The sequence below is a fragment of the Blautia sp. MCC283 genome (assembly GCF_018785565.1).
Lineage (GTDB): Bacteria > Bacillota > Clostridia > Lachnospirales > Lachnospiraceae > Blautia_A.
In genome coordinates, this window is the sequence record NZ_WQQB01000025.1 from 1 (window position 1) to 115,343 (window position 115,343).

A 115,343-nucleotide genomic window follows, 5' to 3' on the forward strand; every position below is an offset into this window, starting at 1 on the left:
TGCCGGGAGGTCAGCCAGGTTATCCAGGAGGAACCGGAATGCCGGGAATGCCGGGAAGTCAGCCGGGCTATCCTCAGGGAGGAAATGGAATGCCAGGAAGCCAGCCGGTTTCTCAGCCGGGAGATGCCGGAATGCCATCATGGGGAAATCCTTCCGGAGAAGATCCAAATAATAATATCTGAGAAGAGAAAGGAGATCCGGCTTAGGCCGGATTTCCTTGAAATATAACATAAGTGGGAGGAGACTTGAATGGAAGAAAGTCTGTATCAGGCAGAAAAAAATACAGAAGTGATCGAAAAAAAACTGGAGAGTATTCTTAATGATGCAGAAGAACAGAAAACTTTTAACAGCCAGAACTTTGTATCTCTGAAAACACTAGTGTTTATCTGGGTGATAGGAAGCGAGACAAGCTGCAGAAAAGCAGAGCTGCTTTTTAAAGAGGAAATAAAAAAGATCGTATCGGATATCAGAACTGTCCAGATCATCAGTGACTGGGAAAGAACAACAGGAGAAGAGGCATTTCATGCTTTTGCAGGCAGGATCAATCAGGCATCGCAGGATTATCTGGATGTCCGATTTGACAAAATCCTGATATGTCCGGTATTTCTTATGGACTGTCTGTGTCAGAGAGAAGATGAACAGAGAGTGGCGGATTCCTGGATCATGATGCAGACAGAAATGAGAAAACGCCAGATTTCTGTGGAATGGCATCCGTTTCTGATGGTGGAAAGTTATAATGTAGATCTCACAAAATATAAAGTACAGATGCTGCGCCGCCAAATGGACCGGATCATGGAAAACGGCCGCAAAAATTATCTGGAATGCTGCTGTCCATGCTGCGTACTTTCTGATGTCAATGAGAACGGACATAAGATCAATCTGGAACAGAAGATCAAAACGATAATCATGCTTATGATATTTCAGGATACAGACTGTGAAGATAAAGAAAAAACCCAGGGTGTTCTTCTTCCGGTCAGGAGTAATGAAAAAGAATATTTTTTTACGGCAAGAGCCATTTCTGTATGTGAACCGGTAAAATCTCTTACACTGAATCGCTTACTGGCAGTACATGAATATTATAAAAGTGCCGGCAGAAGGCGGACTACAGCATTTGATAAAATGAAGTACGAGTATTTTGAAAGTGCATCCTGGAAAAAGCGAATGGAAAAAATACCTCATGGACCAGATGGAAAAATATGTACATCACCAATATACAGTGTGATTCCTGGCAATGATATGCAGAAACTGGAAAAACGGCTGAAAAAGTTTGCCAACGATTATTATCTTCATCCCATTAAGGCTACAGCAGAGGTGGTACAGGAATGGTGGGATTCGTTTGTTGATGAATATCTGCTGGAACTCAATGGGGCAGTAAATCATCTTGGCATTCTGGAAGAAAGATCACAGAAGATCCTGGAAAACAGTCCGGTGATTGATGTACGTCAGGGGATGTTTTATCCGGACATGAGACAGTCCTGTGAACAGTGGCTTGCAGGAGAGATCCGTCAGGCTCCAAGGAAGATCATTGCAGAAGGACTGGCGCCGGAGAAAGAAAACATGAAAAGGTTCCGCCAGAAAAAGAAAGTGCTGGATGATGTCTTTCAATCTATGGAGCAGGCTGTCAGCAACCAGGAAAAAAGACTGGGACAGACAGAACTTCTTTTTAACACCGGCGGAGGATTTGTGGCAGATGCACAGGAAGAAGCCAGACGATGGATGGAAGAATATAATAATAATCATCCCCATGAAGTGATCCATATATTTCATAAATATCAGAAGATCATAGCAGGCTTTTTTAAGGATCATGAAAAAGATCAGAAAAACAGAACCGGAAATGATCTGCTGGAGATCTGTAACCGGATCGTTGCGGGAAGTCTTGAAAACCGTGAAGAATATATGAAGGTACGCCTGACAAATCTTGTACAGGGAGATTCCACACAGTTTTTTAAAAAACTGGAAGAGAACTGGAAATTTCCTGTGAGACTTATCGGAGGATTTCAGGCAAGCAGTCATCAGACATTATTTGTGATGGGAAATGAAGAAAATCTCCTGTGCCGCTGTCTGCGGAATCAGCCCACTTATGATATCAGTTTTAAAGGCTGCCCTCAGGATGACCGTATCGAGATCGTCCGTATTTCCGGGCGTTTTGCAGAGAACCGCATATACTCTGAGTAACAAAGGAGAAAGTAATGGTAATAGCATTAAAAGACTTAAAAGGAAGACAGATGGATTATGGCCGGTTCCGCTTCTCATGGACAATATCTGAAAATGAAGAAAATGCATATTTCGTGTGGATTTATAAAGAGAATGTGAGTATTCCGGTAATGATCAGTTATTCGCAGTGCATCAATCATTGCATGGAAGTCTCTTTTCAGTCGGATAATCTGGATATGGAAAGTATCAACAGTACACGTTTTCTTATATTTGTGACAGACTCCAGAAGAGAACTTTCCGGAAGAGAGATCATGGCACTTGCGTCACAGGAACAGTATCTTATAAATGTATACTGTGGAATTGCCACAGTGAAATGGAACTGGGTTTGTACAAATGCAGGGTACACTTTACTGCTTCAGAGTGACAAAGAAATCCCGGAGGGACTATTGTATTATGAATATTTCTGGGGAGGAACGATCCTGAGGTTTGAAATTCCAAATGAGATCCGCGCGGGAATCAATGAATACAGAAATCTTTATTTCCCGGAACTGCCGGGATTGCCACAGGTGCAGACAAAAGAAAAAAATATAAAACTGAGTGGAGAAGCGATTCAGATACCACGTTCGAAACAGGACACAGGAGGAAAATTTTCACTGTTTTCGATTTTTCATAAAAAATAAAAGGAGCAGGAGGCAGATATGAGTTATTATCCGATAAAATGTATACAGTGCCTGCGTCCCATCAGAGAAGCAGAACGATGCGTGAAGCTTACGAAGGATGAGATCAGGTCAGATAATTTTGAGGGAATCCGGCAGTCTGATGATATTCAGCTTAATGACAGAAAATCTGGAGCAAATAAATTTGTGCTGAAAGAGAAGCATATTGAAATTCAGTACAAAAGTCTTGCACAGCTTCGAAGTGAGAGCGTGATCACAAATGAAGAGGTGTATCCGGTAACCATTTCTCCGGAGTATGCAGTCAGTGATGAGTGCAGAAATACAGAACTGGTGCAGGCTGTAGAGGTGAAAGATCTGGAGATCGGTGAGGAAAAGGTAAGTGGAATCGTGAGAAAGTTCTACTGTCCGCATTGTCATTCACAGTTGATCCCTCAGGCAGGAAAAATGCCGATGTACCTGGTGAGCCTTATGGGACCCAGCTCCGCAGGAAAAACAGTATATCTTACAGTTTTACATATGATGTTGAGCGGAGGAAATTTTGGACTTCCGCAGGGCTTTGTTCATTTTGAGACTCTGGGAGTTACAGGAAGGGAATATGAACAGTTTGCTTCACACATAAGAAGAGAGAACAGACTTCCGGCGACAACACAGGAGGACAGAAAAACTCCGTATCTTCTTCAGGCAGATTATACCGCAATGCCAGGATCTGCACAGTCTAATAAGAAATGTATTCTGGGTCTGATTGATATGCGAGGTGAGATGTTCAACGGAGAACGAAATGAGGATCTTTCCAATATCAATGTTCCCCAGTTTAAGGAGTCGGATGGATTTATCATGATGGTTGATCCGGAGACTCTGGAGGGTGTGTACAATCGGCTTCCGGAACAGTATATGAACCGTGATATCGATCAGCTGGAAGAAGCGATTTCCGGCATGAAAACATCAATCCTGGATTGTGTTACCGGAGATATGGGACAGATTCAGAGGCCAAGTGTTGTTGCACTGACCAAAACTGATCTTCTGTACAAAAATTACCAGCAGCTGGGAATTCCGCTGAATCAGCCAGTGATCGCACCGAGATTTCAGATGATTCCGGATTCTAATCTGGAGGATACTTATTTTAATCCTATGAATCAGTCTACCAGAGCGTGTATCCAGTATCTTTCCAGAGGATTATCAAATTTCCTGGATCAGACATTTTTCAGTCCATATTATATTTCTGTATCCGCTCTGGGAGCAGCTGTAAAGGTAAGCGGAGATAATCTTGATAATTTCCGTCTGATCCATCCGATCCGTGTGGAAGAACCGTTGCTTTATCTTCTGATGAGACTGAATTTTGTACCTCCTTTCTTCAGAGGAGAATTTTATGATGCACCACAGAGGGTGGTTAATGAATGGGGAAGAAATTTTGCGGAAAACTGGGATGAGCAGATTCCGGAACCGCCAAAAAAACATTCCTGGTTTCATAGACGTTAGGAGGAAACAGCATGATAGGACAACATATATATTCCCGATGTACAGAAGGATATTTTTCACGTTCCGGTTCAAAGGGAGACAGTACGACAGTCACCATCAGCAGAGATATGTTTGCCAGAGAAGATCAGGCGAAGCTTGTAGCCAGAGAATGTGAAGCAGTAGGAACACTGGAGGATATCCGGCCTGTTCCTTCGGAGATCACCGGAACATATCGAGGCGTTCTGAAGATCAAGAGGCTGAATCAGCAGCTTACAGTAGTAAGTCGTGCATACAGACTGAAAGCAGAAGGAAATATGTCCGGTGAAAGAAGTTCCGGCGAGTTCCGTGATTTTACATACAGCAGCAGTTACATTCTGGCAGAGGAAGATAAGGGACGCTTTTTACGAGAACCGGAATATGCACTCAATCTGCAGAATTTTGAACCTTATCCATCGGTACAGGCGCGAATTGAAGAGTCAAAAAGAAATGGTGCCCGTGGGCGTATCGAAGCAAATCCGGAGTATTCCCTGTTTAAAAATCCACAGAAAAAAACGGAAATTTCTGTTTTTGAACGTGCAGGTTTTACACAGGAACTTTTTATTGATTATATCAGCAGCATTGTCCAGAGAGTTGGATATATGGATTACAGGGGCCATGAGAATGACAAAGTTCTGGTTGTACTGCCAGATCAGTTCCGCCCTGCATGGAATGCAGCCGGTGGAAATGGTTATGCTGAGCAGATCATTGCGGCAACTTTGAAAGTTCTGCCGGATTTCATCAGTCAGAATATCAGTGCAGTATCCTGCGGAGGAGCAAATCCGGAGGCTTCTGTCCTGAAGGGGTATCAGCTGATATTTATGGAAAGTGGATTTGCAAAAGAATGGGTAAACAGTGAATATTCTATCATTGACCTTCAGAACAAAAAAAGTTATGTGAGTGGAGATCTGGATACATCCTATGGCAGATTCATATGGGATACCCTGCAGAAGGAAGAAGAAAAAGCGGAATTTAACAGGCAATACATTCAGTTTTTCGGACAGGAACGGGTTTATGAAAATGCGAATACACCGGAAATGTTTAACCTTATATTTGGACTGAATGATAATCGGAAGCAGAATTTTGCAGACAAAAGATCCAGAGAACAGCTTATACTTGGAGTATCCTACTATATAGCAGGATACTGGACAGAATATGCTGCATCGATATTCAGGGAAATGCTCAGCTGCGAAGCACAGGACCCGGGATATTCGGATAACATAAAGAAGGATCTCATAGAACTGGTCCAGCAGAATATCTATCCTGAAAACTGTCAGGATGAGATCATGGTATGCCTGATACAGGATCTGGCATCTGACCAGACAGATGAAGTTCTTGCACAGCTTCTGAGGGAGCTTCTTGAGAGCGAAAATGCTCTGGCAGAAGAGAAATTCCTGGATTTTCTGAAGAATGTCAGAGAGCAGACAGAGGCAGAATGGTACAAAAAAGATTTCCTCAGAACGTTTTTGATCGAAATATGTGAAGATGATCAGATTTCCCATTCCAGTCCGGTGAAAGCAAATATTTTTGCACTGTTGAAGGACTGGTACAGAAAGTGTGTGAGCACAGATGAATGGGAGTATACTTCACAGCTGATGGGAGCATTAAGCCGTCCGTTAAATTATTCTGAGATCACAGATGAAAACATGGAAGAAATTTATGGAAATCTGTTTTTTCAGCTGTTTTATGGAAACGGCAATCTGCGTAAACAGGCGCATGGTCTTTTAAGCCAGGAAGAGAAGAAACTGAAAAAAACTCCAGGACAGGAACACAGATCCGATGTGCTGTGGAATTGTTTTAAAGAGCAGTGCAGTTCAAAAGAAACGGTTCTGAATACAGAAGCAGTATGGCACCTGATCTATTTTGCCACATTCAGAGACCGACAGTTCCTGAACGTAGAATGGAGACCTCTGTTTGAATACATCGTTGCGGAGCTGGGAGAAAAATGCGAGGCAATGGTATTCCATGAAACAGGAAAGTATTTGCACGAATGGCTGATGCATGTGCCGGCAAAAAAGGCGATCATACAGGAAGCGATTTGTGTATCGGAATGTGCAAAAATCTATAATTGCCGGAAACCAGGCGGATATTCGGATATGGAAGAGATCCAGCAGGCACTTTCTGACCTGGCAGATTGTCCGGAACCTTATGTATCCATGATTCTGTACGAGTTATATGCGCATGCGGAAGATGACAGAAAGGGACTCCTTCTGGAACAGCTGACAGTAGAACAGCGATGGGCGATCATTACAGAGTGGTTTATCCATGGTGGACAGGAAATGGTTCTTTCCGAATATGTCCTTGCTAATCTGGATCAGACAGCAGTATTTTTAAGCGGTGTGAAAGAAAATCAGTGGCTGAATGAACAGACATACAGTGTGATCGTAAATGCATATTTCAATATGCTGAGACATCAGTGCCAAAAAAAGCAGGGAAATAATGAACTTGCTGCCTGGTGTGAAGTATTTCAGGATGAGGTTTTAAATTATAAGAAGATATTTGGTGAGAATTCAGGAATTGAGCGGAAGCTGAAGAATAAATTTTTATCTCTGATCGCAAAGATGAATGCAACACAGGTGTTCGGATTAAATGCAGCGCAGGTTGGCTTCCTTAAAAATATGATCCAGGAATGTGATCGCCGGAAGATTTTCCCGAAAGACTGGAAGCGTCTTAATGTTCTGTGGTGCATTTATTACAGTCAGGATATGGAAAATCTGGAAAAAATGCAGAATATAATCCTGAAAAGCCAGGATATCTCAGCGTATCTGACGCCAGTTGATGAAAGACTTAAGAGAGAAGAACGGCCAGAGTATCGTTACTTTTTTGCCCTGCTCCAGGAGCAGCTGATCATGATGATGGAAGGAAAAAAAGACTTTAATCTGGAGAATGTGCTGCGGAAGATTTATGGTACAGAGTATACGCCTGTCCAGGCTGTTCGTGCAGCTCTGGAATTACTGCTTTATACAGAAAGGCTTCAGCTTTTTGAAGCAGATGCCATAAGAAATGCAGCCGGCAATGGAATTTTACGTCTGGCAGCAAGAGAACCCGAAGCTTTTGCAAACAATGATGTTGCGGCATCTTACCAGCTTTTGAAGGAGGATACTGCCAGAGAACTTAATCTTGGAAGATTTTTGAACCGTCTTGACGATGAGTGGAAGAGTATTTACTGCAAGAGATACGGTGGAAGAGTGTCCAGGAGAGAGTACCGGGAATCTTATGACAGACCGGAGCAGAGAAGACCATATCCGGGTTCGGCAAGGACACGGTATGAGCTCGATGAAGATGAAGAAATGGATGAAGAGGATGAGAGTTCACCGATAATTCTGATCATAGCGGCTGTAGTCGCACTTCTGGTCGGCGTTGCCATATCTCTGGTACTTTGTTTTCTGGTTCCTGACAAGATTACCATGGCTATCAGTATTGGACTGATCCTGGTTGGAATCACAGGTGATATTGTTATCATTATCCATAACATTATTGCGTCAAAAAGAAGAGAGAGATAAAGAACTGTATATTCGATACAGATAAAAAAAGGAGGAAGAGTATGGCAAAGTTCTGCAGATTTTGTGGAAGAAAACTGCGGACCGGATCAGAGCGATTCTGTCCGGGCTGTGGCTCAGATCTGCTTGGCGGAAATAACCAGGCCTCCCAGGATAATGGAAATGGATGGGGGCAGCCATCCGATGACCAGGGAATCTGGGGACGCCAGGCTGCAAGCAGTCAGGGATACTGGAGACCACCGCAGGGAAGTAGCCAGGGAAATCAAAACCGGCAGCCAGAAAATGTTCAGAATAACTGGACCCCACAGCCGGAAAATGTTCAGAATAGCTGGACTTCACAACCGGAAAATAATCAGAATAACTGGGGTACACAGCTGGAAAGTACTCAGAATAACCGTAGCCAACAGTCACCGGAAGGCCAGGAAATACATAATCAGTCTTCCCAAAGCAGACCCCGGAACCATAAACTCCGGCAGATCAATGTACAGGGAAACTGGAATCAGCAGAGAAATCCGGGTCCGTCAGGAGTGGATCAGAACAGCCCGAACCAGCAGATGGCAGACACGGGAATCAATACTTCGCAGCCAACAAAAAGCCAGACAAATAAAAAACCTGTAAAAACAAAGAATACATCAAATGCAGGTGTCAGCGTAAGCAGCGGATCCAGTGGATTTTATCTTTTTGATTTCCTTACAAGGATGTTTCGAAAGTCCAATATTTCCGTAATCATTTATCTGATCCTGAATGTGGCACTTGTCTGCGGATTTACGGTGTTGTTTGTACCAGACAATATTCCGCTTGGAATTGTGATCGGAATTGTTTTATATCTTGTATCTGTTACGATCGCACTGTCACCGATCGGAGAATGGTACCTTCGTTTTCAGACAAGATGTAAAAAACTGAAACGTACAGAGGATATCAACCGTCTGGAACCGATATTCCGGGAAGTTTATGCGAAAGCAAAACAGAAAGATCCTTCTCTGAATTCCAGCATTCAGCTGTATATCACAGATGATGACAGTCCGAACGCTTTTGCAACGGGACGAAAGACAGTATGTGTTACAAGAGGCCTTCTGAATATGCCGGATGAGCAGATCCGGGCGACACTGGGACATGAATTCGGACATCTTGCACATAAAGATACAGATCTTATCCTGCTGATCTCGGTTGGTAATATGTTTGTAAATATGCTTGTTACATTCTTTAATATCGGCCTTTGGTTCTTTGATATCATTACTACGATCATGTGTCTGTTTATGGGTGGCGAAGATGGTTTTATTACGCATTTATTTATGATCTTTTCAAGATTTCTCGCTGTAATAACAGTGAATCTTCTTCTCAGGATATGGACAGGTCTTGGAACACTGCTTGTCATGAAATCCAGCCGTGGAAATGAGTTTGAGGCCGATGAGTTTGCATTTCAGCTTGGATATGGAGACCAGCTGTGTGCATTACTTGATTATTTCAGTACACATGAGCAGAAAGCTTCCGGGCTGTTTGCCGCACTGGCAAGCTCACATCCGGACAGCCACGACAGAATTGCCAGACTTCAGCAGTTAGGGGCAGGATATTACCGTTAATAAACGGATACAGCAAAAAGAAAAGGACGTAAAGGAGGCTGGTATGAAATGAGAGAGAATAAAGTAACAAACATTCTGTTTATTGTGTTTACTGTAATGGCACTTGCAGGTACTGCAAGTCTGGTAAAAACCGCGATCGCCCCAAAGGAGAACATGCAGGAAACAGAGCAGAAAGTTATTCCGGAAAAACCGACAGGAGAGCCGGTACCTGCGCAGGCAGGCAATGACAAAAAGAAAGATACGGCAGATAAAAAGAAACAGCAGCCATCAGATAAGCAGGGAAAAAATGATCCTGATGCTGCAGTGCAGAAGAAACCTGAGGGAAAGAATCCGGCAGATTCCAACGGCCAGGGAGAACCAGTGAATGAACCGGAGAACCCGGATCAGGGAACACCAGGTGATGAAACAGCAGCGCCAGATGGTCAGGAAACAAACAATGATGAAAGCGCGGATAATGTCACAGATGATGGTAATTCTGAGGATTCACAAGTGACCGAAGAAAGTGATGAAAGCGGAGTGGATGACGCCGGAGCCGCAGAATCGGATTCCGGGGAGGAAGAAAACTCAGAGGAAACTACTTCTGATGGAAACGCATAACAGGCAGAGGAATAAACTATGAAATGTCCAAGATGCAGAAAAAACATACCGGATGACAGCATCTTTTGTCCGGAATGTGGAGTAAAGATAAGACAGACAGGTTTTCCCCAAAGTGGTGGGAATTATGCGGCTCCACAAAAAAAGAAGTTTCCTGTTGCTGTAGCAGTTGCGGCAGTGGCAGGCGTTGCTGTGATCGCAGGCGGAGCAGTATATGCAGTAAAAACAGACAGGATCGCTTTGCCCGGCGCGCTTTCAGCGAAGCAGAAACAGCTGGATGATATGTCCGTAGCAGAAGCGGCGAAAAAGTCAGAAGTGACAAAAAATGCAAAGACGCCGGAACCTACATTGATTCCAACATCGGTGAGTACATCGACACCTTCACCTGAACCAACAAACACCCCAGTACCGACCAACACCCCTGTTCCGACACCGACAGAAGCTCCGGATACAGAAAAACAGATACATACTTATGAAGTTGTCATAGAAGACTGTACCTGGACGCAGGCATTTGACCGGTGCAGACAAAAAGGTGGATATCTTGTAAGAATCAATACCCAGGAGGAATATGCAGCAATCATAAATCTTCTCCAGTCAAATACGAACTATGCGAAAAAACAGTTCTATATAAGTGGAAGGCGTGAGATGGATCAGTATGAATACTACTGGGCAGACAATGATAATAAACTGTTCGGAGAAGCACTGAATTCCGGTGCAAGCTGGACGGCTCATACAACTTCCTGCTGGTTTGCCGGTGAACCGAGCTTTTATGGTGACGGAGTAGAAGAACATGTACTGGATCTCTTATCCAATGATGGAGGCTGGTATATGAATGATGTGCCGGATGATATTTTAAGTGTTGTTCCATCTTTTTCAGGTAAAATAGGATATATATGTGAATATGAATAGCAGAAAAAAAAGATTCGCAGCGATTTTGCTGGCAGGTATCACTTTCATCTGTACATCCGGGATTACCCATGTGCAGGTGAAAGCAGACCCGGTACAGGAAGAAAACGTTGAAGAGAAAATACAGCAGATGTCTCTGGCAGAAAAAATAGCACAGCTTTTTTTTATCACCCCGGAAACTCTGGCAGGGAATGCAGTCAGCGCAGGAGATACAACAAGAGGAGCCTATGAGGCTTATCCGGTGGGAGGAATAATTCTGATGTCTGCCAATATTGAAAGTTATGATCAGGTAAAAAATCTGATCGCAGGCTATCAGCAGATGTCACAGGAGACAGGTGGAGTACCGATCTTTGTGGGAGTAGACGAAGAAGGCGGTATTGTAAGCCGGATTGCAAAAAGTGGAATTATGGAAACACCGGTATATGATTCCATGCAGGCGATCGGACAGACTGGAGACAGCCTGAAAGCGTATGAGACCGGATGTCAGATTGGCAGTTATTTAAGTGAACTGGGATTTAATGTAGACTTCGCTCCGGTTGCGGATGTACTGACAAATCCGCAGAATACAGTAATAGGCAGCCGTTCTTTTGGAAGTGACCCTTCAATCGATGGGGCTATGGTAGCTTCAGAGGTAAAAGGGCTGCATACGAAAGGAATGCTGTCTACCCTGAAACATTTTCCGGGACATGGGGATACTTATGAAGACAGTCATGAAGGAAAATCCTATGTCTATAAAACAAGGGAAGAACTGGAAAACTGTGAGTGGATTCCATTTAAGAAAGGTATAGAAGCAGGCTCTGATTTTGTGATGATGGGACATATTTCCTGCCCGGGTATCACAGGAGATGACACGCCTGCAAGTCTGTCTTATACCATATGTACAGAAATTCTGAGAGATCAGCTGGGATTTCAGGGGCTGGTCATTACGGATGCAATGAATATGGGAGCAGTTGCCAATGAGTATGCATCAGGAGATGCCGCTGTAAGAGCGGTACAGGCGGGCGCAGATATGATCCTGATGCCTGCTGATTTTTCGGCGGCATATGCGGGTGTCAGAAATGCTGTGCAGAATGGAACAATAACAGAAGAAAGAATCAACGAATCTGTCAGACGTATTCTGGCAGTAAAAAACAAAATAAACACAGCGGAATAAATATCCGATTGACCCAGAACAGCAGAGCAGTTATGTGCTTATGAGCAGACAGTGAAGGTAAATTGCGAATATCCGCTTGATATGTTAGGAGGAAGAGTATGAGATGTCCTAATTGCAATTGCGACGTTCCGGAAGGAAGTCTTTTCTGTCCGGAATGTGGACAAAAGCTTGAAGGTGTAAATGGCAGTCAGGCAGAAAATTCCGGAGAAACATATAATGATCAGCAGCAGGATGCGGAAGATGTATATGGAGATCAGCAGCGGAATAAAGAGGATACATACAATGATCGGTCTGAGGATACGGAAGATTCTCTTTGGGATCAGCCTCAGAATTCTTCAGATATTTATGGAACCTCACCTCGAAATTATGGAAATCCTTATGGGAATCAGTCTCAGAATCAGGGAGGCTTCTATGGAAATCCTTCTCAGAATCAGAATTTTGGAGGTTCCTATGGAAATCAGTCCCAGAATTTCGGCGGGCCCTATCCGGGGCAGCAAAATGGCGGGAATACATACTGGAGACAGCCTCAGTCTCAGAATAATGGACCGGAGCGAATGGCAGCAGGGAATCATTTTGATAACAGCATGCAGGGTGGAAGAAAAAACAAGAATCCGCTCATTATCATAATTGCGGTTGTTGCCATTGTGGCTTCTGTAGGTGGCGCAGCATTTTTTGCACTGAGAAGCAGAGCGAAGGATGAGACCATACAGAAAGTTGCGGATAGTTCCGATTACAGCATTGGAAATACAGATGTTTCGGGGAGTGATACAGAAGCTGAATCAGTTGAGAAGGATGCTGAAGAGTCACCGGTGAAGGAAGAAGAAGTAGCAGTAACGCCGGAACCAACAGCAACGCCAAAACCGACATCTACACCGAAACCTACTCCTACGCCTGATGCTTATCCTGCGTCAGCAATAACAGCTTCTCTTGTGAGTGAATCTTCTGTAGATTTCAGCAGTATCCATGAAGCATATATAGAATCTGCAAGTGCAACATCAGAGATCAAACAGGCAAGCGGAGTTTCCAATGATCCGTTGCTTGCATTTGACAATAATACCGATACGAACTGGGAAGAAGGTGTTGACGGGTCAGGAATCGGGGAGAGCATTACAGCAAATTTCAAATATGAAAATGAAAAAGTGAGATGTATTGCTCTTAAACTTGGAAACTGGAAATCTGGTAAATATTATTATGGAAATAACAGACCTTCAAAGTTAACGATCACACTGGATGATCTTTCGTTTCAGATGGATTTTCCGGATTCCTGGGAAGAATTTTATGTAATGCTGAATCATCCGTTTAAGGCATCTTCCATACAGGTAAGGATTGATGATGTGCATAAAGGTACCAGCTGGGATGACACATGTATTACAGATATCCGTGTACTGGTAGAATGATGAAACAGGCTGAGGAAAAATATGAAGAAAAATAAAACAATCGTTATACAGATCATTGTGCTGAGCATTCTGATCCTTATACTGATCGTCTGTGGGGTGAGTATCTTTGGCAGACAGAGTAAAATCGGAGCAGAAGAGACAACAGAAAAAACGGAGCCAACGGAGGTACCAGTTCCGACCGTGACTCCGACAGAAACACCAGAAGAACCGTCCCCAACACCAACGGAGGCTCCGGAAGAAAAAAAAGAAGCTGCTACACAGACCGGGGAGGTGGCAGGACCGCCACTGGCACCGGAGACAACGCCAACACTTCAGACAGAAGAGAACGGTGCACTTACACCAGGAGAAACAAGTGCGGGAATTACAGATCTGGCAGTGAAGGAAATTGTAGATCCGTCACAGATTTCCGCAACGGATCTGGATAAATATTTTCAGGCATATGAGATCGTGGAGGGCGATGAGATCTACAACCGTATCATCGGGAAATCTTACTATGCCAATGATTATGTCGCATTATCGGATCTTCGTTATCTGAAAGTCCTCCACTATAATTTTGAGGGACAGGTACAGGTTGGAGAATTGATCGTAAATGCTCAGATTGTAGATGATTTTCTCAGTGCATTCAAGCAGTTGTATGAAAACCAATATCAGATCCAGGAGATGGTCCTGATCGACAATTACTGGGCAGGAGATGGTGACAGCAGTGATTACAACTCCATAGAACACAATAATACTTCCGCATTCTGTTTCCGAAACGCCACAGGTAGCGGAAATCTGTCAAAACATGCGTATGGACGGGCTATCGATATTAATTCCCAGCAAAATCCATATGTAACATATAACAACGGCTATGGTAGCTGTGCACACGGAAATGCCCAGCAGTATCTGGATCGATCCAGCGGTCTGCCTCATGTGATCACCCATGATGACATCTGTTATCAGATCTTTACACAGCTTGGCTTCACCTGGGGAGGAGACTGGGGTAATCCAAAAGACTTCCAGCATTTTGAGAAAAGTGCAAATTAGTCTGAAAAAACAGAGAAAAATTTTGGATTGAGATGCTGTAAAAAATATGTTACACTGATTCTATGACTTTTTTAGAGATAAGATGGATACTGGGAGGAATAGAGAATGGGCAAAATTGCCATTGTAACAGACAGCAACAGCGGTATCACACAGGCACAGGCCGAAGAGCTTGGCGTTTATGTGATACCGATGCCGTTTTATATTAATGAAAAAATGTATCTTGAAGGTGTAACTCTCACACAGGAAGAGTTTTATGAGAAGCTTAAGAAGGATGAACCGATCTCCACATCTCAGCCAAGTCCGGCTGATCTCTGTGATCTGTGGGACAAGCTTCTGAGAGATTATGAGGAAATCGTTCATATTCCGATGTCAAGCGGATTGAGTGCATCCTGTTCTACTGCAATGGGACTTGCTATTGATTATTATGGTCGTGTTCAGGTAGTGGACAATCAGCGGATTTCCGTAACACAGAGACAGTCTGTAATGGATGCTAAGATGCTTGCCGAGGCAGGAAAAAGTGCCGCAGAGATCAAAAAGATCCTTACAGATCAGAAACTCGATTCCAGTATTTATATCACACTTGACACCCTGAAATATCTGAAAAAAGGTGGCAGGATCACACCGGCAGCAGCAGCCATCGGAACGGTTCTGAACCTGAAGCCTGTACTTCAGATCCAGGGAGAGAAGCTGGATGCCTACGCCAAGGTCCGTGGCAAGAAGCAGGCCAAACGTGCCATGCTGAAGGCAATGAAGAATGATTGGGAAACACGTTTTAAGGAATACGCATCTGACGGTGAGATGTGTCTTCAGGCTGCTTATACAGGAAATCTGGAAGAAGCAGAAGAATTTAAAAAAGAGATCCAGGAGGTATTTCCGGGAATGGAGATGCATATGGATCCCCTTTCCTTAAGTGTTGCCTGCCATATCGGTTATGGTGCCCTTGCAGTCGCATGTTCAAGAAAAGTGACGTTATAAGCATAAAATACAGAAACAAAGATATGAGGAGTTTGAAACATGAAGAAGATTATGGAACAGATGGCGGAAGAACTTTCCGCAGCATTTGAAAAAGCAGGTTATGATCCGTCTTACGGAAAAGTTACTGTTTCCAACAGACCGGACTTATGTGAATATCAGTGTAACGGTGCCATGGCAGGAGCCAAAACATACCACAAGGCTCCGTTTATGATCGCGGATGATGTGGTAGCACAGCTCTCAGACAGCCAGATCTTTTCCAGAGCAGAAGTTGTAAAGCCTGGATTTATCAACCTGGATGTGAAGCCGGAATTCGTTGCGGAATATATGAATAAGATGGCAGAAGATGAGAAGCTTTCCGTTGAAACTGCCAAGAACCCGAAGACGATCATCATCGACTACGGCGGACCAAACGTAGCCAAACCCCTTCACGTAGGACATCTCCGTTCTGCGATCATCGGCGAGAGTATCAAGCGTATCGGACGTTTTGTAGGACATAAGGTCATCGGCGATGTGCATCTTGGAGACTGGGGCCTTCAGATGGGACTGATCATCACAGAGCTGAAACACCGGAAACCGGAGCTGGTATATTTTGATGACAGCTTTACAGGTGAATATCCCACAGAAGCACCATTTACTATCAGCGAACTGGAAGAGATCTATCCATGTGCCAGCGGCAAGTCCAAAGAGGACGAGGCTTATCGTAATGAGGCACTGGAGGCAACACATCTCCTTCAGCAGGGCAAACCTGGATACATGGCTCTCTGGAACCACATTATGAATGTATCTGTAACAGACCTTAAGAGAAACTACGCAAACCTGAACGTAGACTTTGACCTCTGGAAAAAAGAATCCGATGCACAGCCGTACATTCCGGATATGGTAGAGGATATGAAGAAACGTGGATTTGCCTATGAGGATCAGGGTGCTCTTGTTGTAGATGTAAAAGAAGAGAGCGACACCAAGGAGATCCCTCCGTGCATGCTTCTGAAATCTGACGGAGCTTCCCTTTATACGACCACAGACCTTGCTACCATCGTAGAGCGTATGAAACTTTTCCAGCCGGATGAGATCCTTTATGTTGTAGATAAACGTCAGGAACTCCACTTTATTCAGGTATTCCGCTGCGCAAGAAAGACCGGTCTTGTAAAACCGGAGACCGAGCTTTCCTTCCTTGGTTTTGGTACCATGAACGGAAAAGACGGCAAGCCTTTTAAGACAAGAGAAGGCGGCGTTATGCGTCTGGAAAATCTGATCGCAGATATTGATGAGGAAATGTACCGCAAGATCGTGGAGAACCGTAGTGTAAAAGATAAAGATGCCAAAGAGACTGCCAAGATCGTAGGACTTTCCGCAATCAAATACGGCGATCTTTCCAACCAGGCAACCAAGGATTATATCTTTGATGTTGACCGCTTTACATCCTTTGAGGGAAATACAGGTCCGTATATCCTTTATACTATCGTTCGTATTAAGTCGATCCTGAACCGTTATGTACAGGAGGGAGGAGATTTAAGTACAGGTAAGATCCTTCCGGCAGTCAATGCCAGTGAGAAGAACCTGATGCTTCAGCTTTCTGGCTTTGCGGCAATGGTTGAGAACGCTTTTGAAGAAAAAGCACCACATAAGATCTGTGCGTATATCTATGAGGTATCCAATGCATTTAACAGCTTTTACCATGAGACCAAGATCTTAAGCGAAGAGGATCAGGCACAGAAGGAATCCTTCCTTCAGCTGCTCCAGCTTACAAGAAGAGTGCTTGAGACAAGCATCGATCTTCTTGGATTCTCTGCACCGGATCGTATGTAAAGTACAGTTTTGAAGATCCAGGTATAAGCATTATAAATAATGACAGCCCGCCAGGATACAGGGACAGGAAGAAAATTTTTTGTCAGCTGTATCCGGCGGGCTGCTTTTTTATTCTGTTTTTATTGGGTAAAAGCTCTTTGCAAAAGAAACATGACATGCTATAATGAAATCCATCCTGAATGAATATGAATCGTACATGTTCGTTTGCGGTTATTTGTCTAATTTTATTTATCTCAAACCGGAATTCACCGGATAATCCCAAACTAATAAGAAATATGATCACAATTATTATCTGACAGAAATGAGAGGAAGGTGATCTGTCTGATCGGAACGATACTGAAAGAACGTTATTACGTTATAGAACGGATTGGACATGGCGGAGGCGGAAGTCTGTATCTGGCCAGGGACATGGAACTCGGTATTTTTCGCGCTGTGAAGGAAATACCCATCATAAAGAAAAAAGAAGTTATGCTAATGCAGCGTCTGGATCATCCTGCAATCCCAAAGATTGTAGATTGTGTGGAAACAGAAGAAGATTGCTATCTGATTATGGAGTATATTAAGGGGCAGTCTCTGGAAGAAATTCTTTGTTCAGAAAAAAATTTTTCCATACAGGAAACGCTTGCAAGAGGAAAGGAGATTACCAGAGTACTGGAATATCTCCATAACCGTAAACCGCCGGTCTGCTACGGAGATCTGAAACCGGATAATCTGATGCTTTCTGAAACCGGGCACCTGTATCTGGTCGATCTTGGAAGCGCCATGTTCGATCATGGAAAAAGAAAACGGATCTGTGAAGGAACGAAAGGATATGCGGCACCGGAGCAGTATCAGGGTTACTTAAGCCCCAGAAGTGATATTTATGCCCTGGGAAAAACCATGGAAAAGCTTTGTGGAAAAAAGAAATGGCAGTGTTTTTTATATCCGGAATTTTTCTGGTTTCTGTTTCGATGTACCAGAAAACAGGAAAAATACAGATATTTGGATATGTCAGCAGTTCAGAAAAGAATCCAGAAACTGGAAATCCGATATCGAACAGTTACCTGGCGAAAACGTTTTCTGGAAGCAGTTGCTGCAGGGGTTCTGATAGGAATATTGTTTCTGACAGCTGGATTACTGAAACGGGAAGAGTTTTCTGTGGCGATTTCAGAAGTAACAGATCTGTATTACGAGGCCAGACAGTATCCGGAAAACTCGGGGGAACGGAAAAAGTACTGTGCAACAGCGGAAAAGAAACTGCAGGATTTAAGCAGGAATTATAGGGAAAAAGAACAGCAGCGCCGTATTGAGCTGTTGCTGGCATGGAATGCGGAGTTTTTGGATGAAACGGAAAAAGCGGCTTTGTATTATGAAAATCTTCTTCTGTATGATGCGGAATATCGTGTGGTTTATGGAGAGTATGGAATGTTTCTCCTTCGAATCGGGCAGAAAGAAGCCAGCCAAAAGCTGTGGAAAGATTACAAAAAGAAAGAAAAAACAGAATTGCTGGAGGAAGGCGAAAGCAGGAATCTGAAACTCTGGGAGGAGATCAATGAGAAAAAATGATCAGCGAAAATCGAAAAAAACCGGAAAATCCTGTGGGAGAATCTGTCCTGCTGTTTTGTCGCTGCTGATTTTATGCAGCTGGATGATCAGTTCCATTCTCGTTTATGGATTTGATATGTCGGAGATGAATAGTCTTGATACCGGTGGATTTGATATGGATGTGGGAGAAGGAACCGGACAGCTGCCGGAAGACTGGGAAAAAAGTTATGGAGGAACAGAAAAAAATGACGGTAATGAGAACCGGGAAGATGAAAATCTGATGGAAGATTCCTCTGTTTGGGCAGGAACAGAAAATGGACAGGAGGATTCAGCGCGATGGAGTTCGGACTTCCAGGCAGAAGAAGTACATTCTCCGGAAGAGAACTCTGTGGGAAACGGAAATACTGCAGCAGAAAATTCCGGTGGCAGCGAAGAAAGATACGAATTTCAGGAACCGGATATTCGGGAAAATGAAAATCCGGGGATAACTATTGTGAATGAAGCAAATCTTACGGAAACGCCGGTACCAACAAAAACGCCAGTGCCGACAAAATCACCGGTTCTCACACAGACATTGGCGGCAAGTCCATCTGCAATACCGACTCCGGGATTAATTCGAAAACCGGCTTCAGGTGCATCAAAAAAAGCAAAGGACCAGAATCCGGCATTATCTTACTACCAGACAGAACCAACAGAAATGCCTGATAAAGAGAAAAAAGAGCAAAAACCAACGATTCATACAAAAACAGATGGCAACAGGATTCAGATAGAAATCCGCCCGGATATTCCGTTTCAGATCCTTTCATTTCGGATCAACGGAAAAGAGTGCGATTTTTACTGGCATGGGAAAAAACTTCTGGCAGAATTACCGGAAAAAACCAGGAAACCCTGGAAAGCAGAACTTCTGGGTTTTGTGAAATCCGGGAAGCTGTATTATGAAAGCATGGACTTAACAGAAAAACAGTGATACAATAGGCATACTTACTGATTTTTTACACAACAGGAGGAATTTATGTATAAGGCAATCTTTTTTGACCTGGACGGAACGCTGACAGAATCCGGAGAGGGAATTACAAAATCTGTACAGTATGCACTGGAGAAACTTGGTGTTTCAGCGCCGGATCTGGAGCCGCTGAAAGTTTTTGTGGGACCGCCACTTCTGGATCAGTTTATGAAATATGCGGGATTTGATAAAGAGACAGCGCAGAAAGGAATCGAATACTACAGGGAACGGTATTCCGAAAAAGGAATGTATGAGAATACAGTTTATCCAGGCGTGGGAAATGCCCTGGCGGAGCTGAAACGCCGTGGCTACCGGCTGGCAGTAGCTTCTGCGAAACCTACTTTTTATGTAACACAGATCATGGATCATTTTAATCTGAGCCGTTATTTTGAAGTGATCGCGGGAACAGATCTCAATGGGCCGAAAGTTTCCAAATCCCAGGTGATCGAGGAAGCTCTGGAGAGAATGAATCTTTCCGATCACCGTGACCAGGTGATCATGGTGGGAGACCGGGAACATGATATTCTTGGAGCCAGACGATGTGGGATCCAGTGTGTGGCGGTATCTTATGGATATGGCAGCAGAGAAGAACTGGAAGCGGCCCAGCCTCTTCAGATCGTAGCTTCTGCAGATGAGCTTCTGAATTTTTTCGACTGACCCCTCTGCATAGACAGAATATTTTTCGACTGGTGTGGAGGGAACTTTATCCGGTAGGAATCCATTATCTTATCGGACAGATCCTGGGAAGTGCCGTGCTTCTCTGGCTGGTGGATCATGTCAGCAACGCACAGGAATCCTATTACAGTTATACTCTGGTGATCACCGGACTTACCGGAGTGCTGGTTATGTTTCCGGCAGTATATTTTTACCGGAAAGACCGCATAGGAAGGCTGATCGGTGGGTTAACTTCTATTGAAGAGCAGAGGCTTTCTGTTCCTGAAATGCTGCTTCTTCTCGGGGCAGGAGCAGGATTTGCCCAGTATGCCAATGTGCTGGTGGCGATCTTGCAGAACTGGATCTCGTCCAGTTACGGGGAGACCATGACGAAGATCACTTCAGGGAAAAGCCTTTTTATGATGGTCTTCTGGATGGGAATCGTAGCGCCTGTCGCGGAAGAAATGATCTTTCGCTGGCTGGTTTATCTCAGGCTTCGGGATCATTTTTCCGTACTGGTTTCCGCTGTGATCTCTGCCGCGTTTTTCGGGATCTATCATGGAAATGTCCTGCAGGCTGTATATGCGTTTATCCTGGGAGCTCTTTTTGCGTGGTTTCTGGAGATGGGCGGCAATAAGTGGACCAGTGTGCTGATGCATATCGGGGCCAATACCTGGATCCTTATTTTCAGTGAATATGCCCAGACGCTGGTGGAAAAAACAGGAGCAGGAAGTCTTCTGATGATCTATGGGATCTTCGCAGTGGTGATGATCGGAGGATATCAGTATTTTGTACGCAGAGGAGAAAAGCGTGGTTACCGGGCTGTTTAACCAAATCAAGCAAGTAGCGAAGCGGATTGCGAATATCCGCTTGACCCGAATGGGGATTGCAAATATCCCCCTGACCCCGGATCAGACAGGGTGAAATATAAATAACTGCTTCGCAGAGAATCTGTAGTGGGATCATAGTAGAAGTGATGCCGCTGCAGATTCTTTTTTTTATGAAAAATACAGGAAGTCTTTTACGGGGAATAAGTTTATACAGATTTTATATTTATTTAAGAGACCATTTCTTGTACAGGCGGGTATCACGTGCTATCATAACTGTATTAAAAGAATTAATACACTTAATACACAGATTACAGAGAAAGGAGCGTTGTATGTTATTCTTGGACTATCAGGACAGCCGTCCCATCTACGAACAGATTGTAGAGAAATTCCGGATGCTGATCCTGTCAGGAGCTGTGGAGCCATCTTCCAAGATGCCGTCTGTGCGGCAGCTGGCCGTGGAATTATCCATCAATCCCAATACCATCCAGCGGGCATATATGGAACTGGAGCAGCAGGGACTGATCTATCCGGTGAAAGGAAAAGGCAGTTTTGTCACAGACAGCAGCAGGATCAGGCAGATCGGTATGGAAGAAACCTTAAGTGAGCTGAAAAAGATCACAGAAAAGGGAATGGCTCTGGGAGTAGGGGAGGAAGAAATGATCGGTGTGATCCGCTTATGCTATAAGGAGGGAAACAATGATTGAGATAAAAAACTGCAGCAAAGCTTTTGGTAAGATACAGGCAGTAAATAAGGTCACCATGGATATCGGGGAACGGGAGGTTTTTGGACTGATCGGTTCCAACGGTGCGGGAAAAAGTACTCTGCTCCGTATCATGGCCGGGATCATCCGTCAGGACAGAGGAGAGGTGCTGATGGATGAAGAACCGGTTTTTGAAAATGAAAGGATCAAAGAGCATTTTTTCTACATCCCGGACGATGCATATATTCCGGCAAATTACAATGCTCTGGACATGGCAGAATTTTACCGTTGTATTTATCCGAGATTTCAGCAGGCACGTTTTGAGACAATGATGAAGCAGTTTCATCTAGATGGAAAACGAAAAATCAGCACTTTTTCCAAGGGAATGAAGAAACAGCTTCTGGTGATCCTGGGAATCAGTACAGGAACGAAATATCTGTTTTGTGATGAAACCTTTGATGGCCTGGACCCGGTAATGCGCCAGGCAGTAAAAAGTATTTTTGCATCGGAGATCATGAGTCGTGAATTTACGCCGGTGATTGCTTCCCATAATCTCCGTGAGCTGGAAGATATCTGTGATCACATCGGGCTTCTTCATCAGGGAGGAATTCTCCTTTCCAGAGATCTGGAGGATATGAAATTCCACATCCATAAGATCCAGTGTGTACTTGCTGACAAAAAGAAAGAAGAAGAATTAAAGAAAGAGCTGGATGTTTTGAAAACAGAGCATCAGGGCTCCCTGTTGCTTATTACTGCAAGGGGAACAAGAAGAGAGATCATGGAGAAGATACAGGCAAAAAATCCTCTTTTCTGCGAAGTGCTCCCACTGACTCTGGAAGAAATATTTATCAGCGAAACGGAGGTGGCAGGCTATGAAGTCAAAAATTTATTCCAGTGAGTATATGAAATCCTCTTCTAAAGGACAAAGATGGATCCCGGCATTTGCCATGATCGCATTTCTCCTTGCATTTCCGGTAGCGGAACTTATTCTAATGGGAAAATGGAATGAGCGCAGTTATACTCAGAGTCAGCTTTCCTATCTGTATTCCAGCCTGTGGAGCAGTGACTTTCTCACAATGGGAGCAGCTGTGGCTGCGGTAACCGCATTTTTTGCAGCAGTAAGCGGCTTCTGGTATCTGTATTCCCCGAGAAAAGTGGATTTCTATCACAGCCTTCCGGTAAAGCGAAGTGCACTGTTTCTGCACAGAGTATTGTTGGCTGTTCTTTATTATCTGGTGCCATATGTGATCATGGAATTTGCTGCGGTATGCATCGGGGCAGCCAGAGGATATTACAGCCTTTCCATTATGAAAAAGGCACTGATCCTGCTGGTGCTCCATCTCCTGATGTATCTTCTGGTGTATTTTTCCACAGTGCTGGTGATCGCCTGCACCGGTACCATGTTGATGGGAGCACTTGCATGGGCAGGGCTGTTTACCTACAGTATCGTTCTGGCAGTGATGCTGCAGTTAAGCGGACATTTATTTTTTGATACCTGGTACGAGGGCAGTTACGGAATTCTGGCAGCAGTGCGGAATCTGGGATCTCCTCTTATGGTGATCGTAAGCTTTATAGATAGATACAGCAGCGGAAACTTTGGAAAGCAGTTGCTGATACTGATCCTTACGCTGTTTATCATGGCAGCACTTTCCTGGATGGCATTTTGCAGACGAAGGTCAGAGAATACCGGAAAAGCTCTGGTATATACCTGGATGGAGCCGGCCTTAAGTGCTCTGATCACAATACCATCCGGACTGGGAATCGGTCTGATCTTTTATATGATTCCGGAAGATTCATCCAAAACAGCATGGTGGATCTTCGGAATGATACTGGGAACGATCCTGGTCCATGGAATTTTGGAAGTGATCTATGAAATGGATTTTCGCAGATTTTTCCGCAGAAAAGTGCAGCTTATGATCTTTGGAGGTGTTGTGGCAATCTGTGCGCTGACCATGAAAATGGATCTTCTGGGATATGACAGTTATTTTCCGGCCTATGACAATCTTCAGGGAGTTGTGATAAATGTAAGCAATCTTTCATATACAGAGCAGCTTTGCAATGTGGAAAAAAAAGAAGACGGAATCTATAAGATCCGGTATACTGCCACCTCAGACAATAGTTCTGGTCTGCTGGATCAGCCGGTGATGAAAAGTAAAGCATTATATAACAGTCTGGAGGATATCAGGCTTCAGAATGAAAAAGGAAAAAAATCAGGAAGGCGCGTGTATGTGCGCTACATAAATAAACAGGGATTCAGTGTATGCAGAGGTTATATTGTATCCTCTGCACAGGCACAGAATCTTATGGAAGCCCTGTATGATGAGCAGACATGGAAAGAAGACAGATATTCATTTTTCCAGCTGGACAAACAGTATCTGAAAGAGGTCACCGGTACTTTCTGTGACGGAGATATTCAAACATTATTTGAGAAAAATGCAGAGAAGCGTCAGGCGCTGGCAGAGGCGCTGAGAAAGGACATTTTGGAAAACGGCGGTCAGACAGTAAAAGACCAGCCATGCGCAATGCTGATGTTCGATTATGCGGGAATTCCGTCAGAAGGATACATGGATGAATGGGGAATGAATGTACCGGCTGTTCAGGAAGGAGAGAGGGTGTCTACCTCCGTTCTGGTGTATCCGGCATATAAGAGAACACTTGCAATTTTGGAAGAAACAGGATATCCTCTTTCCATGGATGAGCTGTCTGTTGAGTATATTGATGTTTATTACTTCAGCTCCGAAGCTGCCGGCGAAGATGATGAGGTTTTTTCCGACATTGAGCCTGTTTCGGATCTTGAAGAAACAGAGAACGGTTATAAAGTCCGTTACGATAAAAAGGAACAGCTGGAAGCCCTGAAAAAGTGTATCCGCCCATCACAGCTGGTAAACGGATGGACTATCTGGAATGCAGATGTCACAATGGAAGTGGTTTTGGAAGGACAGGAGAGCACCGACGGAGATTCCGGACTTTATATGACATTTGCCGGTGAGATCCCGGATTTCATCAGAGCAGATGCAAAGGCAGCCCATGTAACAGAATGGGAGGTAAATGATTAATGGAAAAACCAGTCCGGCTGGATAAATTTCTGGCAGATGCCGGCGCAGGTACACGAAGCGAGGTAAAAAAATACATACAGAAGGGTCAGGTGCAGGTTAACGGGAAATCTGTGAAGAAACCGGAACTGAAAGTAACAAAAGAAGATCAGGTGGTTATGAACGGGCAGGAAATTCATGCTGCACCGGAATATGTATACTATCTTTTTAACAAGCCGGCAGGCTGTGTCAGCGCAACGGAGGACTCCAGAGATAAAACGGTTCTCGACTATATTGAAGAGAAAGACAGAAGAAAGGGACTTTTTCCGGTAGGGCGTCTGGATAAAGATACAGAAGGTTTCCTTCTGATCACAGACGACGGTCCTCTTGCACATGAGCTTCTTTCTCCGAAGAAACACGTGGATAAGACTTACTATGCAAAGGTATCCGGAAAAGTGACAGAAGAAGATGCCAGGGCGCTGGCAGAAGGAGTGGATATCGGGGAAAAGGATCTCACACGCCCGGCAAGGCTTGAGATCCTTTCCACCTGGGAATCCGACACAGGATCGGAGGAAAACGGTAAGAGATGGGAATCCGAGATCCGCCTTACCATCCATGAAGGAAAATTTCATCAGGTGAAACGGATGATGGAAGCACTGGGAAAAAAAGTTACCTATCTCAAAAGACTTTCCATGGGACCGCTGGCGCTCCCGGCGGATCTTCCGACAGGAAAATATCGTCCGCTCACCGAAAAAGAGCTGGAGCTTCTGAAATCTGCCGGGAACCGCTGAAAAACAGAAAAAAATTGGAAAAATCCCCTTTACATAAGGGGATTTCCTATGCTATAATTCAGAAGTTGCAAAAATAAGCACGCACGGCGATTCTATAAGGATGGTGCCCTACGGTGTGAGGATGGGTCCAGAGAGAAGGCGACCTGTGCGGAAGAATTTAACCAAAAAGGAGAAAAGACATGAGCGTTATTTCAATGAAGCAGCTTTTAGAGGCAGGTGTTCATTTCGGACATCAGACAAGAAGATGGAACCCTAAAATGGCTCCGTACATCTACACAGAGAGAAATGGTATCTATATCATCGATCTTCAGCAGTCTGTAGGAATGGTTGACGATGCTTACAATGCAGTAGCAGATATCGTTGCCAACGGTGGACACATCCTTTTCGTAGGAACTAAGAAACAGGCTCAGGATGCTATCCGTACAGAGGCAGAGCGTTGTGGAGAGTTCTTCGTAAATGAGAGATGGCTTGGTGGTATGCTTACAAACTTCAAGACAATCCAGAGCCGTATCGCAAGACTGAAAGAGATCGAGACAATGGAAGCTGACGGAACATTTGACGTACTTCCTAAGAAAGAAGTAATCGAGCTTCGCAAAGAGCTTGCTAAACTTCAGAAGAACCTTGGCGGAATCAAAGAGATGAAGAGAATCCCGGATGCTATCTTTATCGTAGATCCTAAGAAAGAGAGAATCTGCGTACAGGAGGCTCATACACTTGGAATCCCGCTTATCGGTATCTGCGATACAAACTGTGATCCGGAAGAGCTTGACTATGTGATCCCGGGAAATGACGATGCTATCCGTGCAGTAAAACTCATCGTTTCCAAGATGGCTGACGCTGTTATCGAGGCTAAGCAGGGAACTGCTGAGGCAGACGGCGAGATCGAGGCTGAGTCTGAGGAGTTTGCAGCTACAGAGGAATAATTCGTATAAACAGAATATTTCAGGAGGAAACGAACAATGGCTATTACAGCAGCACAGGTAAAAGAGTTAAGAGAGATGACCGGCGCCGGAATGATGGATTGTAAGAAAGCTCTTACATCTACAGATGGTGATATGGATAAAGCAGTTGAGTTTCTGCGTGAGAAGGGTCTTGCTACAGCACAGAAGAAAGCAAGCCGTATCGCAGCAGAGGGTCTTTGCAAAACTCTGGTAACAGAGGATGGAAAGAAAGCAGTCGTTGTTGAGGTTAATGCTGAGACAGACTTCGTTGCAAAGAACGAGAAGTTCCAGGGCTATGTTGCAGATGTTGCAGCACAGGCACTTAACACAACAGCAGCTGATATCGATGCTTTCCTTGCTGAGGCATGGGCACTTGATACAACTAAGACTGTAAAAGAGGCTCTTGCAGCTCAGATCGCAGTAATCGGCGAGAACATGAACATCCGTAGATTTGCTCAGGTTGAGGAGCAGAACGGATTCATCGCTTCCTACACACATATGGGTGGAAAGATCGGCGTTCTTGTAGACGTTGAGACAGATGTTGTTAACGATGCTGTTAAAGAGATGGCTAAGAACGTAGCTATGCAGATCGCAGCTCTGAAACCGCAGTACACAAGCGACAAGGAAGTAAGCGCTGACTACATCGAGCATGAGAAAGAGATCCTTATGGCTCAGATCCAGAACGATCCGAAGGAGTCCCAGAAACCGGCTAAGGTTATCGAGGGAATGATCACAGGACGTATCAAGAAAGAGCTTAAAGAGATCTGCCTTCTTGACCAGACATACGTAAAAGCAGAGGACGGAAAACAGTCCGTTGCCAAATACGTAGAGCAGGTAGCAAAAGAGAACGGCGCTAAGATCCAGATTAAAGGCTTCGTTCGCTACGAGACAGGCGATGGTCTTGAGAAGAAAGAAGAGAACTTCGCTGAGGAAGTTGCAAAACAGATGGGTAAATAATCCATTAACTTAAGTTTTCATTATATTATTTTAATAAGTCTGAATTTAAGTATTTAAAAACCTTGAAAGCCGATGGTGTAGATTGATAACAGTCAAAGCCATCGGTTTTCTTTATCCAAATATCTTGGACACTCTGTCAAATATATTCTCTGGTTCTTCCAGCCACATCAAAATAAGTATGCTCATGCATTGACAGAGATAATCGATACTTTCAAAACGCCTAAATGTCACGGCCTGCGCCTGTTTCCGCTTATAATTCCTCACTATTTGTGCCGCCAGCCAAAGGCGGCGGAATGGAGATTTTTATGAAATATACCCAGGATAATGGAAAAATTAAATTATGTGAAACTGATAATATGGATCATCTCGTGCGGTTAACACAAGCGTTGAATGAAAATAATATTCTTTACGAAACGAGATTGAAAAAAAGAACATTTATCAATAATCTTTTTTTCTTGATTTTTTATCATACTTTTGCATCGGGAATTGATCATAAGAATGAAACAACATGTATTTATGTACTAGAAAAAGATTTTGCTGCTGCCCAAAAAGCAATAGTAAACTGCAGATAAAAAAATTCATCTTCCAAGGCACAGGCTCTGTGTGCTGGCCATCGGTCATTGCCTGCGTGCCTGTTTGTCAACCAAAGCCTGAGAATAGTAATACGACGATTGCCTGCCAGTAATTAATATTCCGCATGGAATGAGTAAAATAAAAATTCCGCTTTACAAATAACAGATAAAGTATTAAAATAAACAAAAAGATATCTTCAGGGCAGGGTGTGATTCCCTACCGGCGGTAGAGCCCGCGAGCCGAAAGGCATGATCCGGTGAGATTCCGGAGCCGACAGTACAGTCTGGATGGAAGAAGATGATAGTACAGTTGATTTTTGTATGAATGAATGTAGTATCAGAGCTCTGAGATGGTGATCCATTTCAGAGCTTTTTATGTAGGAAATCAGACATTCATTTATCGATCAGATGTAACAGATCAATTCCACCCTGCAGATATTTCTGCAGGATTTTTTTGTATCTGGTACATCGTTTTCGAAATAAATATACCACTCACTTGTCTGTGAATCCGATTGCACAGGGCTAAAAGCCTCGGCCTACCAGGCAAAGAACAGGAATAAGAAAGAAGGAATAAAAATGACGGATCAGGAATATATGCTTCGAGCGATCCAGCTGGCTAAAAAAGGAGAAGGCTGGACGAATCCCAATCCGATGGTAGGGGCAGTGATCGTAAAAGACGGAAGGATCATCGGGGAAGGCTATCATAAAAAGTATGGAGAACTTCATGCAGAACGTAATGCTATTGCTTCTCTTACAGAATCAGCAGAAGGTGCGGTGATTTATGTTACGCTTGAGCCTTGCTGTCATCATGGAAAAACACCTCCATGTACGGAAGCGATCATTGAACAGAAGATAAGAAAAGTGGTGATCGGTTCCCGGGATCCGAATCCGAAAGTGGCGGGAAAAGGTGTACAGATGTTAAGGGAAGCCGGTGTAACAGTAGTTGAAGATTTTATGAGAGAAGAATGTGATCAGCTGAATCCGGTGTTTTTTCATTATATTACTATGAAGACTCCTTATGTAGTGATGAAGTATGCCATGACACTGGATGGGAAGATCGCAACGAAGACAGGAGCATCAAAATGGATCACCGGAGAAGCGGCACGAAAAGAAGTACAGCATATGCGGCATCAGTACATGGGAATTATGGCAGGCATTGGAACTGTGCTTGCAGATGATCCGATGTTAAACGTCCGGGTAGAAGGATGGAAAAGTCCTGTCAGGATTGTGTGCGACAGTAAGCTCAGGATCCCGCCGGACAGTCAGATCGTAAAAAGTGCGGAAAAGTACCGGACGATCGTGGCTTATGCAGATCAGAAAAATACAGAAGAAAAAATAAAAATATTACATACCATGGGAGTTGAGACCATTTACTGTCCGGATGAAAAGAATCAGATAGACCTTAAGAAGCTGATGACAGATCTTGGAAGCAAAGGCATTGACAGTATTCTCCTGGAAGGAGGCGGTACGTTAAATGACAGTGCCCTGCGAGCCGGAATTGTAAAGGAAGTACAGGCTTTTGTGGCACCAAAGCTGTTTGGCGGTGTGGCCGGGAAGACACCGGTAGAAGGTATCGGAGTTGAATTCCCGTCTGAAGCAGTGGAACTGAAATATACAGATATCTGCCAGATTGGTGAGGACATCCGGATAAGATGTCAGGTGTGTGAGAAAAAACAGGAGGAATCATGTTTACAGGAATCGTAGAAGAGAAAGGAAAAGTCCGTTATATACAGCTGACAGGAGAATCAGGGATCCTGGCAGTGAAAGCCCGGAAGGTCCTGGAAGGAACAAGGATCGGTGACAGTATTGCGGTGAATGGTGTGTGTCTGACAGTTACGTCGATCCAGCCGGACGGATTTACCGCCGATGTGATGGCAGAGACTATCAGAAGAAGCAGTCTTGGAAGCTGCAAGGCCGGAAGCCAGGTAAACCTGGAACGTGCAATGGCTGCAGACGGCAGGTTCGGAGGACACATAGTAAGCGGCCATATTGATGGGACTGGCGTGATACGTTCCATGCTCCGGGAAGAAAATGCCATCTGGGTATCGATTGAGACATCGCCACAGATTTTGCATCTGATCGTGGAAAAAGGATCCGTTTGTATTGATGGGATCAGCCTGACGGTTGCAAGGATTGATGAAGCTGGTTTTCAGGTGTCGGTCATTCCACATACAGGAGAAGAAACCACCCTTTTGGAAAAGGTGCCGGGGGATCTGGTTAATCTGGAAAATGATGTGATCGGAAAATATGTAGAAAAACTGCTTGGCATCAGAAAAAATGAAGAAGAGAAAAAAGAATCCGGAATTACGATGGAGTTTCTTGAAGAATTCGGGTTTTAAAACAGGAGGATATACAGTATGTCACAAAATTATCAGTACAACACAATTGAAGAGGCACTCAGGGATCTTAAGAAAGGAAAAATAGTTCTGGTCACAGATGATCCGGACAGAGAAAATGAGGGAGATCTGATATGTGCGGCAGAGTTTGCAACCCGGAAAAATATTAATTTCATGGCGACCTATGCAAAGGGTCTTATCTGTACACCGATGAGTGCGGAACTTGCGGCGAGATTGAACTTTCCTCCGATGGTTGCTGAGAACACGGACAATCACAGTACAGCATTTACCGTGGCAGTGGATCACGTAGATACAACCACCGGTATCTCTGCGGCAGAACGCTCCTATACCATTATGAAGTGTGTGGATGATCAGTCAAAACCGGAGGATTTCAGAAGACCGGGACATGTATTTCCGCTTATTTCCAGAAAAGGCGGGGTTCTGGTACGGAATGGCCATACGGAGGCAACAACAGATCTTATGAGACTTGCCGGATTGAAGGAATGCGGCGTGTGCTGTGAAGTTATGAAAGAAGATGGCACTATGATGCGTACATCACAGCTATGGGAAATGGCAAAAGAGCATAACCTTACATTTATTACGATCCGTGATCTGCAGGATTATATAAGAATACATGAAAAGCATGTAAAGGAGGAAGCAGCTGCAAACCTCCCAACGCAGTACGGTGATTTTAAAATGTATGGCTATATCAATGACATTACAGGAGAACATCATCTGGCACTGGTAAAAGGTGATATAGGAGATGGTGAGGATGTGCTTTGCCGTGTACATTCGGAGTGTCTGACAGGAGATGCATTCGGATCGCTTAGATGTGACTGCGGCCTGCAGCTGCAGACAGCGATGCGCCAGGTAGAGGCGGAAGGCAGAGGGATCATTCTGTATATGAGACAGGAAGGCAGAGGAATCGGACTGATCAACAAGATCAAAGCTTATGCGCTTCAGGAACAGGGATACGATACCGTGGAGGCTAATGTGAAGTTAGGGTTTGCACCGGATCTCAGAGAGTACTGGGTCGGGGCACAGATACTGTCAGACCTTGGTGTGAAATCATTAAGATTACTGACCAATAACCCGGATAAAGTCTATGGGCTTGGTGAATTCGGGCTGAAGATCAATGAGAGAGTACCTCTGGAGATTCCGGTACAAAAATATGACCGGAAATATATGAAAACGAAGCAGGAAAAGATGGGTCATATTTTTAAGGAAATAAATTTATAAAAAACAGCAAATAGCAGGAGGAAGAAAAAATGAGACAGATCAATTTAGTAGAAGGAAAAGTAGTAGCACCGGAGGGAATGAAAGTTGGTATCGTTGCAGCGAGATTCAATGAGATCATTGTGAATAAATTATTGGGAGGGGCAGTCGACGGACTGGTAAGACATGGAGTAGGAGAAGAGAATATTACTGCAGCATGGGTGCCGGGAGCATTTGAGATCCCGCTTACAGCACAAAAAATGGCACAGTCAGGAAAATATGATGCAGTTATCTGCGTGGGAGCTGTCATCCGTGGAGATACTTCACATTATGATCTGGTGTGCAATGAATCTGCCAAGGGGATCGCACAGGTTGAACTTGCAACAGGGATCCCGGTCTTATTCGGAGTGATCACGACTGAGAATATCGAGCAGGCTATTGCGCGTGCAGGAAGCAAAGCGGGAAATAAAGGCTATGACTGTGCGTTATCTGCGATCGAGATGGTCAATCTGATGAAGCAGCTCTAAAAGACAGGAAAATAAATGATGACAAAAACAATCATATTCGATTATGATGGAACGATCCATCATACCATTGGAATCTATGAACCGGCATTTCGTGAAACCTATCAGTGGCTGACAGAACAGAAGGCTGCAGAAGAACGGGAGATAGGCTCGGCGGAAATTGCCGGCTGGCTGGGATTTAACAGTAAGGAGATGTGGAATACATTTTTGCCGGAGCTGGATCAGAGCTATAAAGAGCAGGCGAGCAGGATGGTAGGAGAACTGATGGTCAGACAGATCAGGAAGCATAAGGCAGTGTGGTACCCGGGAGCAGAGGAGATGCTTACAGCCTTGAAGAACCGGGGATATCATCTTGTGATCTTAAGTAACTGTAAAGCTTCTTATCGTGAGGCGCACTGGAAGGAATTTGGGATGGAACGATGGTTCGATCATTTTTATGACTGCGAATCGTATGGATTCCGTCCAAAGACAGAAATTGTGCAGGAAATCATCCGGGAATATACAGGCCCTTATCTGGTGGTCGGAGACAGGAGGCAGGATCTGGAATGTGCCAGAGCCTGCAAAAGCCCATTTATAGGATGTCTGTATGGATATGGTGAGAGCGGGGAGCTGAACGGAGCAGATCGTCTTGCAGAACATATAGAGGATATACCACAGTTGGTGATATGAGGATGAGTTCAGCTTTATCCGAAAGTAGAAGCTGTACACTGACAGAAGGCATAGGACTGACGGGAACGGCATAAATATTATAAAAATCCGAAGGATCCTGAAATATGATTTCCCTCAGTCTATGTATGATCGTAAAAAATGAAGAAGCAGTTCTTGAGAGGATCTTGAAGCCGGTTTCTCAGATGATGGATGCGATCCTGATTGCAGATACCGGTTCTTCAGACAGAACAAAAGAGATCGCGGAGCAGTATACGTCGCAGGTGTTTGATTTTCCCTGGTGTGATGATTTTTCTGCTCCGCGTAATTTTCTTCTGGAAAAAGTCCGCACCGATTACTGGATGTGGCTGGATGCGGATGATGTCCTGGATGAAGAAAATCTGGAAAAACTGAAGAGTCTTAAAGAAACTCTGGATCCCGGAACAGATGTTGTAATGATGGAATATGCGGCAGGGTTTGACCAGAGCGGGAGAACAACATTTTCTTATTTTCGGGAGCGGATAATGAAAACATCCAGAAATTTCAGATGGAATGGGGCAGTTCATGAAACTGTGATTCCGGAGGGAAATATCATTTATTCAGATGTGGTGATCTGGCACCGGAAATGTGGAAAAGGTGATCCGGACCGTAATCTCCGCATTTATGAAAAAATGCTGGCAGGAGGAGAAAAGCTGGAACCCAGACATCAGCTTTATTATGGGAGAGAACTGTATTATCATCAGCGATATCCGGAGGCAGAGGCTGTGTTGGTGGAGTTCCTGAAAAATCCGTCCGGATGGCTGGAAAATAAGATCGATGCCTGTTTTGTACTTGGACAGTGCTACCGGAAAATGGGAGAGAAAAAGTCCGCACTGGAAGCTTTTTTGTACAGTCTGACTATGGATGTGCCGAGGGCGGAAATCTGCTGTGAGGTCGGTAAGATCTTTCTGGAAAGAGAGCTGCCCAGACAGGCTGCCTACTGGTACGGGCAGGCGCTTACTGTGCCTTCAGATAAGAAAAAGGGTGGATTTTTTATGGCTGAGTATCATGGGTTTGTGCCATATATGCAGCTTTGCGTTTGTTATGATAAAATGGGATGCCCGGAGCAGGCATTCTTTTTTCATAAGAAAGCAATGGAGCTGAAGCCGGAAGATTCGGGAGTATTGTATGACCAGAAATATTTCCGGGAAAAATATGGTCTGGCATAAAAAGAAAGACATATTTATTATATTTTCCTGGCAGGGTACAGGCTTGCGGGGATCCTATGCACAGGTAAAAGCTGTTGTCATATACTGTAGGGAAAGTTATTTTCCTATGAGGTGATCGAAGAATGCTGTTCAGGCATCGAAAACGTAAGGAAATGGAAATGCAGCAGGACAGTCATGAGGATTTGTCCTGTATGTCCTGTTATGGAAATCATAGTTCCTGTGGATGTGACAGATGTGGAACAAGAGGCTGCCCAGGCCCTGTGGGACCTACAGGACCAACCGGCCCCAGAGGCTGTCCGGGAGTCCCTGGCCCTATGGGCCCGCAGGGGCCGCAGGGGGAACCGGGAATACAGGGATATACGGGAGCCACGGGTCCGGCAGGAGCAACAGGTCCAGCCGGAGTCATCGGTCCGACGGGAGCAACAGGAGCCACGGGTCCGGCAGGAGTAACAGGTCCGACGGGAGCAACGGGAGCCACGGGTCCAGCGGGAGCAATGGGTCCGACGGGAGCCACCGGTCCGGCAGGAGTAATGGGTCCGGCAGGAGCAACAGGGGCAACAGGAGCAACAGGAGCCACGGGTCCGGCGGGAGTCATCGGTCCGGCTGGAACAACGGGAGCCACCGGTCCGGTGGGAGCAACAGGTCCGGCTGGTGCAATCGGAGCCACTGGCCCAGCGGGAGCAATCGGCCCAACAGGAGCCACGGGTCCAGCAGGAGCAGCCGGAGCCACCGGTCCTGCCGGAACAGTAACCCCGGCAGCTGCTGTTGGAAATGCAACAACGGTAGATGATATTGTGGAGGATTTTAATGCACTTCTTGCAAACCTTCGTGATGCAGGACTCCTGGAAAGATAGTGAAATGATAAACACACGTTACTGTGCGGCTGCGTATTTTATGCAGCCGCTGCATATTCTCCATGAAAATATTTCATTGTAGCTTTTCGACGAAAGGTGCTATAATATTTTTATGTAAGTATGATTATGGGGGATGAAATCGTGAAAAAAAACAAGTATGAGATCGATATGTGCAGTGGGTCGATCATGGACAAGCTGATCTCGTTTTCACTGCCGCTGATGCTGTCCGGTATTCTGCAGCTGATGTTCAATGCGGTGGATATCGTGGTTGTGGGAAGGTTCAGCGGAAGTGAGGCATTGGCTGCAGTAGGTTCCACCACTGCGCTGATCAATGTGTTTACCAACCTTTTTATCGGGATCTCTCTTGGTGCCAATGTGCTGGCAGCCAGATTTTATGCTGCCGGTAAGGATGAAGAAATGTCAGAAACAGTACATACATCGATCTTACTGGCTCTGGTCAGCGGGGTCATCATGGCATTTCTGGGAGTGCTCTTTGCCAGGATCTGCCTGGAACTGATGGATACACCGGACGATGTGATCGATCTTTCTACTCTTTATATGCGTATTTATTTCCTGGGAATGCCGTTTTTTATGCTGTATAACTATGGTGCGGCGATCCTGCGTGCTGTGGGAGATACCAAGCGGCCGCTGGTCTTTCTGATCATTTCCGGCTGTGCCAATGCGCTTTTGAATCTGTTTTTCGTGATCGTGTGTCATTTAAGCGTGGCCGGTGTGGGAATCGGAACGGTGATCTCTCAGCTGATCTCCTGCATTCTTGTCCTTCGGTGTCTGTATCAGACAGAGGGAAGCTATCAGCTGCGTTTTTCAAAACTGTCCATAAAGGGAGAGTACCTGAAGCAGATCTTCCAGGTGGGACTGCCTGCCGGGATTCAGAGTACAGTGATCAATTTTTCCAATGTACTTCTTCAGTCTTCTGTAAACTCCTTTGGTTCCATTGCTATGGCAGGATATACAGCAGCCAATAATATTTTTGGATTTCTGTATGTGTCCGTGAATTCGGTTACCCAGGCATGTATGAGTTTTACCAGCCAGAATTACGGTGTTCGGAAACCGAAACGTATGGACCGGGTGCTGGTGGATTGTCTGATCCTGTCCTTTGTGGTGTCCTTTGCCATGGGATGTGGAGCATATTTCTTTGGCCCGCAGCTTCTGAAAATCTATACGGAAGATCCGGAGGTTATCCAGTGCGGAATGGAGATCCTTGCCTATACCACAGTTACTTATTTCCTCTGCGGACAGATGGATCTGTTTCCGGGAGCACTGCGTGGAATGGGACGCTCCGGTGTGCCGATGATCCTGTCTATTATCGGAACGGTCGGCCTTCGAATTGTGTGGATCTTCGGAATCTTCCCGGTTCACAGATCATTGAAAGTACTGTTTATTTCCTATCCGGCATCCTGGATCATTACGATCATCATGCAGGTGACCTGTTTCTGGTTTGTAAGGCGGAAGGTGCACAGACAACTTTTGGGAGAGAATGCAGAATAAAAACGAATACACAGAATATCAGAGAAAGCGGATAGAATTCCGCTTTTCTGTGTTTATGGGGAAAAATAAAACATGTCAGCTCATGTCCATTTTGCAAACAGGAGACATTGGAGCTGAAAAATAAAGAATATGGAGGAAACATGGAATTATTAAAACCTGATTATTACGACGAATTTACCTGTATTGCAGACAAATGCACCATCAGCTGCTGCAGGGAATGGAAGATCAACATAGATGATGAAACCTACAGAAACTGGAAAACCATCCAGCCGCCGTCAGAGGTGCCCGGACACAGAAGCTGCCTGCAGGCCTATACCATGAAAAAGGACGGCAGCCGGATCATGAAGATGACGGAAGAGCACGACTGTCCTTTCCTGGCAAAGAACAGACTGTGCTATCTGGTAAGTGCTTATGGGGATTCGATGCTTTCAGAGACCTGCCAGATTTTTCCAAGGGAGATCCATGAATTTCAGGATCATAAGGAAGCGACCATGATGCCCTGTTGCCCGGCTGTCCTGGACATCTGGAAGGAGAAGAAAAGAATCGCTTTTCCGGAAACTCCAAAAGAAAAGGAACAGCCGCTTTTTCTTGTGCGCCGGAAGGTTATGGATCTTATAATGGATCCTGAAAAAACACCGGAGGAAACCCTTCTTGAAAGTTTTTATGTTCTGAAGGAACTTCACCGGAACACGCCGCTTACCACAGAGCTTGTGGAAGATTATTTTTCAGAGAAGACAATTCACCAGCTGGAAAGAGCTATCAGCGAGATAGACCTGCCTGTTCTGGATACTATGGACGAATGCAATGAACTTTTGCAGGATCTGGCTGTAAATTACTGGAAAGAAGGACTTTACCGGAAGTATCTGGAGCCGGTGACGGAGTTGGCGGAGGAATTATCGGAAGAGTATGAGGAAGAGGAAATGACGGAAGCCTGGGAGGATTTTTACCGGGAACTTCGTGCATATGAAAATCTTTTCCGAAGCTTTCTTACCAACGAAGTATATTCGGATCTTCTGACATCAGAAGGAGATCTGGAAGATGCCCTGGTTCATATGCAGTGGATCGGTATGGAATATGCCACCATTCGCCAGGCTGTTTTTCTCCGGTGGCAGAAAGAGGGACGGGGAGCACTTCCCTACGAAACACTCCGGGATTATATGGTGGTGATCTCCAGAATGACCGGATATGAGGAAGAAGATATCCGGGAATATCTTGAGAACAGTTTTGAAGAACTTCTGTGGGAGTGGGGATATTTTGCGCTGATCACAGGAAAATGACTTTATAACTTGAAGTTATATTAAGTATTAAAAATATACATTTTAATTATATGACGTTTTGTGTTAGAATATAGGACGAAAAGGGTAACAGAGGAATGTTAACCCGGAAATGGATAACAATCAGAAAGGAACTTGTTTTATGGATAAGGGAACAATTTTTAAATTTCATAATGACCTCGATACCGATCAGATCATTGCATCCCAGTACCTGCTTCTGCCGAATCTGGATGAGATGAAGAGTCACACATTTGAGTCACTGGATCCGGATTTTTCCAAGAAAGTGAAACCGGGAGATTTTGTAGTGGGAGGAGAGAACTTTGGATGCGGCTCTTCCAGAGAGCAGGCACCGGGCGTTCTTAAGGCACTTGGAGTAAAGGCAGTCATTGCGAAATCTTTTGCGCGTATTTTCTTCCGTAATGCCATCAATATCGGACTTCCGGCAATTGTCTGTAAGGACCTCCCGGATGATGTGAAGACCGGAGATACCATGGAGCTTCATATGTCCGAGGGAACAGCGGTTGCCAACGGAAAGACTTATTCCTGCACAAAACTGCCGGAATACATGCAGAATATACTGAATCAGGGAGGACTTATCGCTTCTCTGAACCGTGAGGAGGAATAAGAGATGGGAATGACGATCGCAGAAAAAATCATCGCGGCAGCAGCCGGTGTGGACAGCGTAAAACCTGGAGATATCTATACGGTCCAGCTGGATCATCTGATGAGCAATGACGGAACCACACATCTGACTGTTGACATGTACAACAACAAATTAAAAAATCCACATATCGCAGACACAAAGAAACTGGTATTTATCGTAGACCACAACGTACCGTCTGACAGCCCGAAAACAGCAGCGTCCCAGAAAAAAATGAGAGATTTTGCAAGAGAGAACAACATTGATTTCTGGGAAGGAAAAGGCGTGTGTCATCAGATCATGATCGAGAATTATGTCCGTCCGGGACAGCTGATCTTTGGTGCAGACAGCCATACCTGTTCTTATGGAGCACTTGGCGCTTTCGGTACCGGTGTAGGATGTACAGACTTTCTTTATGGAATGGTAACCGGAACTTCCTGGGTTATGGTACCGGAAACTGTGAAATTCAACCTGACAGGGAAACTTCCTGAGGGTGTTTATGCAAGAGATCTGATCCTTACCATTATCGGAGAGATCGGAGCAAACGGATGTAATTATCAGGCAATGGAGTTTACCGGCGAAGGCGCCAAAACATTAAGCATCAGCGACCGTATGGCTCTCTGCAACATGGCTGTTGAGGCCGGTGCGAAGACCGGAATCTTTGAGGCAGATGACAAGGCTCTGGAATATCTGAAAGAGCATGGCCGTGAACCAAAAGCTGTATATCACAGCGATCCGGATGCTGTTTACGCAAGAGAGTACACCTTCGATCTTTCCAAAGTACGCCCGGTTGTAGCGAAACCGGACTTCGTTGACAATGTAGTTCCGGCTGAGGAAACCTGCGGCATCAAGATCAACGAGGCATTTCTTGGCTCCTGTAACAACGGCCGTATTGAAGACCTCCGTGTAGGCGCAGAGGTGATCAAGGGTAAAAAAGTTGCAGAAGGCGTTCGTTTCCTGGTCGTTCCTGCAAGCCAGACCATCTACCGCCAGGCATTAAAAGAAGGCCTGATCGATATCTTCATGGAAGCAGGCGCTATTGTGATGAACCCGAACTGCAGTGTATGCTGGGGAAGCTGCCAGGGTGTGATCGGTGAGAACGAGGTTCTTATCAGCACCGGAACACGTAACTTCAAGGGACGTGCCGGACATCCGAGCTCCAAGGTTTATCTGGGATCTGCGGCAACGGTTACCGCATCTGCCATTGCAGGTGAGATCGCAACTGCAGACAGAGTATAAAAACCTCAGAAAAGATATTCAGGAATAAACAGGAGAATATACATATGGAAGCATTTACAGGAAAAGTGTGGGTACTGGGCGATGATATTGACACCGATATCATCATTCCGACCGAGTATCTGGCGCTGAAAACCATTGACGATATGAAACAGTACGGATTCAGTCCCCTTCGCCCGGAGCTGGCAGGACAGATCCAGAAAGGTGACATTATTGTAGCAGGAAAGAACTTCGGCTGCGGTTCCTCCAGAGAGCAGGCACCGGAGATCATTAAAGCACTGGGCGTACAGTGTGTTATTGCGAAATCTTTTGCCCGGATCTTTTTCCGCAACTCCATCAACAACGGCCTTCTTCTTATCGAACAGCCGGATCTTCACGACAATGTGAAAGAGGGAGATGAAGTTACAGTTGTGATGAACGAGCATGTAGACCATAACGGAAAACAGTACCCGATTGCTTCTCTTCCGGAGAATCTGATGGATATTATTCAGGCTGGCGGACTTGTAAAAGCCATGCGCAAACTGAACGGTCTGGACTAAGACGGAAAGGAGAGAAATAATGGGTGAGACGATCATTGAGAAAATTATCAGACATAACACAGGCAAAGCAGTAAAGCCTGGCGATATCGTGACGGTCAATGTTGACAGAGTGATGATCCATGATATCTTTATTCCGTTTGTAGCGGACAAATTCGAGGAGATGGGCTTTCAGAAACTCTGGGATCCGGACAAAGTTGTTCTGATCTATGACCATCTTGTACCTGCAAGCCAGCAGGACGACACCAGACATTTCCATGTGGGAGATGCTTTTGCAGCCAAATATGGTATGAAAAACGTGCACAGAAGTGACGGTATCTGCCACCAGTTGATGACAGAGGCCGGTTACGTAAAACCTGGCAATATCGTATTTGGTACAGATAGCCACACTACCACTTACGGATGTGTCGGTGCATTTTCTTCCGGTATCGGATATACAGAGATGGCCAGCATCCTGGGAACAGGAACCATGTGGATCAAAGTTCCGGAAACCATTAAAGTTGTGATCGACGGAGAACTTCCGGAGAATGTGATGTCCAAGGATATCATCCTCCGCCTGATTGGCGACCTTCGTGCAGATGGTGCAACTTATCGTGCACTGGAATTTTCCGGAAGCACCATTGAGAACATGTCTGTGGCAAGTCGTATGACCATGGCAAACATGGCGATCGAGGCAGGTGCAAAATGTGCACTTTTCACACCGGATGAGAAGACTGCCGCTTACTGTGAGACAGAGCTTGATGAGTTCCAGAAGAGTCTTGTAGGCGATGAGGATGCCGTTTATATGAAGACCATGACTTATAAGGCAGAGGATTTTGTACCGGTTATGGCTTGTCCGTCACAGGTGGACAAGATCCGTGATGTCAGCGAGCTTCAGGGTGAGACCATCGATCAGGTATTTATCGGTTCCTGTACAAACGGACGTCTGGAAGATCTGATGGCAGCAGCAGAAGTCCTGAAGGGCAAAAAAGTTGCAGACTTTGTAAAACTGATCGTAACTCCTGCAAGCCGCAAGATCTACCGTCAGGCCATTGAACTTGGTATTCTGGATACGCTTGCTGAGGCAGGTGCCATCATCACACATCCGGGATGCGGACTTTGCTGTGGAAGAACCGGCGGAATTCTGACAGACGGGGAGAAGGTTGTGGCAACCAACAACCGTAATTTCCTGGGACGTATGGGAACTTCCAAGGTTCAGATCTATCTGGCATCTCCGAAAACTGCAGCAGCCTGTGCGATCGCAGGTAAGATCGTAATGCCGGAATAAGCAGCAGAAGATCCGTTCGGAAATACTGCTGACAGAAACATAAAAAAGAAACGTATGAAAGGACAGATTTTCGCGAGGAGTGGCAGTCTGTCTTTTTTTACCGGTTCAGGCGGATCCTGGATAAATTATTTTTACAGAAGAGGGGGATTCGTTGTATTATAATAACAGCCAATGTGACAACATAACATATAATACATAAGACTCGAGGGATAAGGGTATGGAGAAAAAATCAACCATCAGTAAAAAGACACTGAAGATCATACTTGGGATCTGTATTGCCGCAGCAATCCTGGCTGTGGCCGGGTTATTTAGCTACACATACATGGCAGATCACAACACACTGGGCCGGAAAATTTCCGTGTGGGGAGTGGAGGTTTCCAGGCTGGACGCAAAGCAGGCAGAAGAAAAAATTGCTGCGGAATTTGAAAACCGGCCGGTATCTTTTCAGGAAAATGACAAGGAGGTTTACAGCATGACGCTCAAAGATCTGGGGTACAGCCTCAATGAGGAAGATCTTCTGAATAAGCTTACAGACCTTCAGAAACAGAGAGAAGAGAACCGGAAGATTTTTCCAAAGGAAGAAAACGTAAATCTGGAATGCCAGATGGAGGAAGATGAGGAGCAGGAAAAACAGGCTCTGGATCTTTCCAATTTCGGAACGGAAGAAAGAAAATCTTCCACCGATGCATCCATTCAGTACAATGAGGAGAAAAAAGAATTCATCCTTGTGAAACAGGTACAGGGCACGGAGATTGATCCGGATAAACTGGAGACCACCGTGGACACAAATCTGAATGCGGCATTTGATACAGCTCTTCTTGGAGATACAATCACAATCCCGTTGAACAAACATGTATATATCAGCCCGGCAGTGACAGCAACAGAAGATATGGAAAATAAAGTTACAAGTCTGAACAGTCAGCTGAAAAAATACCGGAGTACTACAGTTACATACACATTTGGAAGTGAAACGGTTGTGCTGGATGCAGACACCATCAGTTCCTGGCTGAAAGCGGAAGGTGAGACCCTGACTCTGGATGAAGATGCCATCAAAACCTATATCAGCGATCTTGCCAACAAATACAATACCATTTATGTTCCCCGTACTTTCCATACCTCAACGGGAACGGACGTGACCATTGAGGGGAATGAGTATGGATACCGGATCGACCAGGACGGAGAGTACGCACAGCTTGTGGAAGATCTGAAAAGTGGTACTGCAGTTACCCGTGATCCCGTTTACAGCAAAACCGGTTATCAGAGAAACGGAACTGACGATCTTGCAGGCAGCTACATAGAAGTCAGCCTGGATGCCCAGCATCTGTGGCTTTATAAAGATGGAAACCTTGTGACAGAAACGGATATTGTCAGCGGAAAACCGGTGAAGGGCCGGGAAACATACCGTGGTGCATGGCCCATTGCCTATAAGGCAAGTCCTTTTAATCTGACCAGCGCGGAATATGGATATGATGTAAAAGTCAATTACTGGATGCCTTTTGTCTACGGACAGGGACTCCATGATGCTTCCTGGCAGTCCTCTTTTGGAGGAAACCGGTATAAGACCAACGGAAGCCACGGATGTATCAACCTGCCAAAGGATCAGGCGGCACTGATCTATGAGACGATTGATGCGGGATACCCGATCATTATTTACTGATTGAAAAAAGCTTCGGAGAGATCCGGAGCTTTTTTATGCCACAGGAAATTACAACACCGTGTCAGTAATGAGAAGAATTTTCAAAAGTGTGTTAAAAAAAACACAAGAAATTACTGGAAATGACTTGTAGAAATAAGAATATCGTGTTATGATGGTTTAAGAAATCGAGCTAATACACTTCTTAATTGCGGAGGAAGAGTGTTTTACCTCTTTTATTTGAGCACTTTTAAGAAAAATTCTCAAGTAAGTGTTAGTCAGGTTTCCTTTTTTTATGTATATATTGTTAAAAAATAAACAATATTTAGATAAAAAAGATGCATTTAAACCGTCAGATTTTAGACTAAGAAAGGATAATGAAAAGTATGAAGTACAGTTATTATCCGGGTTGCACCCTGAGAACAAAGGCCAAAGATCTGGATGAGTATGCCAGAGCCAGTGCCACAGCCCTTGGGTTTGAGCTTGAGGAGATCGAGGATTGGCAGTGCTGCGGTGGTGTTTATCCGCTTGGCACAGACGAGATCGCCACAAAGCTTTCTTCCGTCCGTGCGTTAAACCAGGCAAAAGAAAAAGGCCAGGATCTGGTGACGATCTGTTCAGCCTGTCATCATGTGATCAAGCGTGTCAATGATGATATGAAAAATGTGGAAGATATCCGGACCAGAGCCAACAATTATATGCAGTTGGAAGCTCCCTATGAAGGAGAGACAACCGTTCTCCATTATCTGGAGGTTCTCCGGGACAGAGTCGGTTTTGATAAACTGAAAGAAAAAGTAGTAAATCCTCTTACCGGAAAGAAGATCGGAGCCTATTACGGCTGTCTGCTTCTGAGACCTGGAAAGATCATGGCATTTGATGATCCGGAAAATCCAAGGATCATGGAGGATTTTATCCGTGCCCTTGGCGCTGAGCCTGTGATCTATCCTTACAGAAATGAATGCTGTGGAGGATATATATCCCTGAAAGAAAAAGAAATGTCACAGAATATGTGTGAAAAGATTGAAGAAAGCGCAGCAGGCTTTGGCGCAGATATGCTGATCACTGCCTGTCCGCTCTGCAAATACAATCTGAATAAAAATTCCGGAAATAAAATGCCGGTTTACTATTTTACAGAGCTTCTGGCAGAAGCCCTTGGCGTCAAAGAGGAGGTGGCAAAATGAGAGATAACCATTCTGCTGCGGAAAAAATAAAGGAGATCAGCGGGACCAATCCTCTGAAATGTATGAAGTGTGGCAAATGCTCTGCTACCTGCCCATCCTTTGACGAGATGGATATCAAGCCTCATCAGTTTGTGTCCTACGTGATCAATGAAAATATCGAAGCACTTGTAAATTCAGCATCCCTGTGGAAATGTCTTTCCTGTTTTGCCTGTGTGGAGCGCTGTCCGCGAGACGTAAAACCCGGAAAGATCATTGACGGGGCAAGACAGTTGGTTGTTCGGGAAAAAGGCGGAGACTATCTTTCACCAAATGAAATTCCGGAGCTTCTTGATCCGGATCTTCCTCAGCAGCTGCTGGTAAGTGCATTCAGAAGATACAGGAGGTGAGAACGTGCAGAGAATCGGTGTATTTGTCTGTCACTGCGGAAGTAATATTGCCGCTACGGTAGACGTAAAAAAAGTTGTGGAAGTCATAGCGAAAGAGCCGGGTGTTGTACACGCCGAGGATTACCAGTATATGTGTTCCGAGGCAGGTCAGTCCAGAATTCAGGAAGCCATCCGTGAAAAAAATCTCACAGGTGTGGTTGTCTGTTCCTGCTCCCCGCGTATGCATGAGGCAACTTTCCGCAAAGCAGCGGAAAAAGCAGGCCTGAATCCATACATGGTGGAGATCGCAAACATCCGTGAGCACTGTTCCTGGATCCACAAGGATATGCAGGAGGCTACGGAGAAGGCCGTGATCCTTGCAAGAGCAGCAGTAGCAAAAGTCAATTTAAATGCTCCTCTTCAGCCGGGAGAAAGCCGCGTTACAAAGAGAGCACTGATCATCGGAGGCGGTATCGCCGGAATCCAGACAGCTCTTGATATTGCTGACGCAGGCTATGAAGTTGATATTGTGGAAAAAACACCAAGTATCGGCGGAAGAATGTCACAGCTTGACAAAACCTTCCCTACTCTGGACTGTTCCGCATGTATCCTTACCCCGAAAATGGTGGAGGCTGCAGCTCACGAAAAGATCAATATCTATACATACAGTGAAGTGGAAAAGGTTTCTGGTTTCGTAGGAGATTTCACTGTTGATATCCGCAAAAAAGCACGTAGTGTCAACATGGACAAATGTACAGGCTGCGGTGTCTGCCAGGAGAAATGTCCGTCCAAAAAGATCCCTAACGAATTCAACAGAGGACTGAACAACCGGACAGCTATTTATACTCCGTTTGCCCAGGCCATCCCAAATGTTCCGGTGATCGACCGGGAGAATTGCCTGAAATTCAAGACAGGTAAATGTGGTGTCTGCTCCAAAGTATGTCAGGCAGGAGCCATTGATTACGATCAGCAGGATGAGATCGTAACACAGAAATACGGAGCAATCGTGGTGGCAACCGGATTTGATACCATCAAGCTTGACAAATATGATGAATACGCATACAGCCAGAGCAAGGATGTGATCACATCTCTGGAGCTGGAGCGTATCATGAATGCTGCAGGACCTACAAAAGGACATCTTGAGCGCCTTTCCGATGGAAAAGCACCGAAGGAGATCGTATTTATCCAGTGTGTTGGAAGCCGTTGCTCCGATGACCGTGGAAAGCCATACTGTTCCAAGATCTGCTGTATGTACACAGCTAAGCATGCCATGCTGATCCGTGATAAATATCCGGATACCAATGTGACGGTATTTTATATTGATGTCCGTACACCTGGTAAAAACTTCGATGAGTTTTACAGAAGAGCAGTTGAGCAGTATAACGTAAACTACATCAAAGGTCAGGTAGGAAAAGTGATCCCGCAGCCGGATGGAACACTTCTTGTTCAGGGCTCGGATCTTCTTGACAATAAGCAGATTTTCAAGAAAGCAGATATGGTAGTTCTTGCAACAGCCATTGAGCCGAATCCGGATGTACGTAAGATCGCTACCATGCTTACTGCAAGTATTGACACCAACAATTTCCTTACAGAAGCCCATGCAAAGCTTCGTCCTGTAGAATCACCGACAGCAGGAATTTTCCTTTCCGGTGTATGCCAGGGACCAAAGGATATCCCGGAGACAGTTGCCCAGGCAGGAGCTGCGGCTGTAAAGGCTATAGGACTTCTTGCAAAGGACAAGCTGACAACCAATCCATGTACGGCAAAATCCGACGAGCTTCTCTGTAACGGATGCTCTACCTGTGCAAATGTATGTCCTTACGGAGCGATTTCCTATGAGGAGAAACAGGTCAACGATCACGGTATCCGTGAGACAAGAAGAGTTGCGGTTGTCAATACAGCACTTTGCCAGGGCTGCGGTGCCTGCACAGTAGCCTGCCCGTCAGGAGCCATGGACCTTCAGGGCTTCTCCAACAGACAGATTATCGCGGAGGTGGATGCAATATGTCGATAGAAACAAAGGAAGAATTCAGACCAAAGATCGTGGCATTCTGCTGTAACTGGTGCAGCTACGCCGGAGCAGACCTTGCAGGAAGCAGCCGTTTGAGCTATCCGGCGGATGTAAAGATCATCCGTGTTCCATGTTCCTGCCGTGTCAATCCCATGTTCATCCTCCGTGCCTTTGAAAAAGGAGCCGATGGTGTGATCATGTGCGGATGCCATCCGGGAGACTGTCATTACAGTACCGGAAACTATTATGCAAGAAGACGTATGACACTTCTGTTTTCAATGCTGGATTATATTGGTGTGGAAAACGGAAGAACACGTGTGGAATGGGTATCTGCCGCAGAGGGCGTGAAATTTTCACAGACTATGAATGAGTTTGTTGAAAAGATCCATTCACTTGGTAAAAACGTGAGATTGGAGGATATAAGATGCAGGAGCTGATAAAACGTGCAAAAGAACTGCTTGCAGATGGCACGGTAGCCCGGGTTCTTGGGTGGAAAGCCGGAGATCTTGCCTTTAATCCGGAACCGGCCTATTTTGAGACACCGGAATCTCTGAAGGATTTTGTCTATGATGGATTCTGCGGTGCCAATTTAAGCAAATATATGATCGAAGCTTCCAAGCTGGAAGGAAAAACCATGGTCTGTCTGAAGCCCTGCGATACATATAGCTTTAACCAGCTTTTGAAAGAGCATCGTGTAGATAGAGAAAAAGCCTATATCGTAGGTGTTGGCTGTAAAGGAAAGCTGGATATTGAAAAGATCCGAAAAATGGGGATCAAGGGTATCCGGGGAATTTCCGGAGCAGAGATTACCGGAGATGCTGAGACATTGACTGTGGATACTGTTTACGGAGAAAAAACCTGTGCATACAAAGATGCCATGCTGGAACGCTGCCATGTATGTAAAGGAAAAGAGCATAAAATTTACGATGAACTGATCGGTGAGTCAAAGGAGACAAAGGACGCTGACCGTTTCGCAGAAGTTGAGCGGATCGAGGCAATGAGTCCGGAAGAAAAATTTGCATTCTGGCAGAGCGAGCTGAGTAAATGTATCCGCTGTAATGCCTGCCGTAATGTATGTCCGGCCTGCAGCTGCCGCAAATGCGTTTTTGACAGCAACAAGTTCGACAGCGCCCAGAAGGCAAATGTGGATTCCTTTGAGGAAAAGATGTTCCATGTGATCCGTGCCTTCCATGTAGCCGGAAGATGTACGGACTGTGGCGAGTGTAGCAGAGTTTGCCCGCAGGGAATTCCCCTTCATCTGTTTAACCGTAAGTTTATCAAGGATATTGATGCGTTTTACGGTGAGTATCAGGCAGGCGAGGATGCGGAGTCAAAGGGTCCGCTTACCAGCTTTACCTTTGAGGATGTAGAGCCAGGGATCGTGGCAGAAAGGGGATAATGTATGTATAAGATCGCAGTAGAAAATCTGCCGGCATTATTCCGGAAAATTGCCGCAGACCAGGAATTATATTTACCGGTAAAGGTAAGTGAACAGGTGAACTTCAAGGCATGGAGTGAGGATGCAGAAGTTTCCCTTGAAACACTGAAAACCGTGAAATCACCGAAGGATGCTTTCTTTCCGCAGAGTGAAAATCTCTATACCTGTAAAAAAGACGGAAAAAATATCAGCATTGAGCCTCAGGCACTGAAAGACCAGAATTTTGTTGTATTCGGAATGAGAGCCTGTGATGTACAGGGTGTGAAGGTTCTCGACAAGGTATTCCTTGGGGATCCGGTGGATACTTTTTACCAGGCAAGAAGAGAACATGGAACTATCGTAGCTCTTGCCTGTCATGAACCGGAGGAAAGCTGCTTCTGTAAAGTATTTGGTATTGATGCCGCAGATCCGGAAGCAGATGTTGCAGCCTGGATCATCGAGGGAGAACTTTTCTGGAAGCCTCTCACAGAAAAAGGAAATGCTCTGACAGAAGCTGTGAAGGAGCTTTTGGCAGATGCTGATGAGACAAAGGTAGAAGAGGAGAAGAAGGCAATCCGTGGTATTATCGAGCTTCTTCCATATACACATCTTTCACTGGAAGGATGGGCGCAGGAAGAATACATGGACCGTTTCAATTCTCCTGTATGGGAGAAACTGTACAAGCCTTGTCTTGCCTGCGGAACCTGTACCTTCGTATGTCCGACCTGTCAGTGCTATGACATTAAGGATTACGACACAGGGCACGGTGTTCACCGTTACCGCTGCTGGGATTCCTGCATGTACTCTGATTTTACCATGATGGCTCACGGAAACAACCGTACCAGCCAGATGCAGAGATTCCGTCAGAGATTTATGCATAAGCTTGTTTATTATCCGTTAAATAATGACGGCATGTTCTCCTGTGTTGGCTGCGGCCGCTGCGTGGAGAAATGTCCGGAATCTTTAAATATCGTAAAAGTCATCAAGGCCTTTGAAAAACAGGGAGGTGAAAAGAATGAGTGAATGTACCTGTCATAAAAATTATACACTGGATACGCTGATCCCCAAGGTTGGCGTGATCACAGATATCCGTCAGGAGACACCGGATGTAAAAACCTTCCGTGTGGAAGCTCCGGAGGGTGGAAAGCTTTTCGAGCATATGCCAGGACAGTGTGCCATGGTCTGTGCACCAGGCGTCAGTGAAGGTATGTTTTCCATTACTTCTTCTCCTACTGTAAAGGATTATCAGGAATTCAGTATCAAAAAATGCGGATCCCTTACCGATCATCTCCACAGCCTTCAGGTTGGAGATGAGATCGCAGTACGCGGACCATACGGAAATCATTTTCCGGTGGAAGATAAGTTAAAGGGAAAAAATCTCCTGTTTATCGCAGGTGGAATCGGTCTGGCACCTCTCCGTTCCGTGATCAATTATGTGCTGGATAACCGTGAGGATTACGGAACAGTAGATATTCTCTATGGTTCCCGTTCCGCAGATGATCTGGTGCAGCTTAAGGAAATCCAGGAAGTATGGATGAAAACAGAAGGTGTAAATGTATATCTTACCATTGACCGCGAGCAGGAAGGCTGGGACGGTCATGTAGGATTTGTTCCGAATTATCTGAAGGAGATTGGTTTTGATACCAATAAGACCGCTCTGGTCTGCGGCCCGCCTATCATGATCAAATTTGTTCTGGCAGGACTGGAAGAACTGGGCTTCTCCAGAGATCAGGTATACACCACACTGGAGCTTCGTATGAAATGCGGTGTCGGAAAATGCGGCCGCTGCAACATCGGAGACAAATACGTCTGCAAAGACGGCCCGGTATTCCGGTGCGATGAAATAGATGAATTGCCTAGTGAGTACTGATAAGCAAAAGAAAGGACTGGTAATCTCAAATGGAAAATAATATGGTAAACGTATATTTTTTCGGTAAAAAATACAGCGTTCCCGGTGATCTGACCATTATGACAGCTATGGAATATGCCGGTTATACATTAAAAAGAGGATGCGGCTGCAGACACGGATTCTGCGGTGCCTGCGCGACCATCTACAGGATCAAGGGACAGAATGAGCTGAAAACCTGTCTCGCCTGTCAGACACAGGTGCAGGAGGGAATGTATGTGGCAAGTATCCCGTTCTTCCCTACAGACAAGAGACTTTATAATATAGAAGATCTTAAGCCGAACCAGCAGGTAATGATGGAGCTTTATCCGGAGATCTACAGCTGCATCGGATGCAATGCCTGCACAAAGGCCTGTACACAGGACTTAAATGTCATGCAGTATATTGCATATGCGCAGAGAGGCGAGCTTGAAAAATGTGCAGAGGAATCCTTTGACTGTGTAAGCTGCGGCTGCTGTTCCGTAAGATGTCCAGCAGGAATTTCCCATCCGATGGTAGGCCTTCTGGCAAGACGTCTCACAGGCAAATACATCGCACCAAAAAGTGAGCATCTGGAGAAACGTGTGGAAGAGATCCACGAAGGTAAATTTGATGACATGATTGAGCAGATCATGCAGAAACCCATCACAGAGATGCAGGAACTTTACAACAGCAGAGAAATCGAGAAGTAGGAGGGCGTAAAACATGTATGCACCATATCCAGAAAATATGATGGAATCCATCAAAAAGGTAGAGGCTACAAGAGCAGAGCGTATGGCAACAGAGCCAAGACGTCTGAGTGCAGATGAGAAAGATGCTCTTCTCAAAAAATTCCATCCGGATTATAACCCGGATGCATTTGCAGAGATCAAGGTAGGACCGAACAAGGGACAGAAAGCACCACTGGAACTGACAAAAATGCTCCATTCAGAAAGCCGTCTGCTCAACGAAAAAATCGATCTTACAAAAATCGATTATGATGTAGATGTACTGATCATCGGCGGTGGCGGAGCAGGCTCTTCCTGTGCCATCGAGGCTCACAACGCAGGTGCCAACGTTATGATCGTTACAAAACTCCGTATCGGTGATGCCAACACTATGATGGCAGAAGGCGGGATCCAGGCAGCAGATAAAGAAAATGATTCCCCGGTACAGCATTATCTGGACTGCTTTGGAGGCGGACATTTTGCCGCAAAACCGGAGCTGGTAAAAAGACTGGTAATGGAAGCCCCGGATGCGATCAAATGGCTCAACGACCTTGGTGTTGAGTTTGATAAAGCAGAAGACGGAACCATGGTCACTACACATGGCGGCGGTACCTCCAGAAAGAGAATGCATGCTGCAAAGGATTATTCCGGATCAGAGATCATGCGTACTATCCGTGATGAGGTCTTAAATCTTAAGATCCCGGTAGTGGAATTTACCTCCGCCGTGGAGCTTCTGAAGGATGAAAAGGGACAGGTATCCGGCGCAGTTCTTCTTAACATGGAAACCGGAGACTATTCCGTTGCAAGAGCAAAAACAGTCGTAATTGCAACCGGTGGTGCAGGAAGAATGCATTACCAGGGATTCCCGACCTCCAATCACTACGGAGCAACTGCTGACGGACTCGTACTTGGATACAGAGCAGGCGCTTCCCTTCTTTACCAGGATTCTATCCAGTATCATCCAACAGGTGCGATCTATCCGTCACAGATCCTTGGTGCCCTGGTAACAGAGAAGGTTCGTTCCGTTGGTGCACAGCTTGTAAATGCAAACGGAGAAGCTTATATCCATCCGCTGGAAACCCGTGACGTAAATGCTTCCGGTGTTATCCGCGAGTGTGAGGAAGGCCGTGGCGTGGAAGTTCCAGGTGGACGAAAAGGTGTATGGCTGGATACTCCGATGATCGAGATCCTGGGCGGTGAGGGAACTATCGAAAAGAGGATCCCTGCCATGTTCCGTATGTACATGAATTACGGCATTGATATGAGAAAAGTCCCGATCGTGATCTACCCGACCCTTCATTATCAGAACGGCGGACTTGAGATCAACGGAGACGGCTTTACAAAAGAAATCCCGAACCTTCTGGTTGCAGGAGAGGCAGCAGGCGGAATCCACGGAAGAAACCGACTGATGGGAAATTCTCTTCTTGACGTGATCGTATTCGGACGAAATGCAGGTAAAAAAGCGGCTGCCAAATGCAAAGAGGTAGAGCTTGGAACCATGAATCTGGATCATATCAAAAAATATGAAGAGGATCTGAAAAACGCAGGAATCGACACAGGAGAAGTATCTCCTATGCTTTTGCCTAAATATGCTCGTCACGAGCGCTGAAAATGTGCTATTATAGTAGAAAACATATGAGATAAGCGAAAGGGGTCTATTATGAGAGAAATCGAAGTAAGCAGACTTACAGATGTCATCGAAAAACTCTGTATCGAAGCCAATGAGCATCTTCCGGAAGATGTGAAAGATGCCATCAAAACCTGCCGTGCCTGCGAGGACGGCGAGATCGCAAAAGGTGTCCTTGACAACATTATCGAGAATTTTGATATTGCGGACAGCGAGAATGTTCCGATCTGTCAGGATACAGGAATGGCATGTGTATTCCTGGAAATTGGTCAGGATGTCCATTTTACAGGCGGAGATCTGAATGAGGCTGTCAATGAAGGCGTACGCCGCGGATATGACAAAGGTTACCTCAGAAAATCCGTTGTCAAAGATCCTGTCCGTCGTGGAAATACAGGCGATAATACACCGGCAATGATCTACACAGAGATCGTTCCCGGAGATCAGGTAAAAGTTACTGTAGGACCAAAAGGTTTCGGAAGCGAGAACATGAGCCAGATCCGTATGTTCAAACCATCCGCAGGTCTTCAGGGAATCAAGGATTTTATTCTTGAGGTTGTAGAGACTGCAGGCCCGAACCCATGTCCGCCTATGGTAGTTGGCGTTGGTATCGGAGGAACTTTTGACAAATGTGCACTTCTCGCAAAGAAAGCGCTGATGCGTCCTCTGAACACAGAAAATCCGGATCCTTACTATGCAGACCTTGAAAAAGAGATGCTGGAAAAGATCAACAAGCTTGGCATCGGCCCACAGGGCTTTGGTGGAAAGACTACAGCCATCGGACTGAATATTGAGACTATGCCTACCCATATCGCAGGTATGCCATGTGCAGTGAACATCAACTGCCATGTAACACGTCATAAAACGGAGGTGCTTTAATATGGAAAGAAGAAAGATCACACTGCCTCTGACAAGAGAGCTGGCAAGAACTCTCCATGCAGGCGACCAGGTTTTACTGACAGGAACCATCTATACATCCCGTGACGCAGGTCACAAGAGAATGTGCGAGGCACTTGCAAAAGGAGAAAAGATCCCTTTTGACCCTACAGATGCTACCATTTACTATGTAGGTCCGACCCCGGCAAAACCAGGCGAAGTCATCGGCTCCGCAGGCCCTACAACCAGCGGCCGTATGGATGCCTATGCACCGACTATGATGTCCGTAGGCGCCAGAGGAATGATCGGAAAAGGTGCCCGCCTTCCGGAAGTCGTAGATGCAATGAAAAAATATGACGGCGTATATTTCGGAGCCATCGGCGGTGCAGGTGCACTTCTTGCAAAATGCATCAAAAAAGCAGAGCTTATCGCTTACGAAGACCTTGGAGCAGAAGCACTCCGCAAGCTTTATGTGGAAGACATGCCGCTTGTAGTCATCATTGACAGCGAGGGAAATAACCTTTACGAAGAGGGACGTGCAGAGTACCTGAAAGACCACGCAGAATAATCTTTTGCTCTACAATATGATATTGTGATATATTTCAAAAAGGAATAAAAAAAGGATAAAAGTCCGACAGTAAATGCTGAAAATCCGTGCAGAAGCATTTATTGTTGGGCTTTTTAATTTTATCATTTCACTTTCAATTTAATCATTCTTGAGAAAATGATCAAATTAAAGTTGACAATGATAAAATTGATTTATATACTTGAAGTAAATAAAATCCAAAAAGAGTTATAAAGAAGGTGATGAAAAATATATGAGACAGTTTGATTATCGGGAAAAGTGGAAAAGTCTGTTGACTCCTGAAATTGTATCTTATCTGACACAGATACATGAATTTAAAGGAGAACACACTCTTTTTATTGAGGCCAAAGCAGATACTCTTATACGATTAGTTGAAATCGCTAAAATTCAAAGTACGGAAAGTTCCAATAAAATAGAAGGTATTTATACATCAGACAGCAGATTGCGGGAATTGGTAAAAGATAAAACAAGGCCAAGGACAAGAAATGAACAGGAAATTGCCGGATACAGAGATGTATTGAATACAATTCATGAAAGCCATGACCATATCCCGCCAAAGTCTGCGATTATTTTACAGCTTCACAGAGATTTGTATAAATTTGAAAGCTACAATATTGGAGGGAAATATAAAACTGTAGATAATGTCATTGAGGAAGAAGATTCTCAGGGAATAAAAAAAATACGGTTTAAACCAGTACCGGCCTGGGAAACACCGGAAGCAATGGAAGAACTATGCAGAGCATTTGAAGAGGCAATGGCAACAGGAGAAATAGATCCACTTCTTTTGATTCCGATGTTTATTCTGGATTTCCTATGCATACATCCGTTTAATGACGGCAATGGAAGAATGAGCCGTTTACTTACACTGTTACTTTTGTACAGATCCGGCTATATTGTGGGAAAATATATCAGTATCGAGAGAATGATAGAAAATTCAAAGGAATTATACTATGAATGTTTAAGGGAAAGTTCTGAGAACTGGTATGAGAATAAGAATGATTATATACCATTTGTAAAATATATGCTTGGCGTTATCGCAGGAGCATACAGAGAGTTTTCTTCAAGAATAAAATTGCTGATAACGCAGAATATATCAAAACCGGAGCGAATAGAAGAGATTATAAAAAATACTCCGGGTACAATTACAAAAAAGGAAATCGCAGAAAAATGTCCGGATATCAGTGTGGTAACGATACAGAGAACACTGGCAGAATTACTGACAGCAGAAAAAATTTTAAAAATCGGCGGCGGCAGGTATACGAAATATACCTGGAATAATGAACGATAGATGGGAGATAAAAAATGATCACTGGTGAATTAAAAAACAAAATAGATGGTTTATGGGATATATTTGCGGCAGGAGGACTTGTCAATCCACTGGAAGTAATCGAACAGATTACATACCTGATGTTTATTCATGATCTGGATGATTCCGATAATATGCGTGCAAGAGAAAGTGCAATGCTTGGCTTGACATTTCAGAGTATTTTTTCCGGAGAAGTAAAAATAGGTGAGAGAACAATTGACGGAAGTCAGCTGAAATGGTCCGTATTCCATGATTTTCCGGCAGACAGAATGTATATGATCATGCAGGAATGGGTATTTCCGTTTATAAAAAATCTTCATAATGATAAAAACAGTGCATATTCCAAATATATGGACGATGCGATATTTAAGCTTCCGACACCACTCCTTTTATCCAAAGTGGTGGATTCTCTGGATGAAATTTACAAACTTATGAATGAAATCCAGACAGCAGATGTCAGAGGAGATGTATATGAATATCTTCTTTCAAAAATAGCTCAGTCCGGACGGAATGGACAGTTCCGTACACCAAGACATATTATCCGGATGATGGTTGAGATGATGGATCCGTCCAGTGATGAGGTTATCTGTGATCCGGCATGTGGAACCTCCGGATTTCTGGTTGCAGCAGGAGAATATCTGAAAGAAAAAAGAAAAGAAGAAATTTTTTATGATAAGCAGAAAAAAGATCATTACATGAATCATATGTTCCATGGGTACGATATGGACCGTACCATGCTTCGTATTGGAGCTATGAATATGATGACTCACGGAATAGAAAATCCTTATATTGAGTATCGGGACAGCTTATCTGATCAGAATACAGATAAAGATCAGTATTCTCTTGTGCTGGCAAATCCTCCTTTTAAAGGAAGCCTGGATGCAGAATCTGTTTCCGGAGATCTTCTTAAAGTTTGCAAGACAAAGAAAACAGAACTTTTATTTCTTGCTTTGTTCCTGAGGATTATGAAAATTGGAGGAAGATGCGCCTGTATTGTACCAGATGGTGTACTTTTCGGATCATCACGGGCACATAAATCCATCCGTAAGGAAATTGTTGAAAATCAGAGACTGGAAGCTGTAATATCTATGCCTTCCGGTGTATTTAAACCCTATGCAGGAGTATCCACAGCAATCCTTATTTTTACAAAAACAGAACACGGCGGAACTGATCAGGTATGGTTCTACGATATGGAAGCAGACGGATTCAGCCTGGACGATAAACGTACTCCTGTCACAGAAAATGACATTCCGGATATTGTAGAGCGTTTTAAAAACCTTGATAAAGAAGCAGAACGGAAACGAACAGACCAGTCATTTATGGTACCGAAAAAAGATATTGTAGAAAATGACTATGATCTCAGTATTAATAAATATAAAGAAATCGAATACACTCCGGTGGAATATCCGCCAACATCAGAAATCATGGCCAATATCCGGGAACTGGAGCTGGAGATTGGAAAAGAAATGGATGAGTTGGAGAGGTTGTTGGGATTATAGAAGAAAGGATGGCAGATTCGAAAATTCGGGTTTGTGTGGGAAGATAATGGCAAAATTAGTTGAGATAACGGGGAAGGCAATGTCTGGTGAATGGGGATTTGACGATGAGACTGGAAACGGAATTCCTGTTCTTAGAACGACCAATTTTACTAATGAAGGCGTTGTTGATTATAAAAATGTTGTTACGCGAACAATTATTAAGAAAAATATAGATGAAAAGTATCTTCGCCCGGGAGACGTTATTATTGAAAAATCGGGTGGAAGTGACAAGCAACCAGTTGGTAGAGTTGTTTATTTTAATGGCCCAGAAAAAACATACTTGTTTAATAATTTCACAGGTTTATTACGGGTGAAAGATCAAACACTGTGGTTTCCTAAATATATTTTTTACTCACTTTATGGAAATTACCGTAGAGGTGGAACAAGAGCATTTGAGAATAAAACTACGGGACTTCATAATCTAAAGGTGGATGATTATGTATCAAGATACGAGATAACTGAGCTTGATCACAAAAAACAGATTGAAGTATGTGAGTATCTTGATAAGATTTACAAAGTAATTAAACTTAGAGAAGAAGAATTACAGAAGTTAGATGATCTCATCAAAGCCCGATTTGTCGAGTTGTTTGGTGATCCAATAAAGAATCCGAAAGGATGGGATGTTGTAAAATTGTCGGAATGTCTGGAAAGAATTGATAATGGAAAAAGCTTTACATGTGATAGCAATGCACGAGAAGGCGCATTTCCGGCAATTCTTAAGTTAAGTGCTGCAACATATGGGGATTACAGACCATATGAAAATAAAGCTCTCTTGGATGAGAAGCAGTTTGTGGAATCTGTCGAAGTGCATAGAGGAGATTTGCTTTTTACAAGAAAGAATACACCTGATCTTGTTGGAATGGCAGCCTATGTTTTCGAAACACCAGAAAAACTTATGATGCCAGATTTGATATTTCGCTTAGTCACAAACGAGCGAATGACGCCCATATTCCTGTGGCAATTAATCAATAATAGAGAGTTTAGGCCGGTTATTCAAGGTATCTCTGGTGGATCAGCGAAATCTATGTCAAACATATCTAAGGAACGTTTGAAGAATATAGAGATTATCTGTCCAACGATTTCTGAGCAGAAGAAACTTGAGGGAGTGTTGGACCAAGTCAACAAATCAAAAGTTAAAGTGCAAAAAGCACTGGATGAAACACAAAAGTTGTTCGATAGTTTGATGCAACAATACTTTGGCTAGAAAGGGGAGAAGTTGAATGGCGATAATGACGGTGTATCATGGTGGATATCAGGCTGTAGAGAAACCGGAAATTAGAAAAGGTCGTAATACAAAAGATTTTGGAACCGGTTTTTACTGTACGATTATAAAAGAACAGGCTCAAAGATGGGCCAGGAGATATGATACGAAGGTTGTATCTGTCTATGATGTGCGTTTAAAATCGAATCTGAAAATAAAAGAATTCAAAGATATGACAGAAGAATGGTTGGATTTTATAATTGCATGTCGGAGTGGGAAAGACCATGAATATGATATTGTAATCGGTGCAATGGCAGACGATCAGATTTATAATTTTGTTTCTGATTACATGGACGGTACGATTACCAGAGAACAGTTCTGGGTTCTGGCAAAGTTCAAGTATCCAACTCATCAGATAGCATTTTGTTCCAAAGAATCATTGAAATGCCTGAAGTATAGAGATTGTGAGGTGCTATAAATGGCAGGAGAAGGACGTGAAAGCAAAAAAGATAATGATTTATTTTACACATGCAGCCTGATCGATTACATTGCCAGGAAAACAAAGAATACACGGGCAGATGTTGTAAATAAGCTTAGAAAGCAGAGGATTGATAAAATTTATGACCTGGCAGATGTCTATCATTGTGATAACATTGACAGAGTCAGTGATGATTTTATCGAAGAAGCAGGAATAAAAGAAGGAGATTTTGACAATGTGGGTGATTGTAAATACAGCATTCCATCACATTGGGACATTGGAAAAGTATATAAGCGGCTGATAAAAATGGTCGCTGCAGATGAGGGTATTGGGATTATAGAAGCTTTAATAAAAGTATACAATTCCTTTATCAGTGCAAAGATTGATGACTACAACAGCAGTGTATATTACGAAAATCCGTCATATATATTTGAATCGTATCGGGAAAACAAAATGCTATAAACAAAATGGTTGAAGGATGCTGGTATATTTTGAAAGGAGTATGCCAGTATGGAAGAAAAAATAGTAAAAATACTGAATGAAATGTCAGAATATCTGTCAATTACACAAATGAAAAAACTTCAGGAAGTAATCTTAAAAGTATGTGCAGAGGATGAAGCTGATAAAATGGAAATATCCAATACAGATTTTCTTAAAATGTTTTTGGATGCAAAGAAGATCGAAGGCTGTTCAGAAAGAACCATTCAATATTATAAAGTTACAGTAGAGCATTTGCTATCCCATATTGAAACATCTGTAAGGAAGATCACAACAGAGGAAATACGGACATATCTGGCAGAATATCAAAAAAATAATAAATGCTCAAATGTTACGGTGGATAACATTCGAAGAAACATTTCCAGCTTTTTCTCCTGGTTAGAGGAAGAAGATTATATTTTAAAAAGTCCTATGAAACGGATTCATAAGATTAAAACTAAAACGGTAGTAAAAAGCATTATTACAGATGAAGGGATTGAACGACTCAGGGATAACTGCAAAGAAATCAGGGATCTGGCAATTATAGATTTGCTATATTCTACAGGAATACGAGTAGGTGAACTGGTAAATCTGAATGTTGATGACATTGATTTGGAAGGGCGTGAGTGCATTGTATACGGAAAGGGAGACAAAGAGCGGCGTGTATATTTTGATGCAAAAGCGAAGGTGCATTTAAAAAAATATATTGATTACCGAAAAGATAATAATTCTGCATTGTTTGTGACCCTGGATGCACCACATGACAGGCTAAAAATAAGCGGAGTGGAAATTCGTTTAAGGGAATTAGGAAGACGAATTGATTTGGAACGCATTCATCCCCATAAATTTCGAAGAACCATGGCAACCAGAGCAATAGATAAAGGAATGCCAATAGAACAGGTGCAAAAAATATTAGGACATTCACAAATTGATACAACGATGCAGTATGCGATGGTGAATCAAAACAATGTCAAAACATCTCATCAGAAATATATGAGCTGAATTTTATTCAAATTCGGGTTTGTGTGGGAATTAAAAATGAAAAAGTTAATTGATATATGCGATATTCAATATGGATATGCATTTGATTCAGCATATTTTACAGAAAATTCTTGTTATCCACCTTTGGCTCGGATAAGAGATGTAAAAAGAGGATATTCAGAGACTTATTATTCAGGAGGTTACTCTGAAGAATATATTTTGGCATCAGGAGATCTGCTTGTGGGAATGGATGGGGAATTTAATATTGCCCGGTGGAAATGCGATGGAGCGCTATTAAACCAGAGAGTTTGTAGATTGCTTGCTAAAAAAGGAACAAATGAAGAATATCTTCGTTTTGCTATGATGAAAGTTCTTAAAGAAATTGAAAGAAGAACTGCATTTGTTACGGTAAAACATCTTTCTGCAAAGGAACTAAATAAATTGCAATTGGTTGTTCCAGACCTTTCAACACAAAATAAGGTTGCGGAAATACTTTCTCGATTAGAAAAAATAATTGGTTTACGCAGACAGGAATTGAAAAGATTGGATGACCTTATTAAAGCCCGATTTGTCGAGATGTTTGGGGATCCAATTTTGAACCCTAAAGGTTGGGAAATGGTCGCTGTTGGAGACATTGTAACGGATGTAAGATATGGAACAAGCAAGCCTGCTGTTGAAGGAGGTAAATATCCATATTTACGGATGAATAATCTTACTTCAGATGGACATTTAGATTTGAAAGACTTGAAATATATAGATATTTCAGATGATGAAATTGAAAAGTGTGTTGTGCGAAAAGGAGATGTCCTTTTTAATAGGACAAACAGCATTGAATTAGTTGGAAAGACTGCAGTTTTTGATTTGCCAGAAGATATGGTTATTGCAGGATATATTATACGAGTAAGGCTCAATGAAAAGTTGTTGCCTGAGATATTTTCTCAATATATGAACTTAGAAGCAATAAAGAGTATTCTTCGAGGAATGGCAAAAGGTGCAGTTAATCAGGCTAATATCAATGCTCAGGAATTGCAAAGTATCAAGGTCTATATTCCTAGTATGGAATTGCAAAATCAGTTTGTTGAGATGAAGGAGCAGGTAGACAAATCAAAATTTATCAATCAGCTTTTATAGAAAATGGAATTATATATGTCACGATACAATCGAGAAAGTGAAATAAAGCAAAAGAAATGTTTTATGAAGATACATGAGAGAAATTGCTTACTGCGAGGGGAATGAAATTTACAATGGTATATTTTCAGAAGGGGGTTAAATATGCAAAATGAAATAATCTTATTTGAAACTGCTGATAAGGAAATAAAATTAACTGTGTCTGTCAAAAATAATACCGTATGGCTTAATAGGAATCAGCTAGCTAAATTATTTGGAAGAGACGTAAAGACGATTGGTAAACATATTAATAATGCATTAAAAGAAGAACTGGATAATTCAGTTGTCGCAAATTTTGCGACAACTGCTTCAGATGGAAAGGTGTACCAAGTAGAACATTATAATTTAGTAGCAATTGATGATTACAGAGTCAGATCCAAAAGAAAAAGATATTATGGTTAATTTGGTAATGAATTTATTGGCAATGTAAAGTGAAGTAAAAGAGGGAGGTTTCACAATGGTAACAAACTTTGATTATTTAAAAAATGAATCAAAATTCTCTGCATTTGCGAATGTTGCCATCTCTGCGGAGAAGATCATATTAGCAGATCCGGATGCGAGTATTCTTAACAGCCGGCGGGCTATGGAATTTGCTGTGAAATGGTTGTATTCTGTGGAGAACAGTTTGCAGATTCCGTACCAGGATAACCTTCACACTTTGATGAATACAGAGGAATTCAGACAGTTAGTGGGACCGGATCTTTGGAAACGGATGGATTATATCCGCAGATGTGGAAATAGTGTGGCACATAGCAATAAAAAACCTGGCAGAGATGCAGCGATGCTCTGTCTTGAAAATCTGTCGATTTTTTTAGATTACGTTGCATATTGTTATGGAGAACAGTATCAGGAACATCCATTTGACAAATCGATTATTGATGGCAGAATTGAGAAGGCAAAGGTATCCAGGGAAACAGCCAGAAAAGCAAAGGAAACACTTCTGAAAGAACAAGAAAAAACTGCCCAGCAGGAACTGGATCTACAAAAACTGATGGCAGAAAATACTTTTCTCAGGGAAGAACTGTCCGCACGCCACGAGAAACAGCAGCAGACATATGTTCCGAAACCTCTGGATCTGTCTGAATATGAAACCAGAAAACTTTACATAGATTCCATGCTCATTGATGCAGGATGGACACAGGGAAAAGACTGGTTAAATGAGATGACTGTGACAGGAATGCCGAATAAATCAGGGATTGGACGTATTGATTATGTTCTCTATGATGATATGAATAAACCTCTGGCAATTATAGAAGCAAAACGTACCTGCAAGGATATTGCTGAGGGTAGGCAGCAGGCGAAACTTTACGCAGATCTGCTGGAAAAGAAATATGAACGACGTCCGGTAATTTTCCTTACCAATGGTTTTGAAACCCGGATCATAGACGGACAATATCCGGAAAGAAAATGTTCAGTTATTTATTCCAAACAGGATCTGGAGAAATGGTTTAACCTTTTGAGTATGCGGACAAGCCTGCAAAATATTTCTGTAGATAAAAAGATAGCAGACCGCTATTATCAGGAAGCCGCGATAAAAGCAGTATGCCAGAGCTTTGATGAAAAGAATCGGAGAAAAGCCCTGCTTGTTATGGCCACAGGTTCCGGAAAAACCAGAACAGTAATGGCTTTGTGCAAGGTACTGGTTGATGCGGGCTGGGTAAAGAATATACTTTTTCTGGCGGACAGAAATTCACTGGTAACACAGGCGAAAAGAAGTTTTGTAAACTGGATGCAGGATTTTTCCTGTACAAATCTGGTTGAAGAAAAGAATAATTATATGTCGCGATGTGTTTTCTCCACATATCAGACCATGATAAACTGTATTGATACGATAAATGACAAAGAAGGAAAAGTTTTTACCAGTGGCCATTTTGATCTGATCATTTGTGATGAAGCGCACAGATCCATTTATAATAAATATAAAGATATTTTTACATATTTTGATGCACTGCTTGTAGGACTTACCGCAACACCGAAAGATGAGATTGACAAAAATACATATGAAGTGTTTGAACTGGCAAACGGAGATCCCACTTATGGATATGATCTGGCGCAGGCGGTTAAGGATGGATATCTGGTTGATTATCTTTCGGTGGAATCCAGGGTGAAATTTATTGATCAGGGAATTGTATATGATGAACTTTCAGAAGCAGATAAAGAAATCTATGAAAATACTTTTGAAGACGAAAATGGAAAGCTTCCGGAAGCGATAAATTCGGCTGCATTGAATACCTGGATTTTTAACGAAGATACCATTAAAAAAATTCTTCATGTCCTGATGAGAGATGGAATTAAAATTGAATACGGACAGAAGATTGGAAAAACAATTATTTTTGCGAAAAATCATGATCATGCGGAAAAGATCCTTGAGATTTTTAATAAGGAATATCCGCATTTAAAGAATTATGCTATGGTGATCGATAACAGAATGAAATATGCACAGAGTGCAATTGATGAGTTTTCAGATCCGAAAAAACTACCGCAGATCGCAATTTCTGTAGATATGTTAGATACGGGAATTGATGTACCTGAAGTTCTTAATCTTGTATTCTTTAAGAAAGTTATGAGTAAAGCAAAATTCTGGCAGATGATCGGGCGAGGAACAAGACTATGCCCGGGATTGTTGGATGGGGAAGATAAGAAAAAGTTTTACATTTTCGATTTTTGTGGAAATTTTGAGTTTTTCCGAATGAATAAAGGAAAAGTGAGTGCGAATCTGATGGCGTTGCAAAGTGCGGTTTTTAATCTTCAGTTTGAGATTTCGTACAAGCTTCAGGATATTAAATATCAGACAGATAAATTAACTGCGTACAGGACTGCACTTGTAAAGCACATGACTGAAAAAGTAAAAGAGCTCCCAAGAGATAGTTTTACAGTTCGCCAACATTTGAAATATGTAGAATTATATTCAGAAGAGTCGAACTATCAGATGCTTACTTATGAAGATACTTTACTTGTACGGGAAGAGGTTGCACCCTTGATTTTGCCTGAAAGTGATGAAGTAACAGCAGTACGTTTTGATGCACTTATGTATGGAATAGAACTTGCATCTCTGGTTGGAAAGAAATATACAAGTGCGCGAAAAGATCTTTTAAAAAAGGTTTCCGGAATTGCCGGAGTGGCAAATATACCGGAGATTCAGGCACAGACAGAGCTGATCAATCAGATTTTGCATACAGATTATGTGGAAAATGCAGGAATCGATGAATTTGAAAATATCAGGGAAAATCTGAGAGATCTTATGAAGTATATTCCGGATAAGAGCAGGAATAAATATATGACCAATTTTACAGACGAAATTCTTTCAACGAAATGGAAAGAAGCAGAATTGGAAAACGATGATCTGGAAAATTATAAAGTACGGGTAGAATATTATGTCCGACAGCATCAGGATAACCATGTAATAGCTAAGCTGAAAAAGAATCAGTCACTTACAGAAAAAGATGTAGCTGAACTGGAAAAAATTCTCTGGAGCGAGCTTGGTACAAAAGAGGATTATGAAGCAGAATTTGGCAGAAAGCCATTGGGAGAATTTGTCAGAGAAATGGTAGGTCTTGATATGAATGCAGCAAAGGAAGCTTTTTCAAAGTATCTTGAGGATGTAAATCTGGACAGCAGGCAGATTTATTTTGTAAATCAGATCATTGAGTATATTGTTCATAATGGAATGATGAAAGATCTTTCTGTTTTGCTGGAATCTCCGTTTACGGATCGTGGGAGCATTTCGGAAATTTTTACAGATATGGGTGTTTGGCTTGGAATAAAAAAAGTCATTGATACGATCAACGCAAATGCTGCTGCATAAACATCCACCTCTGTAAACCATAAAATTTCAACCGGATTTACAATAAATTTAACCATAAATCCGGTTGACAAAACCCGGCCGGGAACGTTATAATGGCCGGGTTGATAAGATATTTTAAGAAAAAAGGCAGGTGAACAGAATGGACAGTTGTGATTCTCATGGGCGAAGTTGTAGCTCTCGGAGTGAAAGATGGAAAGAACAGAGAGGGATGAGAATGTTCCATTCTGTTTTAAGTGTACAGAATATTATGTCTGTATATCAGAAGGATATATATGACAGGATATATAGGTGACACCAGAATCTGTACGGTATTATTACATTATAATTGTAGCAGGATTATAATAGATATCTTTTTCATTCTTCTCATTCTGAGAATCTTACAGTAAGGCGATCATGTATAAATTCATTTCGCTTTATACTCAAATCCCAAGGAAACACAATCGAAAATCAAACAGCACATAGACATGCTTTAACATGTCTGTTTTTGGTGTGCGTGTTTTGTGCGAAACTATGTGAGGAGGATGAGAAAATGACAAAAAGAAATCAGGATTTTTCAAAAGATATTCTGAGTCTGATCCGAAGCAGTGTTTCTCCGGCAGTTTTAAGTGAAAGGCTGCAGGATTTCCACGAAAACGATCTGGCGGAAGTATTAAGAGAATTAAGCACTGCGGAGCGCAGCAGACTATACCGTATCCTGGAAAGCAGTATGCTGGCAGATGTTTTTGAATATCTGGAGGAAGAAGAAACTGCACAATATCTGGAAGAGATGGATGTAAAAAAAGCGGCAGCCATTCTTTCCAAAATGGAAACCGATGCCCTGGCAGATGTTTTAAAGCAGATCGATAAAGAAAAACGCAAGCTTCTGATCCAGCTTCTGGATGAACAGGTGCGGAAAGATATTGAAATGATCCGCTCCTTTGATGAGGATGAGATCGGAAGCAGAATGACAACGAATTGCATTGTGATCCGTGAAAACCTGACCGTAAAGCAGGCCATGAGTGAGCTGGTTTCCCAGGCGGCAGATAATGATAATATTTCTACGATCTTTGCAGTGACGGACAGAGGGGAGTTTTATGGAGCTCTAGATCTGAAGGACCTGATCACAGCAAGACAGGACCATCCTATGGAAGAGCTGATCGTAACTTCCTATCCATATGTGTATGGTACTGAGCAGATCGACGACTGTATGGAACGGCTGAAGGATTATTCTGAAGATTCTATTCCTGTATTGGACGATGACAATCGTTTCCTTGGAGTGATCACATCCGCAGGGATCATCGATCTGGTAGACGATGAGATGGGAGAGGATTATGCAAAGCTGGCTGGTCTGACTGCAGAGGAAGATCTGAAAGAACCTCTTTTTGAAAGCATGAAAAAAAGAATGCCCTGGCTGATCGTTCTTCTGGGTCTTGGTATGGTGGTATCTTCTGTTGTGGGAATATTTGAAAAAGTAGTTACCTGTCTGCCGATCATCATGTGTTTCCAGTCTCTGATCCTGGATATGGCAGGAAATGTTGGAACCCAGTCCCTGGCTGTAACCATCCGTGTACTGATGGATGAGACACTGACAGGCAGACAGAAAGCAGAGCTTGTGCTGAAGGAAATGCGGATCGGTCTTTGTAACGGTGGTCTGCTCGGTATCCTGTCTTTTGTGCTGATCGGATTGTATATTTTCTTATTCAAAGGAAAAACTCTCGTATTTGCCTATGCGGTATCCGGCTGCATCGGATTATCCCTGCTGGTGGCCATGCTGGTATCCAGTGCTGTGGGAACCTGCATACCACTGTTTTTCAAAAAGGTTGGTGTGGATCCGGCAGTAGCCTCAGGTCCGCTGATCACTACGGTGAACGATCTTGTAGCCGTGATAACATACTATGGAATGAGCTGGATCTTCCTGATCGAGATGTTCCACCTGGCTGGCTGAGAGGAAAATGCAGCTATGTTCATAAAAACAGACAGATATCAGAAATCTGTCGGATAACAGAAAAGTTACCGATACAAAAAAATTCCGGATCGAAAGATTCGGGATTTTTCTTTACATACAAACAGAAAGCTATTATAATAAAAGATACGCTTTGCCCGTTTAAAACGTTGCAGAAATAAATACAAACAACGGGCAGAAAAAGAGAACAAAACGATCACATGGGGTGATTGGGGAAAGGAAACAGTAACATGATAGTAACAATGATTGAAAAGGTCTATACATTTCTGTGGGGAGATCTGATAAGGATCCCGCTTCCGGGAGGAAGTACGCTGGGAATCTCACTTCTGATCCTGCTTCTGATTCCGACCGGTATTTATTTTACCATCAGGACAAAGCTTCTGCCGATCCGTCTTTTTCCGGATATGGTACGAGCCCTGTCAGAAAAGAAAAGTGACAAAAATAATCTTTCAGCATTTCAGACGCTGATTGTGTCTACAGCTACCCGTGTGGGAATGGGAAACCTGGTCGGTGTGGTAGCTGCGATCTCGGCAGGAGGTGCAGGAGCGGTATTCTGGATGTGGATCACGGCGCTGATCGGTTCCTCCACTGCTTTTATCGAAGCAACCCTGGCACAGCTCTATAAAGAAAAGGATCCTCTTTATGGTGGCTACAGGGGCGGTCCTGCCTACTATATCCACCGTTACTGGGAAGAAAAACAGGGCAGAAAACGAAAAAAGGTTCTGCTTTCCGTTCTGTTTGCTATTTCCGGCTTGATCTGCTGGTGTGGGATCAGTCAGGTTATCAGCAATTCCGTCACGGCGTCTTTCAAAAATGCTTTTGATATTCCGCCGATGTATACTACCATCGTGCTGGTAGTGATCGCAGCTGTGATCGTGCTTCGGAAGAATGCAACGGTTAAAGTTCTGGATCTTCTGGTGCCGGTGATGGCAGTGCTTTATTTTGTGATCACGCTGTTTATTATATTTACAAATCTTGGAAGTATGCCGGGAGTATTTAAACGGATTTTTGAAGAAGCTTTCGGATTTCGTCAGGCTGTTGCCGGCGGATTTGGCGTCGTGCTGATGAACGGAGTAAAAAGAGGCCTTTTTTCCAATGAGGCTGGAAGCGGCTCTGCTCCCTGTGCAGCAGCGGCAGCAGAATGTGACAGTCCGGTAAAAGCCGGATTTGTCCAGGCCCTGGGTGTATTTGTGGATACGATCGTGATCTGCAGCTGTACAGCTATGATCATGCTTTTGGCCCCGGAAGATCTGGTACAGGGGCTTTCCGGAATGGGACTTCTTCAGACTGCCATGCATTATCATATGGGGCAGTTTGGAGTGATCTTTATTGCTGCAACACTGTTTATGTTCAGCTTTTCCACATTCCTGGGAATCCTGTTTTATGCAAGAGGCAATGTGGCCTATCTTTTCGGTGATAACTGGGCATCCCAGACAGGGTATAAAGTACTGGCCCTTGTGATGCTGTTTATCGGCGGGATCGCAGCCTATACATTTGTGTGGGATCTGGGAGATGTGGGAATTGGTCTGATGACGATCTTTAATATTTTCATGTTATATCCTCTTGGGGAAAAAGCACTGAAAGAACTGAAGATTTACGAAGCAGAGAAAAAGAAAAAATAAAACAGATAAAAAGTCCGGCGGACTGTGACAGAAAAATGTCATGGTCCGCCAGAAAACTGTTTACAGACCCGGAAACTATATGGTAATATATCAAAGTAAAGCGATAAAAGAATAAAGAGTTCTGATGGCTATGCATATATACGTTGTGTATATGTAATGTGGATAAGACATAGATCAGGCTCTGTGAAATACCAGCGATCAGCTGGATGAAGAGGAGGATATGAAAATGTATATTACATGTCTGGACGTAGAAGGTGTACTGGTACCGGAGATCTGGATCGCATTTGCAGAGGCAAGCGGAATCCCGGAGCTTAAGAGAACAACCCGTGATGAGCCGGATTATGATAAGCTGATGAACTGGAGACTTGGAATTCTGAAAGAACATGGTCTGGGACTGAAAGAGATCCAGGAGACTATTGCAAAGATCGATCCCCTTCCGGGAGCAAAGGAATTTCTGGATGAGCTGAGATCTTTTTCCCAGGTGATACTGATCAGTGATACCTTTACACAGTTTGCAACTCCGCTGATGGAGAAGCTTGGACGGCCCACACTTTTCTGTAACACTCTGGAAGTGGCAGAGAACGGAGAGATCACAGGATTTAAGATGCGCTGTGAGAAATCCAAGCTTACGACTGTAAAAGCACTGCAGTCTATGGGATTTGACACCATTGCGAGCGGAGATTCCTACAATGATCTTGGAATGATCCAGGCAAGTAAAGCGGGATTTCTTTTCCGCAGTACAGAGCAGATTCGTGCAGATCATCCGGAAATTCCGGCCTATGAGGAGTATGATGAACTGCTTGCCGCGATCAGAGATGCAATGAAATAATATTCAGAATAACTCATTTAACCAAATCAAGTAAGTCCCCTGCGGGGTTGCGAAAAGCAATAAGCAGTGGGTGGGGACTTGCTTGTATCAGGAGGAGTGCAAGCTCCTCCTGATAAACTGCGGAGCAGTTATTTGGTGTAGAGCTACGTAGCGAAGCGGATTGCGAATATCCGCTTGATCCAAAAACAGGCGAAGAATCGACGAAGAGAAAAATAATGTCGATTTTGTGCCTGTTTTTTTGCTTTTTATATTAGAGAAGAGTATAATTGTATAAAATAGGTTTATTTTAAAAAACAATAAAAGTGAAAAAGAGGCGGGGCAAAAACTGTATGAGAACAATACTGGAATACACTGAAAACAATTTGATCTATATGATCGTACTGTGGGGCGTGATGATCCTGGCAGCTGTTTTCTGGAATCTCTACCGAAGAGAAAAGAAGGCGGCGAGAAAGGCCAGAGAAGAACTGAGGGGTGGAAAGAAATTTTACAGCTCTTTCGAAAACAACCGGAAGACAGCTTATGTTTTTGTCAGTGAGAAGAACAGAAAGGTGCTGTACGCGACACCGAATCTGGAGCTGGTAACCGGAATCCGACCGGATGATCTGAAAACGGATACAGAACTTATGACAGGTCTCATTGTACGAAAAGAAGCCAGAGAGATTGCAAAACAGCTGAATGCCTGGAATAAAGAACAGGAATTTTCCAGTGAAGTGAATTATCACAGAAGCGGAGAGAAAGAACTGCGGCGTGGACAGATACAGATCCTGTACTGTGAAAAGGATGGCGGTTATCTTCTGATTCTTTCGGATATTACAGAAGAATATGAAAAACGCCAGGAAATGGAACGGGAACTTATTACTGCCCAAAAGGAAAGTCAGTCCAAGACGGACTTCCTCTCTCAGATGTCTCACGAAATCCGTACACCGATGAATGGAATCCTGGGTATGCTGAGCCTTCTGAAAACCCATTTAAATCAGCCGGCAGCGGCAGAGGAATATCTTGCAAAAACAGAAAATCTGTCACATTTTCTTCTGACTCTGATCAACGATATCCTGGATATGTCCCGAATCGAAAGCGGCAAGGTTCAGCTGGAAGAAATTCCCTTTTCGCTGGAACAGCTGGTTGATAAACTGGATTCCATGTTCCGCAGTACTGCAGAAGCCAAGGGTATCAACTGGAAGATCGAGATGCAGGATTTTGATGTAAAATACGTGATTGGTGATGAGATGCGTCTCAGTCAGGTTATTATCAATTTCATTTCCAATGCCAATAAATTTACTCCGCCTGGAGGAACGGTAGAGGTTCTGTTTCGGCAGATGGACCGGATTGGAAATGATCTTCATTTTATGATCCGTGTCAGTGATACGGGAAAGGGAATCAAAGAAGACTTCCTCAGCAAGATCTTCCGGCCGTTTGAGCAGGAGGATGCATCTACGGCACATAACTATGGTGGAAGTGGTCTTGGAATGGCCATTGCAGACAGTATGGTACGTCTGATGAACGGGCAGATTCTGGTAGAAAGTGAAGAGGGAAAGGGAACCGAGTTCAGTGTATATCTTTTCCTGCCGATAGCAGAAGTGCAGGAACAGAATGAGGGCACGGAGATAACGGAAGCGGAAGATCCTGCGAAGACACGTGCGATAGAAGCATTCACACTGAAAGGAGTCCGGATCCTTCTTGCGGAAGATAATGATATCAATGCAGAGATCGCAATGGAGATCCTGGCCATGGAAGGTGCAGTTCTTACAAGAGCCTGCGATGGCGCGGAAGTTGTAAAAATGTTTAAAGAAAGTAGGCCATATACTTTTGATGTGATCCTCATGGATATCCAGATGCCGAAGATGGACGGATGGGAAGCGACCAGGGTGATCCGGAAGATGAAACGGGAAGATTCCGATCTTCCGATCCTTGCCATGTCAGCCAACGCTTTTCTGGAAGACCGGAGAAAATCTCTGGAATCCGGCATGAATGGCCATATCAGCAAACCGGTAGATTACGATGAAGTACGCAGGATCATCGGGGAACAGCTTTGGGCAGTAAGGAGCCATTAAATGAAAAAAATAACAAAAAAGAAAACGTTAACGGCTGTAACAGGAGCTACGGTTATTGGAGTTGCCGCAGCTGCTTTGGTAAATGGATCAAAACTGGATTCGGTATTCAACCCCGGTAAATTCGAAAAATTCGAAAATAATTATAAATCAGAAGAATATGATTATGTGGCCGGTGATGGAGAAGAAACAGACATTGCCGGTGATAATGTAAAGGATAAGCAAAAAACCAGCGGAGACGATCTTCAGGTACTTCAGCTGAAAAAGCAGGAAAATGGAAATTTGAAGGACAACAGCAGTTTTGGGATCGCAGATAGTGCAAATGATCAGAAACAAGATGATTCCGCAGATTCACAGAATAATGAAAATGCTGCAAATGGTGTGGAACTTTCTCAGGCCGATAATACAGATAACACAGAGAAAACGATCCAGAACAGTAATGGCGCCAACGGAAATGGCAGTTTTGTAAACAAGGCAGGGAATGGAAACGGCTCCGATGGAAACGGCAGTGGTGGAGGAAACTCACAGACCAAAGTTACAGGTACTCCTACACCGACTCTAGGTACCGGAGGAACTTCCACGGTAACGCCAGCTCCCACCAGTGCGCCGGTTTCAACACCAACGCCTGCGGCAACGCCAACGCCAACACAGGCTCCGGCAGAACCAACTCCAGCAGAGCCCACTCCCATACCTGCGACACCAACGCCAACACAGGCTCCTGAGACACCAACACCAGTGCCTGCGACGCCAACGCCAACTCCAAATCCGTGGAAGACGGATAAAGATACAGTAATAACGGAAGATGGAGAACTTGTTAAGCTGAGTGCGGAAATTACAAAAGAATATTATACTTTCGGAGAAACTTATCAGGCAGAAGACGGCATAGTTACAGCAACCTTTAAAAAAGACGGCAAAACAAAAGAAAAAGTTCTGAATTATGGAGGCCCTGACGGATATAGTGTAACGCTTCCCACGGTTGAGGCAGGAGGACGGTTTGCTACATTTTCTTACAGAGGAATGTCTGCAAGCGCATATTATACCGTATTGAAAAGTAATCTGGTACTCAATTATATGGTAAGCTATTCCAATGATAATAAGATCTATTCCCAGAATTTTCCGGGAACAATGCTCGAAAACAGCAAAGGAGAGGAGTTTTACAGTGCTCTGAAGAAATATACAGAAGTTCCATATAATTATGCCAAGAAGGGAAAGTATGTAGATCTTGTGGAGGTACATAAGCGGTATATTGCGGTCTTGGGAGATCCTGCGATCCAAACAGCTTTTCACAGCGATGAAGCGCAGAATATCAGTGCCAACTACAAAAATATTGTATTTCTTGAGAATAAAGATGGTTATCTTACAAATATGCTCCAGGGATTCCGGTGGACATCTTCCAATACCCTGATGGATACAGAAAGAGCGTACCTCTATTATCCTGTCGCAAACTGGGATTATTTAACCAGAAATGTGGTGGATTATATCAGCGAGGTTCCGGATGGATATAAGATCCGCCGTGTGACAGAGAATGAAGGAACAGTGCAGTATACAGCAGATCAGGTCCTGGAAAAGTACACAGGTACAGATTCTGTGCTGACAGTTCCCATGGGAGTTACCAAAGTAAAGTTAAATGAGAAAAACACATCCGTGAAAACATTTGCCATTACACAGGGTGTACAGGAAATGGATATCTCCTCAATCAGTGAGAATCTGCCGGATTTGCAGGAGTATCAGGTGGCAGACGGAGATGAACTCCATGTGGATCTCAGTATTTCTGATGGTATTCTTTACAGCAGGGACGGAAAAACACTGTTGTCAGTTCCGGCAGGAAGAAAAAATGTGGAAATCCCGGCAACCGTCACAATACTGGGAAAGGGATGTTTCGATGGCCTGTCAAAAGATGCTGTTGTCACATTTAAAGGCGAAAATCCACCTGTGCTGAAGGGGGAAACCGGTTTTTCAGGAACCATAAAGGTTGCGGATTCCCGGTACGATCTGATCTGCAAGAATTATATGTTCGCTTTTGGAAAAGAATGCGGCAATCTTGTGTTTGAAACAGAAAACGGACAGAAGGATCTTTATACATATGACAGTGAACATTCAATTTTGCTTGAAAAGAACGGAGATGGGGTTCTGGCAGCTATTCCGCAGAAGACACATGGAGAATATACAGTACCGGAAAATGTGAGATCAGTCGGAGCAGGAGTTTTTGCGGACTGTGGTTTCCTTACGGATATCATTCTGGGAGAAAATGTTGAAGAACTGAAAGAAAACAGTATGGTGCTTTCAGGCCGTGTGGTTTCGGTTACCGTGCAGAATCCGGATCTGAAGATCACAGACCATATTTTCGGTACTTCCGGTACTGATAAAGTAAATCTGGATCTGAAGATTTATGTGCCGGGTGAGGATTATGAACGTATGCTGGAATCCTGGGGCAGCATTCTTGATCCTATTTACGGAGAGGGAACTGCCAGGGCACTGTTATATACAGAGAACAGCAGCTATATCTATGAGGATGGAGCGAAGTATCAGCAGATTTTTACAGAGGGAAATATCGCCTATCGTCTGGTGTGGGTTTATCAGACCGACAGGACCGCATTTCGGATCAAGGAGGGAACGGTGGAAATTGCATCAGGCGCCCTTTATGGATGCGATGATCTGGAAATTCTTCTGATCCCGGAATCCGTAGAAACGGCAGGAGAGGATTTCCTTGGGAATCTTAACAGCCTGGAAATGGTTGCATCTGAAAATAAAACACTTTTTAAGAAGGAAACCTACGGTGCGTCATCCGATGTGGAGATCCTGACAGCTGGAGATGAATTTACAGGTTTTGGATGGGATGACGGAATCCTGTATGGAAGTACTGCAGATGGATGGACACTTCTCAATGTGCCGACAGATTATACAGAACATGTAAAAATATGGATGAATACGACTGTTCTTTATAAGAATGCAATGAAGGACTGTGATTTTCCCAACGGATTTCATATACAGGATGATATGGCACTTCAGAAAATCGGAGATTCCTGTTTTGAAAACTGCAAAGGAGAGTTCTATTATGACTTTACCGGCTGTCTTAATCTTACAGAAATCGGAGACTATGCATTTCGTAACTGTGTCAATGCACCGAAGATCATTGTGGAAAATAGTGTGAAAAAGATTGGAAAGGGTGCCTTTTATAACTGTACTGCTCTGGAGTCAGTTACTGCGCCAGGTGTTGTGGAGATCGGAGATGAAGCTTTTTACGGATGTGGAAGTATGATGAAGACAGATATTTTTTCATCTGTAGAAGTGATAGGTAACAGTGCTTTTTACGGCTGTTCCGGCCTTACAGAGGTGGTTCTTCCGGAAACTTTAAGCAGCATGGGAGAAAGCTGTTTCGAGAACTGCACCATGTTAAAAAGGGTGGTGCTGGACGGAATGCTTCAGGGAATCAGCCGGTACTGTTTTTATGGCTGTCGTACACTGACGGATGTCGTATTCCAGGATTCCATGACAAGGAGTGGAACACTGCAGGGAATTGGCGTGCGTGCTTTCGGTATGTGCACAAGCCTTGAAACAATGGATTTCAGTGAACAGACTACCCTGGAAGTTATGGGAGCAAGTACTTTTGAGAACTGTATAAGGCTGACAACCGTAAGGCTTCCGGAAAACCTGGAACAGATCCCGGATTATTGCTTTGAAGGCTGTGAGAACCTTTCCATCCTGCAGACCAAAGCAGACCATGTAACCGCTCTGGGTGAAAATATATTCGGAGAGCGGGAAGAACTGCCGAAATTTCTTCATATCTGGGTAAAACCGGAGATGGTGGAAACTTATCTGAATGCATATCAGCCAGTGCTTGATCCGGTTTACGGCGAGGGTACAACTGCTCAGGTTCTGGGTGAGATCAATGAGAAACAGGAGATCATCAGGGGAGTACTTTTTGAAAATACAGAAGAAGGCCATGTCCTGAAAAAAGCATCCACAGAATTAAGTGGAGAATATGTGCTTCCGGAAGATACCGTGGGTATTGCGGAGGATGCGTTTGAAGGATGCGATAAAATAACAGCATTTTATACTGCAGAGGGAACCAATGTTGCGCTGGGTGACCGTTGCTTCAAGGGCTGTACCGGTCTGCAGCTGGTGAGACTTCTTGGAAATATTACAGAATGGGGCGATGAGACCTTTATGGACTGTACCAGCCTTGTGACGTTAAGCCTTGGCAATACAGGCGCTCAGATCCCACGTATCGGTACCCGCGCATTTAAAAACTGTACGTCACTGGCCAGGGAGTCGCAGATTGAGATCCGTGCAGCGATAAATGTCTATGGTGAGGAATGTTTCGCAGGCTGTACTTCTCTTGCTGCGGTTGCATATACAGTTGTTGCGAGAGGTTCCCTGCAGGTGATCGAAGATGGTGCTTTCCGTGACTGTGTCAGCCTGAAGGTACTTCTGACCTCTCAGATGAGTTCTCTGACTTATATCGGGGCTTATGCCTTTGCCAACTGCGATACCCTGAAACAGCCGGCAGTTCCCGCAAAAGTGACCCATGTGGGAGAGGGCTGCTTCATGGACTGTGATAATATCCAGTATGTAAGTTTTTATGGAGCTATCGAAGAATATCCGAAATATTGTTTCAAAGACTGTACGAAACTGATCCGTACAGGTGGTACGGCTGCTGCGTTTAACGGTCTGAAGCGGATCGGTGAGGAGGCGTATGCAGGCTGTGCATCTTTAAGCACCTCTACAAGCTGGAATCTGGGAAGATATGCCAATCTGGAACAGATTGGAGACAGGGCTTTTTACGGATGCAGTGCGATGTCTGACCAGGTATTGGATGCGAAAGGTAATTTTGTGCAGAATGTCATACTGACAGGCAGTCTGAATCAGATCGGAGCGTCTGCTTTTGACGGATGCACTGCGATGCATAAACTCTGGCTTCAGGCAACACAGCCGCCGGTATTTGGAGCTTTTTCCACCAGCAGTATGGCGGAAGATTATCAGATCCTTGTGCCTGACAGCCAGGAAGACGGTGACAGCATTTATAAGACATATCTGGAAACACTTACCGGAATCCTCGGAAAAGATGAAGCATACCGGATCCTGGACTCCTTTTCTGATGGTGCAAAAGCACGTCAGGCAGCAGCTATTTCCGAGATCGAGATCACGGTGCCCGGGGATGGAAGTGCTGATACAGTGGAAGCAGCAGGAACAACAGAGGAACAGGAGACACCGGGAGTGATCGAGGAAGTTCCGGAAAATCCACAGCCGGAAGAAATACCGGAAGAAGAACCGGAAAAACCAGAGGAGCCGGAAGATCCGGGAACAACAGAGGAGCCGGAGCCATCAACCGATGAAAATATTTCTGATGGATCATCGGAGGAAACATCTCAGGAACAGACAGAACAAAGTGAACAGACGGAAGAAAGCATCACTGCGGTACAGCGGGCAGAAAGCGGAAAATTAACAGAAGAAGCCAAGGAGAGGGAATCATGATCATAGAACAGTCAGAGCAGGTAATGAAAGAAATCAAAAAGGTATTTATCGGAAAGGATGAGATCATAGAAAAGGTACTGATGGCTATTTACGCAGGTGGTCATATCCTTCTTGAAGATGCGCCGGGAGTAGGAAAGACAACCCTTGCCCTTGCTTTTTCAAGAGCACTTGGGCTTTCTTACAAACGTATCCAGTTTACACCGGATACCATGCCTTCCGATATTACCGGATTCAGTGTATACAATAAAAACACCGGTGAACTGGAATATAAACCAGGAGCTGCAGACTGTCATCTGCTTCTTGGTGATGAGATCAACCGTACTTCTCCGAAAACCCAGGCAGCTCTTCTTGAGGTCATGGAGGAAGGCAGTGTTACTGTAGATGGTATTACCCATGTGCTTCCGAAGCCATTTATCTGTATTGCCACACAGAATCACTACGGAACTGCCGGAACTCAGGCACTGCCGGAATCTCAGATGGACCGTTTCATGGTGCGTTTAAGCATTGGTTATCCGGAGAGAGACAGTCAGGTACAGATTCTGAAAAGCAGAAGAGGCAGTGGCGATATGGATCTGGTGAAAACGAGAATGAATCTGGATGATGTAAAGGAAATCCAGGGATACTTGTATTCTATTCGGATCGTAGATGAAATCCTTTATTATATTTCTGATCTCTGTGCTGCAACAAGAGAGCATTCCATGGTAGAGCTTGGTGTCAGTCCACGAGGCGCGGCGGCACTGGCGCAGCTGGCCCGTGCCCGTGCTGTGCTGCGGGAGAGAGATTATGTTGTTCCGGATGATGTACGTGAGATTTTTGAGGATGTATGTGCACATCGTCTGGTTATGAAACCGCAGGCAAAGATCGAGGGCATCACAGCACATGATGTACTGAGCCAGGTTCTTAAAGAGGTTCCAGGTCCTGCATTTGGAAGGAAGCAGAAATAATATGCGTAGATATCGAATCTGGTACGGGGCGGCAATGGTGGCTGCCCTGCTAATTTATATCATATCCAACCGAAGTGAAGCACTTACGGTTCTTCTGTGTCTGGTTGTTGTGCCGGTCCTCTCTTTTGTGATCGAACTGGTAAGCTTAAATGGATTTAAAATGGAATATAGTGTAAAATCTTCCTGTCATGTTGGACAGGAGATTCCCCTGGAAATCCGGATAAGCAAAAAAAACAGGGGCCCTCTTGGAAGGATCCAGCTGAAAATTCAGATTAAAAACACGATGTATGGAGAAGAAAAAACGCAGACAGTGATCCTATGTGCTTCCGAAAAGAAAAACGCGCAGTTTCAGCACCTGATCAAAATGGAAAACTGTGGATGTGTCAGGATCACGGTGTTACATGTGAAATGCTATGATCACCTGGGGATCTTCTGCTGGACCAGACCAGGCGCATCACAGAAGGAAGTGCTGGTGTATCCGGCGCAGCTGCAGTTAAATACACAGCTTCTGCGGCGGCCTGAAACGATCATATCCGGAGAGCTTTATGACCAGAACCGAAAAGGGCAGGATGTAAGCGAAGTGTCAGGGCTCCGGGAATATGAAAAAGGTGATTCGCTGGGAAGCATTCACTGGAAACTGTCTTCCAAGATCGATACTCTGGTTGTGCGGGAGTTTGGCTATCCGGCCAATTATAATATTCTGGTCTTATATAATGTAATGGCAATTTTCGGGGAAAACGAAATTTCCAATCAGCGCAATGATGCAGTCCTTGCTTTTACGTCTGCTCTGAGCCGGAGTATGGTAGAGCGGAATCTGGAGCATAATGTTGGCTGTGCGGCCGGAGAACTGCAGGATTTTCCGGTTTATTCTCTGGCAACCTGTGAACAAATGGTGCTGAATCTTCTGTGCCGTCCTGTTCATGAGAAGAATGGCAGGGACTCTCTGTATCGTTTTCTTCAGACAGATATCCGGCGCAAATATACCAAGATCATTTATATTACACCGGAATATGAAGAAAGCGCAGCACGACAGCTTTCCAGAGAACTTGATCTTACGATCATTCAGGTAAACCAGGACGACGGAAAAGAATATATGGCAACAGAGGGATATTCCGTCATCCCTGTGGATGCAGAAACTTACCAGAAAAAAGCATATAACATTGTAATATAGCCGGGGAAGAGAAGATGAGCATGAAAAAAAATGAGATTTTTGTTCTCAATGAGACAGAAGAGAAAAAAAACAGAATATCGGAACCGGTACTGATTTTTCTTGTGCTGGCAGGAATCCTGCTTTTTCTGAGGGACTTCAGTTATTCTGTGTGGTGTCTGGCTGCTGCTTTTTTTGTTGGTGCAGTGGTGACAGTACTGTACTGTATCACTGAAAGATCGGAAAAAGCGGCAGGGAGAATGAAGACAATATTATATGTTTCCGGGATCGCACTTTTTCTGGTAACAATTACGGTCACTACGCAGGGAATCTTTTATCTTGCAGACTGTTTTCTGGGAATGTGGAATTCCCGTTTCGGAACGGAAGCAACGCTGTTTGCGGTGGGAAGCAATGCAGGGATTGGCTCCGTGATCCTGTGGGCTTTGTTTGCGGAAGCAGTAGTTTCGTTTCTGTTTTCCCAGGTTAAAAAGAATAACATCTATGGAATTATGATTTTTATGATACCATCTGCTGCATGTGGCCTGATTCTTGGAAGCAGCAGTATGTGGCTGGCGGTTCTTTTATCGCTGGCAGGATTTTTTGGCGTTTTTATTGTATACAGTACCAGAGGACAGAATTTTGGCCTGAGGGGAATTTCTGCGATCGCATTGATCGCTGTAGTTGTGGGCGTTGTAAGTTTTCTTACAGGAGGATATCAGAAATCCGTAAAGCTGGAACAGTGGAAGCAGAAAATCTCCGCAGATGTTGAGAAATTCCGTTATGGTGAAGATTCACTTCCGCAGGGAGATCTGAGAAAAGAAGCGGAACTTCTTGACCGGGAGGAAGAAACACTGAAGCTTACAATGAACCAGCCACAGGAGTTGTATCTTCGTGGATTCGTAGGAGGTTCTTATGATGGCATGCAGTGGAATGGGATTCCGTACTCTTCATACGAAGGAGAATATGAGGGTATGCTGCGCTGGCTGAAGCAGAACAGTTTTTCGCCGCTGAGCCAGTTTGCGGTCTACGATAAACTGAATGCTCAGGCTTCCGGAAATAACTCCGGTTATATGCAGGTGTCCGTCGAAAATACAGGCGCATACCGGAAATATGTATATCTGCCGGCTGTAGCAGAAGCGTGGGAGAACGGTGTGGAGCACAAAGACTGGAATGTGGAATCCAGAAGCTTTTTTGGTGCACGCAGATATCAGTTCCAGGTATCAGAAGGAGAGGCAACTGCAGATAGTATGATTCCCGGAAACTGGCTTGAAAATCCGTCTGACAGCAGACAGGAAAGTTACGTAAAAGCAGAAAATGTTTATCATTCATTTGTCCTGGATTCTTATACAGATATCAGTGATGAGCTGAAAGAAAGGATCCTGGCGGAATTTTTTGCAGAGGATCAGGATCCGGAAGAGATGGATTTCGACGAACTGACAACGCAGATCCGTCAGGCTCTGAGAAATCATATACGATATACAGATATTCCACAGGATATGCCGGAAAACGAAGATATGGTAAACTGGATTCTGGATGGTCAGAAAGAGGGAAACGCCGTTGCCTTTGCTACGGCAGCAGTTATGGCCTACAGGGCAGCCGGGTATCCGGCCAGATACACAGAGGGTTATCACTTGTCTGATATGGATGCACAGGCAGCTTCCGATGCAGGCGAAAAGGAGGTCATACTTACCACAAAGAATGCACATGCCTGGGCAGAGGTTTATATTGCAGGTCTTGGCTGGATGCCGGTAGAAGTTGTGCCGGGACTGTACACAGAGACTTATACAGATCAGCTGGTTGAAGGGAAGCCTTCTTATCGTGTCAACACAGTTCGTGATGAAAACGGTGCGGATACAACAGATCAGGGTACCGGAAACGGAACAGGAAAGTCTGAAACCAAGGTAATCGAGAAGCATACCTGGAAAACAGTTCCGGGTGTGATCGTCCTGGTTTTATATGGGCTGTTTCTTCTGTATCTTATTCTGGAACTGCAGAGAGCGGCCAGAATAAAAATGCGGAAAAATCTGAAAAAGAAATATGCTGCGAAAGGGCAGCTGGTAGAATGGTATGTAGATGAAATAGAGAATCTTTTTGCCATCGGTGGTGTAAAGGGTGATCTGACAGATCCGACAGCGCTCTTTGAAGAAGTGAAAGTGTGCTTTCCGGGAATCCGCGAGGAGGAATATTTCCGTTCAGGAGGCCTGATCCAGAAATATCGTTTTGGCGGAATGGAGCTTATGCCTCATGAACTGCGGGTGCTCCGTGGAATGACAGAGCGGTTCCGGCAGTGTCTGTATAAGAAACAGCACTTCCCGGGAAAACTGAGACTGCGTTATTTTTACGCACGGTAGAACAGATATCGGATAAAGAAAGGATAACTGGTATGATAAATGAAAAAATTGTAATTGAGGATAAAACGGCTGATTATAATGAAGCTTATATTGAAACTTATTTCTGGCAGGAGTCAGAAGAACTTTATCTGGGACAGAAGCGACCTGCGATCGTGATCTGTCCGGGTGGAGCCTATGGTATGACTTCAGATAGGGAAGCGGAGGCGATTGCCGTGCGTTTTATGGGAATGGGATATCATGCAGTGGTACTTCGTTACAGTGTAGCACCTGCCAGATATCCGGTGGCTCTCCGACAGCTGGCAAAAACCGTAGCGCTTCTTCGAAAAAACAGTGAAAAGTGGCATATTGAAAAAGATAAAATCATTGTATCCGGTTTTTCCGCAGGTGGCCATCTGGCTGCTTCCCTGGGAGTATTCTGGAATACAGAGGAACTTGCGAAGATTACGGAAATGGATAACCAGATGATCCGGCCGGACGGCATGATCCTGAATTACCCGGTAATTACCTCCGGAGAATTTGGCCATGAAGAAAGTTTCCGCAATCTTCTGGGAGATCGTTATGAAGAACTGAAAGATCAGATGTCCCTGGAATTCCAGGTTACGGAAGATACACCCAAAACCTTTATCTGGCATACTTTTGAGGATCAGACAGTGCTGTTGGATAATACGCTTCTCTTTGTTCAGGCACTTTATAAAAAAGGGATTCCGGTGGAGTATCATGTTTTTCCACAGGGACCTCACGGGCTTGGTCTGGCAAATGAGCTGACTGCCAACGAAAATGGCAGAGGAATTGTAAGAGCCTGTGAACCATGGAGTGAACTTGCCGGAAAATGGCTGAACCGGGAATTTCCATGGTGGGGCGGCGCAAAGATCGACCGATAAGATGAGACTTGCAGCAGGCGGGAAGACCGGCCGAAGAGAGAAGAGGAATGGAGATGAGAATTAACCGGGATGGACTACTTAACCCATAATGTATCGGTAAATCTAAAAAGAATCCGGAAATCCAAAGGAATGAGCCTGGATGTGGTATCTGAGCAGACCGGAGTCAGCAAAAGTATGCTTGCACAGATTGAAAAGGGAACTGCCAATCCTTCTCTTGGAGTTCTTGGGAAAATCACCAGTGGTCTTCGGATCCGTTTTCAGGAACTGATCCAGGCACCGCCTCTGGATTCCTGCCTGGTGCATGTGCAGGAGATGGTTCCTACCAAAGAGGTAGAAGGCCGGTATAAAGTCTGGACCTGTTTTCCCTATGAAGATAATCAGCTGGTGGAGATCTACCGGATCGAGATTGAAGCCGGACAATCTTATATCAGCGGTGGCCATGGAGAAAAAACAAGAGAATATATTTCTGTGCTGCAGGGGGAGGTAACGGTGGAAGCTGAGGGTGTTTCGCATCTGGTAACAGCGGAAGATGTGCTTCGTTTTGAAACGGATCAGATTCATACATATCGAAATAATGGAAAAGGAAAAGCGGTTTTTTCTGTGACATTTCTGGATTATCACTGAATAATATGTTGCAGCTGCGTCAGATAAAATATCCTTTTTACCGGGAAACTGGTAGAGAGGGTATTTTTTTATATGTGCACGGATATGGCTTGACAATATCTCCCTGATTTTGAATAAACAGTATATAACACTTGACAACAGTTATACACTGTTATATACTGTTTATTAACAGGAGGACAACGATGAATATTATTATCAGTCATACATCTATGGAACCCATCTATGAACAGATCGTCAGACAGATTCGTGCGAAGATCATAGATGGTTCACTGAAAGAGAAAGAACCACTTCCATCCGTCCGGACACTGTCAAGAGAGCTGAAGATCAGTGCGCTTACAGTAAAAAAGGCCTATGATTTTCTGGATGAGGAAGGAATGATCGTTACCGTTCATGGAAAGGGCAGTTTTGTGGCGGAAGCCAACCGGAATCTGCTTCGGGAAGAACGGCAGAAAGAAGTGGAGGCGGATCTGGAGAATGCGATCCAGAAAGGACGGTCAGGAGGCCTTTCTGATGATGAGCTCCGGGAAATGTTTCTTTGTATTTTGGAGGATCTGAAATGAAGAGGGAGGTTCAGATATGTTAGCAGAACTTACAGAGGTCAGAAAACAGTATGGGAATTTTCAGCTGAACTGTACCATGCAGCTGGAAGAAGGAAGGATCACAGGACTGATCGGCAAAAACGGTGCAGGAAAGAGTACCGCGTTTAAAGCGATTCTGGGACTGATCCATGTGGATGATGGTACGGTCCGGATTATGGGACAGTACAGTACCGGACTTACGCCTGCACAGAAAGAGGAAATCGGGGTCGTGCTTTCCGACAGTACTTTCAGCGGATATCTGACTGTAAAGCAGATTTCATATATCATGGAAAAAATGTATCACAGATTTGACAGAGAAGATTTTCTGGAAAAATGCCGGAAGCTGTCCATTCCTCTTAATAAAAGCCTGAAAGAATTTTCCACAGGAATGCGGGCAAAACTGAAAGTTCTTCTGGCACTGAGTCATGAGGCAAAGATGCTGATCCTGGATGAGCCGACTGCCGGTCTCGATGTGGTGGCAAGGGATCAGATCCTGGATCTTCTGCGGGTATATATGGAGCAGGAAGGAAGAGGAATCCTTATAAGTTCTCATATTTCTTCGGATCTGGAAGGGCTCTGTGATGATCTGTATATGATTCATGAGGGGAAAATTGTTCTTCATGAGGACATGGATGTGCTTCTGGATCAGTACGGACTTCTGAAAGTGGAGAAGAAAGATTTTTCGGATCTGGATAAAAGAGGAATTCTCCGGGTGGCAGAAGAATCCTGGGGCTATAGCTGTCTGACCAATGAGAAGCAGTTTTATCTGGAAAATTATCCGGGACTTGTTGTGGAGCGAGGATCAGTGGATGAGATCATCTCCATGATCTCGAAAGGAGAAAAGTTATGAGAGGATTTTTGCAGAAAGATATAGAACTTTTGAAACAGAACCGGTCTTTTCTCGGGCTTGTGATAGTAATGGTTATTTTTTTCGTTTGTATAAGAAATGATGCGTTTGTTATTATCTATCTTGGGATGATGGGAGGTTTTCTTTCAATTTCTACGATTTCCTATGATGAGGCAGACCGCGGAATGGGATTTCTTATGACGCTTCCGGCGACCAGAAAGACCTACGCCATAGAAAAATATATCCTGGGTTATGGTGTGAGTTTTTTGCTTCTTTTGACAGGATTTGTGGTTTCCGCAATTGCAAACCATTTTCATGGTGTGGCTATGGAGCAGGGAGAATGGATGCTGACCTGCGAGACAGGAATCCTGATCGTAGCTTTGATCCTGATTTTGCTGATACCGGTTCAATTGAAGTTTGGTGTGGATAATGGTAGAATTGTAATGGCTGCAGTATTTGGTGGAAGTTTTGGTCTGGCTTATCTGACGGCAAAAGTTATGCAGAATTTTGGCGTGGATCTGGATCAGCTGCTGTATGAGGTACAGAATCTGGGGATTGGAATGATCACCCTGATCATTGTAGTATTTCTTGGGCTTACTTCTTATATTTCCTGCCGGATCAGCATCCATATTATGGAGAGAAAGGAATTCTGATAAATATGGATAAAAATCAGATTTTTATTACCAGTGGTACAGAATATAAAAAAATGACGAAGGAGCTTCTGGAAAAGGCGGATCTTCAGTCCCATATCGGGGACAGAAAGAAAAAGATCGGGATCAAGCCGAATCTGGTTTCCCCGTCGGAGGCTTCCTGGGGTGCGACTACGCATCCGGAGGTGGTTTCGGGAATTATTGAGTATCTGAAGGAGCACGGATTCCGGGATCTGGTGATGCTGGAGGGTTCCTGGGTTGGGGATAAGACCAGAGAAGCTTTTGAGACCTGTGGATTTGACCGGCTGGAAGAGGAGTATCAGGTGCCGTTCTGGGATATGCAGAAGGATAAAGGGGTTTCGGTGGACTGCGGCGGTATGGAGCTGAATATCTGTGAGCGTGTGAAAGAGATTGATTTTCTGATCAATGTGCCGGTTCTGAAAGGACATTGTCAGACAAAGATCACCTGTGCGCTCAAGAATATGAAAGGGCTGATCCCGAATAAGGAGAAGAGGAGATTCCATTCTCTGGGACTTCATAAGCCCATCGCCCATCTGAACATGGGGATAAGGCAGGATTTTATTGTTGTGGATAATATCTGCGGGGATCTGGATTTTGAGGATGGTGGAAATCCGGTTGTGATGAACCGTGTGATGGGTGCCTGTGATCCGGTTCTTGTGGATGCCTATGTGTGTCAGATGATGCATTATGCGGTGGAAGATGTTCCTTATGTGAAGCTTGCGGGTGAGCTTGGTGTGGGATGTTCGGATGTTTCGAAAGCGGATGTGCAGTTTCTGGAGGACGGGGCGGATCAGGTGATGCCGGTGTCCAGGAAGGTTGTGGAGCTCGCCGATGCCGTGGAGGAAGTGGAGTCCTGCAGTGCATGTTACGGGTATCTGATCCCGGCTCTGGAGATGTTGAAGAAAGAAGGGCTTTTTGAGAAGCTGGATGAGAAGATCTGCATCGGACAGGGGTATCGCGGCAAGACGGGAGTGCTTGGTGTGGGGCACTGTACCTGTAAGTTTCAGAATTTTGTGGAGGGATGTCCGCCGCTGGAGGGGGAGATTTATGAATTTCTGAGGGGGTATGTGAATGAACGGACGCCCGGAAAGTGACAGTCCTCCGGGCAGGGCTCCGTCGGGGGATGCTGCTAAGGTTGCGGGAGACGGCTAAAACCATCATCACCCCTCCTCCGCAGCAACCCGGAAGACTGTCACTTCCCAGGCTGATGGTCCACCCGAGGGGCGGGAGCAGACGCTAGGCGCCTGTCCGTACGTTTTGGTGAGTTGAGCGTCCGCAATCGGCGCAATCGGCACAGCCTGTCGTCATAAACAAACGCAGAATCCATCGCCCCGTCAAAAACGTAACATAGTCATAACGTACGTTTTATAGCGGGGCCAGAGGGAAGGGGTGCAGGGGAGGGGAAACGGCCTTTTGCAACTACGAGTGCTTCCCCTCCCCTGCGGTTTCACTTGCGCTTCCAAAGCGTTTCACTTTTTTCAAAAAAGAATCCTAAAGACATCTCTTTACAATTTCTACAATCTGCTCCATAGAAAACCGACTGCTGTCAATACAAAGATCATACTGTGTCATATCCAGCCATTTACTATCTGTAAAGTATTCATAATAAGCTTTTCTTTCTTTATCCATTTTTTTGACAAGTTTCCTTGCACTGGCTTCTTCTCTGCCGGTGCGGCGGATCACATTCTGTACTCTTTCTTCAAAAGGTGCATGGATAAAAATCTTAAGTGATTTATCCTTCAGGATATTGGTTGCGCAGCGGCCGACGATCACGCAGTCCTCTTTCTGAGGAAGGGAAAGAATGATCTTTCGCTGGAGATCATAGAGTACATCGTTCATTGGTACAAAGGAGAAATTATCTGTGAACTGCAGCTCGCTGTCAACGGGGAATACCCACTGGCTGGCTTTTTTCTCATCTACTTTTGCCAGGGTGTCGAAGGGGATATTGTTTTTCTTGGCAGCCATGTCGATCAGTTCTTTATCATAAAAACCGATGTCCAGGTTTTCTGCCAGAGTCTTGCCGATGAGGCGCCCGTTGCTTCCAAACATACGATTGATAGTGATAATACGTTTTGCCATAATGAATACCTCCTTTATCTCAGGCCGGAAGCAGGAAGGTCTGTTTTCCGGCGTTTTTTCTTATTTCTTTTATAACATATTTCTGTAAAAAATACCAGAAAATAATGTAAATTATTTAAAATAATATTTAAAATACACAAAATAATATAAAAACAGACAGAAAACTATATTCAATTAACTGTATTTGCGTATGAAAAATACTTTACCTTTTTCACCGGGTTTTCACAGATCACACAAAGTCTCTACATATTTTTCCATTAAGATATTTTTAAAACAGAGAGAACATACATGGCATATTTGGAGGTTGAAGGAATGAAACGACGGCGTAAAAAGATTATGTTGATCATCCCGGCGGCAGTTATCTGCGTGGCAGGTGCAGGAACTGTGGGATATTTTAAAGTGGCACATACGAAGCCGGTACAAAATGTAACAGCACAAGCGCAGTCCGCAGAGGCAAAAAAAAGGAATCTTTCCAAGACAATTGTGGGTACCGGTAATCTGGAGCTTGCTGAGGCCGAAGATCAGGATGCGCCTTCCGGTCTTGAGATCAGTGAAGTGATGGTAGAGAGCGGAGATGAGGTAAAAGAGGGGGATGTTCTTGCGGTTGTGGATGAGAGTTCGATCCTTGAGGCGATGGAGCAGGTGCAGGATGAGATTTCCCAGCTGGATGAGAGCATTCAGGAATACCAGGACAGTGACGAGGAGAATGTGATCGAATCTTCAGTCAGCGGTCGTGTAAAGAAGATCAATGTATCTGCCGGTTCTGATCTTTCGGACATCATGGTCAGTGACGGTGCGTTGATGGTGCTTTCGCTGGATGGAAAAATGGCAGTTTCTCTCAGCGGAGTATCCGGGGTATCTGCAGGAGATTCTGTAACAGTAACATTGTCTTCTGGCACGCAGGTGACAGGAACTGTGGATTCTGCCAGTGGAGAAGACTGCGTGGTTACTCTTACTGATAACGGAACAACATATGGTGATACAGTTATCGTTACAGACAGCAGCGGACAGGAGCTTGGAAGCGGGGAGCTTACGATCCACGAACCACTGGAAATCACAGGGACTTCCGGTACCGTTTCCGCAGTGAATGTTTCCGAAAATGCAAGTGTTTCCGAGGGAACAACCCTGCTGACTCTGGAAGGAAGTGCCAATGAGACACAATATCAGGAACTTCTTGCAAAACGGGAGGCAAGGACAGCAACCCTGAAAAAACTGATCCAGCTGAAAGCAGATCCGGAGATCAAAGCGGAAATTTCCGGAACAGTTCAGAGTGTGAATGTTTCCGCAGGAAGCAGTACAACAACGGATAGCAGCAGAGGAAGTTCTTCCGGCAGCAGTTCTTCCGGAAGCTCCGGAAGCGGAAAGACGGTTTCGCAGATGTCGTATGTAGTATCTGGAAGTGATACAACTGCGGGAAACACCGTACAGCTGATTTCACTGGGCAGCACTACAAGCATTGCAGCGATAGAAGCAAATGTAAACGCAAGCGTGGTTCGATGCAGTGATACAGGTGCAGCTGTTTCCTCAGACAGTGTGACAAATATAGCTGATAGCAATCTGAACAGTCAGGAAACCGGAGAGACAGAAGAGATCATCAGCCTTCAGACAGATACAGAACAGCAGGCAGAGGCTGTTGCTCTGGCGTCATCCGATACAGACTTTTCTTCAGATGTTGGCGGAGAAGGGGATTCTTCCGGCGAAAATACATCTGAAACATCCACAACTCTGCAGTTTGCCATTGCCACAGAAGGCACCAGCACAGCATCCTCGCTTGTGATCGCTGCTCCGGTAACCGGGCAGACGCCTGTTACGTCAGTAAGTGCGACAGATGGAAGTTATACAGGTACGGTGGCATGGAATCCGGGAGATGACAGTTTCCAGGAAAAAACAGTGTATCAGGCAGTGGTTACTCTTACTGCAGGGGATGGCTATGTTTTCCAGGCTGGAAGTGTTTCCGGAATTACTTTGGGAACCGTTTCCGGCATCTGTGTTTCCCAGGATGGAAAAAGTATGTCTTTCCAGATTACATTTCCGGAGACTGCGGCAGAGACAGAGGATATAAAAAAAGATGATTCCGGTGACGGAAAGACTTCGGATTCCACAGATAACGGAAAGAACGCCGATGATAACAAAGATAATGACGCAGATCAGATCACGGATAGAGCAGCGGGTCAGACAGGGAATAATTCCGGCCAGAATGGCACAGGTTCCACTTCTTCCAATGGAAAGGATTCCTCAGATAATGGAACAAACAGTACCAGCGAAACGAATGGAAATTCCACACAGAGCGGAAACGATCAGTCAGGAAACGGTGCCGGTACATCCGCGAACAATATTTCGGGATCTTCTTCCGGTGCATCTCAGACGGAAGATACCCAGGAGACAGATTCTTCCGCATCCACATCCGGTACAGAACTTTCCACATCGGAATACAGCACAGATGTTGCGCTTTTTACCATTTCGCCAGATGACACCATGACTCTGGAAGTCAGCGTGGATGAACTGGATATCAATTCTGTGGAGATTGGACAGGAAGCAGCAGTTACCTTTGATGCTATTGAAGACAAGGAATTTACCGGTGAAGTTACAGAGATAGGAAATACTGCATCGGTCAATGGCGGCGTGGCAAAATATACGGTATCTGTTTCTGTACCAAAAGATGAAGAGATGAAGCAGGGAATGAATGCCTCGGCCACGATCACCATTGAAAATCGTGAAAATGTAATCACCATTCCAGTCAATGCACTGCAGGAAAAAGGAAATAAAGTTTTTGTCTATACAGAGAAAGACGAGGATGGAAACCTTTCCGGCGAGACAGAAGTAACCACAGGACTTTCCGATGGAACTACCGTGGAGATCACAGAAGGACTTTCTGAAGGAGATACCGTATATTATAACAAATCAGGAAATACGGATAGTGGAAGCGGCAATGATTCTGGTATGGGCGATTTTGGTGATATGAGCGGCGGTCCTGGCGGGAATTCCGACTCCGGAAACAGCGGAGGCCCAGGAGGAAACGGCGGAGGTCCGGGTGGAAGCGGAAGTTCCGGCGGTAACGGTGGCGGCACGCCTCCGAATATGTAAGGCGGTGAAACAATGGACGGAATGATAACATTAAAAGATGTATGCAAAACTTACTGCATCGGAGGAGATACAGTTCATGCTCTGGATCATGCAAATATGGTGATACGGGAAGGGGAATTTGTCAGCATCATCGGACCTTCCGGAAGTGGAAAATCCACTATGATGAATATTATTGGCTGTCTGGATACCGCAGATGAAGGGACTTATATCCTGGATGGGATTTCCATTGAAGATTATACAGAGCGGGAGCTGGCAAAGATCCGGAATCATAAGATCGGATTTATTTTTCAGAGTTTTAACCTGCTCCCCAAACTGACAGCAGAGGAAAATGTGGAACTGCCGCTGATCTATCAGAAAATTCCCAAGAGTGAGAGGAAACGTCGCGTGAAAGAAGCTCTGGAAAAAGTAGAACTTTCTCACAGAATGGGACATCGGCCTACAGAGCTTTCCGGCGGCCAGCAGCAGAGGGTGGCTATTGCAAGAGCACTTGTGACCAGGCCCTCTCTGTTCCTGGCAGATGAGCCCACTGGAAATCTGGATTCTTCTACAGGGGAAGAGATCATGAAGCTGTTTCACGAATTTCACGCCAATGGAAATACCATTGTACTGATCACCCATGACAATGGAGTGGCAGATGAGGCAGAGCGGAAAATTTTTATCCGCGATGGAAAAGTCAGCGAGGTGAGCCTATGATCTTTCAGAGTATGAAAATGGCGTGGCACGCAGTGGTGTCTAACAAACTGCGTTCTTTTCTCACCATGCTGGGTATCATCATCGGTGTGGTGGCATTGATCGTGCTGGTATCCATTGCCAATGGAGCGACCTCTTCTGTGACGGATCAGATCTCCAGCATGGGTTCCAGCTATCTGACGGTGACCATTACCGATGATAAGGAAAATCCGCTGCGTCTTAAGGAACTGTCGGATTTTTGTGAACCGGAGGAAGTGGACGAAGTGGCGCCGGTTTCCTGGACCAACGTTACCGCAAAAACAAGCTATTCCAACGGAACCATGACACTGACCGGCATAACAGGAAGTTATGCGGATATCCAGGGACTGGAACTTTTCAGCGGACGTTTTCTCAAACAGACAGATATTGATAACAATTCTTATGTAGTTGTGATCACAAAAGATACGGCAACGGAACTTCTTGGACGTGTAGATGCCGTAGGGGAGAGCATCAAATTAAATGGGAAAAGTTTTCTGGTCGTAGGAGTGCTCTCCGACAGCACCTCACTGACTCAGGGTGCGGCAGTGACCAGCTCTTCGGATTCGGACGATTCTGACAGCTCCTCCTCTTCGGTACAGCTGGAGGGATATATCCCGTTTTCTACCATGACCAGACTTGCGGATAATGTTCTGGATGTGACTATGTTTTACGCATCCGGAACCGATGAGGACAGTCTGGAACCGGTGGAAAATGCTCTTACGGAACTTCTTATGGAACGTTTTGGAGAGGACGAGGATGCTTTTTCCATTGTGGACCAGTCGGAGATCATGGAAGCCATGTCCAGTGTCACCAATACTATGTCACTGATGATCGGAGGGATCGCGGCTATCTCGCTGCTGGTTGGTGGAATTGGAATCATGAACATCATGCTGGTATCTGTGACAGAGAGGACCAGGGAGATCGGTATCCGAAAAGCCATCGGTGCAGGAAGAGAAACCATCATGCTGCAGTTTCTGATCGAGGCGCTTCTGGTAAGTTTGATGGGATGCCTTGCGGGAATCGGTCTTTCCTGGGTGATCCTGAAAGTGGCATCTGTGGTGATGAAGAATTCCATGAGTTTTACCATGAATATGAAAGTGGTCTGGCTGTCTGTGGCATTTTCTGTCCTGATCGGTGTGCTTTTTGGTCTGTATCCGGCCAACAAGGCAGCATCCAAGAAACCGATCGATGCGCTCCGGTATTCCGGTTAATAAAAATTTTGCCAGATTAAGACTGTCGTCAATAGCCTGCCCGGGCAAGAAGAGATATGATAAAAACGTGATTTGTACGAACGGGATTTTTCCTGTCAGAACAAATCATGTTTTTTTATCTGGAAATCCGCACATTGATAAGGTATAATCTATAGCAGTTAAGAGCGTGTTCCTGCCGGGAGTGGACAGAACTGCTGACCAGGGAACTACCAAGAAAGGGATGACAGTAAATTTGAACATCGTGGAGAAATGTGTTTCATGCCTGGATGTAAAAGAATCCTATGATCTGGCCAAGCGCATGGAACAGGAAAAAACAAATCCGGTTCTGGGATACCGCACCGCAGGTTCCCTGGCAGAACGGAAAACCGGAGATATGCTTTTAAAAGAAATGAAAGAAGCAGGCCTCACCGAGGTAGAGAAAGACAAGATCCGTGTGGATGCATGGGAATTTAAAAAAGCGGTGATGCGCTACCGTGACCAGGAGGGAACCGTGCATGAGATCCAGCTTGGTGCATACCAGACGGATTTTAAGACCGATGGCTTTCAGAAATTTGACCTTGTATATCTTGGAAAAGGTACTGCTGACGAATATAAAAATATCGATGTAAAAGGAAAGCTGGTTCTTATCGAGATCAACCAGAGAGAAGAGTGGTGGATCAATTATCCGGTGTATCAGGCTCACTTAAAAGGCGCGGCAGCTCTCATTGCCGTACAGAGCAGAGGGTACGCACAGATCGACGATACGGCTTTGAATGCACAGGACATTGCAGGACCTTCCAGTGCTCCGGCTTTTTCCATGTCCAGAGCAGATTTTCTTAAGATCCGCCGTCTGATGGAAGAAAAAAATGAGGACGGAAAGAAGATTCCAAAGATTTCCGTGGAATTTGACGCGGACACAGAGGTGATTAAAGACCAGTATACCTATAATATTGTAGGAAAAATCCCGGGAACCAGTTCCGATTCCATGATCCTTTTAAGTGCCCATTATGATTCCTATTTTGAAGGATTTCAGGATGATAATGCGGCCGTAGCAATGATCATCGGAATTGCCCGGGCTCTGATCCACGGTGGATACAGACCTCGCCATACCATTGTGGTATGTGCGCTTGCAGCAGAAGAATGGGGGATTTCCGACACGAAATATGACTGGTCCACAGGCGCTTATCGTCAGGTGTTTGAGGCAAGACCAGAGTGGTCGGGACATGTGATCGCAGATCTGAATTTCGAACTTCCGGCCCATGCACACAGCACCAGGGATGCAGTGCGCTGTACCTATGAGTATGCGGATTTTGTACGTGGATTTGTGGACGCAGTGCAGATGCCGAAGGGGATTTATCCGGAGGGTATGACTACACTGTATCCCATTGAGACCTGGTCGGATGATTTTACCATGGCGATTTCCGGGATCCCGTCCATGGTCAATGATTTCAGCGGTGGTCCGTTTATGGAAAATTATTATCATTCCCAGTATGATAACCAGGATGTTTATGAGGAAGAAGTATATAAATTCCACCACGAATTTTATCTGAGGCTCCTTCTTGCTATTGACAGTCTTGCACTGCCGCCGATGGATTTCGGACGGGCACTGGCCGATAGTATTGAGAGCTTGGATCTGGATCTGTGTATGCAGACCGGCGCCAACGGTGTTCTCCTTCTGGAAAAAACAGAAGAAGCGAAAAAAGCAGCTGCCATTCTTTCAGAGCAGGTGCGCCGCTTCAACAGCATTCCGGAAGAAAAACGTGACTGGAAAAAAGCCGATGCCATCACCGAAAAGCTTCTCGGTGTATTTCGGAAATCCCAGGATTATCTGGTGCGTCTGGACTGGGATGACAATGTGATCTTTCCCCAGCAGGCCGTACAGAACAATCTTTATGCACTGAAAGAAGCCATGGAATATCTGGAAAAAGGAGAGATTGCGCCTGCGCTGGAATCCTTTTACAGTATTGATAATAATTGTTATGCATTTCAGTTTGAACGGGAAGTTTTTTATCATTTTACAGAATATATCATGAAGCAGTCCCCGGATCGTCTGATGTGGGGAAAAGGCCGGATCATCCATCATGAGAACCTTTATGACCTTGTGGAAAGCCTGAAAGAAAAGAAACCGGGTGACAGCCTGGAGGCAGAAAAACAAAGCCTGAGGGAAGCCTGGGAGAGGCAGAAGCAATATTATGTGGATGATATCGGATATCTGATCCGCACAGCGGAAAAGCTTACAGATCTGATCTGCGAGGTCAGCGATATGTTTGAAAAAGGAACAGAATAAAACCATACCTGGAGGAAAGAATGGAAAGCCATAATTTATACCGAGTGAAAGAAGAAAATCTGGACAGGTTGATCCGGATATTGACCGTATGTTTTTCGGAGGATCCTCTGTATCATGCACTGATCCCGGACAGGGATACCAGAGAACGTCTGATGCCGGAGCTTTTTACCTGTGATCTTACGGAGTTTTTTGAGACCTGTGAGATCTATGCAGACAGCAGTGAGCTGAACAGCATCCTGGTAGTATCCGACGGAACGGAGCATGAAGCAGCCTTACATAATCTGATGGTGGATTTTTTTGCCCTTCTGAAAACAGATGGCTATCTGATCAAAGAGGATCCAAGTCTTGCGACCCTGCGGAAATTCATCCAGGGAAAAGATTATCTGAATTCCAGCTGGACTTCCCAGCTTCATACAGCAGAAAGACTTCATGTGATCTATCTGGCTGTGGCGCCGAAGATGCAGCATCATGGTCTTGCTGAGAAGCTGATGGATGAGGTGATCGATTATGCGGACAGGCATAAGCTGATGATCTCTCTGGAAACTCATAATCCGGCAAATGTTTCCATGTATGAGAAATTCGGATTTAAATTATACGGAATTGTACAGAAAAAAGGATTTGATCTAAAGCAGTACTGCATGATCAAACAGGCATAAGGAGGAATTAAAATGGAACGAAAATGGTGGCATGACAAGGTGGTATATCAGATATACCCCAAGAGCTTTTATGATTCCAACGGAGATGGGATCGGGGATATCCCGGGAATCATCAGCAAGCTTGATTATCTGAAGGAACTGGGAGCAGATATCCTCTGGCTTTCCCCGATCTATAAATCTCCACTTGCAGACCAGGGATATGACATTGCAGATTATTATGCGATTGATCCGCGGTTTGGGACCATGGAGGATATGGACCGGCTGATCGCAGAAGCGAAAAAAAGAGAGATGTACATCCTTATGGATCTGGTGGTAAATCACTGCTCCGATGAGCATGAGTGGTTTCAGCAGGCCATTAAGGATCCGGACGGAAAGTATGGAAATTTCTTTTATATCCGGGACAAAAAGGATGACAAGGCTCCCTGCAACTGGAGGAGCTATTTCGGTGGTCCGGTATGGGAAGAGCTTCCGGGACATCCGGATAAACAGTATCTCCATGTATTCCACAAGAAGCAGCCGGATCTCAACTGGGAGAATCCGGAGGTAAGAGAGGAAGTTTACAAAAACATCCGCTGGTGGATGGAAAAGGGGCTTGGCGGATTCCGTATTGATGCCATTATCAATATCAAGAAGAAGCTTCCGTTTTCCGATTATCCTGCCGATCGTGCAGACGGGCTCTGCAATATCGAGAGGATGCTGGAGGAGGCAGAGGGAATCGGAGAATTCCTGGGAGAGATGGCTGAGAAGTGCTTTCATCCCTATGATGCTTTTACTGTAGGAGAGGTCTTCAATGAAAAGGAAGATGAGATCAAAGACTTCATTGGAGAAAACGGATATTTTTCATCCATGTTTGATTTTGAGGAAACCTGTTATGGAAAGAGCGCGAATGGCTGGTATGCATCCAAACCGTACCTGAGTCCGGAAGAGTATAAGAAGTGTATTTTCCATACTCAGAAAAAGATCGGGGATACCGGTATGATCTCCAACATTATTGAGAATCATGATGAGCCAAGAGGTGTCTGTCACTATATTTCTCCGGAAGACCGCTGCCCGGATTCCAAAAAGCTTCTGGCAGGTATTTATTTCCTGCTGAAGGGAATTCCGTTTATTTATCAGGGTCAGGAGATCGGTATGGAGAATATGGAGTTTACTTCTATGGACCAGATCGATGACATCAGTACCATCGATGAATACCAGGTAGCACTCCGTGCCGGATGCAGTGAAAAAGAAGCTCTTGATGCTGCTTCTGCATTTTCCAGAGACAATGCCAGAACTCCGGTACAGTGGAGCGCAGAGAAAAATGCAGGATTTACAGAAGGAGAGCCGTGGCTTGGTGTCAATCCCAATTATAAGGAAATCAATGTAGAGACCCAGTTAACGGACAGTGACTCCCTCCTTTCTTTCTACAAAAAGCTGACTGCACTGAGAAAAGCTCCGGAATATAAAGAAACCCTTGTATACGGAACCTTCACTCCATATCAGGAAGAACGGAAGAATCTGATCGCCTATACAAGAAACGGTGAGAAGGATCTGCTGATCCTGGGAAATATGCAGGCACAGTCTCAGAAGGTATCTCTTTCCGGAGAAATGAAGAAGGTGCTTCTGAATAATCAGGAAACAGCGGAGATCACAGGAAAAGAGATCATTTTGAAACCGTATCAGTTTATCGTTCTGGAGATCGCTGACTGATACGGCGTCAGAACAGCAGCAGAGAAAAAACAATAGCTATTTAGCTGACGGTCTGTTAAAATAAATGTCTGGCTGAAAAAACAGCCGCGATGAAAGAGAATGAGAATTCAGAAGGGAATAAAGTATGCTGAAGATAAAGAATTACGTAAAGGCAGAAAGCCTTGAACAGGCATATGAACTGAACCAGAAAAGAACAGCCTGTGTGCTGGGCGGTATGGTCTGGCTGAAAATGGGAAACCGGAACATCATGACAGCCATTGATCTGTCAGGTCTTGGGCTGGATACTATTACAGAAACAGAAGAAGCATTTGTGATCGGCTGCATGACACCACTTCATGCGCTGGAAACCCACAAAGAGCTGAATGCCTATACAAACAGTGCTATCCGTGAAAGTGTACGGCACATTGTGGGTGTGCAGTTTCGAAACTGTGCCACAGTGGGGGGGAGTATTTTCGGAAGATTCGGATTTTCCGATGTGCTGACCATGTTTCTGGCACTGGATACCTGGGTGGAGCTGTACAATGGCGGAACCATTCCGCTGGCACAGTTTGCATCCATGGAAAAAGATAACGATATCCTGGTAAATATCATTGTGAAAAAACAGCCGCTGAACACGGTATACTTAAGCCAGCGGAACAATTCCACAGATTTTCCGGTAATCACCTGTGCGGCATCTCTGATTGACGGAGAAGCAAGAACTGTCATTGGCGCCAGACCCGGAAAAGCAATGATCGTAGAAGATGAAGAGGGGATCTTAAAAGATTTTGCACAGATGGATGCACAGCAGAAAAAGGAGGCAGCAGCTTCTTTTGCCGCATATGCGGTGGAACATGTTCCTACAGACAAGAACATGCGTGCTTCAAAGGAATACAGAAGCCTTCTTGTGAAAGTCCTTACGAGAAGAGCCTGGGAAGAGATCGGAGGTAGAGCAGAATGAATATCACTTTCTGGCTGAATGGTGTAAAACGGCAGGCAGAGGTACGTCCGGATGAACTGCTTCTGGATTTCCTGCGGAAAAACAGCTGTTACAGCGTAAAACGTGGCTGTGAGACTGCAAACTGTGGTCTCTGTACTGTGCTGATGGATGAACGTCCGGTACTGTCCTGCTCCATGCTGGCTGCCCGCGCAGATGGGAAACGGATCGTGACTCTGGAGGGAATGCAGGAGGAAGCAAAGGAATTCGGAGCTTTTATGGCCAATGAGGGAGCAGAGCAGTGCGGCTTCTGCAATCCGGGATTTATCATGAATGTGTTTGCCATGTTAAAGGAACTGGATGATCCTACAGAAGAGGATATCCTGGAGTATCTTTCCGGAAATCTGTGCCGTTGTTCGGGATTTGTGGGACAGACCAGAAGTATCCTGAAATTTCTCGACTATAAAAAAGGACAGGAGGAAGGAAAATGAAATACGTAAACAAGCCGGTACCAAAAACAGATGCCATGTCGCTGGTAACCGGAAAACCGGTCTATACCGATGATCTTGCACCTTCTGACTGCCTGATCGTCAAGATTTTAAGAAGCCCTCATGCCAATGCATGGGTGGAAGAGATCAAAACAGATGCTGCAAAGAAGATCGAGGGGATCGCCTGTGTTCTCACCTATGAGGATGTTTCACACAAAAGATTTACCCTGGCCGGACAGACAGCACCGGAGATCAGTCCCTGGGATCGTTATATCATAGATAAGCATGTGCGTTTTGTGGGGGATCCGGTTGCCATCGTAGCCGGTGAGACAGAAGAAGCAGTAGATAAAGCCCTGAAGCGCATTAAGGTAAAATATCGTGTGGAGGAAGCAGTTCTGGATATCCACACAGCCAAGGATAATCCGATCCTGGTGCACCCGGAGGATGACTGGTATATGCCGATCCCGGCCGGCGGAGATAATAAACGGAATCTCTGCTCCTCCAATGTAGAAGAAGTGGGTGATGTGGACGCCATGCTGGAAAAATGTGCGTATACAGTAGACCAGGTTTACCACACAAAGGCAAATCAGCAGACCATGATGGAGACCTTCCGTACCTACTGTTATATGGATCATTTTCAGAGACTGACGGTGGTTTCTTCCACACAGATCCCGTTCCATATCCGAAGGATCGTAGGAAATGCGCTGAATATTCCGTCTTCCAAAGTCCGTGTGATCAAGCCGCGTATCGGAGGGGGCTTTGGTGCAAAACAGTCCTCTGTCAGTGAGGTTTTTCCGGCACTGGTAACCTGGGTTACCGGACGTCCGTCCAAGATCGTTTTTTCCAGAAAGGAATCCATGATCGCATCTTCTCCGCGTCATGAGATGGAGATCCATATCCGTATGGGTGCGGACGAAAACGGTATTGTAAAGGCCATCGATCTTTATACCCTTTCCAACACCGGTGCCTATGGAGAGCATGGGCCTACAACCGTAGGACTTTCCGGACATAAATCCATTGCATTATACCGCCATACAGAAGCCTACCGTTTTGCCTATGATGTGGTTTACACCAATATGCAGGCAGCAGGCGCTTATCGTGGCTATGGTGCCACACAGGGTATTTTTGCTGTGGAGTCCGCAGCTGATGAGCTGGCTCATAAGATGGGTATGGACCCGGTAAAATTCCGTGAGCTGAACATGCCGATGGAAGGAGAAGCACTTCCGGGATATCCGGATGTACCGATTAACGGCAGCTGTACCATGGATAAATGTCTTGCCCGTGCAAAAGAAATGATCGGCTGGGATGAAAAATATCCGTTCCGTGATATGGGCAACGGAAAAGTACGTGGTGTCGGTATCGCCATGGCTATGCAGGGATCTTCCATTGCGGGGATCGATGTTGGCGGAGCAGATATCAAATTAAATGAGGATGGTTCCTATACACTGGCTCTTGGCTGTTCAGATATGGGAACCGGATGCGATACGATCCTTGCACAGATGGCAGCAGACTGTCTGGATACTGATATGAAAAATATCGTGGTGTTCAGTGTGGATACGGATATTTCTCCTTATGATTCCGGTTCTTATGCATCTTCCACAACTTATGCCACCGGAAATGCGGTGATCCAGGCCTGCGGAGAGCTCAGGAAGAGAATCCACGCTTTTGGTGCACAGATGCTTGGTGTATCTGAGGAAGAATCTGATTTTGACGGAGAAAAAGTCCGCACAGAAGATGGAAAAGAGGTAACGCTGCAGCAGATCGCGGGAAAAGCGACCTGTGGAGTCTGCAGTGAGCTTCAGGTTGTAAAAGAATATTCTTCTCCGATCTCTCCGCCACCGTTTATGGCAGGAGCTGCCGAGGTGGAGATCGACAAAGAGACCGGACAGATTGACGTTATTGACTATGTAGGTGTGATCGACTGTGGAACCCCGATCAATCCGAACCTTGCCAGAGTGCAGGCAGAAGGCGGTATCGGTCAGGGTATCGGAATGGTCCTGTATGAGGATGTGCAGTATACAGACAAGGGAAAGATCCGGAACAATTCGTTCATGCAGTATAAGATCCCCAACCGTATGGATATCCCGAAAGTACGGATCGAGTTTGAGAGCAGTTACGAAAAGACCGGCCCATTCGGTGCAAAATCCATCGGTGAGCTTGTAATCGATACACCTTGCCCTGCGATTGCCAATGCCGTTTACAATGCAACCGGTGTCCGTGTCCGTGAACTCCCGATCACTCCGGAAAAAGTTGCGATGGGAATTCTTGAGCAGGAAGCCGGAGAGAAGAAATGAATATGGTGATCAAATGTCTGCTGGCAGCTTTATGGCTGCTGGCAGTTCCGTGGGCGGCCGGAGGGGTAGTCTTCTGTAAAAGTAAAAAAAGTTCGATGGGAATGAACCTTCTTGCAGGATATCTTATGATGTTTTCCTTTGCAGAGATTTTGGCGCTGGCGGCAATCTGGGCTAAACTGCCATTGCATGTCCTGAAATACAGTCTTGCCGCTGTAATGGCATCAGCTGCTGTTTTGGGGATTGTCCTGGCACTGGTAAAACGGAATGGTTTTACGGGAAATGGTGAGAAGACGGGCAAAATGTCTTTTTATTTTGTTGTAGCTGCAATACTGATCTTACTCCAGCTTGTGGCTGCTTCATTTTTGGCTCATATGGATGCGGATGACGCTTTTTATGTGGCAACAGCTACAACATCTGTCCATACGGATACCGTTTTTTCCATTAATCCGTATACCGGATATTCCTATACACGATTACCAAGCAGGTATGTTTTGTCGCCGTTTCCGATATTTCTTGCAGTGATCAGTTCTCTTGTAGGACTTCATCCGGCAATTGTGGCGCATGTGATATTTCCTGTAGTCTTTATTTTTATGGCATATCTGGTTCTGTATCAGTATGCGAAACGGTGGTTTCCGGAGGATGAACATGCGAGGGGGATCTTTATGATCTTTTGTGCGGTACTGATCTGGTTTTCGGCATATTCCGTTTATAATTCTGAGAATTTTCAGATGATCCGTATCTGGCAGGGAAAAGCATGCCTGGCATCGGTTTTTCTACCTCTGCTTCTATATCTTGGCATAGGTATCATTCTGGAAAAAGAACAGGAATATTCATGGCTGCTGCTTTTACTGGCAGATATTTCTTGCTGCCTCCTTTCTTCCATGGGAATTATTCTGGCCTGTATGATGCTGGTGATCCTTCTGATCATGGGACTGGTACGGTTTCACAGTCTGCAGAAAGCAGCATGTACGGCTTTGTGCTGTCTGCCGTCGCTGCTTCTTGGACTTGTGTATATTATGATCCGATAGGAGAAAATAATGAAAGAAATAATTGCATGGACAGTTAATGTGTGGAGGATGTACTGGGGAAATGGCTGGATACCGTATCTTCTGGCTCTTGGCGGAGCATGTGCACTGATTTTTGGGAAAAAGAAAAAAAACAGTCTCAGTCTGGTTTTATATTCCGTTTTTCTTCTGGTATTGTTTTTCTGTCCGTTTTCCGGACGGGTGATTATGAAATGTATAGGAAAAATCGTGTACTGGCGTGTTTTGTGGCTTTTACCTACGGTTCCGCTGATCGCAGGCGGTTTTACAGAGCTTGTCCGAAGAAGTCGCAACCGGATCGCGCAGGTGATCCTGGTGCTGGTTTTGACAGGAGTTATTGCTGCTTCTGGGACCGGAATGATAAAAGCAGGAAATTTCGAAAGAGTTTATAACCGCCAGCAGGTACCGGATCAGATCGCAATGATCTGTAACCGGATCAATGAGGACAGAGAAGGAAAGGAAGTGCGGATCGCCGCAGATGAATATACGGCATCCTATATCCGGGTGTATGATCCTTCCCTGAAAATGGCCTACGGACGCAGAGGGGATGGTGCTGTAGGTAAGAAGGCAAGAGTTCTGTATAAACAGATCACTTCGGAAGTCCCCGATGGAAAAAAGACTTCCAGCCTGGCAGATGCCGTTCACTGTACATATGTGGTGATGGTACCTCCGGATGAAAATTTTGTTCTGGATATGGTGGCCGGCGGCTACCAGGTTCTGGATACGGTAAGTCCGTATTATATATTTTCGTGTGATAAATATAAATGAATATGTTTCTGGTACAGTTTACTTCAGAATCTGTACCGGAAATAATATGAAATGTGTGATGAATGTACACTGTTTAAAAAAATCTTTACAATTTTATGTTTATGTGCTACAATCAAAGACAGTGTAAGCCAACTTTGATAATTTCATACCTGATTTAGAAGTTATGTTTTTCATTATGCACCTGTAGCTCAGTGGATAGAGCAGTGGTTTCCGGTACCATGTGCGGGGGTTCGATTCCCTTCAGGTGTGCTACCCGGAACAGTGGGAATTGTTCCGGCGTGTTGTTATGATAAGGAGGACAAGAACTTGGATGATTTCAGAGAATGGTTATCAGATAACCTTCGCTATTTTATGTTAGGCGGAGCAATTCTGGTGATCGTGCTTGTTCTGATCTTTGGCGTCCGCGCCTGTGTTGGAGGTAAGAAGGGGAATTCCAATGAAGATCAGAAAACAGCCCAAAGTAACCAGGAAAATGATCCTTCTTCTCCGGCAAATGATGGGGAGACAGACGAGAAGAAAGACGCCAGTCCCGCGACAGATACGAATGCGGAGACAACCATGGAAAAAGCCAGCACGGAAGTAACCGAGCTGATTCAAAGCTATTATAAAGCTTTTGGGGAAAAAGACATTGCAACACTTAAGACAATTGAGGACGGATTTACACCGGCCGATGAGTCACAGATTAATTCAAGGGATTATATTGACGGGTATGAAGTACAGGATGTTTACGCAAAGAAGGGACTAACGGACGGTTCGTATGTCGTCTATGTGGTTTTTAACTATATCTGTACAGGAATTGAGACTCCGGTTCCGGCGCTGAGCCAGTTTTATGTGGAAACTGACAGTGACGGAAATCTGAAGATCAAGGGTGGAGCTGATGAAGACGCAGATATCAGTGCATATGTGAAGAAACTGGAGTCAGAGAAAGATGTTCAGGATCTTATTGCGAAAGTGAAGGCTGATTATGAAGCAGCACAGGCAGGAGATTCCTCTCTGGCAGAATTTCTTCAGGGCCTGGGTGATGATGCCAGTGCTTCTGCAGATGCAGGAACAATGCTTACAGTCACAGAAGATTGTAATGTTCGTGCTTCCGCAGATCCAGAGGGTGAAGTTATCGGTGGCTTTTCTGCAGGAACGGAAGTTGAAAAGAAGGGGCAGGAAGGTGACTGGATACAGGTCGATTATGATGGACAGACCGGATATGTACACAGCAGTCTGTTGGAGTAGAAATGTAATAAAAATGCAGGTTCTTTTGAAGAGCCTGCATTTTTTTTGCCATGCTGATCTTATTTTTTCAGAGAACCATTTGAAGCGAATGTGTACTTTTGACCGTCTATCGTAATGGTGCCGGTCTGCATGATTCCGTCTTCGTCCAGATAATAGCGCTTTTTGCCTGTCTCAAGCCAGCCGGTCTGCATGATCCCTTTTTTGTTGAAATAATATCTGTGGCCATCGGTATCTGTAAGCCAGCCTGTATAGGCCTTTCCATTTACCATAAATTTCCAGTTTGTTCCATCTGCTGTCCAGGTTCCACTTTCCGCTTCAGGAGAAACATTTTCTGCATCCTGTTCTTTGACAGGGGTTGGAGATGGAGTGGCAGAAGGTGAAACAGAGATGTCGGTACCAGATATATTCAGCTTAATGTTCTGGTCTTTGTCGGAAGAAAGAACAGCAATATCGCCTGTATTTTCTGCGATTACAGAAGTATGGCTGTTTCCGAACGGTCCAGCAGATGACTGGGTAAAAAGAAGTCCACAGATCAGACACAAAATAATAATAATAAAGATCAGCAGTCGGTTCAGATGAGGTGTACGGTCTGACATGATTTTCCTCCTGACTGTTACATTTTTGTTTATCATACAATACCTGTCAGAAAAATACAAGGAAAATAACCGGTTGCGAATACTAGGGAAAAAATATATAATAGAATAATGGACGAAAAAATCAGAATTAATAAATATTTAAGTGATGCAGGTGTCTGTTCAAGAAGAGAGGCAGACAGACTGACGGAGGCTGGACGGGTAACTGTTCGTGGAACAGTCGTTTCCACAGGAGAAAAGATTTTTCCGGATGAGGAGATCTGCATTGACGGGAAACCAATAAAGAAACAGGAAAAAAAGATTCTGCTTCTTTTTCATAAACCAAGAGGGATCGTCTGCAGTACCAAACAGCAGCGCAATGAAATGACAGTGACAGAATATCTGAACTATCCGGTGAGGATCTATCCTGTAGGACGTCTGGATAAAGAGTCAGAAGGCTTGCTTCTTCTGACCAATCAGGGAGATCTCGTGAACCGTATCATGAAAGCGGGAAATTATCACGAGAAAGAATATTGTGTAACAGTGAATAAACCGGTAACAGAAGCGTTTATACAGGGAATGAGCAGTGGAGTGCCGATCCTGGGCACAGTTACACGTCCCTGTAAAGTCATAAAAACCGGAAAGAACAGCTTCAGGATTATTCTTACGCAGGGACTGAACCGTCAGATCCGACGTATGTGTGAATATTTTGGATATAAAGTCACAACATTAAAAAGAGTTCGGATCATGAACCTGCATATTGACGGGCTGGAAGCGGGGAAATACCGTGAGATCAGGCCGGAAGAGAGAAAACAGCTGGAGGAAATGCTTTCCTCCGCAAAAACAGAAAGAAAGACGGAGGAAGGCCATGAACGAAACATCCATAAAAAGAATGAAAGAGCTGGGAAAAAAGCTCCGGGAAGCGTCCAGGGCGTACTATCAGGAAGACAGGGAGATCATGCCAAACGTGGAGTACGATGCTCTGTACGACGAACTGAGCGCACTGGAAGAAGAGACAGGAATCGTTCTGGCAGACAGTCCGACCGTTAATGTCGGCTATGAAGCGGTAGATCAGCTTCCCAAGGAAGAACATGAGAGACCGATGCTTTCTCTGGATAAAACAAAGGATCGGGAAGCACTGCGGGAGTTTGTCGGAGAACATCCAACGCTTCTTTCGTGGAAACTGGATGGACTTACGATAGTGCTCACCTACGAAAACGGAGAGCTGGTAAAGGCAGTTACCAGAGGAAATGGTATTGTGGGAGAGGTCATTACCAACAATGCAAGAGTTTTCAAAAATATTCCGCTTAAGATTTCGTTCAGAGGAAGATTGGTACTTCGTGGAGAAGCGATCATTACGTATTCCGATTTTGAGAAGATCAATGAAACGATCGGTGATGCAGATGCCAAATACAAAAATCCCAGAAATCTCTGCAGTGGTTCCGTGCGTCAGCTGAATAATGAGATTACGGCAAAGAGGAATGTACGGTTTTATGCATTCTCTCTGGTGAGTGCAGAGGGTGTGGATTTCCAGAATTCCAGAGAAGTGCAGTTTCAGTGGCTGAATGCCCAGGGATTTGATGTGGTAGAGTACCGTAAAGTTACAGCAGATACTCTGGATGAAGCTATGGATTATTTTGCGGAAGCAGTTACGAAGAATGATTTTCCATCAGATGGACTGGTGGCTCTGTATGACAATATTGCCTATGGAGAATCTCTTGGAACTACAGCTAAATTTCCCAGAAATGCCATGGCATTTAAATGGGCAGATGAGATGCGTGATACGAAACTTCTGGAAATTGAGTGGAGCCCGTCCAGAACAGGCCTGATCAATCCGGTAGCTGTTTTTGAACCGGTAGAACTGGAAGGCACGACGGTAAGCAGGGCCAGTGTGCATAATATCAGCATTATGAAAGAGCTGAAACTTGGAATCGGGGATACGATCCGTGTATACAAGGCGAATATGATCATTCCACAGATCGCGGAGAATCTGACAGGAAGTGGTAATGCACCGGTTCCGCATATCTGTCCGGCGTGTGGACAGGAAACTGTTGTGAAGAAAGAAAATGATGTGGAATGTCTTTTTTGCGTTAATCCGGGGTGCCCAGCCAAAAAAATCAAGTCTTTTGGCCTTTTTACCAGCAGAGATGCAATGAATATCGACGGACTTTCAGAAGCGACACTGGAGAAATTTATCGCCCGTGGTTTTATTCACGATTTTGGTGATATTTTTGAGATCAACCGATACCGGGATGAAATTGTAGAGATGGAAGGATTTGGACAGAAATCCTATGATAATTTTATAGAAAGCCTTGAACGGGCGAAAGAAACAACGCTTCCGAGAGTGATCTACAGTCTTGGAATCGCAAATATTGGACTTGCCAATGCAAAAGTGATCTGCCGCTATTTTAATAATGATCTTGAAAAGATCCGTCATGCCAGCCTGGAAGAGATCAGTGAAATTGATACGATCGGACCTGTGATCGCCGGAAATCTGGTTTCCTATTTCCAGGATGAAGAGAATAACCGTCGTCTGGATCATCTTATGAGCTTTTTGCATATTCAGGATGAAGGACCGAAGCAGGAACAGATTTTTGCGGGAATGAATTTTGTGATCACGGGAAGCCTGGTACATTTCGGAAATCGAAGTGAAGCCAAAGAACTCATCGAGTCTCTGGGTGGCAAAGTGACGGGGTCTGTGACCAAGAAGACAAATTATCTGATCAACAATGATATCCAGTCCAGTTCATCCAAGAACAAAAAAGCCAGGGAACTGGGAATCCCGATCCTTTCAGAAGAAGATTTTCTGAATCTTGTGGGAAAGCAGTGATTATGATAAAAACTGCGGGAAATGCGGATTAAAGATATCTACATTACGGTAAAAACAGCAGAGCGGTTTCTATATAAAAAATAAGAAAGACCGCTTTACATATATAAAGGAGGGCTAACAATGCCGATCAAAACACAGGGGGATCTGCCAGTAAAGGAGATCCTTGAGAGAGAAAATATATTTGTGATGGATGAAAAACGTGCCATGCATCAGGATATCCGTCCAATCCAGATTCTGATCCTGAATCTGATGCCTCTGAAAGAGGAGACAGAACTGCAGCTTCTGCGTTCTCTTTCCAACACACCACTGCAGGTTGATGTGACTTTTATGGCTGTGGAGAGCCATGAGGCGAAGAATACTTCCCTCAGTCATCTTAATAAATTTTATGAAACATTTACAGACATAAAGAAACGTAAATTTGATGGAATGATCATTACCGGAGCACCAGTTGAACAGATGCCGTTTGAAGAAGTAGACTACTGGAAGGAACTGACGGAAATCATGGGCTGGACAGAGAAGCATGTAACTTCTACCATTTTTCTCTGCTGGGCGGCCCAGGCGAGCCTGTATTATTTTTATGGTCTTGAGAAAAAACCTCTGGATAAAAAAATGTTTGGCCTTTTCTGGCATAAAGTATTAAATCGAAAGATTCCGCTGGTGCGTGGCTTTGATGATGTGTTTCTTGCACCTCATTCCAGACATACGGAAGTTCCTATTGCTGATATCCATGCATGCAAAGATCTAACGGTACTGGCAGAGAGCGATGAGGCGGGGTTGTTTCTGGCAATGGCAGAAGGTGGACGTAAGATTTTTGTCATGGGACATCCGGAATATGATCGTGTAACTCTGGATGGAGAATACAAACGTGATCTTGCCAAGGGACTCCCGATCGACATTCCCAAAAATTATTACCAGGACGATGATCCAAATAACAAGCCATTGCTTACCTGGAGAGCACATGCCAACAATCTGTATACAAACTGGCTGAATTATTACGTATACCAGAGCACCCCATACGACCTGTATGGAACACCGGATTTTAAGGAACTGTAAGAGTGCTGAAACCCGCATGGTTGAGCCATTTCTGAGGATTTTGACATGAAAATGGAAGAGGGCGGATAACTTCACATAAGTTACCGTAAATTCACGTAAGTTTTTACAAAAATGGGGTAAAAATGGCGTAAATAACAAGAAAAAATGGCGTAGAAAAAATCCTGCATATACGATAGAACCTTTTCAGCAAATAACCCATCTGCCGTAGTATATGAGAGACGAATTTCAAGGCTCATGATAAGTCGAGGCTGTAGTAGTACAGTTTATGGACAAGTCATGAGCCTTTTTTTACTTTTTATTTTGAATTTTTACACAGAATTTTCGTATCGTTTATCTGTCATTTATCCATTATTCACATCTTTGCCCGGAACTTGTATATATAGCTGGCCTGTGAGCACGTATTTGCTCTGTAAAGGGATTGAAAGTAATGAGACGAGAGTTTATCCATCTGAAGAGTAAAAATGGCTTATAGGACGAATTAGAAGGCGAAAAAGAGCAGATCCCAAATTTAGGAATCTGCCCATCTGTGAAAAGACTAAAGAGAGTTCTTTTTATTTACAGTTTGTTTGATATTGGTAATAATGAAGCCGTTTTTGTTATTGGCTTTTTTTAAATATATTTTGTATGTTCCCATAAGGTTCTCATCCATGATCTGCTCCAAAGCGGCCGCTTGATCGTCTGTGAGCTGTTCTTTAAGAGCATGATAACCATGTAAAGCCTGATCCTTATGTATACGGTACTTATCCAGAGCGTCCAGTGTAGCTGCACTTACATGTGAGTTGTAAAGCTGATCTATGATATCCATGATTCTGTATTCTCTCTGATACGATTGTTTCTATTTAGTGACAATAATATCATGTTTTCCAGATATACTCAATACAAAAGTTACTAATTAGTCACAGGAGTATATCTTATGCAGTGGATTTTACAGGACATTCCAATCGGTAGAAATATCCAGAATATACGGATGAAAAAGAACATGACACAGGCTGAAGTTGTAGGCCAGCTACAGTTAATGGGGAGCAGTATGTCCAGAAGTACACTTGCAAATATTGAATCGGGCAGAAGAAACATAAAAGCCAGTGATCTTAAAGCCTTGCAGAAATTATTCGATGTGGATTATGAGGAATTTTTTGAAGATTAAGAGGGTAAAGTTCTTTCGTAGTCAAGATATTTTGACATTTACGCAAATGCGTGTTAATATAATTATAGAAAAAGGGTGTTACCGATAAACGGTTAGTCCAATATATGTTTAGTCAAAAGTAGTCGCTTTAGTTTACCAGACGTGGGCGGCTATTTTTGTGTTTTATTATTATCTTTACCGAATGTGTATCCGATGCTAAAGCAGGTTAAGCCAAAGCTCACTACTGCAATAAAATCTATAATACTCATTGGCTTAGCCCTCCTTTCCAGTGGATTCCCTGCCGGGTTTCTATGTAATCAGAGGGTCACAGTCCCTCTGCTGAAGGACTAACCGCCTACCGTTATGGCAACACCCATATGTCATTATAACAGTCAGAAAATATGTTCGCAACAGAAAATTTAGAGGATAAAATTCTATCCCATAGAACATAATGAACTGAAAATATCATCATTGACGTTTAGTGATAATTACTGAAAATTATGATCTGTTTTTAGACTAAGTGCTGAAATGTATAAATTTTCTTTACAACTCTACTCAACGGTGCTATGGTTAAAGCGATTACAGAAGAAATGTGCTGTAAGCGTACCTTACAAAGTCTTGGAAAATAATCAGTAAACGTAATATGTCTTACGTCATGTGGGGTAAGAGTAGTGTATATGCCATGTGGGATATACCACGTTGAGAATTATTAAGCCATGTCATATAGAAGAACACCGCTTGCTAAGGTAAGCAAAAGTAAAGTGATTGTTGATACACAGGTATAGTGTATCTTTTTTTACACCGAAAAATAAATTCAGAATATTTTTGAAATTAAAATTAAAATCAGAAAGTACATACAGGAGAAGGAAGGAGGAAATGTACTTATGATGATGAGCTTTAAAGATGCACAGAATTATAAAGTATTGTGGAGTGATTTTACCATGGTATCGAGATTCCGGAAAAACATTGGAAAAGAGAGTCATTAATAAGTATATTAAGAAGTGATGGTATAATTTTCCTAATAATCACACCGATTATTCCGATTATCACCATCAAAATTCATATCATATAATTTATCGGAAGATCCTTTGAAACACTCAGCTTATTCATTCTGAGTGGTGCAAAATTCGATCATGGGAATTGAACAGAATCGACCCGAAAATCACCAGAAAGAGCAGACGGCAGCAGGCTGGATTGTGGCTCAAGTTATCGTACAACCGTTGTTGTTCCGGTGGGGGGCGATTTCGAGAGGGTGAAAAGAGAATCAGATCCGTAGAAAGTGCAGGCAAGATCAGGGAGAAATGGATGGGCTAAAGGTGAGATGGATGATGTGATGGATCGGACGGTTGTGATGGTGAGTTGTAGCAGACTGAGACATGAGTTGGACGGTGAGAGAGGCTGGATCTGTGAGTGGATCGGGGACGGCTGTGGTAGCAGATGTGCCAAGTTAATGAGAATGATAAATTCTTAACACATGAACGATTGTTCATATGTATTCATCCACAGAATATGAGTACGATAACCAATATTCTGAGCTGCCATTATAGCAGAAGATAACAGCATTATTCCACTCTGTAAACAATTACTGCTGCCAGGTATAAGCTTTTTCAGACTAGATTACATTATCCTTTTACTGTCAGAACGAATAAGGATGATCCAGAATTATCCCATATGCAGCCTGTAGCAATTCAGAATTTCATCAGAGACATAATAAAAAAGTTGGCGTAAACCCCTGTTCTATATAGGGAATCGCCAACTTTTATTTTTCAGAAAAGCTTCAATTTTGATGGTGGTCAGCATACAATTGTGTTAAAAATTTAACACACTAAAAACGGTCAGTAATATAACCATTAATAATCAATTTCCTCAAATAACTCGTCAAAAGTGATCTTGATATTTGGAAAATGGAGCAGGTGTAGCTCGTCTTTATTTTCTTCTGTGATGGTTTTCCAGAGGAAGTATTTTGGAATTTCTCCATCATAATCCAATTCATAGATTTCAACAGTTTTCTTGCGCCAGTCAACAATCCAGTATTCCTCGATTTCCTGCTGACAATAGAGTTGCATTTTCTCGGTACGATCATAATTTTCTGTTGAAGGTGACAGGACTTCCATAACAAAACGTGGGGCATCTGTAAAGGTGTTACCTCGTCTTGATTTTGTACGACAATTTATGGAAGCATCTGGAACAACAATCTTGTTATTGCCTTCTTCATCTTTAAAACGGTATTGAACATTATCAGAATATACATAGCAAGTGCTGTTTCTTAACTGATGTCTGACTGCTGCAACAAAATTTACGATTACAGCAGAATGTTCCGGTGTAGCTCCTGCCATGTCTGTTATTTTAAGATCCCAGTCCATAGTTTCACGCTCCCTTCTTAATAAGTCAGATTCCTGTTCTTATTATACCGGATTGAAGCAAAACATTCAACGCTGATCCGCTTATCCGGCCATCTTAGAAAGTAGTTCCTTCTTATATTTATAGAACGTCTTTCTTGTGATTCCAGCCTGAGTAATGGTTTCCAGATCATTGAGTGATCCGCCGAATGTTTTGTTGTGCTTCAGGATGATTTCTTTAGCTGCTATAGATTTCTTTGTTACAAATTTTGTACCGGAAGCCTGTCCAATCTGTTTACCGGAAAGCCTTGCCGTCTGCATTCCTTCCTTAGTACGTTGCCTGAGATCCTGAACCTCTTTTTCTGACTGTTCAAAAGCAAGCCTGATCTGTTCCTTGGCAAGCAGGAGCAAATATTTGTTGATCCCTTCCAGAATACAGTCAATATCTGTGTCTGTTGTTGGGATGTTGTGGAGAAAGAGAAGGATGTTCACGGAACGTATAAGACACACAGATCTTGTACGTTCTTTTTTTATGTCCGACTGTCCCGGGGGTACTTCCAACTTTACAGAATGAACGCATTACATAGGAAGAAACTCGATTAAAAAAAACGAGCAGAAAAATTTTGAGAGCCTGAAAATGAAGGAAGCATATACAAAAAGAGTAAAGGCAGCAGTATACCTTTACTCTTATATGGACATAGTGTTGATTAATATTCGATGATATCAAACAGTTCGTCAAAGGTTATGTGAAAATTCGGAAACATAACGAGTTGAAGATCTTCTTTATTCTCTGCGGTGACTGTCTTATATAAGTAAGGATAAGGCTCACCATCTTCTTTGAAATCGAACAGATAAATCTCAACCTGTTTCTTGCGCCAGTCGGCAATCCAATACTCAGAAACTCCAACCTTACAATAGATATTCATTTTTTCATGCCTGTCGTAGTCCTCAGTAGCGTGGGACAGGACTTCCATAACAAAACGTGGAATACCTGTAAAAGATACATTCTTACGATCTCTCATGTTGCAGATGATGGAAACGTCGGGAACAACGACTTTATCATCATTTTCACGCCATTCATACTGTACACTGTCACCGAAAACACGGCATAAGCTGTCTTTGATCTGGTTGCCGATCTTGATAACGAAATTGTTTATAACCATGGAATGTTCCAGATATGTCTTGCTTAAATCTTCAATGGGTAGTGTGTTATTCATGCTATGCACCTCCTACAATTACAGTATAAATGATGGTTGAAGCAGAATCAAGCAGTAACTGTACGGAAAAAGAGATCTGTAAATAAGTGCTGCCCTGTGAGCATCCTATAGTCCTACAAGCCGGGTTCACTGCCAGCTGATAACTTCTCCACAGGATCAGTTAGGATGGATTCCAGAGCTATCAGGTGAGCTACAGTCAGCAGATCAGGGTAAGCAAACGTGCCGGGTGAGCAGAGTATCAGGAGCAGGTCTGAGAGTAATCTGATTCAGAGAAGATGGCAGCAGTTGGAGGAATACTGTTATTTGATTCGTTGGAAGCTCACTGTGACTGGAGAAAGAGCCTGATATGGACTGGAATTTATATGGCTGGTACTGCCTGTATCAACAGATCGTGACCGCCAGAAATCAGAGAATCTTCTTATATAATGGGGTGAGAATGAATTTTTCAATGACTTTATGATCGGATTGAACTATAGGCTTCTAGGGCACGTATTCGGTCAGAAACGGATCAGAGGTGCTGTATGGAGACTTGTTCAGAGAGGTGTACAGGATGCTCTGTACGGGCTGTCAGACGCTCTGAAGGCCACTGTGGTGGGTAAGGTCAGGACGCTGCGGAGAGTGAGTTGGGAGTGGAGGACAGGGAGCTGGGTTGGATGTTATGGACATATTTTTTTGAAAAATTAAAAAAATTTTCATAGGCCTGTAACGCGCGTATATGGGGCTAGAATGGATTTTAAGGTTTAGACGGGTAACTTCCCATTGAAAAGATTACGGTGGATTTTTGTATCAAAAAGATAAAAAAAGTCCTTAAAACAGGGGTAAAAAATTGCTTTGGTAAGTGTACAGTGGAAGATTAAAAAGACTGTTATTATAGTGGCAAAAAAACCATTTTCCGACTATTGACAAATTTATATATAAATATTAGCATGACTTACACGATACAATAAGAACAAATGTTTGTAATAATATATGGAGGAATGAAAGAGATGGATGAATTTCAGCAGTTTGCAGAAGAATTTGAGGATGAAGAGTTTATGGATGATCTGGAAGAGTATGAGGAAGAGAGTGAGGATGAAGAAGATACGGGGTTAGAAATTTCTGATCTTACCGAAGAAGAGATGATACCATTGATTCTCTGGATGAACTGATTGACGACTGCGACACCTTAAAAGATATGCTGGATTCTGATACGTTCTTCTCTGATTCTGGTGAACTGACGAAACAGGGAGCTGCCAACATTGCTCTTATCAATAAGGGACTGAATGCAGAACAGCAGAAAATTGCGGACTATCGGGCACAACTGAAAAATGCTCAGGAAGAATATAATGCAGGAAATCTTACCAAGGAACAGCTGAAGGAATACCAGAAACAGTATAAGGACGGAATCCGGGAATCTTCCAAGGCGATTTACAGTTACAATCAGGATATGCTGAAAATGTATGAGGATCAGGTTTCAAAAGAGAACGATCTCCTGAAAGAGAACGTGGATATACGGCAGAAAGCCACAGATGCCAAGGAAGAGTATTACCAGTTTGATAAGACTATCAAGAGCAAAAATAAGGATATTAATGCGATCAAAGCGCAGATTGCAGCTCTGGAGGGAACTACAAACGTTGCTGCCAAAGCAAAGCTGGAACAGTTAAAAGCGGATCTTGCGGAAAAAGAGGAAGATCTGGAAGATACCAAACACAGCCATCAGATTGATATGATATCTAAAGGTTATGATAACCTTACCGATCAGGCTGACAATGCTCTGGACAGTACTTTAAATGCAGTAAAATCCAACTCTCAGATGCAGACCGCTGTCATTGACGAGATGCTGAAAACTACAAAGCAGAAATACAAGGATGCTTATGCAGAAATCAACCAGATCATTGCAGACACAGGTTTGAAAGTTTCGGATCAGTTCCAGAAGAACATTCAGAATTCCAATCTTAAGAATGATTCAACAGACAGTAAGAAGGCTGACAGTGCAGTAACAGGCATCAAAGATACCAAGCTTTCAGGATCTACAGGAATCGGAAATTCTGCTGCGGATAAAGTAATAAGAAATGTTGCTACCGATGCACAGAATAAAACCCTGAAGAACATTACATTAAGTCCGAAATCAGTTGTTGTGAACGTAGGAAAGACAGCAACGGTAAAGGTAAGCTTCAGTCCGACAACCGCAGTCAATAAGAATTTCACCTGTACAGCTTCCACAAAAGGAATCGTGAAAATCACACAATCCGCCAACAGTATCACTCTGAAGGGATTAAAAACCGGGAAAACAACAATCAAGGTTCAGGGATCTGGCGGATATTGTAAGGCTGTAAGTTTAAATGTGTCTGTACTGAAGGATGCAGCGAAGAATTCCAAGATCGTAAACAGTACAGCCAAGAGTAAGAAATATTCTCTTACCACAGAAGAAAAGAACCGTGTCCTGAATATGTCTACCGGACAGAGTGCCAATACCGTAAAGGCGAATACTAAAAAAGAAGCAGAGCTGAAGAAATGGTATGCAGCATTACCTACTTACACAGGCGGTGACGCAGAGATTGAGAAAATCAAAGATCCGGTTGTGAAGCACTTTGCAAAGAAAGGTAAGAAAACCAGCAATGCAAACATTGTAAAGGCAGCTTCGATTCTGGGCTATAAGGATGCAAAAAATGTAAGCAAATGGGATACCAAAAAGAAGAACGCATTGGTTAAAAAGCTTCAGACGTTTGGATTCTCCAAGGGCGGAGTGATCCGAAATCTGATCCCGGCAACTATGGGGACACTTCTGGGAGATGCGATCATGAAAAATGGTGATACCGGATTCATTGGAGCCAAGTCGGGAGAAACGGTTCTGACGCAGGATTTTACAAAGATTCTGAGGCCAGCAACAGCGATCATGCAGGAGTTTACGGATGTTATGCAGAATGCAGGAAGTCCAAACATAAAAGAAGTACCAGCCAGACAGGAAGTTACCATGAATAATGAGTATCAGTTCGTGATAAATGGTGTGGACGTGAACGACATGTCAGAGCTGAAAAAAGTGATCCGTGGAGAGCTTGATAAGCACGACAAGCAGCTTGCAAAAGAGTTTAAGAAATT

94 protein-coding genes, 1 tRNA gene, 2 pseudogenes and 1 riboswitch (1 of these 98 running past the window's edge) are annotated in these 115,343 nt (G+C 44.1%); of the genes and pseudogenes, 91 read left to right on the top strand and 6 right to left on the bottom strand.

Features of this window, described 5'->3' with window-relative positions:
* From GPK81_RS08285 to GPK81_RS08640, 72 genes and pseudogenes are all read left to right on the top strand, one after another.
* Nucleotides 1-182, top strand: a pseudogene (locus GPK81_RS08285) (hypothetical protein); the annotation flags it as partial.
* A 67-nt stretch (nucleotides 183-249) separates the two neighbouring features.
* Nucleotides 250-2,175: a hypothetical protein gene (locus GPK81_RS08290; protein ID WP_118063508.1), complete on the top strand. Its 1,926-nt coding sequence runs from the start codon at nucleotides 250-252 to the stop codon at nucleotides 2,173-2,175.
* 14 nt (nucleotides 2,176-2,189) lie between these two features.
* Nucleotides 2,190-2,834: a hypothetical protein gene (locus GPK81_RS08295; RefSeq protein WP_021977294.1), complete on the top strand. Its 645-nt coding sequence runs from the start codon at nucleotides 2,190-2,192 to the stop codon at nucleotides 2,832-2,834.
* Between the two features lie 18 nt (nucleotides 2,835-2,852).
* Nucleotides 2,853-4,307, top strand: a complete 1,455-nt coding sequence (locus GPK81_RS08300) for a TRAFAC clade GTPase domain-containing protein (RefSeq protein WP_021977295.1) — start codon at nucleotides 2,853-2,855, stop codon at nucleotides 4,305-4,307.
* Nucleotides 4,308-4,318: 11 nt separating this feature from the next.
* Nucleotides 4,319-7,825, top strand: coding sequence for a hypothetical protein (locus GPK81_RS08305; protein WP_215706869.1), 3,507 nt, complete (start codon nucleotides 4,319-4,321; stop codon nucleotides 7,823-7,825).
* 41 nt (nucleotides 7,826-7,866) lie between these two features.
* Nucleotides 7,867-9,402: a M48 family metalloprotease gene (locus GPK81_RS08310; protein ID WP_215706870.1), complete on the top strand. Its 1,536-nt coding sequence runs from the start codon at nucleotides 7,867-7,869 to the stop codon at nucleotides 9,400-9,402.
* 48 nt (nucleotides 9,403-9,450) lie between these two features.
* Nucleotides 9,451-9,999: a hypothetical protein gene (locus GPK81_RS08315; RefSeq protein WP_021977298.1), complete on the top strand. Its 549-nt coding sequence runs from the start codon at nucleotides 9,451-9,453 to the stop codon at nucleotides 9,997-9,999.
* Between the two features lie 18 nt (nucleotides 10,000-10,017).
* Complete coding sequence (locus GPK81_RS08320; protein ID WP_021977299.1) at nucleotides 10,018-10,905, top strand: lectin-like protein; 888 nt, start codon at nucleotides 10,018-10,020, stop codon at nucleotides 10,903-10,905.
* Nucleotides 10,898-12,055 (top strand): glycoside hydrolase family 3 protein, encoded by a 1,158-nt coding sequence (locus GPK81_RS08325; RefSeq protein WP_118063519.1) that lies wholly within the window; start codon nucleotides 10,898-10,900, stop codon nucleotides 12,053-12,055. The genes GPK81_RS08320 and GPK81_RS08325 overlap by 8 nt, the downstream gene beginning before the upstream one ends.
* A 98-nt stretch (nucleotides 12,056-12,153) precedes the next feature.
* Nucleotides 12,154-13,452: a zinc ribbon domain-containing protein gene (locus GPK81_RS08330; RefSeq protein WP_215706871.1), complete on the top strand. Its 1,299-nt coding sequence runs from the start codon at nucleotides 12,154-12,156 to the stop codon at nucleotides 13,450-13,452.
* A gap of 21 nt (nucleotides 13,453-13,473) precedes the next feature.
* Nucleotides 13,474-14,478: a M15 family metallopeptidase gene (locus tag GPK81_RS08335; RefSeq protein WP_215706872.1), complete on the top strand. Its 1,005-nt coding sequence runs from the start codon at nucleotides 13,474-13,476 to the stop codon at nucleotides 14,476-14,478.
* Nucleotides 14,479-14,583: 105 nt separating this feature from the next.
* On the top strand, nucleotides 14,584-15,453 hold the full coding sequence (locus GPK81_RS08340; protein ID WP_215706873.1) for a DegV family protein: 870 nt from the start codon (nucleotides 14,584-14,586) through the stop codon (nucleotides 15,451-15,453).
* A gap of 39 nt (nucleotides 15,454-15,492) precedes the next feature.
* Nucleotides 15,493-17,259: an arginine--tRNA ligase gene (argS, locus tag GPK81_RS08345; RefSeq protein ID WP_215706874.1), complete on the top strand. Its 1,767-nt coding sequence runs from the start codon at nucleotides 15,493-15,495 to the stop codon at nucleotides 17,257-17,259.
* Between the two features lie 312 nt (nucleotides 17,260-17,571).
* A complete protein-coding gene (locus GPK81_RS08350) occupies nucleotides 17,572-18,804 on the top strand; it encodes a serine/threonine protein kinase (RefSeq protein ID WP_021977305.1) in 1,233 nt (410 codons plus the stop codon).
* Entirely contained in the window at nucleotides 18,791-19,750 is a 960-nt protein-coding gene (locus GPK81_RS08355; RefSeq protein WP_021977306.1) for a hypothetical protein, read from the top strand. Before GPK81_RS08350 ends, GPK81_RS08355 begins: the two co-directional genes overlap by 14 nt.
* A 45-nt stretch (nucleotides 19,751-19,795) precedes the next feature.
* Nucleotides 19,796-20,443 (top strand): HAD family hydrolase, encoded by a 648-nt coding sequence (locus GPK81_RS08360; protein WP_215706875.1) that lies wholly within the window; start codon nucleotides 19,796-19,798, stop codon nucleotides 20,441-20,443.
* Between the two features lie 32 nt (nucleotides 20,444-20,475).
* Nucleotides 20,476-21,270 (top strand): CPBP family intramembrane glutamic endopeptidase, encoded by a 795-nt coding sequence (locus tag GPK81_RS08365; RefSeq protein WP_021977308.1) that lies wholly within the window; start codon nucleotides 20,476-20,478, stop codon nucleotides 21,268-21,270.
* A 329-nt stretch (nucleotides 21,271-21,599) separates the two neighbouring features.
* On the top strand, nucleotides 21,600-21,974 hold the full coding sequence (locus GPK81_RS08370) for a GntR family transcriptional regulator (protein WP_118071379.1): 375 nt from the start codon (nucleotides 21,600-21,602) through the stop codon (nucleotides 21,972-21,974).
* Nucleotides 21,967-22,869, top strand: coding sequence for an ABC transporter ATP-binding protein (locus tag GPK81_RS08375; RefSeq protein ID WP_215706876.1), 903 nt, complete (start codon nucleotides 21,967-21,969; stop codon nucleotides 22,867-22,869). Before GPK81_RS08370 ends, GPK81_RS08375 begins: the two co-directional genes overlap by 8 nt.
* Nucleotides 22,844-25,027, top strand: a complete 2,184-nt coding sequence (locus GPK81_RS08380) for a DUF6449 domain-containing protein (protein ID WP_215706877.1) — start codon at nucleotides 22,844-22,846, stop codon at nucleotides 25,025-25,027. Before GPK81_RS08375 ends, GPK81_RS08380 begins: the two co-directional genes overlap by 26 nt.
* On the top strand, nucleotides 25,027-25,794 hold the full coding sequence (locus tag GPK81_RS08385; RefSeq protein WP_148446477.1) for a pseudouridine synthase: 768 nt from the start codon (nucleotides 25,027-25,029) through the stop codon (nucleotides 25,792-25,794). Before GPK81_RS08380 ends, GPK81_RS08385 begins: the two co-directional genes overlap by 1 nt.
* 179 nt (nucleotides 25,795-25,973) lie before the next feature.
* Nucleotides 25,974-26,717 carry a 30S ribosomal protein S2 gene (gene rpsB / locus GPK81_RS08390; protein ID WP_021977311.1) on the top strand — a complete coding sequence of 248 codons (744 nt, stop codon included), beginning with the start codon at nucleotides 25,974-25,976 and terminating at the stop codon, nucleotides 26,715-26,717.
* A gap of 36 nt (nucleotides 26,718-26,753) precedes the next feature.
* The gene (gene tsf / locus GPK81_RS08395; RefSeq protein WP_021650399.1) at nucleotides 26,754-27,692 is read left to right on the top strand and encodes a translation elongation factor Ts; all 939 of its coding nucleotides are present in this window, start codon (nucleotides 26,754-26,756) and stop codon (nucleotides 27,690-27,692) included.
* 305 nt (nucleotides 27,693-27,997) lie between these two features.
* On the top strand, nucleotides 27,998-28,264 hold the full coding sequence (locus tag GPK81_RS08400) for a hypothetical protein (RefSeq protein ID WP_021977313.1): 267 nt from the start codon (nucleotides 27,998-28,000) through the stop codon (nucleotides 28,262-28,264).
* Between the two features lie 189 nt (nucleotides 28,265-28,453).
* Nucleotides 28,454-28,568: riboswitch (FMN riboswitch) on the top strand.
* Nucleotides 28,569-28,840: 272 nt separating this feature from the next.
* A complete protein-coding gene (gene ribD, locus GPK81_RS08405) occupies nucleotides 28,841-29,968 on the top strand; it encodes a bifunctional diaminohydroxyphosphoribosylaminopyrimidine deaminase/5-amino-6-(5-phosphoribosylamino)uracil reductase RibD (protein WP_021977314.1) in 1,128 nt (375 codons plus the stop codon).
* Nucleotides 29,950-30,603, top strand: coding sequence for a riboflavin synthase (ribE, locus tag GPK81_RS08410; protein ID WP_021977315.1), 654 nt, complete (start codon nucleotides 29,950-29,952; stop codon nucleotides 30,601-30,603). The genes ribD and ribE overlap by 19 nt, the downstream gene beginning before the upstream one ends.
* An 18-nt stretch (nucleotides 30,604-30,621) precedes the next feature.
* Nucleotides 30,622-31,839, top strand: a complete 1,218-nt coding sequence (locus GPK81_RS08415; protein WP_215706878.1) for a bifunctional 3,4-dihydroxy-2-butanone-4-phosphate synthase/GTP cyclohydrolase II — start codon at nucleotides 30,622-30,624, stop codon at nucleotides 31,837-31,839.
* A 29-nt stretch (nucleotides 31,840-31,868) separates the two neighbouring features.
* A complete protein-coding gene (gene ribH, locus GPK81_RS08420; protein ID WP_174087807.1) occupies nucleotides 31,869-32,342 on the top strand; it encodes a 6,7-dimethyl-8-ribityllumazine synthase in 474 nt (157 codons plus the stop codon).
* 15 nt (nucleotides 32,343-32,357) lie between these two features.
* Complete coding sequence (locus GPK81_RS08425) at nucleotides 32,358-33,008, top strand: HAD family hydrolase (protein ID WP_021650403.1); 651 nt, start codon at nucleotides 32,358-32,360, stop codon at nucleotides 33,006-33,008.
* Nucleotides 33,009-33,112: 104 nt separating this feature from the next.
* The gene (locus GPK81_RS08430; RefSeq protein WP_174087806.1) at nucleotides 33,113-34,192 is read left to right on the top strand and encodes a tetratricopeptide repeat-containing glycosyltransferase family 2 protein; all 1,080 of its coding nucleotides are present in this window, start codon (nucleotides 33,113-33,115) and stop codon (nucleotides 34,190-34,192) included.
* A 122-nt stretch (nucleotides 34,193-34,314) separates the two neighbouring features.
* Nucleotides 34,315-35,046, top strand: coding sequence for a collagen-like protein (locus GPK81_RS08435; protein WP_215706879.1), 732 nt, complete (start codon nucleotides 34,315-34,317; stop codon nucleotides 35,044-35,046).
* 126 nt (nucleotides 35,047-35,172) lie between these two features.
* Nucleotides 35,173-36,555, top strand: coding sequence for an MATE family efflux transporter (locus tag GPK81_RS08440; protein WP_334300537.1), 1,383 nt, complete (start codon nucleotides 35,173-35,175; stop codon nucleotides 36,553-36,555).
* Between the two features lie 140 nt (nucleotides 36,556-36,695).
* Nucleotides 36,696-37,832, top strand: coding sequence for a flagellin lysine-N-methylase (gene fliB, locus GPK81_RS08445; protein WP_215706881.1), 1,137 nt, complete (start codon nucleotides 36,696-36,698; stop codon nucleotides 37,830-37,832).
* A 139-nt stretch (nucleotides 37,833-37,971) separates the two neighbouring features.
* On the top strand, nucleotides 37,972-38,454 hold the full coding sequence (locus tag GPK81_RS08450) for a LeuD/DmdB family oxidoreductase small subunit (protein ID WP_021978214.1): 483 nt from the start codon (nucleotides 37,972-37,974) through the stop codon (nucleotides 38,452-38,454).
* A gap of 3 nt (nucleotides 38,455-38,457) precedes the next feature.
* A complete protein-coding gene (locus GPK81_RS08455; protein ID WP_118071372.1) occupies nucleotides 38,458-39,708 on the top strand; it encodes a 3-isopropylmalate dehydratase large subunit in 1,251 nt (416 codons plus the stop codon).
* 44 nt (nucleotides 39,709-39,752) lie between these two features.
* On the top strand, nucleotides 39,753-40,244 hold the full coding sequence (locus tag GPK81_RS08460) for a LeuD/DmdB family oxidoreductase small subunit (RefSeq protein ID WP_021653000.1): 492 nt from the start codon (nucleotides 39,753-39,755) through the stop codon (nucleotides 40,242-40,244).
* Between the two features lie 19 nt (nucleotides 40,245-40,263).
* The gene (locus GPK81_RS08465) at nucleotides 40,264-41,508 is read left to right on the top strand and encodes a 3-isopropylmalate dehydratase large subunit (protein WP_021652999.1); all 1,245 of its coding nucleotides are present in this window, start codon (nucleotides 40,264-40,266) and stop codon (nucleotides 41,506-41,508) included.
* 217 nt (nucleotides 41,509-41,725) lie between these two features.
* Nucleotides 41,726-43,165 carry a L,D-transpeptidase family protein gene (locus GPK81_RS08470; RefSeq protein WP_215706882.1) on the top strand — a complete coding sequence of 480 codons (1,440 nt, stop codon included), beginning with the start codon at nucleotides 41,726-41,728 and terminating at the stop codon, nucleotides 43,163-43,165.
* Nucleotides 43,166-43,527: 362 nt separating this feature from the next.
* Entirely contained in the window at nucleotides 43,528-44,322 is a 795-nt protein-coding gene (locus tag GPK81_RS08475) for a CoB--CoM heterodisulfide reductase iron-sulfur subunit B family protein (RefSeq protein WP_215706883.1), read from the top strand.
* Nucleotides 44,319-44,708: a 4Fe-4S dicluster domain-containing protein gene (locus GPK81_RS08480; protein WP_215706884.1), complete on the top strand. Its 390-nt coding sequence runs from the start codon at nucleotides 44,319-44,321 to the stop codon at nucleotides 44,706-44,708. The genes GPK81_RS08475 and GPK81_RS08480 overlap by 4 nt, the downstream gene beginning before the upstream one ends.
* A 4-nt stretch (nucleotides 44,709-44,712) precedes the next feature.
* Complete coding sequence (locus GPK81_RS08485) at nucleotides 44,713-46,701, top strand: 4Fe-4S binding protein (protein WP_215706885.1); 1,989 nt, start codon at nucleotides 44,713-44,715, stop codon at nucleotides 46,699-46,701.
* Nucleotides 46,692-47,135, top strand: a complete 444-nt coding sequence (locus GPK81_RS08490) for a hydrogenase iron-sulfur subunit (protein ID WP_015524686.1) — start codon at nucleotides 46,692-46,694, stop codon at nucleotides 47,133-47,135. The genes GPK81_RS08485 and GPK81_RS08490 overlap by 10 nt, the downstream gene beginning before the upstream one ends.
* Nucleotides 47,123-48,097: a 4Fe-4S dicluster domain-containing protein gene (locus GPK81_RS08495; protein WP_215706886.1), complete on the top strand. Its 975-nt coding sequence runs from the start codon at nucleotides 47,123-47,125 to the stop codon at nucleotides 48,095-48,097. The genes GPK81_RS08490 and GPK81_RS08495 overlap by 13 nt, the downstream gene beginning before the upstream one ends.
* 3 nt (nucleotides 48,098-48,100) lie before the next feature.
* Complete coding sequence (locus GPK81_RS08500; protein WP_059085576.1) at nucleotides 48,101-49,138, top strand: 4Fe-4S dicluster domain-containing protein; 1,038 nt, start codon at nucleotides 48,101-48,103, stop codon at nucleotides 49,136-49,138.
* Complete coding sequence (locus GPK81_RS08505) at nucleotides 49,131-49,985, top strand: FAD/NAD(P)-binding protein (protein ID WP_021652991.1); 855 nt, start codon at nucleotides 49,131-49,133, stop codon at nucleotides 49,983-49,985. Before GPK81_RS08500 ends, GPK81_RS08505 begins: the two co-directional genes overlap by 8 nt.
* Nucleotides 49,986-50,014: 29 nt before the next feature.
* Nucleotides 50,015-50,692 (top strand): 2Fe-2S iron-sulfur cluster-binding protein, encoded by a 678-nt coding sequence (locus tag GPK81_RS08510; RefSeq protein WP_118071417.1) that lies wholly within the window; start codon nucleotides 50,015-50,017, stop codon nucleotides 50,690-50,692.
* 13 nt (nucleotides 50,693-50,705) lie between these two features.
* Nucleotides 50,706-52,316, top strand: a complete 1,611-nt coding sequence (locus tag GPK81_RS08515) for an FAD-dependent oxidoreductase (RefSeq protein WP_021978205.1) — start codon at nucleotides 50,706-50,708, stop codon at nucleotides 52,314-52,316.
* A gap of 51 nt (nucleotides 52,317-52,367) precedes the next feature.
* Nucleotides 52,368-53,210 (top strand): fumarate hydratase, encoded by an 843-nt coding sequence (locus tag GPK81_RS08520; protein ID WP_021978204.1) that lies wholly within the window; start codon nucleotides 52,368-52,370, stop codon nucleotides 53,208-53,210.
* Between the two features lies 1 nt (nucleotide 53,211).
* On the top strand, nucleotides 53,212-53,775 hold the full coding sequence (locus tag GPK81_RS08525; protein WP_022426051.1) for a Fe-S-containing hydro-lyase: 564 nt from the start codon (nucleotides 53,212-53,214) through the stop codon (nucleotides 53,773-53,775).
* A 250-nt stretch (nucleotides 53,776-54,025) separates the two neighbouring features.
* Nucleotides 54,026-55,081, top strand: a complete 1,056-nt coding sequence (locus tag GPK81_RS08530; RefSeq protein ID WP_174096162.1) for a Fic family protein — start codon at nucleotides 54,026-54,028, stop codon at nucleotides 55,079-55,081.
* 14 nt (nucleotides 55,082-55,095) lie between these two features.
* Nucleotides 55,096-56,598, top strand: coding sequence for a class I SAM-dependent DNA methyltransferase (locus GPK81_RS08535; protein WP_174096163.1), 1,503 nt, complete (start codon nucleotides 55,096-55,098; stop codon nucleotides 56,596-56,598).
* Nucleotides 56,599-56,644: 46 nt separating this feature from the next.
* Nucleotides 56,645-57,841 (top strand): restriction endonuclease subunit S, encoded by a 1,197-nt coding sequence (locus GPK81_RS08540; RefSeq protein ID WP_215706887.1) that lies wholly within the window; start codon nucleotides 56,645-56,647, stop codon nucleotides 57,839-57,841.
* Nucleotides 57,842-57,857: 16 nt separating this feature from the next.
* On the top strand, nucleotides 57,858-58,316 hold the full coding sequence (locus tag GPK81_RS08545; RefSeq protein WP_118064813.1) for a DUF3990 domain-containing protein: 459 nt from the start codon (nucleotides 57,858-57,860) through the stop codon (nucleotides 58,314-58,316).
* On the top strand, nucleotides 58,317-58,778 hold the full coding sequence (locus tag GPK81_RS08550) for a hypothetical protein (protein WP_174096165.1): 462 nt from the start codon (nucleotides 58,317-58,319) through the stop codon (nucleotides 58,776-58,778). It abuts the gene before it with no gap.
* Nucleotides 58,779-58,826: 48 nt separating this feature from the next.
* On the top strand, nucleotides 58,827-59,795 hold the full coding sequence (xerA, locus tag GPK81_RS08555) for a site-specific tyrosine recombinase/integron integrase (RefSeq protein ID WP_174096166.1): 969 nt from the start codon (nucleotides 58,827-58,829) through the stop codon (nucleotides 59,793-59,795).
* A 36-nt stretch (nucleotides 59,796-59,831) separates the two neighbouring features.
* On the top strand, nucleotides 59,832-60,905 hold the full coding sequence (locus GPK81_RS08560; protein WP_215706888.1) for a restriction endonuclease subunit S: 1,074 nt from the start codon (nucleotides 59,832-59,834) through the stop codon (nucleotides 60,903-60,905).
* Between the two features lie 141 nt (nucleotides 60,906-61,046).
* The gene (locus GPK81_RS08565; protein ID WP_174096182.1) at nucleotides 61,047-61,343 is read left to right on the top strand and encodes a hypothetical protein; all 297 of its coding nucleotides are present in this window, start codon (nucleotides 61,047-61,049) and stop codon (nucleotides 61,341-61,343) included.
* A gap of 55 nt (nucleotides 61,344-61,398) precedes the next feature.
* Nucleotides 61,399-64,746, top strand: coding sequence for a DEAD/DEAH box helicase family protein (locus tag GPK81_RS08570; protein ID WP_174096183.1), 3,348 nt, complete (start codon nucleotides 61,399-61,401; stop codon nucleotides 64,744-64,746).
* A gap of 529 nt (nucleotides 64,747-65,275) precedes the next feature.
* The gene (mgtE, locus tag GPK81_RS08575) at nucleotides 65,276-66,670 is read left to right on the top strand and encodes a magnesium transporter (RefSeq protein ID WP_174096184.1); all 1,395 of its coding nucleotides are present in this window, start codon (nucleotides 65,276-65,278) and stop codon (nucleotides 66,668-66,670) included.
* Nucleotides 66,671-66,918: 248 nt separating this feature from the next.
* On the top strand, nucleotides 66,919-68,310 hold the full coding sequence (locus GPK81_RS08580; RefSeq protein ID WP_119248185.1) for an alanine/glycine:cation symporter family protein: 1,392 nt from the start codon (nucleotides 66,919-66,921) through the stop codon (nucleotides 68,308-68,310).
* 226 nt (nucleotides 68,311-68,536) lie between these two features.
* The gene (gene thrH / locus GPK81_RS08585; RefSeq protein ID WP_021978201.1) at nucleotides 68,537-69,139 is read left to right on the top strand and encodes a bifunctional phosphoserine phosphatase/homoserine phosphotransferase ThrH; all 603 of its coding nucleotides are present in this window, start codon (nucleotides 68,537-68,539) and stop codon (nucleotides 69,137-69,139) included.
* A 329-nt stretch (nucleotides 69,140-69,468) separates the two neighbouring features.
* Nucleotides 69,469-71,190, top strand: a complete 1,722-nt coding sequence (locus GPK81_RS08590; RefSeq protein ID WP_215706889.1) for an ATP-binding protein — start codon at nucleotides 69,469-69,471, stop codon at nucleotides 71,188-71,190.
* Nucleotides 71,191-76,662, top strand: coding sequence for a leucine-rich repeat domain-containing protein (locus GPK81_RS08595; RefSeq protein WP_215706890.1), 5,472 nt, complete (start codon nucleotides 71,191-71,193; stop codon nucleotides 76,660-76,662).
* Nucleotides 76,659-77,606: an AAA family ATPase gene (locus tag GPK81_RS08600; RefSeq protein ID WP_021978198.1), complete on the top strand. Its 948-nt coding sequence runs from the start codon at nucleotides 76,659-76,661 to the stop codon at nucleotides 77,604-77,606. Before GPK81_RS08595 ends, GPK81_RS08600 begins: the two co-directional genes overlap by 4 nt.
* A gap of 1 nt (nucleotide 77,607) precedes the next feature.
* Nucleotides 77,608-78,777, top strand: coding sequence for a DUF58 domain-containing protein (locus tag GPK81_RS08605; RefSeq protein WP_118070506.1), 1,170 nt, complete (start codon nucleotides 77,608-77,610; stop codon nucleotides 78,775-78,777).
* A gap of 20 nt (nucleotides 78,778-78,797) precedes the next feature.
* Entirely contained in the window at nucleotides 78,798-81,104 is a 2,307-nt protein-coding gene (locus GPK81_RS08610) for a transglutaminase family protein (RefSeq protein ID WP_178087470.1), read from the top strand.
* Between the two features lie 32 nt (nucleotides 81,105-81,136).
* Nucleotides 81,137-81,985: an alpha/beta hydrolase gene (locus GPK81_RS08615; RefSeq protein ID WP_021978195.1), complete on the top strand. Its 849-nt coding sequence runs from the start codon at nucleotides 81,137-81,139 to the stop codon at nucleotides 81,983-81,985.
* Nucleotides 81,986-82,054: 69 nt separating this feature from the next.
* Entirely contained in the window at nucleotides 82,055-82,609 is a 555-nt protein-coding gene (locus GPK81_RS08620) for a helix-turn-helix domain-containing protein (RefSeq protein WP_021978194.1), read from the top strand.
* A 182-nt stretch (nucleotides 82,610-82,791) separates the two neighbouring features.
* Complete coding sequence (locus GPK81_RS08625; protein ID WP_021978193.1) at nucleotides 82,792-83,169, top strand: GntR family transcriptional regulator; 378 nt, start codon at nucleotides 82,792-82,794, stop codon at nucleotides 83,167-83,169.
* A gap of 16 nt (nucleotides 83,170-83,185) precedes the next feature.
* Nucleotides 83,186-84,037, top strand: coding sequence for an ABC transporter ATP-binding protein (locus GPK81_RS08630; protein ID WP_118070502.1), 852 nt, complete (start codon nucleotides 83,186-83,188; stop codon nucleotides 84,035-84,037).
* Nucleotides 84,034-84,687: an ABC-2 transporter permease gene (locus GPK81_RS08635; RefSeq protein ID WP_021978191.1), complete on the top strand. Its 654-nt coding sequence runs from the start codon at nucleotides 84,034-84,036 to the stop codon at nucleotides 84,685-84,687. Before GPK81_RS08630 ends, GPK81_RS08635 begins: the two co-directional genes overlap by 4 nt.
* 5 nt (nucleotides 84,688-84,692) lie before the next feature.
* Complete coding sequence (locus tag GPK81_RS08640) at nucleotides 84,693-85,799, top strand: DUF362 domain-containing protein (RefSeq protein WP_021978190.1); 1,107 nt, start codon at nucleotides 84,693-84,695, stop codon at nucleotides 85,797-85,799.
* A gap of 397 nt (nucleotides 85,800-86,196) precedes the next feature.
* Here GPK81_RS08640 and GPK81_RS08645 read toward each other — a convergent pair whose 3' ends face one another.
* Nucleotides 86,197-86,784, bottom strand: coding sequence for a cytidylate kinase-like family protein (locus GPK81_RS08645; RefSeq protein WP_021978189.1), 588 nt, complete (start codon nucleotides 86,782-86,784; stop codon nucleotides 86,197-86,199).
* 312 nt (nucleotides 86,785-87,096) lie between these two features.
* Between GPK81_RS08645 and GPK81_RS08650 the strand changes: the two genes are divergently transcribed.
* The 13 genes from GPK81_RS08650 to GPK81_RS08710 all read left to right on the top strand — a co-directional run bounded on the left by GPK81_RS08650 (nucleotide 87,097) and on the right by GPK81_RS08710 (nucleotide 103,131).
* Nucleotides 87,097-89,868, top strand: coding sequence for an HlyD family efflux transporter periplasmic adaptor subunit (locus GPK81_RS08650; RefSeq protein ID WP_215706891.1), 2,772 nt, complete (start codon nucleotides 87,097-87,099; stop codon nucleotides 89,866-89,868).
* A 21-nt stretch (nucleotides 89,869-89,889) separates the two neighbouring features.
* Nucleotides 89,890-90,561 carry an ABC transporter ATP-binding protein gene (locus GPK81_RS08655; protein ID WP_215706937.1) on the top strand — a complete coding sequence of 224 codons (672 nt, stop codon included), beginning with the start codon at nucleotides 89,890-89,892 and terminating at the stop codon, nucleotides 90,559-90,561.
* Nucleotides 90,558-91,787, top strand: a complete 1,230-nt coding sequence (locus tag GPK81_RS08660; protein WP_215706892.1) for an ABC transporter permease — start codon at nucleotides 90,558-90,560, stop codon at nucleotides 91,785-91,787. The genes GPK81_RS08655 and GPK81_RS08660 overlap by 4 nt, the downstream gene beginning before the upstream one ends.
* A gap of 166 nt (nucleotides 91,788-91,953) precedes the next feature.
* A complete protein-coding gene (locus GPK81_RS08665; RefSeq protein WP_330627620.1) occupies nucleotides 91,954-94,053 on the top strand; it encodes a M28 family peptidase in 2,100 nt (699 codons plus the stop codon).
* Between the two features lie 20 nt (nucleotides 94,054-94,073).
* Nucleotides 94,074-94,709 (top strand): GNAT family N-acetyltransferase, encoded by a 636-nt coding sequence (locus GPK81_RS08670; RefSeq protein WP_215706893.1) that lies wholly within the window; start codon nucleotides 94,074-94,076, stop codon nucleotides 94,707-94,709.
* 12 nt (nucleotides 94,710-94,721) lie between these two features.
* Nucleotides 94,722-96,398, top strand: coding sequence for a glycoside hydrolase family 13 protein (locus tag GPK81_RS08675; RefSeq protein ID WP_021978183.1), 1,677 nt, complete (start codon nucleotides 94,722-94,724; stop codon nucleotides 96,396-96,398).
* Nucleotides 96,399-96,522: 124 nt separating this feature from the next.
* A complete protein-coding gene (locus tag GPK81_RS08680; protein WP_215706894.1) occupies nucleotides 96,523-97,335 on the top strand; it encodes an FAD binding domain-containing protein in 813 nt (270 codons plus the stop codon).
* Nucleotides 97,332-97,802 (top strand): (2Fe-2S)-binding protein, encoded by a 471-nt coding sequence (locus GPK81_RS08685; RefSeq protein ID WP_118070494.1) that lies wholly within the window; start codon nucleotides 97,332-97,334, stop codon nucleotides 97,800-97,802. Before GPK81_RS08680 ends, GPK81_RS08685 begins: the two co-directional genes overlap by 4 nt.
* Nucleotides 97,799-100,093 (top strand): xanthine dehydrogenase family protein molybdopterin-binding subunit, encoded by a 2,295-nt coding sequence (locus GPK81_RS08690; protein ID WP_118168549.1) that lies wholly within the window; start codon nucleotides 97,799-97,801, stop codon nucleotides 100,091-100,093. Before GPK81_RS08685 ends, GPK81_RS08690 begins: the two co-directional genes overlap by 4 nt.
* Nucleotides 100,090-101,121, top strand: a complete 1,032-nt coding sequence (locus tag GPK81_RS08695; protein ID WP_215706895.1) for a DUF6077 domain-containing protein — start codon at nucleotides 100,090-100,092, stop codon at nucleotides 101,119-101,121. The genes GPK81_RS08690 and GPK81_RS08695 overlap by 4 nt, the downstream gene beginning before the upstream one ends.
* A gap of 9 nt (nucleotides 101,122-101,130) precedes the next feature.
* Complete coding sequence (locus GPK81_RS08700) at nucleotides 101,131-101,904, top strand: hypothetical protein (protein ID WP_215706896.1); 774 nt, start codon at nucleotides 101,131-101,133, stop codon at nucleotides 101,902-101,904.
* Nucleotides 101,905-102,081: 177 nt separating this feature from the next.
* Nucleotides 102,082-102,153, top strand: a tRNA-Arg gene (locus tag GPK81_RS08705).
* Between the two features lie 57 nt (nucleotides 102,154-102,210).
* Nucleotides 102,211-103,131, top strand: coding sequence for an SH3 domain-containing protein (locus tag GPK81_RS08710; RefSeq protein WP_021978177.1), 921 nt, complete (start codon nucleotides 102,211-102,213; stop codon nucleotides 103,129-103,131).
* 59 nt (nucleotides 103,132-103,190) lie between these two features.
* On the opposite strand, the gene GPK81_RS08715 is transcribed toward GPK81_RS08710, so the two are convergent.
* A complete protein-coding gene (locus GPK81_RS08715; RefSeq protein WP_174087792.1) occupies nucleotides 103,191-103,727 on the bottom strand; it encodes an N-acetylmuramoyl-L-alanine amidase family protein in 537 nt (178 codons plus the stop codon).
* Nucleotides 103,728-103,835: 108 nt separating this feature from the next.
* Here GPK81_RS08715 and GPK81_RS08720 point away from each other — a divergent pair.
* The 3 genes and pseudogenes from GPK81_RS08720 to metA all read left to right on the top strand — a co-directional run.
* Nucleotides 103,836-104,486: pseudogene (locus tag GPK81_RS08720) on the top strand (pseudouridine synthase); the annotation flags it as partial.
* Nucleotides 104,487-104,571: 85 nt separating this feature from the next.
* Entirely contained in the window at nucleotides 104,572-106,533 is a 1,962-nt protein-coding gene (gene ligA, locus GPK81_RS08725; RefSeq protein ID WP_215706897.1) for an NAD-dependent DNA ligase LigA, read from the top strand.
* Nucleotides 106,534-106,653: 120 nt separating this feature from the next.
* Nucleotides 106,654-107,586, top strand: coding sequence for a homoserine O-acetyltransferase MetA (gene metA, locus GPK81_RS08730; protein WP_021978174.1), 933 nt, complete (start codon nucleotides 106,654-106,656; stop codon nucleotides 107,584-107,586).
* 535 nt (nucleotides 107,587-108,121) lie between these two features.
* Here the strand turns inward: metA and GPK81_RS08735 are convergent.
* Nucleotides 108,122-108,391 carry a DUF6809 family protein gene (locus GPK81_RS08735; RefSeq protein WP_021978173.1) on the bottom strand — a complete coding sequence of 90 codons (270 nt, stop codon included), beginning with the start codon at nucleotides 108,389-108,391 and terminating at the stop codon, nucleotides 108,122-108,124.
* Nucleotides 108,392-108,499: 108 nt separating this feature from the next.
* On the opposite strand from GPK81_RS08735, the gene GPK81_RS08740 reads away from it, so the two are divergent.
* On the top strand, nucleotides 108,500-108,730 hold the full coding sequence (locus tag GPK81_RS08740) for a helix-turn-helix domain-containing protein (RefSeq protein WP_021978172.1): 231 nt from the start codon (nucleotides 108,500-108,502) through the stop codon (nucleotides 108,728-108,730).
* Nucleotides 108,731-110,559: 1,829 nt separating this feature from the next.
* Here the strand turns inward: GPK81_RS08740 and GPK81_RS08745 are convergent.
* The 3 genes from GPK81_RS08745 to GPK81_RS08755 form a co-directional block, all read right to left on the bottom strand.
* Nucleotides 110,560-111,072 (bottom strand): Uma2 family endonuclease, encoded by a 513-nt coding sequence (locus GPK81_RS08745; RefSeq protein ID WP_118064052.1) that lies wholly within the window; start codon nucleotides 111,070-111,072, stop codon nucleotides 110,560-110,562.
* A gap of 81 nt (nucleotides 111,073-111,153) precedes the next feature.
* Nucleotides 111,154-111,558: a hypothetical protein gene (locus GPK81_RS08750; protein ID WP_215706898.1), complete on the bottom strand. Its 405-nt coding sequence runs from the start codon at nucleotides 111,556-111,558 to the stop codon at nucleotides 111,154-111,156.
* Between the two features lie 197 nt (nucleotides 111,559-111,755).
* Nucleotides 111,756-112,265, bottom strand: a complete 510-nt coding sequence (locus GPK81_RS08755) for a Uma2 family endonuclease (protein ID WP_215706899.1) — start codon at nucleotides 112,263-112,265, stop codon at nucleotides 111,756-111,758.
* A gap of 986 nt (nucleotides 112,266-113,251) precedes the next feature.
* Between GPK81_RS08755 and GPK81_RS08760 the strand changes: the two genes are divergently transcribed.
* Together GPK81_RS08760 and GPK81_RS08765 are read left to right on the top strand one after the other, a co-directional pair.
* Nucleotides 113,252-113,413 carry a hypothetical protein gene (locus tag GPK81_RS08760; RefSeq protein WP_021978166.1) on the top strand — a complete coding sequence of 54 codons (162 nt, stop codon included), beginning with the start codon at nucleotides 113,252-113,254 and terminating at the stop codon, nucleotides 113,411-113,413.
* Nucleotides 113,414-113,439: 26 nt separating this feature from the next.
* A protein-coding gene (locus GPK81_RS08765) for an Ig-like domain-containing protein (protein ID WP_215706900.1) crosses the window boundary here: on the top strand, nucleotides 113,440-115,343 show its 5' portion. Its footprint extends 7 nt past the window's final position; only the first 1,904 of its 1,911 coding nucleotides appear in the window; the start codon lies at nucleotides 113,440-113,442; its stop codon lies off the right edge, out of view.

Coding starts and splice junctions, on each gene's coding strand:
- GPK81_RS08305 (WP_215706869.1), top strand. CDS start 4,319: ATGATAGGACAACATATATATTCCCGATGTACAGAAGGATATTTTTCA.
- GPK81_RS08340 (WP_215706873.1), top strand. CDS start 14,584: ATGGGCAAAATTGCCATTGTAACAGACAGCAACAGCGGTATCACACAG.
- GPK81_RS08640 (WP_021978190.1), top strand. CDS start 84,693: ATGGATAAAAATCAGATTTTTATTACCAGTGGTACAGAATATAAAAAA.
- GPK81_RS08355 (WP_021977306.1), top strand. CDS start 18,791: ATGAGAAAAAATGATCAGCGAAAATCGAAAAAAACCGGAAAATCCTGT.
- GPK81_RS08470 (WP_215706882.1), top strand. CDS start 41,726: ATGGAGAAAAAATCAACCATCAGTAAAAAGACACTGAAGATCATACTT.
- GPK81_RS08465 (WP_021652999.1), top strand. CDS start 40,264: ATGGGTGAGACGATCATTGAGAAAATTATCAGACATAACACAGGCAAA.
- GPK81_RS08600 (WP_021978198.1), top strand. CDS start 76,659: ATGATCATAGAACAGTCAGAGCAGGTAATGAAAGAAATCAAAAAGGTA.
- GPK81_RS08610 (WP_178087470.1), top strand. CDS start 78,798: ATGAAAAAAAATGAGATTTTTGTTCTCAATGAGACAGAAGAGAAAAAA.
- GPK81_RS08320 (WP_021977299.1), top strand. CDS start 10,018: ATGAAATGTCCAAGATGCAGAAAAAACATACCGGATGACAGCATCTTT.
- GPK81_RS08455 (WP_118071372.1), top strand. CDS start 38,458: ATGGGAATGACGATCGCAGAAAAAATCATCGCGGCAGCAGCCGGTGTG.
- ribD (WP_021977314.1), top strand. CDS start 28,841: ATGACGGATCAGGAATATATGCTTCGAGCGATCCAGCTGGCTAAAAAA.
- GPK81_RS08625 (WP_021978193.1), top strand. CDS start 82,792: ATGAATATTATTATCAGTCATACATCTATGGAACCCATCTATGAACAG.
- ribE (WP_021977315.1), top strand. CDS start 29,950: ATGTTTACAGGAATCGTAGAAGAGAAAGGAAAAGTCCGTTATATACAG.
- GPK81_RS08385 (WP_148446477.1), top strand. CDS start 25,027: ATGGAAAAACCAGTCCGGCTGGATAAATTTCTGGCAGATGCCGGCGCA.
- thrH (WP_021978201.1), top strand. CDS start 68,537: ATGTATATTACATGTCTGGACGTAGAAGGTGTACTGGTACCGGAGATC.
- GPK81_RS08595 (WP_215706890.1), top strand. CDS start 71,191: ATGAAAAAAATAACAAAAAAGAAAACGTTAACGGCTGTAACAGGAGCT.
- GPK81_RS08425 (WP_021650403.1), top strand. CDS start 32,358: ATGATGACAAAAACAATCATATTCGATTATGATGGAACGATCCATCAT.
- GPK81_RS08510 (WP_118071417.1), top strand. CDS start 50,015: ATGGAAAATAATATGGTAAACGTATATTTTTTCGGTAAAAAATACAGC.
- GPK81_RS08540 (WP_215706887.1), top strand. CDS start 56,645: ATGGCAAAATTAGTTGAGATAACGGGGAAGGCAATGTCTGGTGAATGG.
- GPK81_RS08325 (WP_118063519.1), top strand. CDS start 10,898: ATGAATAGCAGAAAAAAAAGATTCGCAGCGATTTTGCTGGCAGGTATC.
- GPK81_RS08685 (WP_118070494.1), top strand. CDS start 97,332: ATGAATATCACTTTCTGGCTGAATGGTGTAAAACGGCAGGCAGAGGTA.
- GPK81_RS08480 (WP_215706884.1), top strand. CDS start 44,319: ATGAGAGATAACCATTCTGCTGCGGAAAAAATAAAGGAGATCAGCGGG.
- GPK81_RS08660 (WP_215706892.1), top strand. CDS start 90,558: ATGATCTTTCAGAGTATGAAAATGGCGTGGCACGCAGTGGTGTCTAAC.
- GPK81_RS08450 (WP_021978214.1), top strand. CDS start 37,972: ATGGATAAGGGAACAATTTTTAAATTTCATAATGACCTCGATACCGAT.
- GPK81_RS08360 (WP_215706875.1), top strand. CDS start 19,796: ATGTATAAGGCAATCTTTTTTGACCTGGACGGAACGCTGACAGAATCC.
- GPK81_RS08315 (WP_021977298.1), top strand. CDS start 9,451: ATGAGAGAGAATAAAGTAACAAACATTCTGTTTATTGTGTTTACTGTA.
- GPK81_RS08650 (WP_215706891.1), top strand. CDS start 87,097: ATGAAACGACGGCGTAAAAAGATTATGTTGATCATCCCGGCGGCAGTT.
- GPK81_RS08670 (WP_215706893.1), top strand. CDS start 94,074: ATGGAAAGCCATAATTTATACCGAGTGAAAGAAGAAAATCTGGACAGG.
- GPK81_RS08530 (WP_174096162.1), top strand. CDS start 54,026: ATGAGACAGTTTGATTATCGGGAAAAGTGGAAAAGTCTGTTGACTCCT.
- GPK81_RS08430 (WP_174087806.1), top strand. CDS start 33,113: ATGATTTCCCTCAGTCTATGTATGATCGTAAAAAATGAAGAAGCAGTT.
- GPK81_RS08415 (WP_215706878.1), top strand. CDS start 30,622: ATGTCACAAAATTATCAGTACAACACAATTGAAGAGGCACTCAGGGAT.
- GPK81_RS08645 (WP_021978189.1), bottom strand. CDS start 86,784: ATGGCAAAACGTATTATCACTATCAATCGTATGTTTGGAAGCAACGGG.
- GPK81_RS08695 (WP_215706895.1), top strand. CDS start 100,090: ATGAATATGGTGATCAAATGTCTGCTGGCAGCTTTATGGCTGCTGGCA.
- GPK81_RS08545 (WP_118064813.1), top strand. CDS start 57,858: ATGGCGATAATGACGGTGTATCATGGTGGATATCAGGCTGTAGAGAAA.
- GPK81_RS08715 (WP_174087792.1), bottom strand. CDS start 103,727: ATGTCAGACCGTACACCTCATCTGAACCGACTGCTGATCTTTATTATT.
- argS (WP_215706874.1), top strand. CDS start 15,493: ATGAAGAAGATTATGGAACAGATGGCGGAAGAACTTTCCGCAGCATTT.
- GPK81_RS08435 (WP_215706879.1), top strand. CDS start 34,315: ATGCTGTTCAGGCATCGAAAACGTAAGGAAATGGAAATGCAGCAGGAC.
- GPK81_RS08760 (WP_021978166.1), top strand. CDS start 113,252: ATGGATGAATTTCAGCAGTTTGCAGAAGAATTTGAGGATGAAGAGTTT.
- GPK81_RS08400 (WP_021977313.1), top strand. CDS start 27,998: ATGAAATATACCCAGGATAATGGAAAAATTAAATTATGTGAAACTGAT.
- fliB (WP_215706881.1), top strand. CDS start 36,696: ATGGAATTATTAAAACCTGATTATTACGACGAATTTACCTGTATTGCA.
- GPK81_RS08440 (WP_334300537.1), top strand. CDS start 35,173: ATGGGGGATGAAATCGTGAAAAAAAACAAGTATGAGATCGATATGTGC.
- GPK81_RS08755 (WP_215706899.1), bottom strand. CDS start 112,265: ATGAATAACACACTACCCATTGAAGATTTAAGCAAGACATATCTGGAA.
- GPK81_RS08375 (WP_215706876.1), top strand. CDS start 21,967: ATGATTGAGATAAAAAACTGCAGCAAAGCTTTTGGTAAGATACAGGCA.
- GPK81_RS08300 (WP_021977295.1), top strand. CDS start 2,853: ATGAGTTATTATCCGATAAAATGTATACAGTGCCTGCGTCCCATCAGA.
- xerA (WP_174096166.1), top strand. CDS start 58,827: ATGGAAGAAAAAATAGTAAAAATACTGAATGAAATGTCAGAATATCTG.
- GPK81_RS08500 (WP_059085576.1), top strand. CDS start 48,101: ATGTATAAGATCGCAGTAGAAAATCTGCCGGCATTATTCCGGAAAATT.
- GPK81_RS08495 (WP_215706886.1), top strand. CDS start 47,123: ATGCAGGAGCTGATAAAACGTGCAAAAGAACTGCTTGCAGATGGCACG.
- GPK81_RS08515 (WP_021978205.1), top strand. CDS start 50,706: ATGTATGCACCATATCCAGAAAATATGATGGAATCCATCAAAAAGGTA.
- GPK81_RS08740 (WP_021978172.1), top strand. CDS start 108,500: ATGCAGTGGATTTTACAGGACATTCCAATCGGTAGAAATATCCAGAAT.
- GPK81_RS08580 (WP_119248185.1), top strand. CDS start 66,919: ATGATAGTAACAATGATTGAAAAGGTCTATACATTTCTGTGGGGAGAT.
- GPK81_RS08745 (WP_118064052.1), bottom strand. CDS start 111,072: ATGGACTGGGATCTTAAAATAACAGACATGGCAGGAGCTACACCGGAA.
- rpsB (WP_021977311.1), top strand. CDS start 25,974: ATGAGCGTTATTTCAATGAAGCAGCTTTTAGAGGCAGGTGTTCATTTC.
- GPK81_RS08590 (WP_215706889.1), top strand. CDS start 69,469: ATGAGAACAATACTGGAATACACTGAAAACAATTTGATCTATATGATC.
- GPK81_RS08475 (WP_215706883.1), top strand. CDS start 43,528: ATGAAGTACAGTTATTATCCGGGTTGCACCCTGAGAACAAAGGCCAAA.
- GPK81_RS08535 (WP_174096163.1), top strand. CDS start 55,096: ATGATCACTGGTGAATTAAAAAACAAAATAGATGGTTTATGGGATATA.
- GPK81_RS08605 (WP_118070506.1), top strand. CDS start 77,608: ATGCGTAGATATCGAATCTGGTACGGGGCGGCAATGGTGGCTGCCCTG.
- GPK81_RS08370 (WP_118071379.1), top strand. CDS start 21,600: ATGTTATTCTTGGACTATCAGGACAGCCGTCCCATCTACGAACAGATT.
- GPK81_RS08330 (WP_215706871.1), top strand. CDS start 12,154: ATGAGATGTCCTAATTGCAATTGCGACGTTCCGGAAGGAAGTCTTTTC.
- GPK81_RS08310 (WP_215706870.1), top strand. CDS start 7,867: ATGGCAAAGTTCTGCAGATTTTGTGGAAGAAAACTGCGGACCGGATCA.
- GPK81_RS08525 (WP_022426051.1), top strand. CDS start 53,212: ATGGAAAGAAGAAAGATCACACTGCCTCTGACAAGAGAGCTGGCAAGA.
- GPK81_RS08630 (WP_118070502.1), top strand. CDS start 83,186: ATGTTAGCAGAACTTACAGAGGTCAGAAAACAGTATGGGAATTTTCAG.
- GPK81_RS08570 (WP_174096183.1), top strand. CDS start 61,399: ATGGTAACAAACTTTGATTATTTAAAAAATGAATCAAAATTCTCTGCA.
- GPK81_RS08550 (WP_174096165.1), top strand. CDS start 58,317: ATGGCAGGAGAAGGACGTGAAAGCAAAAAAGATAATGATTTATTTTAC.
- metA (WP_021978174.1), top strand. CDS start 106,654: ATGCCGATCAAAACACAGGGGGATCTGCCAGTAAAGGAGATCCTTGAG.
- GPK81_RS08505 (WP_021652991.1), top strand. CDS start 49,131: ATGAGTGAATGTACCTGTCATAAAAATTATACACTGGATACGCTGATC.
- GPK81_RS08290 (WP_118063508.1), top strand. CDS start 250: ATGGAAGAAAGTCTGTATCAGGCAGAAAAAAATACAGAAGTGATCGAA.
- GPK81_RS08380 (WP_215706877.1), top strand. CDS start 22,844: ATGAAGTCAAAAATTTATTCCAGTGAGTATATGAAATCCTCTTCTAAA.
- GPK81_RS08460 (WP_021653000.1), top strand. CDS start 39,753: ATGGAAGCATTTACAGGAAAAGTGTGGGTACTGGGCGATGATATTGAC.
- GPK81_RS08620 (WP_021978194.1), top strand. CDS start 82,055: ATGGACTACTTAACCCATAATGTATCGGTAAATCTAAAAAGAATCCGG.
- GPK81_RS08565 (WP_174096182.1), top strand. CDS start 61,047: ATGCAAAATGAAATAATCTTATTTGAAACTGCTGATAAGGAAATAAAA.
- ligA (WP_215706897.1), top strand. CDS start 104,572: ATGAACGAAACATCCATAAAAAGAATGAAAGAGCTGGGAAAAAAGCTC.
- GPK81_RS08735 (WP_021978173.1), bottom strand. CDS start 108,391: ATGGATATCATAGATCAGCTTTACAACTCACATGTAAGTGCAGCTACA.
- GPK81_RS08680 (WP_215706894.1), top strand. CDS start 96,523: ATGCTGAAGATAAAGAATTACGTAAAGGCAGAAAGCCTTGAACAGGCA.
- GPK81_RS08295 (WP_021977294.1), top strand. CDS start 2,190: ATGGTAATAGCATTAAAAGACTTAAAAGGAAGACAGATGGATTATGGC.
- ribH (WP_174087807.1), top strand. CDS start 31,869: ATGAGACAGATCAATTTAGTAGAAGGAAAAGTAGTAGCACCGGAGGGA.
- GPK81_RS08655 (WP_215706937.1), top strand. CDS start 89,890: ATGATAACATTAAAAGATGTATGCAAAACTTACTGCATCGGAGGAGAT.
- GPK81_RS08635 (WP_021978191.1), top strand. CDS start 84,034: ATGAGAGGATTTTTGCAGAAAGATATAGAACTTTTGAAACAGAACCGG.
- GPK81_RS08335 (WP_215706872.1), top strand. CDS start 13,474: ATGAAGAAAAATAAAACAATCGTTATACAGATCATTGTGCTGAGCATT.
- GPK81_RS08690 (WP_118168549.1), top strand. CDS start 97,799: ATGAAATACGTAAACAAGCCGGTACCAAAAACAGATGCCATGTCGCTG.
- GPK81_RS08615 (WP_021978195.1), top strand. CDS start 81,137: ATGATAAATGAAAAAATTGTAATTGAGGATAAAACGGCTGATTATAAT.
- GPK81_RS08675 (WP_021978183.1), top strand. CDS start 94,722: ATGGAACGAAAATGGTGGCATGACAAGGTGGTATATCAGATATACCCC.
- GPK81_RS08520 (WP_021978204.1), top strand. CDS start 52,368: ATGAGAGAAATCGAAGTAAGCAGACTTACAGATGTCATCGAAAAACTC.
- tsf (WP_021650399.1), top strand. CDS start 26,754: ATGGCTATTACAGCAGCACAGGTAAAAGAGTTAAGAGAGATGACCGGC.
- GPK81_RS08490 (WP_015524686.1), top strand. CDS start 46,692: ATGTCGATAGAAACAAAGGAAGAATTCAGACCAAAGATCGTGGCATTC.
- GPK81_RS08560 (WP_215706888.1), top strand. CDS start 59,832: ATGAAAAAGTTAATTGATATATGCGATATTCAATATGGATATGCATTT.
- GPK81_RS08700 (WP_215706896.1), top strand. CDS start 101,131: ATGAAAGAAATAATTGCATGGACAGTTAATGTGTGGAGGATGTACTGG.
- mgtE (WP_174096184.1), top strand. CDS start 65,276: ATGACAAAAAGAAATCAGGATTTTTCAAAAGATATTCTGAGTCTGATC.